Here is a 115343-nt window from a genome sequence, read left to right as displayed (position 1 = left end):
CGCGCCGAGTTGCACATGTCTGCACCAAGCGCCAACTTCTCGACCATGTCATAACCGGTCGCCACTTTGCCGGAACAGATGATCCGAATCTTGTCACGCACTCCGACACCGCGCAAACAGTTGCTGACAAAGATCAAGGCTTCGTTCAGGGGCATACCCAACCGGTTGGTAAATTCCACCGGGGCTGCGCCTGTGCCCCCTTCTGCCCCGTCAATCGTGATGAAATCCGGCAAGATACCCGTTTCAAGCATTGCTTTGCAGATCGCCATGAACTCGGACGGCCTGCCGATGCACAGTTTGAAACCGACAGGTTTGCCACCTGACATTTCCCGCAGGTGCTGGACAAAATGCATCAAACCCGTGGGCCCATCGAATGCACTGTGGGTGGGCGGAGAAATCACATCCTGATGTTCTGGCACACCACGTATCTCGGCAATCTCAGCATCAACTTTGGCAGCAGGAAGAACACCGCCATGGGCGGGCTTTGCACCTTGTGACAGCTTGATCTCAATAGCCTTGACCACGTCCTTTCTTGCCTTTTCGGCAAACTTGTCCTTGTCAAATCCACCAGCCGGGGTCCGGCACCCGAAATAACCCGTCCCGATCTGCCAGATGATGTCTCCGCCTTCAGCCAGGTGATGCGGTGACAGACCGCCCTCTCCGGTGTTATGCGCGAACCCCCCATCCTTGGCTCCTCCGTTCAGCGCGCGGATGGCGTTGGCGCTGAGCGCGCCAAAGCTCATGGCAGACACATTAAGACGCGAGGCGCTGTATGGTTGCGTACATTGTGGACCGCCCAGCAATATGCGTTCTTCACTTTTGTCTACATGTTTGGGGGCAAGTGAGTGGTTGGCGCGATGATACCCGGTTTCGGTAATGTCGTATTGCGTGCCGAACGCCTGTGTGTCCACCTGCCCCTTGGCCCGAGAATATACCAGCCCTCGGACAATTCTGTTGAAAGGCCGGCCACTTTCGTTGGTTTCAACGAAGTACTGGCGAATTTCCGGACTTACAAATTCCAACATGTACCGGAAATGGCCAAGAACCGGATAGTTGTTCAGGACGTTGTGCCTGGTCGTCAAAACATCATAAAGACCGATGATCGCGTACGGCACCAAAATGATCAGAAGCCAATGGGCAGGCGACCAGAAGAACCCAAGGATCAGAACCACTGGCAGACAGACACAGCTTAGAAAAAAGAAAATTCTGCGTACAATCATGTTCCAAACTCCTTGTGTTTTTATCGGGCTGATGAGCCATGCTGTCAGAACTCAACGTGAAACAGATTGAAATTTTATTTCAAGTGTCAGCGGTAAAATGTCTGCTGAGGGACGCAAATGTGAAATCATGTTACGAACGGACCAACTGTTGAACCCAGTGCAACCAGCGGATAAATCACGCTAACCGGACGACAAAGGGCCGATCCTTGGCAAACACACACTCCCACCTCTGGCGTGAACGAAAAAGCGTGATGTTTCTGTCCGTCTTCGTCGGTGGGGCGCTTGGGTCGTTGATGCGTGAGGCGTTTGCACTAGAAATCCCCGGCCTCAGCTTTCTAACTTCGACTTTCGGCATCAACGTGACCGCCTGTTTTGTTCTGGGCTGGCTGTATTCCGTGCGCCATAAGGTGCACGCGCATGTTCTGCATCTTGGCGCCGTCGGATTTTGCGGCGGATTGTCGACCTTCTCATCTTTTGTTGCTGATCTTGAACGTATGGCCGAAGGCGGCCTATGGGTAACGTCCCTGGCAATCGGGCTGGAAGTTTCATTTGGCCTTGCGGCCGCGCTGATTGGCGAAAGCCTTGGTCGTCATTTTCACTCTGAAAAGTCGCCGTCATGAGCGAATTGTATCTTCATTCCATGTTCGCGTTGGGTGGGGGTCTGGGGGCCGTGATGCGCCATTGGCTGGCGCTGAAAATTCGGCACGACTTGCCACTAGCAACCTTGCTCGTAAATGTATTGGGCAGCTTGTTGCTGGGGATCTGGGTGGGGTATTTGGGAGGTCCTGTAGACATAGCCGAGGACCAAAAACGCCTTGTTTTCGGGTTTTGCGGCGGTTTTACAACCTTTTCCAGCTTTGCCTACCAATCGCTCGAGCTTCACCGCGAACGCACATTGTTTTTGGCAGCAGGCAATATTCTGTTCAGCCTTGCTCTGTGCTGGTTCGCTTTCTGGCTTGGCCTGCTGTTAACGCGCTGAAGCTTACCAAGCCGGGCAATAAACTCGAACACTGATTTGCTTTTCTTTCCGACCAACGTTGGGTCCCAAGCCACGCCAACGCTTTGACAAATAAAGAGTTTGAAAAGACTTATTGCATTAAGCTGAACTGCATCGAGTGTTCTGGTGTGTGAGCAATGGCCTGTGTCCTTGACCCGGACATGGGCCATTTCTTAATCGGATCAGACCCCATAACGGGCAAGAAACATATCCACGGCTTGTGTCGCCACTTCGGTGATTTCTTCTTTGCTGAACGAATTCTGAATTCCAAATGCGGCCCGGGTCCAGATTCTTACCTTGCAAAGCTCGGAGAACTGCTCAGCCGCGATATAAACATCTTCAATCGCCAACTCACCTTTGGCCACGGCTTTTTCAAGATATTCCGCCATTTGACGCTGGCCATTTTGCGGCCCCGCTTCATAAAATGCGCGGCCAAGTTCCGGAAACCGGTCCCGTTCGGCAACACAAATCCGAAAAACTTGCTGCGCGAAATCTGAAACCAGAAACGCCGTCAATTGCGTGGCCGCGATCATCAGCACTTCGCGGGCGGGTTTGGTCTCGTCAATCATCGCGATGATCCGTTCAGCCATCAGACAGCATTCCGTTTGCGCAACTTCCATGAACAAAAGACGCTTGTCCGGGAAATAGCTGTACAAGGTTGCTTTTGACACCCCAGCCGCGCGTGCAATATCATCCACGCTTGCGCCCTCGAATCCATCCGCCATGAAAACCTCTCGGGCCCCGCGCAAAACCTGATCGAACTTTCGGCCTGTGCGCAGGATGGTGGCGGTCTGGGTCATGTCATCTCCTTGAGCAATACCTGACACAGTTTATAAACCGTTCGGTTCAGGTACAAGGATTCTCGTATTTCGCTAATATCTGGCAATGCTCTAATTGTGCCGCAGGTCTCTTGCGACGGTTTCAAACCGTGTTAGGACTTGGCCCATGGCCGATATCTTTTTGCGTACACTTCCCTTTTTTGCGATCATCGGCCTTGGCTTTTGGGCTGGGCGCACACGGTTCTTTACGGCCGAAGCAACCGCATATCTGACCAAGTTCGTATTCTTCTTCGCACTGTCGGCAATGCTTTTTCGATTTGCGGCGACCCTGCCCTTTGCAGAGATTTTTAACGCAAGACTGATCTTCGGTTACCTCATAGGCACCGCCGCTGTTTATGGCATAGCCACTTGCGTAGCGTGGATTCGCAGCCTTGATGTGCCGACTTCGGCGGTTGAAGCACAATGCGCTGCCATTGGAAACGTTGGCTTTCTTGGCCTGCCAATGCTCGCGGTGCTGTTCACCGAAGCAGCTATTGGCCCGGTCATGCTGGTTCTGACCGTAGATCTGGTTGTATTCTCGTCTCTGATCGTGATCCTGATCAACGGTGGGCGTGACGGAAGGCTGACGCCAGCCACTTTCAAACTGATTGGAATGGGTCTGCTCAAGAACCCGATGATTGTCTCGATCTCTGCCGGGCTCGTCTGGTCATCCCTGCAAATCCCGGTTCCCGATCCGCTGAACAGCTTTCTGACCATTCTCGGTGGTGCCGCTACCCCCGGAGCGCTTTTTGCAATCGGCGCGTCCCTGGCTGGCAAATCCGCAGAAAGAATTCAGATCGCAGCCTGGTTGAGTTTCTGCAAGCTGGTGCTCCACCCGCTTTTCGTGGCAATCTCCCTGATCTGGCTGATCCCGGTCGAAACATTCCCGGCAAGCATTGCAATTGCGGCGTCCGCTCTGCCCGTAGCAGGAAATGTCTATATGTTGGCCGCGCATTACGGCATTGCCCCACAGCGCGCCTCGGCTGCTATTTTGCTGTCGACGCTCGTCAGCATTGTAACAATACCGCTTGTTATTGCGACTCTAGGAACTCCCTGACCTTCACCTTTTTAAAAATACTCACACCAAAGGCACTCGGACTTTACGCCGGGTCCGTGGATCGTTAGCCATGTTGCGACTCTAGAATAAGGACGATGCCTGATGGAAACCCTTTCGGAAAATGCCTGTTTCGGCGGAGTGCAAGGCGTGTATCGCCATGCTTCGTCGGCATGCCAATGCGACATGACGTTCGGCCTTTTTCTCCCGGCCGAGGCGAAAGATGGCCCGGTTCCGATATTGTGGTATCTGTCTGGTCTGACCTGCACTCATGAAAACGCGATGACAAAAGCCGGCGCACAGGCGTGGGCTGCGGAACAGGGCATTGCAGTGGTGTTTCCCGACACTTCGCCACGCGGTGAAGGTGTTGCGGATCACGACGACTACGATTTGGGCCAGGGCGCTGGGTTCTACGTGAACGCCACGCACGAGCCTTGGGCACCGCATTTCCGGATGTGGGATTACATTGCCGACGAATTGCCCGCCTTGCTGTTCGAAAACTTTGCCATCGACAGCGAACGTCAGGCCATAACCGGTCATTCCATGGGCGGGCATGGTGCATTGACACTGGCCATGAACCTTCCGGGACGGTACCGCTCGGTTTCGGCCTTTGCGCCCATCTCGAACCCGACGGGTGCAGACTGGGGGCGCAAACAGCTTGGCGCGTATCTGGGGGATGATAAATCCCTTTGGGCCAAACACGATGCTTCCCTGTTAATGAAGGAAACCGGTTTCGACGGTCCCGTCCTGATCGATACGGGCAGCAATGATCAGTTCATGGACCTGCTGCGCCCCGAAACGCTTGCCCAAGCCATCGCTGAGCGTCGCCAGCAAGCAACCTTCCGCCTCCAGCCAGGGTATGACCATTCGTACTTCTTCGTATCCACCTTCATGGAAGACCACATCGTTTTTCACGCCGAAGCGCTGTACGGAGACTGAGGTATGAGCAAATACGACTATGATCTGGTCATCATCGGATCCGGGCCTTCGGGGCGTTCCGCTGCCATTCAGGCTGGCAAGCTCAAGCGACGGGTTCTGGTGATCGACCGCAAAGACCGTTTTGGTGGAGTATCCGTTCACACCGGAACTATCCCATCCAAGACATTGCGTGAAACGGTTCTGAATCTGTCGGGCTGGCGCGAGCGCAGCTTTTATGGCCGTTCCTATCGGGTCAAGGACCAGATCCGCGCCGAAGATCTCAAAGCCCGCCTGCACATGACCCTTGATCACGAGGTCGACGTGCTGGAACATCAATTCAACCGGAACCATGTCGATACGTTGAACGGTCTGGCAAGGTTCATTGGACCGCACGAAGTGGAAGTCGCCACTGATGCTGGCGAGACTACCCGAATAACAGCGGCCAAGTTTTTGATTGCGACAGGAACTAAGACTTATCGCCCCGATTACGTTCCGTTCAACGGTAAGACAGTGGTTGATGGCGACGAATTTCTGGAAATGGCAGAAATCCCGCGTTCACTGGTTGTTATCGGTGCCGGGGTCATTGGGGTTGAATACGCCACGATGTTCTCGGCGCTGGACGTTCGGGTTACGCTGATCGAGCCGCGGGATACGTTTCTGGACTTCATCGACTGCCGCTTGATCCATGATTTCACCCATCAAATCCGCGAAAACGGTGTTGATCTGCGGTTGGGATCGGCTGTCGAAAAGATTGAAGATGCGGGCGAGCACGTCGAAGTGACCCTAGAAAACGGGCGCCACGTGCGGGCGGAGATGCTGCTTTTTGCAGCCGGGCGCATGGGCGCAACATCGAAACTCAATCTGGATTCTGTCGGACTGGAAACCGATCACCGCAACCGGATCAAGGTAGACCGCAAGACATATCAGACCGCTGTTCCGCATATCTATGCGACCGGTGATGTGATCGGCCACCCTTCGCTGGCTTCTACTTCACTGCAGCAAGGGCGCGTGGCTGCCTGCCATGCGCTTGAGACACCTACACTGCCGGAAAGCCCATGGTACCCCTATGGCATCTACTCTGTTCCCGAAATTTCCACCTGCGGCATGTCCGAGGAAGAACTTCAGGAGCGCGGCATACCCTATGAGGTCGGCGTTGCCCGATTCCGCGAGACCTCACGCGGGCATATCATGGGTTTGGAACACGGCATGCTGAAGATGCTGTTTTCGCTGAAGACCCGCCGTGTCTTGGGCGTGCAGATTGTGGGCGAAGGTGCGACCGAACTGATCCACATTGCTCAGGCGGTGCTGAACCTGAAGGGCACTGTCGATTACTTCGTTCAAAACACGTTCAACTATCCAACTCTGGCCGAGGCTTACAAGATCGCCGGGCTGGATGCTTTCAACCGGATGCCGATCCCGGAGGAATTCAAGGTGCGGAAGAAACCTGCAGAACCGGAGAAAAAAGAGGCCAAAAAGGCGTGACAACGCTCTATGTCGATGGCGATGCCTGCCCTGTAAAGGCCGAGGCCGAACGGGTTGCTACGCGACACAAGGTGCCTATGGCACTGGTGTCGAATGGCGGTCTTCGACCGTCAGCAAACCCGCTTGTACAGGTCATCGTGGTCTCGGAAGGTGCTGATGAAGCGGACAAATGGATTGCAGAACGCTGTGGCGCAGGGGATGTAGTTGTTACCTCCGATATCCCTCTGGCCGCGAAATGCGTCGCAGCGGGTGCCCAAGTTTTGCGCCCGAACGGCGAAGCTTTTACGGCAGCGAACATAGGCCAGCAATTGGCAATGCGTGATTTGATGGCTGACCTGCGGGCCGCCAATCCGCTGGGGGCCGGAGGCGGCGGCCGACCATTCAGCAAAGCAGATCGTTCAAGGTTTCTGGATGCGTTAGAGCGGGAACTTCGCGCAGCGACCCGAGGATAAGTGCAATCATCGGCAAGCTAAAATGCGAGCCTGCAACCAGAAACGCCCGTTTACAAGCCCGCTGAAAGAACGCAGGCTGCGAAAGACTTCTGATCAGGCTATTCGCAAACGGAGACCGAATTATGAAAGTACAGGGTGCTCATTACCGGTCAATTTGGTGGGACAAATCGGCAGGTGAGGTTCGGATTATCGACCAGCGATGGCTGCCCCATGACTTTCGGGTGGTTACCCTGAAAACGCTGGATGAATTTGCGACAGCGATCCGCGACATGTGGGTCAGGGGTGCGCCACTGATTGGTGCAACAGCCGCGTTTGGAATTGCCGAACAGATGTCCCGTGACAGCTCTGACGCTTCGTTCGACGCCGCATATGACGTATTGCACGCGACCCGGCCAACGGCTATCAACCTGCGATGGGCTTTAGACAGATGCCGCGACGCGCTGATGCCACTTGCCCCAAGTGATCGCGCTGAACGGGCCTGGGCACTGGCACAGGAAGTTGCAGACGAAGATGTCGAGATCAATGCATCGATAGGTCGCCATGGGCTGCAACTGATCAAAGATATTGCAGCCCGAAAGCCTGCAGGTGAACCGGTGCGGCTATTGACGCATTGCAACGCCGGATGGCTGGCAACGGTGGATTGGGGAACGGCGACAAGCCCAATGTATCATGCGCATGACGCGGGCATTCCGCTTCATGTCTGGGTGGATGAGACCCGACCGCGTAATCAGGGGGCGCTGACATCCTGGGAGCTTGGTGAACACAGCATTCCCCATCGTTACATCGTGGACAATGCAGGCGGTCACCTGATGCAACACGGTTTGGTTGACGCGGTCATCACCGGTACAGACCGGACCACGGCACAAGGCGATGTCTGCAATAAAATCGGTACCTACCTGAAAGCCTTGGCGGCGCGGGACAACGGGGTTCCGTTTTACGTCGCCCTGCCCTCACCTACGATTGACTGGACGGTTCGGGATGGAGTGTCGGAAATACCGATCGAAGAACGCGATACGAAAGAAGTGACCCATGTCATGGGTGTGGTTGGACAAGGGGGTATTGCCGACGTTCGCGTCACCCCGAACGGGACGGAAGGTGGCAATCCTGCCTTTGATGTCACACCAAACCGGCTGGTGACGGGGCTTATTACCGAGCGTGGCGTCTGTGCCGCCTCTGCCGAAGGCCTTGCCGGTTTGTTTCCGGACCGAGCCGGCTAGATTTACACCCCACGCGGCATGACCGCTGGCACGCTCACATAGTTCGAGAGCGAAACGTCACCTCAGGCAGGGACTGCCAGACGGTTCTCTCGGATCGGTAGATGAACGATGGCGCTGAAAGCCCCTATTGCCACACCGATCCACCAGACAAGGGCATAGTCACCATATTGGTCATACATACGTCCCCCCAGCCAGACGCCCAGGAAACTGCCAACCTGATGGCTGAAGAAGATTATGCCATAGAGTGTTCCCATGTAACGCAGACCATAGAGGTGCGCGACAAGACCCGACGTAAGCGGAACGGTGGCCAGCCAAAGTGACCCCATCACCAGCGAGAATGTAATAACGGACAACGGCGTTATCGGGAAAATGATGAACAACGCCGCAGCAAGCGTCCGACCGGCATAGACCGAGGCCAGCAGATATTTCTTGGGAAAATGACTGCCAGCCCAGCCCGCCAAAAGGGTCCCGGCGATATTGGCCAAACCAATCAGTGAAATCGATACCGCGCCAAGTGCGGACGTGGATGTGATGCCGATGGAATGCAGCACGCTGCCGGGTTGGATCGGGCCGCACATTTCGGTCACGAATGCGGGGAAGTGAGCCGTGATAAATCCCAGCTGGTAACCGCAGCTGAAAAATCCAATAAATATCAAAGCGTAAGAGGGGTCTCGGAACGCCTTGCCCAGAATTTCGCCCATGCTTTCTTGCAAAGCTGTCTTTGAATCTAGCTGAGGCGCCCGCATGAAGGGCAAGGTCAATATTAGTGCAAGAATTGCAGCGGCAAACACGACGAAGACCTGTTGCCAGGGCAGGAATGACAACAACCACTCAGCCGTCGGCGCGCCCAAAACCTGTCCGAAACTGCCCGCCGCTGTAACGACGGCCAGCGACATGGACCGATTTTCATCAGAGGACGCACGACCGACCACAGCCAAAACCACGCCGAACCCGGTTCCAGCAATGCCAAACCCCACCAGCCACGCATAAACCTGATGCCCAAGCGGTGTGACGGACCAGGCCGACAGAACCAGACCAGCAGCATAGGTCAAGGCACCGAGGACAATGGCCTTTCGGTCTCCTACTTTCTCAGCGATAGCTGCAAAGATCGGTTGACCGATGCCCCAAGCCAGATTCTGGATGGCGATCGCCAATGAGAAATCCGTGCGCAGCCAGCCAAATTCGCTGGCAATCGGAATCTGAAACACGCCGAAAGACGCGCGCACGGCAAAACTGACCGTTATGATGATGCATCCAACGAACAGGATCGGGTTCAACATGCGGGTGGATTGCGGCATAGCGACCTCGGGTAGTTTGGTCCGACGGACCGTACTGCATTTACGGATCGCGTCAATTCAACAGATTTGCGGTCACGGATAAGCAATTTTGATACGTCAGGGAAATGGCATCTTTTCAACGCGCTGGGTCACGGGTAAGGCTCTGGGTCATGACGGATCTGATTTCGCTTTACGAAGCCCGCGTTGCGGATGGAACTCTGACGCGCGACGACGCTCAAGAAGCCGTTTTGCCCCAGTTTGATCGCATCCGCGCGGCACTGGCCGAGCCGGTAAAACGAGGGTTTTTCCGCAAGGCTCCGCCAACGCCCAAAGGCCTGTACCTGTGGGGCGGCGTCGGACGTGGTAAATCGATGCTGATGGACATGTTCGTCGACACGCTGGATGAAGTCCCCGCACGGCGCGTTCACTTTCATGCCTTCATGCAGGAAATCCATGCCGGAATGCACAAGGCCCGGAAAGAGAACGTCGAAGATGCTCTGGCACCCGTGGCAAAGGAGGTGGTGAAATCCGTCCGCCTGCTGGCCTTCGACGAGATGCAGATCACTGACATTACGGATGCGATGATCGTTGGCCGCTTGTTTGACCTGCTGCACGAGGGTGGCGTTGTTGTTGTGACCACGTCGAACAGGCATCCGGACGAGCTGTATAAGGATGGGTTGAACCGGCAATTATTCTTGCCTTTTATTGCCCATATCAAAGACCAGTTGCAGGTATGGGAACTGGTATCGCCCACGGATTACCGTCAGAACAGACTAGAGGGTGCTCCGGTCTATTTTACACCCATCGGGCCCGAAGCGCGGCAGAAAATACGGGATGTCTGGAAAGATCTTGCAGGCGGTCCTGCCGATCCGTTGATATTGCAGGTCAAAGGCCGCGCTGTCGAACTGCCCGCATTTCGCAATGGTGTTGCACGGGCTTCGTTCTATGACCTGTGCGGCCGGATGCTGGGACCGGCAGACTATCTGGCTATCGCAGAAGCAATTAAAGTGCTGGTGCTTGAGGACATCCCCCGTCTGTCGAGAAATAACTTCAACGAAGCCAAGCGCTTTGTCATCCTGATTGATGCGCTCTACGAGGCAAAAGTTCGGTTGATCTGCTCGGCTGCGGCAGAGCCCGAGATGTTGTATGTCGAAGGTGAAGGCACCTTTGAGTTTGAGCGTACTGCGTCGCGCCTGCGGGAAATGCAGGACCAGAACTGGGGGAAGTAGGGGGCTCTGCCCCCGTCGCGCTGCGCACGCCTCCCCCGGAGTATTTGCGAAAAGATGAAGCTTAACCGTTTTCTCGCAGGATGTTTCCGGCAAGATAAAGGGAGCCGCAGATCAGGACACGCGCCTGTGGGTCTTGATCCGTGATTGCCTTCAACGCATCCGAAACGCTTGCAGCGACCGAAGAGGGCAAGCCAACTTTGGCGGCGGCGGCGGCGGTTTCATCGGCGCTGAGCGTGGCCGCCTCGCCCGGTATGGAGACGGCAGTCAGACTTGCAACCTGTCTGGACAGTGGCGCGAGATACCCAGTCACGTCTTTCGTGTTGAGCATACCGCAGATTAAATGCGTGGGACGTTGCGGCATTTTCGCCAGCACATCGGCCAGCGCGATACCTGCGGCCGCGTTATGCCCTCCATCCAGCCACAGTTCGACCTGAGGGGCTTGCTCGGTCAGCGGGCCGGTTTTGAGACGTTGCATACGCGCAGGCCAATCGGCATTGGATACGGCAGCCTCGTAGGCCGCGTCACCCATTGAAAGATGACGCAGAACCGCTAAGGCGGCACCGGCATTCTGGAACTGATGTGCACCCAGCAGGTTGGGTAGCGGCAGATCACGCAGCCCGGTTTCGTCCTGATAGATCAAGCGCCCGTTTTCTTCATGAACGTGCCAATGCTGGCCATGTACAAGCAGCGGTGCGCCCAACCGGGCGGCTGTGTACTCGATCACCTCCAGCGCCTCGTCTTCTTGCGGGCCGACGATGCATGGCACACCAGGTTTGATAATGCCCGCCTTTTCGGCGGCAATCTTTCCCAGGGTGTCGCCCAGATACTGTTCATGATCGATTGAAACCGGCGTAATGACTGTCACCGCCGGTTCATCAATCACATTTGTCGCGTCAAGCCGTCCGCCCAGACCGACCTCGAGCAGAGTGTAATCTGCTTTGCAGCGAGAGAAGGCCAGCAAGGCGGCGCAGGTTGTGATCTCGAAATACGTGATGTTCTCGCCGCCATTCGCCGCGTAGCACTCATCCAGAACCGCGGTCAGGCCGGGTTCCGAAATCAGTTCGCCCGCCAACCGGATACGTTCGTGAAATCGCGCTAGATGGGGCGAAGTGTAGGCATGAACGGAACGCCCTGCCCCTTCCAAGCCCGCCCGGATCATGGCCTGGGTCGAGCCTTTACCGTTGGTTCCGGCAATATGGATAACCGGAGGCAGCTTGAGCTGCGGATTGTCCAAAGCGGCCAGCAATCGCCAGACGCGATCCAAGGTCAAATCAATGATCTTGGGGTGCAGCGCCATCATCCGGTCGAGGATGGCGTCAGATGTCTTGGTGTTCATTTTTTCTCGGTCTCTTCGGCCTGAGCGACCTTGGCCGTTTCATCCGGTGCCGGTGCTGGCAGATCACCTTTGATCGCCGGTGGTTGGTTCATCAGCATCCGGGTGATGGTGATCAGCTCATCACGCATCTCGGTGCGTTTGGTGACACGGTCCAGCATCCCGTGATCCAGCAGGTACTCGGCGCGCTGGAAGCCGTCGGGCAACTTTTCGCGAATCGTCTGCTCGATAACTCGGGGACCGGCAAAGCAGATCAACGCGTTCGGTTCAGAGATGTGGACATCGCCCAACATCGCATATGACGCGGTCACACCACCGGTGGTGGGATGGGTCAGCACAACGATATAGGGCAAACTCGCTTCTTTCAGCATTTCGACGGCTACGGTTGTGCGCGGCATTTGCATCAGGCTGAGAATGCCTTCCTGCATCCGCGCACCACCAGCTGCCGAGAACAGGATCAGTGGGCGCTTTAGCTTAACCGCTTCTTGAGCGGCCGCGATGATTGCGTTGCCCACATACATGCCCATTGATCCGCCCATGAAGGAGAAGTCTTGCGCTGCTGCAACGATAGGCGTGCGCCCGATTTCGCCTTTGGCAACCAGCATCGCCTCTTTTTCGCCGGTCTTTTTCTGCGCCGCTCGCATACGCTCGGGATATTTCTTCTGGTCGCGGAAATGCAAGGGATCGTCTTTGGGGGCTGGCACTGCAACCTCAGTGAAAATACCGCCGTCGAACAGGTGATTGAATCGCTCGCGTGGGGTAATCGCCATGTGATGGTCACATTGGGTACAGACGTTCTGATTTTCCGCAAGTTCACGATGAAACAGCATCGTTCCGCACTCGTCACATTTCTGCCAGAGGTTTTCGGGCACTTCGCGGCGAGAGAAGATCGAGTTGATCCGGGGGCGGACGTAGTTTGTGATCCAGTTCATGTCGGAACCTTGGCTTGTGCGGTGTTGACGTCAAATAAGACGCCACGGGAAGAATTGCAATCAACGCCTGAGCGCAAGCCGCGCTGCCAGCCAGCATACGAACATCACAGCCAAATCCACCATCAGCCAGGGACGAAGCTGTTCGGCGTCAGATGCATCGAAGGGAAGCGAGAAAAGCGCCAGCCCGCTCAAGTTATCTGGCAAAGAAATGAACAATAATGCGATGATGTTATTGAAGAAATGCAGGGCGATAGCTGGCCCCAATGTGCCTGCGCGCGCTGTGAGATCGGATACAAACAACCCAAATATTAATGCCCAAAGCACAAACAGAATTGCATTTTCTCCTGCCATCTCCGGTGTGTAGTGGCCAGCGGCAAACAAAACAGACGGAACCCCCATCCAAATGACGGGCGATTGAAACCTGGCTGCAAGAGCTTGCTGAATGTACCCTCGAAACAGAACTTCTTCGGCGCTGGTCTGAATCAGGACAACCAATACCGAGACCGGAAGCAACAAGAGCCAAGTTGAAAATGGCAGATTCTTTGACAGAGATTCCCCCAAGCCGTAGGGCGGCAGCAAGACACCGACGGCGCCCAAGATAAGCAGGGCTTTCAGCACTTTCAGAAATTGGGCCGCAACCAGACCCCGTTGGCCAAAAATTGATCGCAAAGATCGGTGCTGAAGCTGACGCGCGGCCACTGCCACGCCAAGAATGATGAACCCGAAACTGGCCAGCATCAGAAGCAGCGCCAAAGGTGTGTTGCCTTGTAAAAGTTCCTGAGACCACTTCGCTGGGCCCAACCCCGCGATCACGGTAAAAAACACCAGGTTCAAAACGCTGACCAGCGCGGCGATCAATGCCAGCCCCAGCAAAAGACGCCAGAGTTCGGGTCTGGCGCGGGCTGTTTCAACCAAACGCGCATGAGCCGAATACGCTCTAGGCATTCTTTCCAATACCTTCCTGCGCCGTTTCATCTGTCACGGGCGGAAACATGTCTTCGGCGTTCTGGGCCACGCTGATCCTGTTTGAGAGCGTCGTCAGATAGCCTGCAACCGTCTGCAGCAACTGCATAGCGACCGAAGCATCGCTTTCAACAACGGCACGCAGCTCTTCTGCGCCGATACGCAAAAAGCTGCTATCTTCCGTTGCGACCAGATCCAGCTGCCTTGGTTCCCCTGTAATGATGGACAGGTCTCCAATGAGCCGTCCGGGTTCTATGATCGAGATTGTGCGTTTCGATCCATCCTCGTTGGACCAATCCAGTTTGGCCTGTCCTGAAATGCACAAATAAGCCGCATCCGGCGCCTGACCGCGGGAAAAGATGACTTGTCCGGCGCTGGCCTCGTACCATTGCGCCGAAAACGCCAGCAGCCGCTGGTTTCTGCCATCCAGGCCAGAAAACAGCTGCGTTGCTGACAGGATCTCGAGTTTCCGGCTCAGATCGTCCGAAGTGCTGTCCTCGTGCGCTGGCCTGCTCCGCGAGACGCCATCGATCCGTCCATCCTTGATTTCTACAAACAAGTCATAGGCTTCGGGGTGCGCAAAATGATCCTCCATGAAAATCATGATGGAATCGGGCAGCAACTCCCGCAGTTTCAGGCGCGTGCGCAACCGGCTTTCCGAGTCGTGGCTGGCCAGCGCCTTGTCCAGGATCAGAATGTCGGGGCGTTTGATGCCTGCGCGCGAAAAAGCGGCACGCTCCTGAAACACGGTTGGAAGGTTGTTGCCGCCCAGCCCGGACGGAAGGTCATAAATAATGGCCGCTGCTCGACGGCGCAGACCGGCTTCGTTCATGGCCTCTGCAACGATGTCTTCGATATCTTCGGCATGGGCACCTGCCATCAAAGATATCCGGCCATAGATCGCGTTTTCCATCACGGTCAGGCGCGGCACATAGATGTCAGGCGCCACAGACATGAACAAACCGTCCATTGCACCACGCAACCGTTCAGCCTGGGTCTTGCGGATAGCAAGGATTTTTTCCTTGTATTCCTCTGGGAAATCAGGACCGATCTGTTCTGCGGTCAGAAGGAAAGGCACTGTCAGTAGCAAGGCGCGCTCCTGATCGCTCAGCGCAGCATTCCCTTTGGCTTTGCGCCGGTCCTGGATGTCAAGCAGCCGATGATACATGTCCTTGGACATGCCAAGCCGCAGAAACAGGGGATGGTCAGCCCCATCCCGCCCAAATGTCTTGCCAAGAGTATCCATGACGGCATTCGATATGCTGATCGCGTCATCTGCAAGATCATGGGTGCTGAGCAATTGTACAAACCGCGCGTCGCCAGCCAGAATGTCTGGAGAGATGTCGCGCGACGGTGCCGCGAACAACAGGTTTCCCCCAAGCGGGACAGCCGGGTTGAACTGGTTAGGATCGAACCGATAAACATACCGATCCAGTCCTTTTGCCTTCAGCCGTTCAGCGATGGAGTCTCTCAGCCTGACTATTTCCTGTGCCAGTATCGGGTGTATCTCTGGATCAAACTGGGTGCGCAGAGTGCGCCGGAACATGAACTCGTCAATCCCCATGGCTTCCACCAGTTGGAACCACCAATCACGTATTCCATCAATATCGTCCAGACCGGCCAGTCCCGGATCGATCCACTCATCTTCCAGCGAGTCTGGTGGGTTACCGGCCCGAACAGACTCGATCTGACGACGGGACGGGGTTCTTATGGCATCTGCCTCGTGCTGTGGATGGGTGCGCAATGACATCATGAGGTTATCGCCCAAAGTCCCGTCAAACAGATACGGGCGTGAATAGGCATAACCGATCCGGGCCGCGATAACTGATTGGTGCAATTCGTCCAGCCTGTGGCCAGCTATGATCACATCGCCCTGAACAGGCAGAACCTCGCGGGTCAGCAACTGGCCCAATGCACTGCGTTCCGACGCATGGGTGGATTGAATCGCCACACGCGCGCCACGTGGGATAGTCAGATCAATATCCTCTAGAATGGTTTTGCCATCGCCATCGCGTACGGTCACATTGCGCAATTCGATATCACCGGTCAGATGCGGAATGGTTTCCGGCTCACCGATGAACAGCTCTTCGGGAATCATGTTGTCCGGGGCAAATCTTTCAGTAACCACTTCCCATCGCAGGGACATATCCTGTACCTGGTTGTAGTAGGTCAGAAGGTCTTTCCAGGGCCCGCTAAGGTCTTTGTACGCGCCCAACGCGGCAACCAATGCACCTACTGTCACCTCGCCCGTGATCGCCAGGTATCCGCCCACCGAATAAAACAAAAAAGGCGTCATCTGAGTGATCAGATTGTTCAGGAACTTCATAAAGAATTTCTTTTTGTAGATCTTGAACCGGATCTCGAACAAGGTTCCCAGCCTGTGGCTGAACTGTGCCAGACGATACCGCCAGCCGCCATTCGTGCGCAGGTCGCTGATGCCCGCCGCGCTTTCCCCGATTTCCGAGCTCAGGCGCCGAACCTCCTGAATACGGTCCTTGTTCAGCAAATTGATCTGGCGTTGCAACTTGGGGATCAACCAGGCCTGAAGCGGGATCAGCGCGATGCTTGCCAGACCGAACCAGAGGCTTTGCATGAACAGAAAGGTGACGATTGTCATCATTTGGCCGAACTGAAACACCGGTTGCGCAATCGCATCCCCCATCAAGCCGCCCATCGGCTCGGCCTCGGATGTGATCATCGAGACCAGCTCTCCTTGGCTGGTGGTCGCGAAATAGGACTTTGGGAACCGCATCGAGCGTTGAATCAGGGTATAGCGAAGACGGCGCAGCATACGTTCGGACAAGATGCCTTTCATCGTATTGATGCGCATCTTCATCAAACCACTGGCGATCACAGTGGCCAGAAATAGAAAGCACAGTATCATCAGATACTGAACTTGAGACACTGTGATGCCCCAAACTGTCACCGTGTCGCCCGGCGCACCAATAGCGTCATTGATGATTTGTTTCGGCAGCTCCAGCGACGCATATAGAAAAGGGAAGGACAGGACCGTTAGCAGCAACAGGACAAGTTGCTGTTTTTTCGAATACTTCCAAATAAAAGAAAATAATGTGGGCTCCATAACCTGGCCTTATCGATAGCTGAACTGACGTTTGGCTGTTCTGGGGTAACCCATTTTCAGGAAACAGACGGTAAGCATTGACCCGACGTATTGCAAGAATTGACGGCATCAGCCCCCCAATCCGGCACCTATCTTTTTTACGCTTACCCACCAACCAGAAAACGTAGCGCTCAAGTAGTGTTTTTGTGATTGCGGGTTTATTCTTACTCATTTCTTTGACTAAAGAAGGACATTATCGGACGAAGAGACCATGCGCAGGATTCTGGATCGCTATATTCATCGCCGGACGCTCGGCCGCTGGAGCCGGGCTGTGCGGCAGGCGCCAGATTCGGCGCAAGCCGATTTGCGATTGAAACGCGATCAGGCGCGCACTCTGCGTGGACAACTGGATCGCCTGATCCAACTGGCGGATGCGCGCCTGCTCCGTCCGAAAATAGGATCAACTCAGTTTCACCGGCCTGTCGGCACCGACTGGAGCTGGCGGCCCGGACTTTGGCGCGCGCCGTTGTTGCAATCCGGCATGGCCTCTGTTCCCCGTAGAACGGTTATGGACGATCAGGTCAGCTTGTTTCACGACTGCCCATTGACCGAAATCGTCGTGCGGCAAATCCGCAACCGGGGGGCAAGTGATCTGGCTCCGTTCAGTCTGGAGGTCGAGGTCTTTGGTTTCGAGGGGTCGTTCCTGTCTGTATCGATCGACTTGCCGCGTGAGGCCGCCCGCGACCTGACACGCGAGCATCTGATCCGGTTAGAAACCCTGATTGACTGCGAAAAACCATCGGGTGTGTTCGCACGTCTCAATGTTCAGCACGGACCCAACATGGAGCAGGTTTTGCGGCAACTGAACCTTTCTGACGCCGTGAACGCAGTTGAGTTTGACTTGGCTCACCTGCCCCTGAATGAACGCAGGATCGAAAAGATCTGGCTGGATCTTATTTTTGAAAAACCGGAAATGAACTGTATGAGTGTGCGAGACCTTACGTTTTGCCGTTTCCATCGCGCCGACTTGTGAGACGATCAAAGATGACACAAACATCCCTGACCTTCATTCGGTTCGAAAACGGTAATTGGCACGGTCATGTTGAGGCCGAGCGGCAACCGGGATTGGAGGTTCGATATCTGGGGAAAGCTCTGGAGGGAGTTGAGCTTTCGCCTGCAGACAACGGATGGGACCTGAATGTTCCGGTACCCGTGACAGCCCTGTCCGAAGGCGTGCACAGCTTCGTCATAGTCGACGCAGACGGTGTTGAGAAACTTGGGAGTTTCTCCATTATTGCAGGAGAACCAGCCGCCGATGATCTCAGGGCTGAAGTGGACCTTTTGCGCGCGGAGCTGGATATGCTGAAACGCGCGTTCCGACGGGTAAGCCGAGGAGACGGCTGAAACGCTTGCGAAGTCCGATGATCCATTCAGTTATGTGCACTAAGCGCGGTGCCTGCATATTGCGCTGCTGGATGATGAAATAATATCCCGCGAGCCAGAAAGAAAAGGGCCGCGTTGTACGCGGCCCATTGGTTTGGTTATTGGGACGGCCCGTGCGGGGTGAACGCTGACAAGCCTTTGAGGATGTCTATGGCATATGCCAGTTGATAATCCTCTTTCCGCAGCTCGGCCGTGGCTTCGGCCCTTGCGCGATCTTCCTCAATCTGGCGAACTTCATCCTCGCTCAGGCTGTCATTGTTCAGGCTGCCACGCAGGTCAGCTTCGGACCGGGTCCGCACATTACTCTCATCCTCTTCTTGTGCAGGTGCCGGGCGAGGCTGCTCAACAATGATGTCTGGACTGACGCCAAGGGCCTGGATTGAGCGTCCTGATGGCGTGTAATAGCGCGATGTGGTCAGGCGCATGGCACCGTCACCGCGCAGTGGCATGACCGTCTGCACGGATCCTTTACCAAAGCTCTTGGTGCCCACGACGATAGCGCGGCGATGATCCTGCAACGCACCGGCCACAATCTCGGACGCCGAGGCCGAGCCGCCATTGATCAGCACCACAATCGGCTTACCTTCGGCCAGATCCCCGGGGGTTGCGTTGAACCGCTCACCTTCGTTCGGATCACGGCCGCGCGTAGAAACGATTTCGCCTTCGTTCAGGAACGCGTCCGACACTTTGATCGCCTGAGTCAACAGGCCACCTGGGTTGTTGCGCAGGTCCAGAACAAAGCCGTTCACTTTGTCGATGCCACCCGCTTCGGCAATCTGCTCCTGCAAGCCTTCTTTCAGGTTCGGGAAGGTCTGGTCGTTGAACGTGGTTACACGCAGCACGACACTGGTGCCTTCGGTCCGTGCGCGCACAGCGGTCAACTTGATTGTGTCACGGATAATAGTGACGTCGAAGGGATCAGGTTCACCCTCACGTACGACGGTGATGATAATTTCGGACCCGACCGGGCCGCGCATCAGGTCAACCGCTTTGTCCAGCGTCAGGCCCAGAATGCTTTCACCGTCCACATGGGTAATGAAATCCCCGGCTTCGATTCCGGCTGCGTCGGCGGGGGTATCGTCAATGGGTGAGACGACTTTTACAAAGCCTTCTTCCTGCGTGACTTCGATACCCAACCCACCAAACTCGCCCCGGGTCTGCACGCGCATTTGTTCGGCATCGTCAGGAGAAAGATAACTCGAATGCGGATCAAGTGATGTCAACATGCCGTCAATCGCCGCCTCGATCAGTTCTTCGGGCTCAACCTCTTCGACATACTGTGCACGGATACGTTCAAAAATGTCGCCGAACAAATCCAGCTGTTCATAGACGCTTGCCTTGTTCTCGGCCTCCTGCGCCAGCAGGGGTCCTGCGATCTGAGTTGTTGCAAGAATACCTGCCACAGTTCCAGCCAGACCGGCCACCACAAATTTCTTCATACGCGTTTATCCATCCTTGTCGGTCCGAAACCACGATTCCGGGTCCACGGGGCGATTATCTTCTCTTACCTCTATATAGAGCGTTTCTGAGCGGTCAGTTCCAGTGCCATCACTGCTTGTTGACAAAATTGCGCCGATTTCCGGCATTTCACCGGGCATCAAGCCAACCGGTGTGCCCTCCGGGATCACCTGACCTGGCTGGCCATAGACCTCCTGCAAACCGGAAAATACGAACAAAAGACCCGATTGAGGCTCAAGGATGATTAGGTTCCCCAGGTCCAGCAGCGGCCCGCGATAGCGAATTGTCGCCGCGGTGGGCGAGGTGACCAAGGCGCGCGGGCGTGTACCCACAATCAGGCCGGGGCGCGTGACACCGGCGGCGTCCGTTTCACCGGCCTTGTGCAGCAAGATTCCCTGTACCGGCATTGATATCCGGCCTTTCCTGTCCAAGACACTGGCATTGCTGTCGAGGATCTCTCCCTCCGAGATCTCGGACAGACCACTTGCAAAGCCATCCAGTGTTTCGGTCGACGAGATCAAAATGGCCGTACGCACCGGGTCTTCCACGAAACGGCGGGGCAAATCCGTGCGGTCGGCGATTGCCTCGCTCAGACGGGTACGGGCCTCCTGAACGCCCGTTAGACCCTCTGTCAAAGTTTCCGAGGCCTTTTTCTGCAAGACACGCAATGTCTGCACTTCATTCAGGTCCTGCGCCAGTTCCTGCGCGCTGGCGTTCAGGCCAGGGGTGACCTCGGACAGTATAATACCTGCACGGGCCGCCCCCAACGGGCCGGACGGATGTAACATCAAGACGGGTGGTTCGGTCGTTTCAATGGTTTGCAGAACACCAAGCAATCGCCGGATTTCCTTTTCGCGCGCCCTCAATTCGGCACTCAATTGCGCCTCGCGGGTTGCCGCTTGGCGCAATCCCACCCGCATCGCGCCCAACCCGGCCTCATAGGCATGGATCGTCTCCGTAAGAGCATGGACCCGGTCCCGGGCGCTTTCGGCCTCGGATAACGCGATGGACGCCTGTTCGAGCATCTGCGCTGCGTCCAAAGCGGCCTTGGAGGCGTCTGGCTGGGCCAGTGCCGGCAAGGCTAAAAACAGACACACTGCCAGAGCAGCCATTTTCATGACAGCAGGCTTTCCCCGGTCATTTCCGGCGGTTTCGGCAATCCCATCAGCTCAAGCAGGGTCGGGGCAAGATCGGACAAACGTCCTTGGCGCAATTTCGCACCTTCAGGCCCGCCAAACAGCGCCACGGGAACAGGATTGAGCGTATGGGCCGTGTGCGGGCCGCCGGTCACAGGATCGACCATGACTTCGCAATTACCGTGATCGGCCGTGATAATCATCGCTCCCTTGACCTTTTCAAGAGCCGCAATGACTTGCGCCAACCCCTGATCGACGGCTTCACACGCTTTGATCGCAGCATTCAAATCACCTGTATGACCAACCATATCGGGATTGGCATAATTTGTAACAATCAAGTCATACCCTCCTTCGATGGCTTCGATAAATTTCGCCGTAACCTCTGCGGCCGACATTTCGGGCTGTAGATCGTAGGTCGCCACTTTCGGCGAGCTCGGCATAAAGCGATCCTCGCCTAGTTCGGGCGTCTCCTTACCGCCATTCAGAAAGAACGTAACATGCGGGTACTTCTCGGTTTCAGCTAGTCTAAACTGCCGAAGCCCTTGCTTGGCGACCCATTCGCCCAGCGTATTCACAATCGAGCGCTTTGGAAAAACCGTGGTCATGTAAGCATTATGTCCATCGGAGTACTCGACCATGCCCAGCAGTGCTGAAAGCTTCGGGCGCGGTCCTGTCGCAAACTCGGAAAATCCTGGCTCTCCGATGGCGCGCAGAATTTCACGGGCACGGTCGGCGCGAAAGTTCAGGCAAAAGAAACCATCGCCATCGTTAATACCGTCATACCCCGTCAATACGGTTGGTGTGACGAACTCGTCAGATTCGGACTGGTTATAGGCGTGATCAACCGCGCCATGGGCACTGCTTGCTGTTCGGCCCTGCCCGTTGACCATTGCAGCATACGCTTCACTGACACGCTCCCAGCGATTGTCGCGATCCATGGCAAAGTACCGCCCGCTTACGGTGACGATGCGTGCGTTTTCGGGCAAGCGTTCTTCCAACTCAGCGATGTAAGTCAGAGCTGACCTTGGCGCGACATCACGCCCGTCCGTCACTGCATGTAGTGCAACCGGGACACCGGCATCCGTTATGGCAGTGGTTGCGGCAACGATATGGTTCAGATGACCATGCACCCCACCATCCGAGATCAACCCCATCAGATGCGCAGTGCCGCCAGCGGATTTGACGCTGGCGATGAAAGCTTGCAGCGCTTCGTTTTCGAAGAAAGTCCGGTCTTCAATGGAAAGATCAATCTGGCCCAGATCCATGGCGACCAAACGCCCTGCACCGATATTGGTGTGCCCGACCTCTGAATTTCCCATCTGTCCGCTTGGCAGACCCACATCGGGGCCGTGGGTGATCAGGGTTGAATGCGGACACTCAGACAGGATCGCGTCAAACGTCGGCGTGTTTGCCAGATAGGGTGCGTTGGCTTTTGTGTCCTCGGACAGGCCCCAACCATCAAGAATGCACAGGACAACAGGTTTGGGGGTGGCCATTGATGTACTCCGTTTTCTGCTCTTGGGTCACCTTCTATCCTTTGGACTTCAACGGGTGAACCACCTTTGCAATGATGAACAATTTTAACCGACACAGAGTGTGTTAGTCTTTTAGATAGCACCGGAATGGGCGCGTCTTGCGATTGCGGTATTTGACGGTCAGGTCCAACGGCGCATCGTTTTCATCATAAACGCCCAGAACAACACCCCTGCCCCGACTTTTGGTTCGCATTTCAATCAATTGCTGCTCGGACCGGGTTGTGCGCTGTGACGCCCGCCGCGTCCAGGCGAACAGGTGCTCGTACATTTCAGCGATTACACCGGCATGTTCCGCGCTGTCACCCAGATCGTTCAACTCATCAGGGTCGTTTTCCAGATCGAACAGGATTGGCCGGTACCCACCTTCACAATGGATCAGTTTCCATTTCTTGCTTGCGGCCATGAACATCACCGCATCGCGGACCGACACGTCCAAAACATTTGCGATTGGTGAAGCCGAGTAGTCATATTCGCAGATCACCACATCGCGTGGCAATGCGTCCTTCTCCCCATAGAGAATAGGCAACAGGGAGTGACCTTCCAGAATATGCGTCGCCACTTCCCCGCCAGCCGCATCGACAAAGGTCGGTGCAAGGTCGATGGATTCCACAAGCGCATCGCTGACGGTACCGCGTGTCGCGTCCGCCTCGGGCGACGGGTCATAGATGATCAACGGCACCCTGGTGGAGGCGTTGTGGAAGAAGGTCTTTTCCCCCATCCAGTGATCGCCCAGAAAATCACCATGGTCTGATGTCAACACGATCATCGTGTTTTCCATCCGCCCGGTTCTCTCCATCCAGTCCAACAGGCGGCCCATCTGGTCATCTGCTTGCTTGATCAGCCCCATATAGGCTGGGATAACCGCCTCACGCACGTCCTGCCGCGAAAAGGTCTGGCCGATCTTTGTGTCCATGAAGGCTTTAAGCACGGGATGCGCATTCTGACGTTCCGCCTCGGATCGCACCACAGGCAGCACATGTTCCGGTCCATACATCGAGGCGTATGGGTCCGGTACGATGTACGGCCAATGCGGCTTGATAAAACTCAGATGACAGCACCACGGGCCATCATGCGTTTCCATGAACTCTATCCCGCGACCGGTCAGATAGGGCGTTTCGCTGTCTTCCTCGGCAATATTAGCGGCTTCGGGTGAATTCTTCAGAAACCAGCCTGACAGAACGTCGCCATTCGCATCCAGCCCGGAATTGGCAAAGTCATGCCAGGGATTGTCGCTCTCATACCCTTTGGCCTTTAGGAATTTGTTGTATTCATTTGCCCCTTCCGGGTCATAATACCCATCCGGACCTTCGGGCAGCATACCGTCATCCCGTTCGTACACGTCGAACCCACATTCGGCGACGCGGGCCCCGATCAGGCTGTCAGGCTCCAAGCCCAACCTCGCCATCCCTTCGGCATCTGCACGCATATGAGTTTTGCCAACCAGCCAGCAATCCATCCCCGCCTTACGCAGGTGATCGCCCATTGTAATCTCACCGACTTTCAACGGAATTCCGTTCCACGACGCCCCGTGAGAATGCACATAGCGCCCGGTATAAGTGGACATGCGGGAGCTGCCGCAGATCGGTGATTGGATATAGGCGCGGTTGAAGCGCACGCCTTTGGCTGCCAGACGATCGATATTTGGGGTATGCAGATGCGGATGGCCGTAACAGCTCAGATAATCCCATCGCAGCTGGTCGAACATGATGAACAGGATGTTTCTTGCCTTGGCCAAGTTGACGCCCTTCCCCACAAGTCACGAGGACCTAGTTAGCCATTTCTATCCGCAGAGCGAAGCAAAACCTGCGTCAGGCCTGGCGGTCCATTTGCTCCAGCATCTTCTTGGCACGTTTGCATTGCAGCTTGTCGCGCAGTGGGCTGTCGGGGTCGATGTCTTTTTGGCAAACAACGCATTTATCCGCGCCCGAGATCGCGTTTAGACCACCGCAGCTGCCTTTGATGGTCTTGCCCATCAGCATGACACCCAATGACATGCCCACCATGACGAGAGCGAGAAGAATGAAGGCCAGAATAAAGGTACTCATCTCAGCTCCAACAGTCAGTTCGATCCCAGCGCGTCTTTGAACGCTGTGCTATGGGCAGTGATATAGGCATCTTCGCCGCCTGTCACATCCCGCGAGATGAAATACACTGCAAGTTTATGCTCCTCTGCCAGAGCTAGCCCTTTTTCCTGCCCCAAGGCCAGCATGGCTGTTGCCCAGGCATCGGCCATCATCGCGTTTTCGGCCAGCACGGTGACCGAAGTGGTGCGGTGCGTGATCGGACGGCCTGTTGTCGGATCGATGATATGCGAATATCGCACACCATCTTTTTCAAAGAAATTCCTGTAATCGCCCGAACTGGCCATGCCCCTGTCATCCAAAGAAATGATCAACTGGATGGTTTGCGAACCCGTTTCAGGTTTTTCGATACCAATGAGCCACGCTTCGCCCTTGTCATTCTTACCTTTGGCCACAAGATCGCCGCCAATTTCAACCAGATAGTTTTCGATGCCAGCGGCCTGCAAGGTTTCCGCAACAGCGTCAATTCCATAGCCTTTTGCAATCGCGGACAGGTTAATGCCTACACTGGCGTTTGACTTGGCAAGCGTACCAGCATCCGTATCGAGCGCTAGCAGGCGTTCTTGACCTACACCATTCAGCGCGGCGTTGATATCCCCATCTGATGGCACCGGGTCTTCGGGCTTGCGTGGGCCAAAACCCCAAAGTTCGATCAGAGGGCCGAGGGTTACGTCGAAAATGCCACCGGATTTCGAGTGCACTTCGTTCGCTGCCGAAAGAACCAGCGCGAGTTCGTTGGACACAGGCATCGGATCTGTGCTGGTCGATGCGGAAAAAACAGAAACTTCCGAGTTCGGATCCCAGTTGGACATCTTGGCATTCACTGCTGCCAACTTATCACTGACGGCCGCGGCCAGTGCGTCTTTGTCAAGGTCCTCGCCAATTGCGGTGATATTGTAGGTCGTGCCCATTGTCTCGCCGGACAGACGAACTTCTTCGGGTTCCTTGTCAAAAAGACAGCCTGAAAGAAGGGTGAAAAAGGCCAGTACGGGCAAAAGACGCATTGGGCGTTCTCCGGGACATTCTTTGCCCGGCATATGACAGCGGTCCCCGCCAGAGTCAAATTGGCATTACAGTTTCAATGGAAGGAAACCCAACAGCAGAAGACCAGTTCCAGCCGGAATTCCGAACAACCACGCGCGTTTCCGCCACCCGGGCTTCTGTTGCTTCCACGCCATACGAAAGTTGTGACCGCACACAACAGCCGCAAAGAAGATCAGCGCGGCAACCGGGGGCGTAAGATAGAGTTCATTCAAAGGCTTAAGCTCCCTCTGCTGACCTGCGTTTGGCCAACTCGTGCAATTGCACCCTATACAGGTCGTTTAGCTGCGCTAAAGTGAAAGGGAAAGACTTTGCAAGAACCATAAGGAGATTGCTCATGGCCCCAACTTCTTATCAGTCGCCGTCGCGCGGTGACAAGGCTGACAAGACAACCTACAGCCAATCAGCGGAATCAAACCTGTCGCATTCGCAGACGACCGTGGCCAAACTGCTTGAGGGTAAAGGGGATGCGGTGTTCTCGGTGCGACCTAATGATACCATCCATTCGGTAGTGAACACGCTCAAGGACAAGCGAATTGGTGCTGTTCTGGTGACCGATCAGAACGGGGCATTGAAAGGAATTTTGTCGGAACGCGACATCGTGAGGCGCATGGCCGATACGCCGGGACAGACCCTGCCACAGTCGGTCGAAGACCTGATGACCAGGGATGTAAAAGCCTGCATGCCCGAGGATACGCTGAATGACGTGCTGAAGACCATGACCGAGGGACGTTTCCGCCATATGCCGGTTCTGCGTGATGGCAATTTGTGCGGTGTCATCACTATCGGTGACGTAGTGCATTTCCGCCTGAGGGAATTGGAGTATGAAGCGCTTCGCATGAAGCAGATGATCGTAGGCTAGTTTCAACCGGTGGAAAGAAACCCGATGCTACCGCTGTCTAATTCAACGGCAGTTAATCTGCCCGAGGCAAAGGCACCGGTATCAATCGACACAACCCGGTTTTTAACCCGGGGTTGGTTTACAATTGTATGACCGTGTACAACCCATTGCGCGTCGCTGCGTGCAAGCCGTGGAAACATCGGATGACCCCATAGACAGATTTGGCGATCCTGGGATTGAATGGATTGCCGCGGATCAAGCGCCGCGTGGACAAAGGTGACGTTGCCGCTGGTCCAGGTCAGCGGCAGATTTGCAAGCCAGTCCAGCAAGCTGTCGCCCATCTTGTGCCGCAGACGCTCTGCCAGTTCAGGCAGATGCTTGCCACTGTGCAACTCGTCGGGACATACGAGGCCGAAAGATGCCAGAGTTTCCGCTCCACCGTTATGAAACCAAAGCCTGGCGTAGCGTTCCGGTTCGTTTACAAATTGCAGCAGCATCTCTTCGTGATTGCCAAGCAAGCATTGCACCCGCCCGTCTGACGCTTCACTCAGGTGATGCAAATGCCGCAGTACCTGCGCGCTGTATGCCCCCCGGTCGATGTAATCGCCCAGAAAAACCAGCGGGCTTTGATCGTCGAGTCGTGGCAAAACCGCCTGAAGCAGATCAAGACGACCGTGAATATCGCCGACAGCTGTCACTTTTTCTGCTGGTGCCACGTCGCATGGCATCGCATTGGAGCTTTCCCTCGCCGCGGATTGGAACCGCCGTCTGATCCAGTCTTTCATCATGGCATTTGATCCCTACCCGCCCCGCTCGGTGGTCGCAATCAACAACTGTTTGAATAGGCAAAGTGTTGACCACGAGCCTTAGATTGTCCGATATGCCCGCAGGATGTTCGCAAGCAGTTGATCTGATGATTGGATCAGCCTTCCAGCCAGCGATGAATTTGCAGTGAGTTCTGAGGGTTTTATGAAACGAGTATTGATTACAGGTTCTGCCGGGTTCATCGGATTCCATCTGGCCAAGTTGCTTTTGGCAGAAGGGTTTCAGGTACACGGCTACGACGGGATGACCGACTATTATGATGTGACCCTGAAACAGCGTCGACATCAGATACTGCTTCAAACCTCAGGATTTACGGCAACTGAAGACCGTTTGGAAAACTTTGATCGGCTTGTGCAGGTCGCTGAGGAGTTTCAGCCCGATGTCATCGTACATCTGGCCGCGCAGGCTGGCGTGCGGCACAGCCTTGAATATCCCCGCAGCTATATCGAGTCGAACGTTGTGGGCACGTTCAATGTGATGGAAATTGCGCGTCAGCATAAGGTGGAACATCTTTTGATGGCGTCGACCTCATCGATCTACGGTGCAAACGAAGACATGCCGTTCATCGAAACAGAAAAAGCCGACACCCAACTGACGATCTATTCCGCCACCAAAAAGGCGAATGAGGCGATGGGGCATTCCTATGCCCATCTGTGGGATTTGCCGACCACGATGTTTCGGTTTTTCACCGTTTACGGCACTTGGGGGCGCCCCGATCTGGCCTATTTCAAGTTCGTCGCTGCGATACTGGATGGCAGACCAATAGACATCTACAATCATGGCGATATGTATCGCGACTTCACGCATGTAGAAGACCTTGTGCGCGGGATCAGGTTGCTGATCGATGTTCCACCGGTTCGCCCGATCAGCCGCGCGGATATCGAAGACGGTGACAGCTTGTCGCCAGTTGCACCGTACCGCATCGTCAACATTGGCAACGGAGACAAGGTGCGTCTGATGGATTTCATAGAAGCCATCGAAGAGGCTGTTGGCCAGAAAGCGGTCAAAAACTTCATGCCAATGCAGATGGGCGATGTTCATGCCACCTGGGCTGACAATCGGCTGTTGCAGCAGCTGACGAATTATCGCCCGCAGACCGACTTGAAGGACGGCATTGCCCAATTCGTCGCCTGGTATCGGGACTATTACGGAAAATAGGTCGACCTGGTGCCGGAATGAAAAAACCGGCGCACTCAGCGCCGGTGTCATTATTTACCCGCCAAAATCGTCGAGCATGATATCTTCGCGATCCACGCCCAGATCCAGCAGCATGTTGATAACCGACTGGTTCATGATTGGCGGTCCACACATGTAGTATTCGCAATCCTCAGGTGCCGGGTGGTTCTTGAGGTATTCTTCGAACAGAACGTTGTGGATGAAGCCGGTATATCCTTTCCATTCATCCTCGGGCTGGGCGTCCGACAGAGCGACGTGCCATTCGAAATTGTCGAACTCTTCCGCCAGCTGATCGAAGTCCTCGACAAAAAACATCTCTTTCTTGGATCGTGCGCCGTACCAAAAACTGATCTTGCGGTCGCGGTTCTCAAGGCGTTTGAGCTGGTCAAAGATGTGGCTGCGCATCGGTGCCATACCGGCGCCACCACCGATGAAGACCATTTCCTTCTTGGTTTCACGCGCGAAAAACTCGCCAAATGGACCCGAAATAGTGACTTTATCGCCCGGCTTCAGGTTGAAGATGTAGGACGACATCTGTCCCGGCGGAATTCCTTCTGAGCCCGGAGGCGGTGAAGCTACCCGGACGTTAAGCATGATCATGCCCTTTTCATCCGGATAGTTGGCCATCGAATAGGCGCGTTCGATCGGTTGTGTCACAACCGACTCATATTGCCACAGATTGAAGCGATCCCAATCCTCGCGGTATTCTTCCTGCACGTCGAAATCGGTGTATTTCAACTGATGAGCGGGCGCTTCGATCTGAATGTAGCCCCCGGCACGGAATTTCACGTCCTCTCCTTCGGGCAGGTCCAGAGTAAGGGCCTTGATAAAGGTCGCAACGTTGTCGTTCGAGCGAACGGTGCATTCCCATTTCTTGACGCCGAAGACCTCTTCTGGAACTTCGATTTCCATGTCCTGCTTAACCGCCACCTGACAGGACAGACGGTCGCCACAGGATGCTTCGCGCTTTGTAATGTGACTTTCTTCGGTCGGCAGGATCGAACCGCCACCCGAATGCACTTTCACGCGACACTGGGCACAGGTACCACCACCACCGCAGGCTGACGGGACAAACAGTTTTTCGGCCGCCAATGTTTGCAGCAGTTTGCCACCCGCCGGAACCGAGATAGTCTTTTCACCGTTGATGGTGATGTTGACGTTGCCGGTTGACACCAACTTTGACCGAGCAGCCATAATGATGGCCACCAGCGCCAGAACAATCAGGGTGAACAGGACAACGCCGAGCGAAAAGGTTTCCATTCTCTCGCCCCCCTTACAGTTTCACGCCTGAGAAGGACATAAAGGCCATCGCCATCAGCCCGGCGGTGATAAAGGTGATGCCCAGCCCCTGAAGCCCGTCCGGCACATCCGAGTATTTGAGCTTTTCGCGCACGCCCGCCATCGCGGTGATCGCCAACGCCCAACCGAAGCCGGATGAGATGCCATAGGTGGTCGCCTCGGCAAAGTTATAATCCCGTTCGACCATGAACAGCGAACCACCTAGAATGGCACAGTTCACAGTGATCAAAGGCAGGAAGATCCCCAGCGCGTTGTAGAGCGGCGGGAAATACTTATCGAGAATCATTTCGAGGATCTGAACCATCGCTGCGATCACGCCGATATAGGAAATCAGCCCGAGAAAGGTCAGATCCACATCCGGGAACCCGGCCCATGCCAATGCGCCCGGTTTCAGCAGGAAGGACAGCAACAGGTTGTTGGCGGGCACGGTGATGGCCTGCACCACCATGACCGATATTCCCAGGCCGATGGCAGTCGAAATCTTTTTCGACACGGCGATGAAGGTACACATGCCAAGGAAAAAGCTGAGCGCAAGGTTTTCGATAAAGACGGCCTTCACGGCCAGAGAGATAAGCCCTTCCATCAGTGCGCCTCTACCTGCTGGATCTTGTATTCACGTTCTTCTACCTGGTTCGGCTTCCACGTGCGGAAAGCCCAGATCAGCAGGCCGATCACGAAAAACGCCGAAGGTGGCAGCAGCAACAGGCCGTTGGGTACGTACCAACCGCCATTATTGACCGTTTGCAGGATTGTCACGCCAAACAGGCTGCCCGATCCAAACAACTCCCGGATAATGCCCACCAGCATCAGGATCAGGCCATAGCCCATGCCGTTGCCAAAACCGTCGATGAACGACGCTACCGGCGGGTTTTTCATGGCGAATGCCTCGGCTCGGCCCATAACGATACAGTTGGTGATAATCAGGCCGACAAACACCGACAGGGTCTTGGAAATCTGAAAGGCATAAGCCTTGAGGATCTGATCCACCAAAATCACTAGCGAGGCGATGATCACCATCTGCACGATGATTCGGATCGAACCGGGAATCTGATTGCGCAAAATCGAAATGAACATCGACGAAAACGCAGTCACAAAGGTCACCGCCAGCGCCATGACAAAGGCCACCTGCAACGACGAAGTCACCGCCAAAGCTGAACAGATGCCCAGCACCTGCAGGGTGATCGGGTTGTTGTCGACAAGGGGGTCGACCAACAGCTCTTTCTTGGTCTGCGACATCAGATCTCTCCTGCTTGCAGTTTGGCCAGGAACGGCGCGTAACCCGCATCGCCCATCCAGAATCTCACCAGGTTGTCGACACCGACAGTGGTCAGGGTCGCACCTGCCAGGGCGTCGATGTAATAGTCGGGCCCGGCCGCAGGCTGCGACTTGGCGACGGTGATCTGCAACACTCCCGCGTCGTCGCGCAGCTTCTTGCCGTTCCACAACGTCTTCCAGCGCGGGTTGTCCACCTCAGCACCCAAACCCGGTGTCTCACCATGCTGATAGAATTGCAGGCCGAAAATGTCGTTGCCGTTCTTTTCCAGCGCGATGAAGCCGTAGAGCGTAGACCACAACCCATAGCCATGCAGCGGCAGGATCACCTTGTCCAACGCTCCGCTGTCGTCGCGCAGCAGATAGATGACCCGATACTTTGCCTTGCGACCAATGCCTGCGGGATCGTCGTCAAGCGCGACGCTCAGGTCCGGATCGCCGGCAGCGGCCAAATCGTCAAAGGTGGCCGGCTCGAACTGATCGTCCACAAAATCGCCCGTTGCCAGGTCCAGCACATGCGGCTCGAATGCGGCAAATGCTTCGGTGACATTGACGCCGGGTTCATACACCCCCGCCACCTGCAGGATATTGACCTGCTTGTCCTTCAGCTTGTTGGCCTCCTGCACCGGGCGCAGGCTGACCGCGGCGGCCGACACGATCATCGAGGCAACGAGACAGACCGCAACAGCAATAAAGATCGTTTTGCCAACTGAATCTGGTGAGGCCGCCAGAAACCGGGCAATCGCGCCCTTGCGTTCAGGGGATTGCGTATCAGACATGGCGACGCGCCCTCCGTTTGATGTTGGCCTGAACGACAAAATAATCGATCAGCGGTGCAAAGACGTTGCCGAACAGTATGGCCAGCATCATACCTTCGGGAAAGGCTGGGTTGATCACACGTATTAACACAACCATGACACCAATCAGGGCGCCATAGACATAGCGACCGGCATTGGTGTGGCTGGCCGAGACCGGCTCGGTCACCATGAAAGCCAGACCAAAGGCGTAACCACCCAATACGACATGCCAGTACCAGGGCATAGCGAACATCGGGTTCGTCTCGGACCCGATCAGGTTCAGCAGCCAGGTGAACGCAATTGTGCCTGCCAGACATCCCACAATCAGCCGATAGTTGGCGATCTTGGTGATCAGCAGGAAGGCTAGACCGATGATGCAGGCCAGCGTCGAGGTTTCCCCTATACTGCCTTGGATGGTGCCATAAAACGCGCTCCACCAGGTGATACCGTCAGCGGCCAGCGCCTGATAGCCTTCGGCAGCCGACACAGCCAGAGCCGTCGCACCGGAAAACCCGTCGACCGGGGTCCACACGGCATCGCCCGACATCTGCGCGGGATAGGCAAAATACAAAAACGCCCGCCCCACCAAGGCAGGGTTGAGGAAGTTCTTACCAGTGCCACCGAAAACCTCTTTGCCGATCACGACACCAAAAATAATTCCCAGGGCAACCTGCCACAGAGGCGTAGTTGCTGGCATGATCAGGGCGTAAAGCATCGAAGTGACAAGAAAGCCTTCATTCACCTCATGCCCGCGGACCGTTGCGAAAATGACCTCGAAAATACCGCCTGCCACCAACGTGACGACATAGATCGGCAGGAAGTACATGAGCCCGTGCATGACATTGGCAAAGATGCTGTCCGGACTAAGCGAAATGCCAAAAACCTGAAGAATTGCAATTCGCCAGCCGGTTGCCGACTCTGGGCCAAGCGCGGCAATGGCCGAATTTGCCTGATAACCGGTGTTCCACATTCCCCACAGGATGCAAGGAATAGTGGCAATCACGACATATGTCATGATCCGCTTCATATCTACATAAGACCGCGCATGAGGAGCAACGGTGGTTACGGTTTTCGGAGTGTAGATGAAGCTTTCCACCATCTCGTAGATCGGAAAAAGCTTCTCGTACTTGCCGCCCTTGGTAAAGTTCGGCTCGATCCGGTCAAAGAAGTTACGCAATCCCATTCGGATCAGCCCTCCTTTTCAATCTTGTTCAGGCAGTCGCGCAGTGCCAGCCCGTATTCGTATTTCGCCGGACAGGCAAAGCCCACAAGGCCCAGATCCTCTTCGTCCAGTTCAAGCGCACCCAGTGCCTGAGCCGTATCCGTATCCATCACCAGCAAGGCCCGAAGCAATTGTGTGGGCAGGTAATCCTGCGGCATCAACTCTTCGAACACGCCTGTTGGCACCATTGCACGGCGGCCACCGTTCAGGTTGGACGTAAAAGCATAGAGTTTCCTGGAAAAGGACGAGCCCAATACAGGCTGGACGGAATACTTGGAAGGCATTGGTCGGATCCAGCCCATCGGAATCTGATCGTGATCCTCTCGGATGATACAGATTTGACGGGCAAACCTCCCCAGATATGCGGTTGGTCCGTCGGCATGTTTACCCGACAGGATCGAACCCGAGATAATGCGGGGCGTTCCGTCCACATTTACCTCATCCCGTGTCAAGTCGTCCGTGGAGGCGCCCATCACGGTGCGGATCAAGCGCGGCTGACGCGCACCGGGTCCGGTCAAGGCGATCACAACACTCGGGTCCAGATGCCCGGTCTGCATTAAGCGACCAATCGCGATGACGTCTTGATAACCGATGGTCCAGACCTGCTTTTCCCCTGCAATCGGTTCGAGGAAGTGAATATGGGTTCCTGCCAGGCCCGATGGATGTGGACCGGAAAACGCTGCGGCCTCGACACCAGCAACATCCGCGCCGGGGATCGTGTCGCCTTGTTTCTGGCAAAGATAGGTCTTGCCTTCGGCCAGCTTGCTGACCGCTGCCATTCCAGCGGCAAAGGCTTCGGGTGCCTCGGCAATGATCGTGGCGGCATCAGCCGCCAAAGGGTCACTGTCCATAGCTGTCACGAAAATCGCGTTCGGTTTGGCACCGGGTTCCGGCATTTTCGAATAAGGTCGCGTGCGGAATGAGGTCCACAGTCCAGCGGCGCACAGTTTTGCAGTCACGCCTTCGGCGCTATGCGCATCGCCCACGCTCGAAAAAACCAAGCCCGTGTCATTGGCGTCGGACACTTCGATGACGACGCTCTGCAACACCCTGCGGGCACCCCGGTTGATGGCAACAATCTTGCCAGTCACCGGTGCGACCATCATCGCGTCAGGCGCATCTTTGTGACAAAAGAGCGGTGTACCCCGCTCGACACTATCACCTTCCTGCACCAGCATCTTAGGTTTCAGGCCAATGTAATCCCCACCCAGAACGCCAACGGTCGAGTATTCCGGACCCGGATGAATGGTTTGGTCGGGAGCGCCTTCTACCGGCAGGTCCAACCCTTTTTTCAGTTTGAAAGTTTGCATGCCGCTACGTTCTTCCAAGCCTCTTTCCTGCGCCAGCCTTGCTGACACCCTTACGGGGTCATGCAATAACGCGGTTTTTTCAGGTGCCCATCGCAAAAGCGTCAGATTGGGTCCAAATTCCGCAGGCGTAATTCTGATCACGGACCCTTTACGCGCGGATGCCCGTAAACGCAAACCTGTTACCGCCAAAAGTTAAGTTCAAACCGCAAAATCTTGGAGTTTTTCCATTAAGCTGGCTAAAAAAACTGCCCAAAATTGCGTGTCGCGCTCGCTGAGCTTCCAGTGTAAGCAACCGGAATGGAAAAAGACACAGACTTCGAAATCTTTCTTGTAGCCACTCCGGGTCTTGAAGCCCCCCTCGGTGCCGAGGCGCAATCCAACGGATTCGCTCAGGTCAAAACGATGCCTGGGGGTGTCACCTGCCGTGGCTCATGGACCGAGGTCTGGCGCGCCAACCTGACCTTGCGCGGCGCAAATAAGGTCCTGGTGCGTCTGGGCAGTTTTCCAGCCGTGCATCTGGCCCAATTGGACAAACGCGCGCGCAAATTTCCGTGGGGCGAGTTCCTGCGGCCCAATGTTCCGGTCAAAGTCGAGGCCACCAGCCGCAAATCCAGAATTTATCACGCCGGTGCTGCGCGGCAGAGAATTGAGCATGCGATATCAGAAACTCTGGGTGTTCCGATATCTTCCGACGCCGAAATCAGGATCTTGCTGAGAATCGAAAAAGACATCTGCACCATATCGGTCGACAGTTCGGGAGAGCTTTTGCACAAGCGCGGCCACAAAGAGGCAATTGCCAAAGCGCCAATGCGCGAAACGATGGCAGCCATGTTTCTACGAGACTGCGGGTTTAGCGGCACTGAACCGGTGTTGGACCCGATGTGCGGCTCGGGTACTTTCGTGATCGAAGCCGCCGAGATTGCCCTAGGGCTGCACCCCGGTCGGACCCGCAGCTTTGCGTTCGAAAATCTGGCGGGCTTCGACCCTGACCGCTGGCAAGACATGCGCAGCGAGTCAAACGTCGCTGAATGTTCTCTTACATTCTGCGGCTCAGACCGCAACGCCGGAGCAATCGAAGCCGCGACAGCCAATGCAGAGAGAGCGCAGGTAAACGCCAATACTCGATTTCAACAGCTTTCCGTCAGTGACATCAAACCCCCTGCGGGACCCGCCGGGCTGGTCATTGTGAACCCTCCCTACGGGGCGCGAATTGGAGATGAAAAGCGTCTGCGCTCTGTCTACGGCGTCTTGGGTAAGTCTCTGATGACCCGGTTTCGCGGATGGCGTGTCGGGGTGGTCACCAGCGCCCCGGCCCTGGCTCGGGCGACCCGTCTGCCTTTTCTGGCACCCGGTCCGGTGGTAGACCACGGAGGCACCAAGATCCGTCTGTACAAAACGAATCCGCTGCCATGAGAGTCGCGTGGCCTGCTTAGCCCATCCGATACCGGTTCAAAGACGGAAGATTCAGAAGACCGCTTCTCAAAATCCTCTTGCGCATCGGAAAAGCCCCGTATAGATCACCCGCCACGGTCGGAGTGTAGCTCAGCCTGGTAGAGCACTGTCTTCGGGAGGCAGGGGCCGGAGGTTCGAATCCTCTCACTCCGACCAGTAAAACAAGGCGCCCGAGGGCGTCTTTTTTAGCAGATCGACCGCAACAATATCCGCAACGCTTCGTCTGCTGGATGTACTTGGCTCTGTCGCAATCTACATCCACAATATACGGCAGAAGCAACTCGTATCTTCCAGTCTTGATCCCTGCGATATTCTTAACCTCTTCTGGACATATTGACCGATAAGGAAAGCCCGATTCACCAGTGGAAAAGATGCACACCTTTGAGGGCACCAGAGGTGCGCGATTGGATCGAAGGCAGGGAATCCAGCAGCGATTGAACATGGGGGCCAACTGGGGGCCAACTGGGGGCTAAAGCCTAATAGAATTTATAAATACTTATATTTTCAAAACTTTAGTTGATCAAAATGGTGCGGGTGGAGGGACTTGAACCCCCACGCCTTGCGGCGCCAGAACCTAAATCTGGTGCGTCTACCAATTTCGCCACACCCGCAACTCAGCGCCGCAGCGCTGGAATGAAGCGGTCAATAACAAAGCTTGCTTCCGAGCGCGAGAGGTAAAATACACGTATCGCCAAGTTTGTAGATCCTCTGATGAGATATTGAGCAACCACGGTACCTCATGAAAATGTATAGCCCTAAGAGACTTGTCAGTGGAAAACTGATGGGAACATCAGTGGCCGTGAAACCCGATATCCTGAGGGACAAAGACCACGCAATTTTGGAAGAGCTGTTCATTCCTGCCGAAGTTTAGATTTCGACCCAGATAGCCTGCGAAATATCTCGTTTACGTTGACCAAAGGCCAAAAAGACAAGCTGACAGCCTGTTGCTAGATCACCAATAGCGAATATAGAAATCATCCTTCACTGCCCTCACATGCTCATAATTGAATCCTTGGGACGAAGCGCGGGATTACCCACCCCAACACCCCAGGAAACGCATCTGCGACCCTTTCCAACTCAGAGAGAGACTTCAGGTTTCTGAAATAACAAGAATGGCTTACTCGGCTGTGGTGCCCTTCACGGCCACACAGATTATCGAATGACCTGTACCGTCAAGTGCAAGCAATTGTGTTCCGCCGGTCCCCGCTCGGTTTCACACTGTAGGTGCCGAGTGGCGCTTGCGTCATAGGCATTCCCGCGCAGGTTGAGGCATTCTCAAGAGTGCTCCACCACAAAGCTGCCACATTTCAAACGCCAAAAAATCTTATTCACGTCAAAATAAGACCGCCTTGAAGGGTCTTGTTGTTTAGCAGGAGTTAATGAGTCTTTTTTGCCACTTTGGCGCCGGTACGAGTTTCCTGCTCAACTCCAGTACAAGGTTTACTGCTGTGACCGATCTGAATTCCTCCGCTACTGCCGAGCAAGAGGCTGTCTTCTTTGCTCGTGAAAGCTTTCTTGGCGAACTCAAGATCCTGAACCGGGACCATCCGAACACGGGCTTTGGGATTTCGCTCCGAACTCATTCCGGCGACCACTACCTGCTGGCCAATGCGCGTATGCCATTGCCCGCGGTCAAATCCGAAGGTTTCCCGACCGGACGCCGCGTTGCGTGCCTTGAAAACGGCGATCGCTTCAGCTCGATCGAGGTGCTGGCTGATGCCAAGGCTTACGAAACCATCAGCCCGCGCGCCGAGGCTGACATTTTGGGCAACGCTTTGGACCTGATCGCACGTATCGACACCCTGACAGGAATTCCAACGGGCCGTCCTTCGCTTGAACCCCGCATCGCTGCTACGGGAACCGGAGGTTAAGCATGGCGCGCAATGATCACCTGTTGTCTGTAGGCAACGAAGCTCTGGCGCCGATGACTTCGGCAATGTCATCACTGACGGCGCAGATTGATCAATTGACTGAGGTGGCTGATGCGCGCTCCTCGGCACGTCTGGCAACACTCAAGACCCGGATGGAAAACTTCACCGCCAGCATCACCATGGTCGGTCAGGTAAAAGCGGGCAAATCATCGATTGTAAACATTCTCGCAGGGCGCCCATCTTTGCTTCCGTCGGATGTGAACCCGTGGACGTCGGTCGTCACAACCCTGAACATCAACACGCGCCCGCCGGGCGATACCAAGGCCAAGTTCACCTTCTTTGAGCAGGAAGAATGGGACAACCTGATGGTCGGGGGTGGCCGGTTGGGCGAGTTGGCCAACCGTGCCGGTGCAGATGACGAGATGGAGGACATTCGCCGTCAGATTGGCGAGATGAAAGCAAAGTCCGAAGAGCGTCTTGGAAAGCACTTTGACCTGATACTTGGCCAAAGCCACCAATACGACCACTTCGATGAAGAACTGATCCAAAGATATGTGTGCCTGGGCGATGAGGACGACCCGGATATCAATCCAAAAACCGGCCGGTTTGCAGATGTGACCAAGTCGGCCGAGTTGTACATGGATATCCCTCAGTACCCGATTGCGCTGAAACTCTGTGATACGCCGGGTGTCAACGATACCTTCATGGTGCGTGAACAGATTACCCTGCGCAGCCTGCGCGGGTCCGAGGTCTGTGTTGTGGTGCTTGCCGCAAGCCAAGCCCTGACCACCATGGACATGGCCTTGATGCGGATCATCGCCCAATTTGAGAACCGTCAGATCGTCTTGTTTGTGAACCGGATTGACGAGTTGTCAGACCCGGTTAACCAGGTCCCCGAAATCCGCGACCGGATTCTGGACACTCTGAAACAGAACAACATCGACGCAAAGACTAGTGTCGTGTTCGGCAGTGCCTTGTGGGCTGAGGCAGCGCTGACCGGGAACCCCGAGATTCTGAACGAGGAATCCCGCGAAGCACTCAATACTTTTTATCTCGCTGCTGGATTCGGTGATCAGGCACCCTCGCTTGACAAAATCTGGGCATTGTCCGGATTGCCTGACCTGCTGCTGGCGATAAACGAGCGTATTGCAGAAGGTGCCGGAGCGCGACTGATAGACCGGGTTCGCCATCGCGCCCGCAACATTGCCAGCCAGATTCGTGCCACCGCCGTGGCAAAGACTCTGTCAGAGGGTGAAGGCGTCGCGCGTGATCTTGATGGTGTTTCGCCGGAAGATGCGATTGCGAAGGTTTCTGCGGAATATGAAAAGAAAGCGGCCGAACTGACCAACGCATTACGCGACAAAGTACTGGAGCGCCTGAACTCGGCCGAGGCAAGCTTTGTGAAGCGCGCAACAGATTCCCTGATCGCGCATCTTGAGATGAATGGCGAGCAAGGCACCTGGCAATACGACCCGGCTGGCTTGAGGACGCTGCAAAAAGCTGCCTATTTCAGTTTTGCCCGCGCAATGCGTAAGGATGCCGGGGCGCTCTACTCAACTGCGGCTGCAGATGTCGAAGCGCTGTATCACAAAATTCTTGGCAACCATCTGGGCGAGTTCAGCATCGAAGCACCTATCGTGCCGCGTGTTCCACCACCATTGGGGATTGGCCGGACGATTGCCCTGGACTTGCAAAGTACCTGGTGGCGACGCTGGTGGCAAAAGCGCAAAGGCTTTGAGGCATACGCTGCCGATTACACACGCCTGATCGCGTCCGAGGCAAATTCGATCACCAAGGATATCGAGGAAAACCAGATAGCGGCAGTGTTGGAAAACGTCCGCGCTATTCTGGCGGACTTCATGCGGGAACAGAAGGAAACGCTGCTGAGCATCTCATCATCAGCGGACAAAAACTCCGGCCAGGCCTCGGCAGCGATGGCGGGCCTGCAACCTCAGAAATCGCGAGACGAAATTCTGGGTGACATCCTGAAAGACCTAAGCAACGAAGCGGCATAAGTAGAAAAATGGCAAAAGATTCACAAACACGCTTTGTTTCACCGAAAGCATGGGAACGTATCGAGCAGTGGTCCCGTCGCAAACCGGTTTTCGCTTTGATGGGTGAATTCAGCGCTGGCAAGTCCACACTGATGAACTTTTTACTGCGAACGCAAACCTTGCCGACGCAGGTTACCGCGACCCAGTTACCACCGGTCTGGTTTAGCTGGGGCAGTGAAACACCATACATCAAGCGGCATGACGGAAGCATCGAACCCATCGAACTGGATCAGCTTGAGACTGTTGGCGTCAACGACGCGCAGTTCGTTCGTATCTTCCTTGAGGCGGATATTCTGGAAGCCGTCGATCTGATTGACACCCCCGGAATTTCGGACCCCAAGATCTCGACAGATGTCTGGCAGCGGGCAGTTGGACAGGCAAACGGGGTCATTTGGTGCACCCACGCGACCCAAGCCTGGCGCGAAACCGAACGCGCGACATGGGTTTCTCTGCCGGACCGCTTGCAACACAACTCGCTGCTGTTGGTGACGCGGGCCGACGCACTAAACCTTAAGGATCGTCAAAAGGTTCTGCGCCGCGTCAATCGCGAAGCCGGACACCTCTTCAACCGGTCCATTCTGTTTTCCGCCCGCGATGCGATCAATGCCCGTGACAAGACGGGCGACGCCGAAATGTGGTCGCGCAGCGGTGGCGGCAAGATGATCGACAGTTTTCTGGAAATCACAGAACAGATCATGGACAATCGCGCCGATCAGCTGGCGCGGTATCAGATCGACAAAAGCCAGTCCGGCGCATTCAGGGTTCAACCGCTGCGCCCTGCCAGCAAACCAGACGACCGAGAGGCGCTGGCGGACGTCACCGAAGCTACTCCTCTGCGGCTGGTCAATCCTTTGGAAAACGAACAGCGACCAGGAGCCGACGATCATAATGTCGTAACAAGTTTCCCCATCCGGCCAGCCCGTGTAGAGCGACGCCTTGACGAAGGCGAACGGGTTCGGATCAACCCGGAAGACGCTGAACGGCTGCGGGCTGAAATGGTATCAGACCCCGAGCAGATGCTCGATGAAACCGATACCAGCGACGAGTTGCGTGCCTTCTTCAAGGATACTGCGAACGATCCGCTTGAATTGAAGAATGTCGCCGGTCTGGAAGAAGACGTGGATGAGTTCGACCTGTCCGGTGAATTCGACGATGCTGATGATGCGGACGATCTGCTGGATGAAGCTCCAGATGCTGAAACGGGCGACAAGTCCGTTGATGACGTGCTGACCTCCTTAAACACGACGTTGCGGGAAGCCTCGGTCGAAGCGGATGAAATTGAAGTTTTCACGCCGGAAGTTGAATCGCGTGATGATCGGGGTATCGAAGTCTCGGTATCCTCCATTGCGGCGCTGATGGCGGCTCAGCCAGAGAACAACGCCGAGGATTACGAACCTGAGCCTGAGACAAACGGTTTAATAGAAGTCGTGGCCTCAGTCGAGGAAGAAGCCCGCAATATCAGTCACGAACCGCGCATTAATCTTCCGGAATCCGCAATCGAGTCGCCCCTTAGCGCGTCGGATATGTGGCGGGAAATCACAAACAACGAAGAGCTGCCAAAGGACGCAGACGGGCTTCAGAACGTATTCAAGGCCTTTCTTGCCGAATTTGACCAGATCGCAGTTGAATATAGTGCGAAACATTCCAAACACGCCCTGCAAGCCATTCCAAAGTCAAAAGAAAACAGCAGTGCAGAATGGCATGTTTTGTAAGGATGCCTTAATCAAGGCGCTGAGAAAAAGGACGATAAAGAGTTAAATGTCCATTCAGGATGCATTGAACACCGCGATTGAAACAATACCCGACTGCATCGCAGCCGGGTATATCGACATGGAGACCGGCATGCTTTTGGGCAGCAGTGTCTCTGATTCCGGTTGCGCTGAATCGCTGGACACTTTGGCAATCGCAGTGGCCAATCTGTTTCAGGGGCGTGGTGTCGCTGCATTTGAAGCGCTCTTGCACGAGGCCGGAAACACTGATGAGGAAAACGCCGGGTTCGGGGAAATCGCGGTGTTTTCAAAAGACCGATTGAACATCTTTTTGCGGACCCAGGAATATCCTGATCATGTGGTCTGCTATATCTGCCGCAACAGCGCGAATGTGGGACTGGCACTCACGAAATCGCATCTCAGCCTCAAGCCGGTTGCGGCCGCAGTCTGAACGGGACCAGAGGGGGTCACGGTATGATGGACACAGACATTCTCGACATGCTCGAAGATATCGGGCGGTCTTCGGTTGCGCGCCTGTCTCCGACGGTGATTGTCCCCGGTGAAACTGCAACAGCCCGTCGCGCGGCTGTACTGCGTTTCATTCGCGGAACAATATTACCCCGGCGACTGGAGCTGACCGCGGCAAACGGAAGCTGCCTGAAGATCGAAGTGAACAGCTCCCGGATCACGGATGTGTTTCAGGTGCCGTCCGGGCAGATCCCAGGTTTCGAAACGGAATCACGTACCGCGCTGGTCGACAAACTGGCCCAACTGATTTCAGACATTTCAGCCGCCCCTGCCCCACTGGAACTGATGTCTGGAAAACCCGCCTCGTCGCTGGAGGCTGATGATGTTGGTATCACCTTGAGTGAGATCGAGAATGCCTGCGCCGGAATTGAGCTTTCCTCTGAGCCCATCGTGTCTGTCGTTCCCGATGTTGAAAAATCTTCAGACAACAGCCCTGCCCCGGTAGCAGAGTCGGGCAACTCCTTGGCACAACAGTTTTTTGACGGGGCTGCACGCTTTGCCACAGGTCGTGTCCTTGTGGATAGTATGGAAAACACTGCGCTGGCTTTCGAAGGAACCTGCAAACCTTCCGAGGGAATGCACCCCAATCAAGAGATTTTGACACGTTTTGTTTCGGATCTTGCTGGTTGGAACAACGACACCCGGGACGAATTCGAAGGCCCACATCTGATCGTCATACGGCCATCGGGTGGTAAGGGTGCGGGCATGGCAGTTCTGAGCGATAACGAGCAGATTGCTGTGGCCATCCACGATGCCCGCAAACTTGGGGCGGTCATTAATCTGTGGACATCTTTGGGGGAGGTTGAGGAATGACTACCCCTAAAGCATTAAAATTTTCGACTAATTCAATGCGTTGTCTTTTTGTAGTCAGGGTAAAGAGTAATGAGTGAAACACATCGTCGCGAGCTTATTCGCATCGCAGAAGACATGAACGGGACGAGCAACGACGAAACACGTCAGTTCATATCGCGCATCATTGGTGATCTGGGGAAACTGAAACCGTCAGTTGCCTTTGTAGGACAAATCAAAGCAGGAAAGTCGCGCTTGATCAACGGCTTCACCGGTCAGGCAGAATACCTGCCGTCGGACGTGAACCCCTGGACGACCGTGATCACCGACATGCATTTCGGGCACCCGAACGGTCGAACCGAAGGAGCCGAGTTCCATTTCTTCGACAACTATCAGTGGCAATCACTGATCGCCGAAGGCGAAGAGTTGCGCAACATGTTCCCGGATGACGAGGACAGCTACAAGCGCGAGATGATCGAAGAGCAGGTCGAAGCCATGAAGACCCGGGCGCGTCGGCGACTGGGGGACAGTTATGAACAGCTGTTGGGTCAACATCACGATCTGGATCAACTGACATCCGATGATCTGGCGCGTTACGTGTGCGCTGGGGACGACCCCGCAGAAGATGGGACAGTTGACCCCGGCAGTGATCGCGGACTTTACAGCGACATCACGCGCAAGGCCGAGGTCTATTTTGACATCGGACATTTCCCATTCCCTCTGACCGTCACCGATACGCCCGGAGTAAATGACCCCCTGCTTATCCGTGAGGAGATTTCCCGCCAGTATCTCAAAGAATCCGATTTCTTTGTGGTGGTTCTTTCAGCGCATCAGGCGTTGTCGCGTGCGGACCTGAAACTGTTCCGGCTGATGCAGGCACTGGAACTTGGACAGATCGTTGTCTTCATCAACCGTGTCGATGAATTGGGCGGCGGGGCCGAAGATGCGGCAAAGGTGCGTCTGGATGTTGTAGACGGGCTGGAAAAAGCTTTGGGTACTTCGAATATCGATGTCCTGATGGGCAGCGCACAATGGGCGCATTATGCGCTGACCGGCGATGAAACCGGTGTGAATCACGATCATATTCTGGCGTGGTTGCGGGCGCACCCGGAACAGATGCAACAATACCTGAACGGTGTGGCAGAGATCAAACAAGGACCGGGGCCCATCAGCCGTGAGGCTGTCTTGCGGTTTGCCGCTATGATCGCGTCAGGCTTGCCCGACTTACGACGCCATGTCACTCAGGCGTTGACGGAGGGGCCGATAAACGAACAGTTGCGGATGGCGTGGCAGCATCTCGACAGCTTCGCGCGTGGCGAACTGGAGCGATCCCAGGTACATCTTCGTGCTCTGCAAGATGAAGGCAGCGCGGGTGCGCACAGCGCTGAGGACAGCGACAAGACGCTGGGCAATCTGCGCAAACTGATTGCGGACAAAACGCAGGACATTGTCAGGGACATGGACGACGTTCTGTCAAACCTGCGTGGGGTTATGGATGACACGGTGTCCGAGTCTGTCTTTGTTGTGGTGCGCGGGCCTGAAGGACAATCCCCATTGCTTGCCAAAGGTGGCGCGACCGAGTTGAATTTCTCACCACTGCGCGAACACATGCGCGAGCTGGTGCAAGGCGCCTCGCAAGTGGTTCGCCAACGCATGCTAAGCGAACTTTACGCGATCGACATGCAATGCAACGCCGCTTTACGGGCACTGCCGGGGTGGCAGGAGCCGGTCGACAATCGCATGAACACAAGTGCGGTACGTTGGTTCCGCCCGGACACCACTGCGCTAACCCGTGGCATTACGGTTGAGCTGCGTGTAAACTGGTTGTCGCGTCTGATATCGCGCAACAGTGTTGTGACGCGGGCCGAGCGCATGATCGTGCAGGAATTCGAGTTGATTGGCGATGACCTGATCGACACAACACGCGAAAACCTGCTGGACCGGTTGAAAACCGTTCTGGATCATTACTTGGCTCTTTTGGCAGGCCATCTTGAGCACCGTTCCGGGGCGGGTGAGTTGAATGCTCAGGCGAAAGCACAAGCTGCGTTCGAGCGGGCGCGCCGTATTACCGACGAGTTGGAAAGTGTCTTTGGAACAAACAACGTGGACGAACGACAGGCAGAGGCTGCGGAATGATTGAGTTTCCCGGAACCGAACAGGAAGTGCGGCAGCTGGAGCGCTTTCTGACAGCGACAGAAAAATTGTCGTCGGACCCGAAATTGGAGGATATGCGCACGCGGGCCCTCGCCCACGCAGAACGCCTGTCCAACGCGGTCAACATCGGTTTCGCCGGGGAGTTCGGAGCAGGCAAGTCAAGCCTTGCGAATATGCTGGCAGGGGCGGATATCCTTCCAACCGGGCCGCAGCATCTGAAGCTGCCGCTTGTCATCGTTGCCTACGCGGATACGCCCGAGACGACTGTCGGCTGGTGGAACAGGGAACCCAAGACATACTCTGGCATCGCGCTGGAAAAGGCCGCTGCGGATGAGCCGGATTTTATTTCGGTTGGATTGAACACACCTGCTCTCAAAGAGATATCGCTGTTCGATCTTCCCGGCTCTGGCGCATTGGATGATACATACAAACAGACACTGGACCTGCTGAAATTCGTCGACTGTGCCATCTGGTGCACCAATGGCACAAGCGCATGGCGCGAAACCGAACGGCATTTGTGGGCGCAGGTGCCGCCCGAGCTAAGAGCCAACAGCCTGCTGGCGGTCACACATGCTGATCTGCCCCCGGTGCAGGCCGCTCTGGATCGGGTACTGGCCCGATTGAACAAAGAGAAAGAGGGACTGTTTCGCGCTGTGGTCCCAATTGGCACGCCCGTCGCGGTGCGCGCCATGGCTCAAGAGCCGGAACCAGATTTCAATCTTTGGGAAAACTGTGGTGGCCAGGAACTCGCGGAAAAGGTCCTTGATGCGGCGTCTGACCGGCGGCGCAGTGACCTTGGCGCTGCCCGGAAGGATCTGAAGCACGAGTTTCTGCCATTCCTGGAAACATTGAAAGGGCCAGAGCCGGAACCGACCGTCAACGATGCTGCGTCAATGCAGTCAACGCTGGGGTCTGCCCTTCCGCCACTGAACAACCCCATTCTTGAAGACTGGCTGGCAGCTATTGCCAGCATTTATGAAGATCTGCGTGACACCGCTGCCATCGAACCCGCGGCCTTTTTGCAAAGCTGCCAGGAAATCGTCGAAGATTTCGCGGAACGGTTGGACCAAGGTGGCGAAATCGATCCGGATGCTGACTGGGTTCCGGCCGAGTTTGAAAAAGCGACTGACTTGTTATTGTTGCTTCAGTTTGAAAGCGGCGATGCGCCTTTGAAAGACGCAATCAACATACTTGTGCAGCTTGGTGATAACCTTGCCTGGGCTGGCAGTACCGTTGCCGCAGCACAATCCAAAACCGGGACCTAGCACTTTCCATCAGGATTGAAGCGATTCGAAGGGCCGAAGAATTGGCCCTTTATTGTTTCGAATTCGTAGACCAACAGACCTGTTTGGGGTCATCAGTTTTCGTTTTCCCCACCCCTTTAGCCAATATGTAGTATTTGCATGTAGTAGACAAACTATATATGCCATATTCAAAAAAACGATCCTTAGTGAAGCCATCAGGCGGCCCCATTAAAGTCAAATTTGAAACGTCTAACCGTTCTTAAGTGTCCTGCGGTTGTTTTTTGGTTGTGAGTTCGTGGGCTGCCGGCCCTGTTAAATAAAGCCGCAAAATGAGTAGAACGGGCGGATTGAAATGAGCCACAACCAGGCTGTCGGTGCAACGCACGACGAACCAAAGATTGAAGGACTGCAACCGGGCGCAAAGCTGTTGCGCGGTCAGTACGAGATTATCCGGTATCTCAGCAATGGCGGATTTGGGATCACCTATCTTGCGCGCGACAGCCTTGAGCGCGATGTCGTGATCAAGGAATGCTTCCCCGGTGCATTGTGCCGTCGCAACGGGGACCAGGTTGAGCCGAACGACCCGTCTTACAAAGACGATCTGCGCGCCATTATCGACCTGTTTATTCAGGAAGCCCGCAATCATGCACGTCTGGTGCACCCGAATATTGTCGACGTGCATCAAGTGTTCGAAGACAACGATACCGCCTATATCGCGATGGATCTGATCCGCGGTTGCGACCTGCTGGACTATGTTGAAAATCCGGAAAACGTCGGCGGCCCTGACTTTATAGTACAGGTAACGGAAAAGATGCTGTCCGCGGTGTCGTTCATCCACCAAAGCGGGATGCTGCACCGTGACATTTCTCCCGACAACATCCTGATTGACGAGAACGGAAACCCGGTTCTGATCGATTTCGGTGCCGCGCGTGAGCAAGCCGCAAACAAGTCGGCCGCATTGTTGACCCTACGCGTCATAAAAGACGGGTATTCGCCGCATGAGTTTTACGTCCGTGGTGCTGAACAAGGGCCCAGCAGTGACCTCTATGTTTTGGCTGCAACCCTTTACCATGCGATCAGTGGCGAACGCCCGGTCGACGGTCAAAGCCGCCTGAATGCGTTCAACAACGGGCAGGACGACCCTTATGCACCCTTGGCGGGCCGCTTTGACGGATACCCCGATGGATTCCTCGAAGCAATCGACAAGGCAATGGAAGTGCACGCAACGGACCGTTTGCAGACAGCCTTGGATTGGCTGCGCATGTTCCGCGGACCTGGCGTGATGTTCGATACATTCGCCTATCGCCCGGTTTCTGTGATTGTCGGCATGGATCGCATGGACAAGGAAGAAGAAAAGGCGCGGATCAAGGCCGAAAGCGAAAATGCCGAAGCGGTTGTGACGGCTCTGCTCGCCGGGAACTCGGACATTGTTCGCGAAAACGAAAAAAAGAATGAACCCGAGATGGCAAAGATTTCTGCAAAAGCGGAAACACCGGTCGCAGTTGATACCGTGGTTCAGAGCGGATCCGGTGGCAGCGGCAAGATGATCGCTGGTGCAGCAGTGCTTGTGGCAGCGTTGGCTGCAGGCGGTTTCTTCGTGATGTCCGGCGACAAAGGTGAAGAACAAGCTGAGGTTACGGCGACGCTACCTGAAGCAACCACACAAACTGCCGAAGCAGAACCGCCCGCGGTGGAAGAACCCGTGGCGGAAACACCTGAACCCGAAGTCGCGGTCGCTTCAGAGCAACAACCTGAACCAGAAGAGCCTGTCGAGCAGGCGCAAGTTGAACCTGCGGAACCAACCGCCACAGAAATAGCGTCCGAATCTACCGAGACGGCCGGTGTTCAGGAGCAGCCTGCAGAACAAGAGATTGCGGTGGCTGTTGCCGAACCAGATGCTGACGTTGCTTCCGGCACTCCAGCCGAACAACAGGTATCTTTTCACCATTGGGATGTTGAAATCCCCTTCCAGACGTCCCGCCGCCGCACCGCAACAGGTGCAACTATTGCGGTTACCGGTGTGGACGCCAATCAGGACATGAGCGTTATCGGCGAATGGGTGGAAACCGGAGTTGTGATCTTTACTCTGAACGGCAACCCGGTTCGTCAGGACATCTCTTTCGCAGCGCAAGTCCTGGACAAGCTGAGCGTCGACCCAGATGGCTTTACACGGGTTGCAGCCCGCTACCGGCCGCTTGGAAAGACCCGCGCGCAGAATGGCCTGCTGGCATTGCCTGTGCTGCGCTCGGTAGGATTGGAGAACGGTTACTCGTTCACAGTCAGCAACTCGGGAAGTGAAGGGTGGCAAACAAAAGTGAGCTCGGTTCCGACCGAGGCGACGGGTAGCCTGCGAAAAGGCGATGTTCTGTTGAGCGAAAGCCAGACCGGCATGACATTGGATGAGTCCGAAAGCATTGATGGCATGCTGGCTGCGCTGGTTTCCGACAGTCAGCCAGAGGCAAAGCTGACCGTGTTGCGCAACGGTGCTGAAGTAGCTGCGACCATGCAGCTAGCGCAGGAGTGATCTGACCGGTTCATTTTTGATCTGCCAGTGTGTGTTTACTGAGGGCGGCGTTCAGTTTGCCGCCCGGCGGGAACCGGCCCGCCGCAGAGAGTACCAGTTTCCATGTTTTCAATTGAGTGTCTCTGCGTTGTTCCACGCAGGGTTAGGTAGCAGCCCCATGGCACAAAAGGTCCGTGGCAACAATTCGAAGGTGTCGACACCATGTTCAAATACAAAAGCCCTCTGAGCCGGCTTCTCGAAGGTGCCGGCAAATCCAAAGAAGATGATGTAGCTGAAAATGCTCATGCAGCAGACAGCGCTGTGCCTGAAACGGTAAAGCAGGAGCCTATCGCGGACTTCAACGCGCTGCGCGCCGCACTGGCCGGTGGAAACATGACGTCTGACTCTTACGAAGAAACAGACGAGCTTATCCCTGAAGAGAAGATGCCGGAATTCGACGAAGTTGCGGCTGAAAACGCGGAAGAACCGGTTGAAGTGTCCATCTTCGTTGAAGATGCAATTGACGAGGACGACCAAGATACCAAGAACTTGATGGCCGACCCCGACGATGACGAAATCTCGGACGATCATATCATCACTTTGCATGTAGCCGACCAACCTGCCGAAACACCGGATGAAGATACGCTGACTCTGGATGTAGCGGAAATGAGCGCGCCGGAAGCGGTGGAAGCTGAGGTTGCAGCCCCATCCGTGCAAGAACCGGCATTGGTAGAAGAGGTTGCCGTACAGACTCAACCCACGCCTGCCGCCCCGGCCGAAGACCGTCGCTCGCGGGTCAAAACAACGTTCCTTGGGTTTGAGCGTGCGGACACGCATGTTCAGGAATTGATTGAAACAACAGAACCCGTCTCAAAAACCCAAGCCGCTCAGGAAACATTCCCGGTTGGTTGGCTGGTGGTGACGGCAGGTCCCGGACGGGGCGCCAGCATCACCCTGACCGAAGGCCTGATGCAAATCGGTCGAAACGATGACCAGGCGATCCAACTGGATTTCGGCGACACAGGTATTTCACGTTCGAACCACGCCGTTATTGCTTATGACCCCGAAGATCGAAAATGCTATCTGGGGCATGGCGGAAAAGCCAACCTTGTTCGCCTGAATGGTAAACCCGTTCTGAGCACAATCGCGCTCTCCAGCGGTGATCTGATCCGCATCAGTGAAACCTCAATCCGATTTATGGCCTTCTGCGATGAAGGTTTTGATTGGCGGGATTCCTGATAGATGCTGGCGACTCCGGCATATGATGTTGCGCTGATCCTGAACCAGGGTCAGCGGGAAACGCAGGAAGACGCGATTGCTGCGCGCATGTTCGATGCATCGGACGCGGGCTATATTGCGATCGCTGACGGTATGGGTGGCCACGAGGCGGGCGAAGTGGCTTCAGAAATGGTGATTACCGCCTGGCGGAACGCGCTGGATAGCGAGCTAGAAGCCGATACCTTAAACGAAGGAGCCGCAATTGACGCGCTGCCGTTGGCAGCCATGCAAGCCAATGCAGCGATATCCGACCATAACGAGGCACAGGGCCAGGGTTTCAACATGGGCTCCACCTTGTTGGGTGTCCTCTTTCTGGGTCAGCGTGTGTTCAGGATATCGATCGGAGACAGCCCCCTTTACCTGTTCCGCGAAGGCAGGTTGACACAGGTGAACGAAGACCACTCGATGGCCCCCGTGATCGACGCAAAACTGGCCGCGGGTGAGCTTTCGGAAGCTGAAGCACGGGGATTGGACAGAAACCAACTGACGTCGGTGATCATGGGGGGTGCCATTCCAAAAGTGGATTGCCCAGAAGACCCGCTGATCGTGTCACCCGCTGATATTCTGATCCTTGGCAGTGACGGGCTTCAGTATCTCAGCGACGCTGAGATTCAGGAAATTCTGCGTGAACACCAGCAAGATCTGGCACAGGAAATCGCCGAAGCCTTGCAACTGGCTGTGCAGGCCAAGGACGATCCCGATCAAGACAATCTGTCGATCGCAGTCGCGAAACTTACCAGAAAATAACCAGGCAAAGCAACAGGACCCATGAGAAAACACCTTATCATATCAAGCCTTGCCCTTGCCGCCGCCACCGGCGCGGCGTCAGCGCAAGAGGCATGTTCAAGCTACGAGATTCAGCGCGGCGACAGCCTGCGGGAATTGGCAATCCGAGTTTACGCGACCGAAGATTTTCGGCCAATCTACGATGCGAACCGGGATGTTATCGGCACAAACCCCAATATCATTCGTATTGGTGACGTTTTAAATCTGCCATGTCTGGAAGATGTCGGGCGCGCACCTGAGCTGCCCGACACGGAAGCAGGACGCCTGGCAGCGGAAATGGCCTCGGAACTGGTAAAAGCTGCCGAAGAACGCGCGGAAAAAGCCGTGGCCGAAGCGGAAGCCCGCGTTGCAGCGGCAGAAGCTGAAGCAAAGAAGGCGAGTGAAGATGCGGTCGTGGCTGCACGTGCCGCAGCAAAAGAAGAGATTGAGGCAGCCCGCTCGGAAGCCGCCGCACTGATCAGAAATGCTAACGCTGAAACGCGCCCTGAAATTCGTGATCGTCAGTTGCTGTTGATCACCGGCGGCAATTACGCTCCGTTTACAGACGAAGCGCTGCCCAACCGGGGGCTTTATACGCAACTGGTTGAGACAGCGATGCTGCGGGCCGCGCCAGAACAAGCGTATAAAATTCAGTTCGTGAACGATTGGTCGTCGCATCTGGATCTGTTGATGCCAACACTTGCTTTTGATGGCACTTTCCCCTGGTCGCGCCCAAATTGCGAAGATGCAGAAGCGCTGTCCGAAAGCGACCGCAATCGGTGTGAGACCTACAATTTCTCGAACCCGTTCTACGAGGTCGTGGATACATTCTTTGCTCGCGACGGATCGGGATACGAACAAACGCTGACATATGCCGACTTTGCCGGAACAACGATCTGCCGCCCGGAAGGCTGGTCGCTGTCTCATATGGATGCGGTGAGCCTTTACGAACCCGTCATCAAGTTGCTGCGGCCCACCTCGCCCGACGACTGCTTTCACGCAGTGATGAACGGAACCGCCGATATCGTGGCAATCGAGGCGCATCTGGCCGAGGAAGCCATCGCGCGGCTTGGCTATAAACACCGGATTATCGAAAACCCCAACCTGGCGGCGATCAAGTCGCTTAATGTCATGACCCATAAAGATAATCCTGATGGGGAAGCGATCTTGGAGACGCTGAATCAGGGTCTGGCAATCATGCAGCAGTCTGGCGAATGGCGCGACATCGTTTCGACCGCCCTGCGCCATCAAATGGAAAATGGATAAGGCCATGTTTGGCCTGACAAACAAAAGTCTGGAGGAAGTGGAAATGTTTAACGAGAAGATTAAGAAACTAGTGCTGTCGGCAACCGCCATCACAGCTCTGAGCGCGGGTGCGGCCGCTGCACAGGAAGCGTGTACAAACTATACAGTGCAAGACGGCGACACGTTGGCAACCATCGCCATCGCCGCCTATGGCACCTCGAACTACCAGCCGATCTTCAACGCGAACAGGAACGCTATCACAAACCCGGGGTCTCTTAATCCTGGGCTGGTGCTGGCCCTACCCTGTGAAGACGGCAGCCTGCCGAACGGCCAAAGCGCGCAGGAAATCATCGCTGCTGAAGAAAAGCGCGCAGCCAGCGTCAAGCGCTCGAATGTCTATGCGCCGCCGATCAAGATGGTGGCGGGTAACGGATGGGAACCGTTCACAACCGAATCTCTGAACGGCGGGGGCATCATGACCCGCCTGGCAACGACCAGCCTTCAGCGGGCCGGAAACAGCCGTGAGTATTCAGTCAGCTTTGTCGACGACTGGAGTTCGCATCTGGATACACTGTTGCCGCTTGGTGCCTTTGATATTTCAATTGCATGGACCGTTCCGGATTGTACCAATCGTACATACGAATGGTCCCCGGAAACCGAAGCTCGCTGCACTCAATTCGTAGCTTCCGTCCCGGTTTACGATATCGTCGGTGGCTTCTTCACACTGCCGGAAAGCGAATACGCAAGCGCGACCAGCTTCAAGGACCTAGAAGGTTCGACTATTTGCCGTATGGCAGGCTGGAGCATGGTTGTTCTGGAAGAACAGGGACTGAACCGCGAGAACACGACTGTGGTTCAACCGAGCTCGGCCCGTGATTGCCTTGACGCTGTATTGACCGGAACCGCAGATGTTGCGGCATTCGAAGTTGATCTGTTCGCATCGACAATGAAAGACATGGGTTTGACTTCGGCTGACATCGTTGAGAACCCCTATGTGTCTACACTGTCGTCGATGAGCTTCCTTGCGCATCGCACCAACCCGTTCGCGCGCGAATACATCGCGATGATGAACAAGGGTCTGATCGAAATGCGTCAATCCGGTGAATGGTACGCGATCATCTCGGATACGCTGCGTGAGCAAAACGCAAAGTTGAACGCGGCTTCGAACTGATCCCTTGGTTCAGCTGAAACTTTGGGGCCGGTACTTGAACCGGCCCATTTTTTTTGAATTATCAGGGCGTTTCAATCGGATGCCAAAATTCGGCCATTTATCTGCTTCAGAAATGCCTCATGCGCGCAGCATCTTGGGAATGAAGTGCAATTTTCCTTCAAATGACACACCCGAGCGAGCTTGAGTTACGTATGATACAGGCTGCCTTGAAATTAAGAAACGGATCTCTGACACGGGCGTCATGGCCGGGGCTGGAGGTTGCTGTTATCTTACCGTGTTACAATGAGGCGATTGCCATTGGTGAAACTGTCAAGCAGTTCCGCGCCGCCCTGCCGGAGGCGGTAATCTACGTATTCGACAACAATTCCACGGACGGCTCAGCCAGAATGGCGCAAGACGCTGGCGCGCTGGTCTATTCTGAAACATATCAGGGTAAAGGCAACGTTGTCCGCAGGATGTTTGCTGACGTAGATGCGGATGTCTACGTTATGGCAGACGGGGATGCGACCTACGACAGTATGGCAGCACCTGACATGATTAATCTGCTGGTCTCGCAAAACCTTGATATGGTTAATGGCGCGCGTGTTAACGAGGACATTCAAGCCTATCGTAGGGGTCATAAGTTTGGAAACGCCTTGTTCAGCGGACTGGTGAAATTCTTCTTTAACAGCAAAATCAACGACCTGCTGTCCGGTTATCGTGTTTTCAGCAGACGCTTTGTCAAAAGCTTTCCAGCGGTTTCCAACGGTTTCGAAATTGAAACTGAACTTACAGTGCACGCGATGCAGATGCGTATGCCGATTGGAGAAGTAGAGACAAAATATGTCTCACGGCTTCCGGATTCGAACTCCAAACTGGCCACATATTCAGATGGGTGGCGAATTCTCAAAATGATTGGCCTTTTGATCAAAGACGAAAAGCCAATCGCGTTCTTCCTGTCTTTGGCATTGTTGATATTCTTACCTTCGCTGTCCGTATTCGTATCGGTTTTCCGCGAGTTTTTGGAAACTGGCTTGGTTGACCGAATTCCGTCCTTGGTTGTCGCGGTATCCGGTTTTGTCGGAACCATGCTGTCAATCGTGTGCGCGCTGATCCTAGAATCTCTGGCACTTGCCCGGCGTGAGGCGCGTCGCCTGTCTTATCTGCGACACAAAGGTGTTGCAGCGTACGGAACGAAAAGAACACAGACGCCGATTGCCAACCCAGAACCCCGGCGCGTTGGCTAAGACCCAATCTCCAGTATAATTGTGAGCACTCGATATAGTGTTCGTGTTCAACCATGGTTGAACTGCTTGGCTGCCCAGCAAATTCTGAGAACCAAAATGAAATGACCAGCACCCCAAATGCTGGTCATTCTCTGAGTGAGTGATAAGGCCCTGAGGCATCACCAGTGAAATTCTGTGTTATCCAAGGTTTAAAACAGTCAGAGCTGCCGTGCTATTAGGGGAATCCCGTAAGTACAAACAAATTCATTATAAAGCATTGAAAATGAATAATACTTTTCTCGACCCACTTTCCGTGACAGTGTCGACGATACAAAAAAGGGACCGCACAACTGTGCCGGTCCCTTTCCGTGTTTTGAACAGGCAAAGGATCACCTGTTTTGCCGTTAGCGATTAGCCGATGATTGCGTTCAACGTTGTGCTGGGCCGCATAACCGCTGCCGTTTTGGCCGGATCGGTGTGATAGTAACCGCCCAAATCCGCAGCTTGACCTTGCGCTGCGGCCAACTCCGACAGGATTTGCCCTTCGTTGACGGCCAGATCCTTGGCCAGCGATGCAAACTCGGCAGCCAGTTCCGTATCTTCGGACTGGGCGGCCAAAGCCTCAGCCCAGTAGCGTGCAAACCAATAGTGGCTGTCGCGATTGTCCGGCTGACCAACTTTGCGGCTGGGTGAGCGGTTGTTGTCCAGAATACCCTGCGTCGCTGCTTCGGCCGCCGCACCCAGAATGCCCGCTTTCTCGTTGCCTTTGCTGTCAGCAAGGAAGTTCAGCGATTCACCCAACGCACAGAACTCACCCATCGAATCCCAGCGCAGATGGTTTTCCTCGACCAACTGCTGCACGTGTTTGGGCGCCGAACCACCAGCTCCAGTTTCGAACAAACCGCCACCGTTCATCAGTTTGACGATGGAGAGCATCTTGGCCGAAGTACCCAATTCCAGGATAGGGAACAGGTCAGTCAGATAATCCCGCAGCACGTTGCCGGTGATGGCAATCGAGTCATTACCTGCTGTGATCGTCTCCAACGACTGACGGGTCGCTTCGCGCGGGGCCATGATCAGGAACTTGTCGGCCACGCCAGCGGCCTCAAGCGCCGGTTTGACATATTTGATAAGCTCTGCGTCATGGGCCCGGTTTGCGTCCAACCAGAAAATCGCCTCGGAACCTGTCAGACGCTGACGGTCCATGGCCAACTGAATCCAGTTCTCGATTGGCGCCTTTTTGACGGTGCAGGCGCGCCAGATATCGCCGGCCTCAACACCGTGGCTGTGCAACGTTTCACCATTGGCCAGAACGATGCGGATTGTACCATCCGCCGGTGCCTCGAAAGTTGTCGGGTGCGAACCGTATTCCTCGGCTTTCTGAGCCATCAGGCCCACGTTCGCCACGGCTCCGGCAGTGGACGGGTTCAACGCGCCATTGGCTTTGAAGAACTTAATGGCCTCATCATAGACGGTCGCGTAGCAGCGATCAGGGATCACACAGTTGGTGTCACCTTTGGCACCCGTCTCATCCCAGCCCTTACCCCCGGCGCGGATCACTGCAGGCATTGAGGCATCAATGATTACATCCGATGGGACATGCAGGTTCGTGATTCCGCGGTCCGAATCCACCATATACATGGACGGGCGGTCCGCCTTGAGCGCGTCGATGGCCGTCATGATGTCGGCGTGACCCTGTACGCGCTCCAGCAGAGCGCCCAGACCTGAATTTGGGTTCACACCCAACGCATCCAGTTCCGCGCCAAACTTTTCGAACACGGGGGCCAGCCAGGCTTTGACCGCATATCCAAAGATGATCGGGTCTGAAACCTTCATCATCGTGGCTTTCATATGCAGCGAGAACATGGTCCCGTCTTTCTTGGTGTCCTCAATGGCATCTGCAAGGAACGTAGACAGTGCCTTGACCGACATGAAAGTCGCGTCGGCTATGGTTCCTTCTTCCAGCGACCAGCCGTCTTTCAGAACGGTGACGTCACCATCCTTGCCCACAAATTCAATTTTAGCATCGCCTGCTTGTGCTGCGGTAATGGTGGCCGAAATCTCGTTTGCATAGAAATCATTGGCCGACATTGACGACACTTTGGTCTTGCTGTCCGACGCCCATTCGCCCATCGAATGCGGGTTGTTCTGAGCATAGTTTTTCACCGCACGCGCCGCACGGCGGTCGCTGTTCCCTTCGCGCAGAACCGGGTTAACAGCAGAACCTTTGATCGCGTCATAACGGGCGCGGATCGCCTTTTCCTCATCCGTTGCAGGTTCTGCGGGGTAGGTCGGAATGTCGTAACCCTGCGATTGCAGTTCTTCGACGGCCGCAACCAACTGTGGAACCGAGGCAGAGATATTCGGCAGCTTGATGACATTGGCATCAGGTGTCTTCACCAAGTCGCCCAAATCAGCCAGATCGTCGCTTACACGCTGATCGTCGGTAAGGTTCTCGGGGAATGCTGCCAGAATACGTCCCGCCAGAGAAATATCTTTGGTGCCAACGCGGACGCCCGCAGCAGATGCGAACTTGCGGATGATGGGCAGGAACGAGGCGCTGGCCAGCTCTGGCGCTTCGTCTACAATGGTATACAATATGTCGAAGTTCGATTTATCTGCCATATTCTTTTACCTTTTTTAAGCCTTTCGGGGCGTGCGATCCAAGAGTTGCAACCACAATTGCGTGGCGTGAGAGGGGCTAAACCACGATACAGCCCCTGGGTGACTCTGTTTTGACAGGGCTTCCCTTAAATCACGTTTGACTTGGAATCAATCGCATCTGCCCGCGCGTTTTGCCACGGGTCAGATAAAGTGTCGTGTAACTCTTGGGGCGGGGAAGACTGTCCATGGGCTGGAAAGCCTTGATTAACGATACCGTTGCCCGGTCTCTGGATCAAAAAACATCACACGCTCTGGCTGTATGGCGATGCCGATCCGATCTCCGGTTCTGCTTCTCTGATCGTCCCGTTCCTCAACGATAAGTTTGTCATCATTTGGTGTCCGTAAATAGGAATAGGAAACACCACCCAAGGCTTCGGTCAGGTCCACGGTGCAGGCATCGGCCGAACGGTCAATCTGAATATGTTCGGGCCGCATGCCCAATGTCACCTTGGTCCGACCGGAGGGGATAGTCGCAGAAACGGGCAACGGCTTGCCTAGCGCGGGATGGGAGACATGGCCATCCCCATAATCACATTCCAGAAAGTTCATTGCAGGCGAACCGATGAAGCCTGCGACAAACCGGTTGTCGGGATCACGGTACAAATCCATCGGAGCCCCGACCTGTTCAATACGACCATCTCGCAGCACGACGATCTTGTCGGCCATGGTCATGGCTTCGACCTGATCATGGGTCACGTAAATCATTGTCGCGCCGATTTCCTGATGAAGGCGCGCGATCTCAACACGCATTTCCACGCGCAACTCGGCGTCCAGATTGGACAAGGGTTCGTCAAACAGGAAAACGTCAGGGCCCCGAACGATGGCACGGCCAATCGCAACCCGCTGCCGTTGCCCACCAGACAGAGCCTTGGGTTTGCGTTTGAGATATTGGTCTAGCTTCAGAATGTTCGAGGCTTCCTGCACTTTTCTGGTGATCTCGGCCTTTGGGACACCGTTCATGCGCAACCCAAAGCCCATATTTTCCGCCACGGTCATATGCGGATAAAGCGCATAGGTCTGGAAGACCATCGCCACACCGCGTTTGGCCGGGTCCATATGGGTAACGTCCCGCGCTCCAATGTGGATCTTGCCTTCCGACGTTTCTTCCAAACCTGCGATCATCCGTAGCAATGTGGATTTGCCACATCCCGAAGGGCCAACGAAAACACAGAACTCACCATCTTCGATCTGCAAGTCGATTCCGTGAATGACTTGCGTCTGGCCGTACCGCTTTATTGCTTGGTTCAGGGTTACACCTGTCATGTCGCTTGCATCCTGTCATTGCCGAGGTCTGGTCGCGTTTCAGGGAAACGCCATGCCTGCGCCTCGGTGCTGATTTGTTCAGCCACCCGCCGCACACGAGGCACCCATGCCTCGAGTTGTTCAAAATCCATTCGCTGGGTCGAGCCGGTTACTGAGATTGCGCCCAGGACACGGCCGTTTGTTGTAAGAACAGGGCAGGCGACGCAAATAATTCCGGGTTCATGTTCTTCGTCATCAACGGCAAAACCCTTGCTGCGAATTCGATCAAGATCCGTGCGCAGGTCATTGTCGGACGTCAGGGTCTTGTCGGTAAAGCGATGAAAACTCTGCTGCGAAATTGCCCGGTTAAGGTCACTTTCATTCAGAAAGGCAAGCATCGCCTTGCCGACACCCGTGCAGTAGGCCGGGCCCACCTTACCCGCCTGAGAATACATCTCAATCGGTTGCGCTGCGTTGCGTTTGTCTACGTATAGAACCTGACCAGCATCGAGCTGCGCCAAATGCACAGTCTCTCCAGTTTCCTGGCTTAGAATATCGAGGAACGGACGTGCGATAGGGGCCAGTGAGCTTTGGGTCCAGGCTGCATGCGCAAGCCGTACCAAACGCATACCCGGCGCGTAGGTTTGGCGCTCGGGGTCGTAACATAGCATTCCCTGATTGGTTAATGATTGCAAAAACCGATACAATGTTGCTTTCGGAAAATCGCTGCCGTCCAGCAACTCCGAAAATCGCACAGGGCGCTGAAATGCGGCGACCTGATCCAGCACGTCACATGCTTTGCCAATAGTTCCGTCACCTGACACGGGCGTCCGTTCTCCTCCGCTTGCCCATCGCAGTTCGCACGAGGGTCTTGACAAGACTAACCGAGTCGATGTGTAGTTTTCAATATATAAAACATTGTTTCATTATTTGGAACTTTTGTGGAAACAACAGGGAGGAAACCATGTATTCCACTTTCAAGCGCACAACCGCTGCGCTGGCACTTGGCGTTGCTATGGCGGCACCGGTGGCTGCTGACCTAAATGGAGAGCTTCGGATATTCCTGGACACGTCTAACCCGGCCCCGCGCGCAACGATGGAAGCGATGATCGAGCGGTTTGCAGCGCAGCACCCCGGCCTAGAGATCGAAACCACGGTTATCGACCGCGAAGCGTATAAGACCCAGATCCGCAACTTTCTGACGGCTGACACACCTGACGTGGCCACTTGGTACGCCGCCAACCGTATGAAACCATATGTTGAGGCCGGTCTGTTCGAAGACGTCTCGGATCTTTGGGCGGAACCTGAAATTGCTGAAAACCTGGCATCAACCAAAGGCGCGATGACCATCGATGGCAAACAATGGGGCGTCCCCTACACTTACTACCAGTGGGGCGTTTACTATCGTAAAGATATCTTTGACGAATTAGGCCTCAGCGAACCGACTACCTGGGAAGAAGAGCTGGCAAATTGCCAGAAGATCGTCGATTCAGGCCGTGCTTGCTATACCATCGGGACCAAGTTCCTGTGGACCGCTGGCGGTTGGTTTGACTACCTGAACATGCGCACCAACGGGTTCGACTTCCACAATCAACTGGCCAATGGTGAAATCAGCTGGGAAGATGACCGGGTCAAGCAGACCTTTGCAAACTGGAAGCAGTTGATCGACATGGGGGCTTTCATTGACAACCATCAGACCTACAGCTGGCAGGAGGCTTTGCCGTTCATGGTCAATGGAGAAGCCGCTGCGTATCTGATGGGAAATTTTGCAGTCGCGCCTTTGCGTGAAGCAGGGCTGACAGATGATCAGCTGGATTTCTACCAATTCGTGTCAATCAACCCTGATGTCGAATTGGCTGAAGACGCACCGACCGATACGTTCCACATCCCGGCGAACGCCTCGAACAAAGAAGCCGCACGAGAGTTCCTGCGCTTTGTTGTCTCGTCGGATGAACAGACCGAGATCAACAACGGATCGAACCTCGGTCAGTTGCCGGTGAACGCGCAATCCTCAGTAGACGATGACAAATTCCTGCAGCAGGGCTTTTCGATGCTCTCGACCAACAGCCCCGGCGGAGTGGCTCAGTTCTGGGACCGCGACGCACCGGCTGAAATGGCCAAAGTGTCAATGGAAGGTTTCCAGGAATTCATGGTTAAACCAGACAATGCTGACCGTATTCTGGCCAAGCTGGAACGCGCGCGAGAGCGTATCTACGACAACTAATCAGGCTCGGGCCGGGCTCGAGCCCGGCCTACCTCGCCACAGAATGTAAGGTGGTTTCAACCCGCCTTACCCAAACAAACCCAGGACACCCATGACCACTGCCGCTGACGCCCCTGATCAGGAGAACTGGTTCCACAGAAACCAACAACGCATCGCCCCGTGGCTATTCCTTGCTCCGGGCCTGCTGTTCTTCATGGTCTATGTGATCATTCCGGTCTTCCAGTCCTTCAACCTGTCACTGTACGAGTGGGATGGGTTGGGTGCCGCCGAATATGTCGGCATGCGTAACTATGAAGATTTGTATTGGGAATGGGTTGACCGGGACGCATTCTATATCTCGCTCAAGAACAACCTGATCTGGCTGATCCTGTATCTTCTGGCCATTCCGGCGGGCCTTTTCATCGCTTTGTTTCTGAACCAGACGGTCTGGGGTATCCGCCTTTACAAATCGCTGTTTTTCTTTCCATTTGTCATCTCTCAGGTTGTTGTTGGCCTTGTATTCACGTGGTTTTATGACCCGACATTTGGTCTTCTGAATGAGTTTCTCGGCTTTCTCGGAATGGGTCCATTGAACGTGCTGGGCGACGAGCGTTTGGTCACCTACGGCATCATCGTCGCGGGCCTTTGGCCGCAAACCGCCTATTGCATGATCCTCTACCTCACCGGTCTGAATGCCGTCGACCCCGAACAGATCGAGGCCGGACGCCTGGACGGTGCCAAAGGCTTGAGAATGCTGTGGCACATCATTCTGCCACAGTTGCGCCCGGCCACTTTCATTGCATTCGTCGTGACAATCATCGGGGCGCTGCGCAGTTTCGACCTGATTTCGATCATGACACAGGGCGGGCCATTCGGATCATCCCGAGTCCTGGCCTATTACATGTTCGAGGTCGCCCTGTCTGAATACGGTTTCCGCATGGGGTATGGCGCGGCTATCGCTGTGGTGCTGTTCCTGATCATGCTCGGCTTCATAGCCTATTTCCTCTGGTCGATGTATCGCGAAGAACGGGGGCACTGAGATGTTTCCCAAACCCATCGAAAAACAATCTCGCGCCGCGCAGATCACCTATCAGGCGATGCTGCCACTTGCCTTGTTGCTGTGGCTGGGGCCCCTCCTGGCGGTGGCTCTGTTTTCGGTCAAACCAGCGGCGGATTTCACCAACGCCAACTATTGGGGCCTGCCATCCAGTTTCGAGGGCGCAGTCAACTACGGGCTGGTATTCTTCAACTCTGACATGCCGCGATACTTGCTGAACTCTTTCATGATCACCATTCCTACGGTGATCGGTGCCGTTGCCCTCAGTTCCATGACCGGCTTTGCTTTGGGCATCTACAAATTCAAATCGAACCTGTGGATCTTCTTCATGTTCGTTGCCGGCAACTTCGTGCCATTCCAGATCCTGATGGTGCCTGTGCGCGACCTGACACTTGATATGGGCCTCTACAACACAAAAACCGGCCTCGTCTTGTTCCACATCGCCTTCCAGACCGGCTTTTGCACATTGTTCATGCGCAACTTTATCCGGGCCCTGCCCTTTGAATTAATCGAGGCCGCGCGGGTCGAGGGTATCAGCGAATGGCGCATCTTCTGGTATGTGGTCTTGCCGTTGATGAAACCCGCAATTGCCGCACTCAGCGTGCTGATCTTCACTTTCATCTGGAACGACTATTTCTGGGCGGTCGTCCTAACTCAGGGCGCGGAAAGCCAGCCTGTCACAGCAGGCATAACCAGTTTCAACGCCCAGTTCCGCGCCGCCTACCAACTGATGAGCGCGGGCTCGATCGTAGCAGCGCTGCCGCCGGTTGCCATGTTCTTCCTGATGCAAAAGCACTTTATCGCGGGCCTGACCCTCGGAGCTGTAAAATGACAAAGATAACTTTCATCGGAGCAGGTTCGACAATTTTCATGAAGAACATCGTGGGGGATGCTTTGCTGACCCTCGCTTTGGCGGACAGTCACTTTGCGCTGATGGATATCGACCCCGTACGCCTGACAGAAAGCGAAGCTGTAGCCCGCGCCATGATCCGTTCGGTCCGGTCAAACGCGACAGTATCCACACATACAGACCGACGCGCGGCACTCGATGGTGCCGATTTCGTTATTACCGCCTTTCAGATTGGCGGGTACCAGCCCTGTACCGTCACAGATTTTGAGATCCCCAAGCAATACGGGCTGCGCCAGACCATCGCGGATACGCTGGGCGTCGGCGGCATCATGCGTGGGCTGCGCACTGTGCCGGTCTTGTGGGACGTGGCGCATGACATGATGCAGCTATGCCCTGATGCGACACTGCTACAATACGTCAATCCAATGGCCATGAACACCTGGGCACTGGCCGAGAAATACCCATCATTGAAGCAGGTCGGTCTGTGTCACTCGGTGCAGAACACGGTCGCGGAACTGGCACATGATCTGGACCTGCCAAAAGACGACATTCGCTACAAAGTCGCGGGCGTCAATCACGTCGCCTTCTTCCTGCGGCTTGAGCATCAGGGCCATGATCTTTACCCCGCCCTTAGGCAAGGTTATGTCAGCGGCAGAATGCCCAAGGCCCCGCTGCTGATGCCGCGTTGCCCCAACAAGGTGCGCTACGAAGTGATGGACCACCTTGGCTATTTCTGCACCGAAAGTTCTGAGCATTTGGCAGAATACGTGCCATGGTTCATCAAAGACGGGCGGGCGGACCTGATCGAGAATTTCTCAATCCCACTCGATGAATACCCGACCCGCTGTGTGGAACAGATGAGCAACTGGAAAGAGCAGGCCAAAACCCTGACTGACGGGCGCGACATAGCCGTCACTCGCAGCCATGAGTTTGCGGCAGACATAATGAACGCAATCATCTCTGACACCCCCTACGTGGCATATGGCAATCTGCCAAACACCGGCCAGATACCTCAGCTGCCGATGGGGGCTGCTGTCGAAACACCGTGTCTGGTTGATGCAAATGGCATTCAACCTTCTGTCATCGCAGACATCCCACCGCAGCTGATAGCCCTGATGCGTACCCAGATCAACGTTCAGGAACTCACAGTCAGGGCATTGGTCGACCAGAACCCCGAGCATATCTATCATGCAGCCATGATGGACCCGCACACCGCCGCCGAACTGGACCTGCGCCAAATTCGAAATCTGGTGAACGACCTTCTGTCTGCCCATGCCGACTGGCTGCCAGATTGGTGTTGCCCGCCTCGCGCCGCTTAAATTTCATCTTTCTACAAATACTCAAATCCACCCAGATCTCGAAAAGCATCACAGAACAATGTCAAAACGCCGCTCACAGCACTGGTACGGGAAACTCGACAAGGATGGGTTCATCCATCGATCCTGGATGAAAAATCAGGGTTTTCCTGATCACGCCTTCGATGGGCGGCCGATCATCGGAATCTGCAACACATGGTCCGAGCTGACCCCTTGCAATTCCGGCCTCCGCGATCTGGCCGAAGGGGTAAAGCGCGGAGTGTGGGAGGCAGGGGGCTTTCCCGTCGAATTCCCGGTCATGTCGCTGGGCGAGACCCAGATGAAACCCACAGCCATGCTGTTTCGCAACCTTCTGGCCATGGATGTCGAAGAGTCGATCCGCGCATATGGCATTGACGGTGTGGTTCTGCTGGGCGGGTGCGACAAGACCACGCCGGGCCAACTCATGGGCGCGGCCTCGGTCGACCTGCCGTCGATCGTTGTCAGCTCCGGCCCAATGCTGAACGGAAAATATCGCGGTCAGGATATTGGCTCAGGAACCGATGTGTGGAAGTTTTCCGAAGCTGTGCGCGCCGGAGAGATGACCCTTCAGCAGTTCATGAGCGCCGAATCCGGGATGTCTCGCAGTGCCGGGGTCTGCATGACCATGGGAACCGCCAGCACCATGGCGTCTCTGGTCGAAGCGATGGGCATGAGCCTGCCCACCAATGCCGCCCTGCCCGCCGTTGACGCCCGCCGCATGGCCCTCGCCCATTTGACAGGCAAGCGGATTGTCGAAATGGTCGACGAAGACCTGAAACCATCGAACATTCTGACCAGAGAAGCCTTCGAGAATGCAATCCTCGCCAATGCAGCCGTTGGGGGATCGACCAATGCCGTTGTTCATCTACTGGCGCTCGCAGGTCGCGTAGGCGTTGACCTGACGCTCAGGGACTTTGAAATCGGATCAGAGATTCCCCTTCTGGTGAACTGCATGCCCTCGGGCACATACCTGATGGAAGATTTCTGTTACGCGGGCGGTGTTCCGGCTGTGCTGAGCGAACTCAAGCCTTTCCTGCGCCCGGCCAGAACCGTTCTGAACAAGGACATTTCCGCCCATTACGAAGGCGCCGAATGTTTCAACCGCGACGTTATCCGCCCCTTCAACGATCCGGTGAAACCCGCTGCTGGCCTTCGTGTTTTGCGCGGCAATCTTGCGCCGAACGGGGCCATCGTCAAACCTTCTGCCGCAACAGATGCCCTTCTTGAAACCGAGGGTGAGGCGTTTGTTTTCGAAAATATCGAAGACCTGAAAGCCAATATCGACCGGGTTGATCTGCCGGTCACATCCAAGAGCATTCTGGTGCTCAAGGGATGTGGACCCAAGGGTTATCCCGGGATGCCCGAGGTAGGAAACATGCCGATTCCGGCCAGATTGGTGAAGGAAGGTGTTCGCGACATGATCCGTATCTCGGATGCCCGTATGTCCGGCACTGCCTATGGCACCGTCATCCTACATGTCAGCCCCGAGGCACAGGCGGGCGGCACACTGGCGCTGGTGAAAACCGGCGACCGCATCCGCGTATCTGCCAGCGCTGGAAAGCTTGAGCTGTTGGTGGACGAAAAAGAACTGGACGCGCGCCGAGCCCAATGGAAACCAGATAAGCCACATTATTCCCGCGGGTATGCCAAACTTTATGTCGATCACGTGTTGCAGGCCGATCAGGGGGCCGACTTGGATTTCCTCGTCGGCAAAGACACCCGCCTTGTGACCAGAGAGAGCCACTGATGACCCAACCAGCGACATTTCATGACCTGAACGGGTCATCCGTCTATATTACCGGCGGAGGCTCGGGCGTGGGCGCAGCATTAACGGATGGGTTTTTGGCTCAGGGGGCCAATGTGGCTTTTATCGGCAGATCGGATGCCAGCGGTTTTGTCGAAGAGATGCGCAACAAACACGGGCGCGCACCTCTGTTCATGCAGGGTGATATGACCGAAACCCAGTTTCTTCACACAACAATGGCCAAAGCCGCGGAAGCCCACGGACCCCTAAACGTTTTGGTCAACAACGCGGCCAATGACCAGCGCCATACACTTGAGGAAACTACGACCGAATTCTGGGACTGGATGATCGACGTAAACCTGAAAGCCTATTATTTCGCCTGTCAGGAAGCGGCCCGGCAAATGAAGGAAGGCGGCGTTATCATTAACTTCAGCTCGATCAGCTACATGATGGGCAATGCAGGCTATCCGATCTATACGACGTCAAATGCGGGCATTACAGGGATGACGCGGTCTTTGGCCCGCGAACTGGGGCCAAAGAACATACGTGTGAATGCGCTGGCTCCCGGTTGGGTTTTGACGCAAAAACAGCTGGATAAGTGGGCCACGCCCGAAGATTTGGCCGCGCATTTGGATCGACAATGCCTGAAAGAACATTTGACGCCCGAAGACATGGTTGCACCGACATTGTTTCTTGCATCCAACGCCAGCCGGGCGATGACCGGTCAGTGTATGGCGGTTGATGGCGGCGTAGTGGTTTCAGGGTGACACAATGAATACTGACTGGATCGCCGTTGATTGGGGCACATCTCACCTGCGGGTCTGGGCCATGCGGGGGGCAACGGTGCTGGACTGCGCGCAGTCCGACAAAGGTATGGCGCGTCTCGGAGCCGACGGGTTCCAGACCGCCCTGTTGGAACTTGTTGAAAACTGGCTGAAGGATGGCCCCATCGATGTGATCGCCTGCGGTATGGTCGGTGCACGCCAAGGCTGGGTCGAAGCACCTTATTCTACCGTTCCGTCGCAACCCTTGCCGCAAACCCCGGTCCGTGTTCCCAGCACAGACCCGCGCATCCGGGCCTTCGTCATACCCGGATTAAAGCAACTGAGCCCACCAGATGTGATGCGGGGGGAAGAAACACAGATCGCAGGGTTTTTGGGGGCTCGCCAGAACTGGGATGGTGTCCTCTGTCTTCCAGGAACCCATACGAAATGGGTTCAGGTCAGCGCAGGTGAAATCGTGAGCTTTCGGACGCTCATGACCGGAGAGCTTTTTGATTTGTTAAGTGCGCAATCTGTTCTGCGGCATTCTATAGGTGAAGGATGGGATGAAGATGCCTTTGCCGAGGCTGTGGCGGATACATTGTCCAAGCCCGAACAATTGGCTGCACGCCTGTTCGGCTTGCGGGCTGCGGACCTGCTGCACAATCAGGACAAAGACATCGCGCGCGCGCGGCTGTCGGGACTGCTTATCGGTGCTGAATTGGCCGCCACCCGTCCATATTGGCTGGGTCAACAACTGGCTATCATTGGTGCAGATGCCGTATCGCGGGTCTATGCGGCAGCGCTAAGACAACAGGGCGCTTTCTTTGAGACTGCAAACGCCACCGAAGCAACGCTGGCCGGGCTGGCGCTGGCGCGCAATATGACAAGGCAAATCGCATGAGCCGCCCCATCATCGCCATTCTGCGCGGTCTGCAACCACAGGAAGCCGAGGCCGTTGGCAGAGTTATCATCGATGCAGGGATCGACCGGATCGAAGTTCCACTCAATTCGCCTGACCCGCTCGACAGCATTTCCATTCTGGCCGAAGCTTTCAAAGATCACGCCCTGATAGGCGCTGGTACTGTATTGACGGTTGATCAGGTGGACGCAGTTCGGAATGCCGGCGGCAGGCTGATTGTGTCACCCAACTATGATGCTGACGTGATCAAACGGTCTGTAGCGTTGGGGATGCAAAGCTGGCCGGGCGTTTACACGCCGACCGAAGCCTTTGCCGCTCTCGAAGCCGGGGCCACAGGATTAAAGCTGTTTCCTGGCGTCATGGCAGGCCCTGTTGGGCTCGCAGCACTTCGACCCGTTTTACCCAAGGAAACACGTATCTTTGCTGTCGGTGGTGCCGGGCCTGAAAACTTCGAGCAATGGATCAAAGCCGGTGCGGATGGATTCGGGATTGGATCAGCGCTGTACAAACCCGGCATGGACGCAGTCGAAATCGCAGCACGCGCGAAGCAGATCGTAACAGCCTTTGACAAGGCGGCAAGATGAGCACGATTTTTGACGACCGCCCCTGCGCGTTGGGCGAAGGTCCGCTTTGGCACCCTGCTCGGCAACAGCTATTCTGGTTCGACATTCTCAACAAACGACTGATGACGCGCGAAAGTGAAAATCAGATAAGCTGGGAATTCGATGAACATGTCTCCGCCGCAGGCTGGGTGGATCGCGACACACTGCTTTTGGCGTCGGAAACGGGTCTTTGGCAGTTTGAATTGACGTCCGGGCATCGAGCGCTGGTTACGCCGCTCGAGGCAGACAACCCAATCACCCGCTCGAATGACGGTCGCGCTGATCCTTGGGGTGGTTTCTGGATCGGTACGATGGGCAAACAGGCTGAAGCCGGGGCCGGATCAATCTATCGGTTCTGGAAAGGTACACTCAGACGTCTCGTGCCGGATGTGACGATTTCCAATGCAATCTGTTTTGCCCCGGATCGATCCGTGGCCTATTTCTGTGACACGAAAACGAGGCAGGTCAAGCGCTGGAGCTTGAATGCAGTAAGCGGATGGCCCGAAGGGGAAAGCACCGTATTTCTGGACTTTCGTAAAGAAGGCCTGAACCCGGATGGTGCGGTGGTTGATGCTGACGGGAACATCTGGATCGCGCAATGGGGGATTGGACGTGTTGCGGCCTACACGCCCGAAGGTCATTTCCTGAAGGCCACTTCTTTCGAAGCGTCACATACGTCCTGCCCGGCCTTTGGTGGCGACAGCTTAGGCACGCTGTTCTGCACCTCAGCAAGGCAGGGGTTGAGCAACGCGGATATTGAATCCCAACCCACCAATGGCATGACGTTTGCAATGCCAAACGCGGGACGAGGGCAGGCAGAACACAGGATCATTTTATGAAGCCGGAACTTGGTGTGTGTTACTACCCTGAACACTGGCCCGAAGCGATGTGGGCGGAAGACGCCGCGCGCATGGTGGACACCGGCATCTCGTGGGTACGCATTGGAGAGTTCGCGTGGAACCGGCTGGAGCCTTACCCCGGAACCCTGCAATTTGAATGGCTGGATCGCGCGGTTAAAACACTTGGCGAGGCGGGAGTGAAAGTCGTGCTTGGCACACCGACAGCAACGCCACCGCGTTGGATGCTGGACAAACATCCGGACATGCTGGCTGTGGATACGTATGGAAACACGCGCAAATTCGGATCACGGCGGCATTACTGCTTTAGCCACCAGGGCTATGTCGATGAATGTGGCCGCATCGCACGGGTCTTGGGAGAGCGCTATGGTCATAACCCGTATGTGGCGGCTTGGCAGATCGACAATGAGTATGGGTGTCACGACACAACAGTCAGCTACAGCACCCCGGCACTGAATGCATTCAGGCGCTGGCTGGCTGTTCGATACGGCTCAATTGAACAACTGAACAAGGCCTGGGGAAACGTGTTCTGGTCGATGGAGTACCGCAACTTCGATGAGATTGAACTACCCAATCAAACTGTGACCGAGCCAAACCCCGCTCATGTACTGGCATTCCGTCGGTTCAGCTCAGATCAGGTTGTGGCATTCAACAAAGCTCAGGTCGATGTATTGCGAGCTTTGACCGATGCGCCGCTGTTGCATAACTACATGGGTCGTATTCTGGATTTCGACCATTTCGAGGTTGGCGCAGATCTGGATATTGCGACTTGGGACAGTTATCCGATCGGATTTCTATCGGACCGATTGGAAGATGACGAAGCCCACAAGACCGCCTTTCTTCAGCAAGGCGATCCGGACATGCAGGCGTTTCACCATGATCTTTACCGGGCAGTGGGCCGTGGCCGATGGTGGGTGATGGAACAACAACCCGGTCCGGTGAATTGGGCACCCTATAACCCGGCACCCATGCCCGGAATGGTGCGGTTGTGGTCGCTTGAGGCTGTCGCCCACGGTGCTGAGGTTGTGAGCTATTTTCGATGGCGGCAAGCCCCCTTTGCGCAGGAACAGATGCACGCAGGTTTGCTGACACCGGACAATCGCCCCGCCCCTGCATTACACGAGGCCCGTCAGACAGCGGAAGAGCTATCCACATTGGGCGAGGTGCATCAGGTGCAATCCAAGGTTGCGATACTGTTTGATTACCCCTCGGACTGGGCCTGGACATCGCTACCGCAAGGAGCAGGCTTTGACTATTTCCGGTTGGTCTTCTCAGCTTATCGTGCATTGCGCCGCGTGGGGCTGTCGATTGATTTTGTTTCGCCCAATGACCTGTCCACGCACTATGCGCTGATCCTTGCCCCCGGACTGGCAACGATTGACCCGGATTTGGAGCGTAGGTTAGCGGACAACTCGGATCTTGCAATCCTCGGCCCACGCAGCGGCGCAATTACCCGTGATTTCCAGATCGCCGCCGCCGGTCGACCTGGCCTGAAAGGGTTGGACTGCAACGTCGATTTGGTCGAAACACTGCCCCCTGCTGTCAACCGGGCTGTCCGTGGCGGCGGCGCGGCACAGCATTGGATCGATCGCCTTTCAGGATCTGCTGAAGAAATTCTGAGTTTTGAAGATGGAGCGCCTGCGCTAATGGCAAGGGACGGGTTCTGGTATCTTGCCGGCTTCCCAAACGAAGCATTATGGGATCGCGTCATCGGCTTGGCTGCGGAAGAAAGCGGTTTGGGCCTGAAACCGATGCCGCCAGGACTTCGACTGCGTGAGACAGCCGACCACATGTTCCTGATCAACTATAACGCTGAACCGGTGGTCTGGAACGGATCGACCATCGGCGGCTGTGACGTGAAGATCCTGAAGCGCAATCTGCCCGGACAGACTTGAATCCTATCCGGGCAGATGCGTTGGTTGCCGCTTGGCACAGCGATTAGTCGCTTTTTAGGCTGTTGGGGTCAAACACCCCTCCGAAACCGCCGTTGTTGGATGGCTCACCCTCGGTTTGAGAAGCACCTTCGTTGCTTTCATTCTCGCTGCCATCCAGCGAGTTCGGAGCGAAGACATTACCAAAACCGCTGTTATTTGACGGCTTTGGCGCGGTTTGGGCATCACCCTGCCCGGCTTTTTCCGCTTCTTGCTGTTTGCGGCGCTCCTCACGCTGCTGACGCAGTTCCTGAATGCGTTGTTCCGCTTCCAACTGCTTTTGCTCGCGAACGTCGGCAATGCACTGCGCCGGACTGTAGGTCGCCGCTGTGCCTATAACGGTGATCGTTACAACCGCAAATGCGACCAGCAACACGGCGGCCATATTACCGGCAAAGAAACTCGGCAGCTTGATCTTGCCAGCCAGTTCCTCGACCGTTGCGTTTTTACGCGCCGCGGCTACCAGTTCCTGACGTTTCAGCTTGGCTTCGTTCAGCAGAGCGAAGAAAACCGTCAGCGCAACGATGATAAACGCCAGCGCCGAGATCGCGGGCGTGATGCCGTAGCGAACCTTCTGAGCCAGCTCAATCGTCAGCGTCGGGTATTCGCCAAAAGTGAAAGTGGTGGTGTTGTAGTTCTCGAAAGAAGCGAGGAATGCCAAAACCGCCGCCGAGGCAATCGCCGGGCGCATGAACGGCAGCAGGATTTTGCGGAAAGCCTGAGCGTGGCTGGCCCCAAGGTCCAGTGCCGCCTCAGTCAGGGCGACATCATAACGCTGCAACCGCGCCACCAGCACCAGCATACAGTAACTGGCAATAAAGGTGGACTGGCCGATCACTGTCAGGAAGATGCCGTTTGACAGGAAACTGTCGGCCCCCAGCCCCAGCATCCGGTTGATCCGGTCCCAGAAGACCAGCGTCGAGATACCAAGAACCACACCGGGGATCAGGATCGGTGCGATAATGACCGTATAGTAGGTCGCGCGAAGCTTCGGCCAGATCTGGGTCAGCATCAGCGCGCCTGCCAAACCCATCGCCACGGACAGGATGACTGTGCCGATTCCGATGATCAGCGAGTTCTTGATCCCGTTCAGGATACGCTGATCTTGAAACAGCTCGCCAAACCATTGGAATGTCAGACATTCCCATGGGCTCATTCGGGGGAACCCGGACGAGTTGAACGCGGTGACGGACATGATCACCAGCGGGCCCAGCAGATACAGGAAGAAGATCGCCAGATAGACCCAGATGCTTATGCGGAGGAAGGAATTGTTCATTTCCCTATATCCCCCATGTTCACTTTGAACAGGCGCATCATGGCCAGCACGAACAGAATACAAGTGACCAGCAGAACGATTGCGTAGGCGGCGCCCTGTGGCCAGTCGTTGTTGTCATTGAACTGCTGATAGATCAGTTGGGTGAACCACAGACTGGACGGCCCGCCCAGAATTTGCGGCGCAGCCAACGCACCGGCGGACAACATGAAGACCATAGTACAGCCCGAACTGATCCCCGGCTTGGCATAAGGAATGACCACTCGCCAATGTATCCGCCACCAAGGCGCCCCAAGGTCGCGTGCTGCTTCGATCTGGTTTTTGTCCAGACTTTCAATCACGTTATACATCGGGAAAATCATCAGCAGGATATAGGCGTATCCCAGACCCGCATAGAGCGCGATGTCATTGCGAATGAAGTCGAACGGTGTATCCCAGATGCCCAGCCCCGTGAACAACGTGTTCAACACGCCTGTTTCCCCAAAGATGATGCGCAGCGCAAAGGCGCGCAGGATCTCGTTGATCCAGTAAGGGATGATCAGCATGATCGCGAAGATACGAATATGGCTGCCCTCGGCCTGACCCAGGTAATAGGCAATCGGATAGCAGATGATCAGGTTGAAAACCGTCACAAAAACCGCGGCCACAAGAGTTCGGAAAAACACCCTCAGATCAACAGTGTTGTAGTCCTGACTGCCGCCTTCGGGGCCGTAGACCAGATATTTGTAGTTCTCGAGCGTATATATGTCTTTGGGTCCGCCAATCTCTGGCGGTGGCAGATTCGGACGGAACGAGAAGTCCAACATCGACAGCTGCGGAAGGATGATCAGGCCGATGGTCCAGAACAGAACCAGACCCAGGATCGCTACTCCCATGCCGGTGCCGTTGCGATTGAAGAAGTCTTTCAGAAACTGGGGCATGAGTTAATCCCCTTATTCTGCAGCCAGTTCACCCGCAGGAACGATGACGGCGTTATGCGTCTTGTATTCCAACGTGATGTTCTGTCCGGTGTGGTCCTCGAAGGATTGTCCATGGTTCGGGATCGACACTTTGATCTCTTTTCCACCTTCACCTTCGGTAAAGATGTTGAAGACGTTGCCTTCAAATTCTTCGTGGTTGACCCGCGCGGTAACAAAATGGTCACCCGAAGCCCCCTCGGGCGCAATGGCGAAGGCTTCGGGGCGAATGAACAACATTGCACTATCGCCTTCTTTTATTTTGCCTTGATTGGCGGTCGATATCCGTGCAACCAGATCGCCCGAGCGGTTGGTCGAGATCAGCGCCTCGTTGCCCATGACCTGTTTGATCTTGCCACGGAATACATTGTTTTCGCCGACAAATGAGGCCGCGAAAGCCGTGTTGGGATCATTGTAGATGGTTTTCCCATCGGCAATTTGGTCAATCACACCTGCACGCATGACGGCGATATTATCTGACATGGTCAGCGCCTCGCCCTGGTCATGGGTAATGTAGATAAAAGTAATGCCCACACGCTGTTGTATCTCACGCAGTTCCGTTCGCATGTGCTGGCGCAGTTTGAGGTCAAGTGCTGACAGAGGCTCATCAAGAAGCAATACATCCGGCTCGGCGCAAAGGGCACGAGCGATGGCCACTCGCTGACGTTGGCCACCAGACAATTCGCTGGGAAGTTTGTCGCCTTGCTCCGGAAGCGCGATCATGTCCAGAAGCTCGTCAGCGCGCTTGCGGCGCTCGGCAACACTGGCGCCTTTGATTTCCATCGAGAACGTGATGTTCTCCCAAACCTTCATCAAGGGAAACAACGCTAGGTTCTGAAAGATCAGAGCTGTGGGGCGTTTGTTGGGCCCAATCCCGCGCATGTTTTTGCCGCCGATCAGAACATTGCCTTCGCTGGGCTCGAGAAAGCCGGAAACAGCCCTTAAGATCGTTGTTTTGCCGCAACCCGAGGGTCCGAGGAATGAAAAGAAATCTCCCCCGTTAATTGTGACGTTTGCATCGCGCACGGCGACGAAGTCACCGAAACGGATCCACAGGTTTTCCAGATCGACTCCGACCCCTGCACTCATTTTTGGTATCTCCCTGAGGTGTGCACTGTCACCACACCACATAGCTTTCCGTTACGCCGGAGCGGCGCACAGATTGTGGCCCCTCGCAGAACGCGAGGGGCATGGTTTCAGATCGCTTATGCGCTCTTGAACTTGTTGACGAACTCGGTCCGCGTTTCAGCATACCATGGGGCTTCGGCCGGCCACGGATTGAGGTTGGCCAGCGAGTCGCCCGGATAGGCCTCGGCAAAGTTCTTCTTGTAGGTGTCGCCTGAATACTGATCCGCCCCCAGAACAGGAGAGTTGTACCCATGGCTGTCGATGGCAACACCGGCAGGTTTGGCCTGATAGGCGAAGTCGATGAAGGCATAGATCTGGTCGATATTCGCCGCGCCAGACGGAATCGACATTCCGTCAACCCATGCCATCGCCCCTTCGATGGGCGCTTGATAGTGCACTGGTTCACCAGCCGATTTCAGTGCCAGTGGCGGGCCGTCCCAGGTCTGACCGACAACAACACCTTCATTCAGAAGACCGTTCTTCTGTGTATCGGCATCGTTCCAGATCAGCTTGATGCGATTCTTACGTGCAATGCACCAGTCAGTGATCTGACCCCAGACCTTGCGCATGGTTTCTTCGTCACCATAAGCGGCCCAGACCGAACCCGGCTCCATCTCGCCGGAACGCTCCATGTAAAGACCAGCGCCAAGCATCATCGAATGCGCGCGGCCCATGGTTTTGCCTGCGTTTTCTTCCGACCAAACATCGCCATAGGATGGGGCGTTCCCAGCCGGCAGCCACAAGTCGGTGCGGTATGCAATGCCTTCGGTGCCCCAGATATGCGGCAACCAGTGAACCCCGGCGCCGCCAAAGTTCCAAGCATCCGTACCGATTTTGGCCATGGCAGGGTTCACCAGGTCGACCGGAACCTTGTTCATGTCAAAGGGCTGCAACAACTCCAGCGGCTCCCACTGCAACGAGCGGTTGTTGGTTGGCGAGACGATGTCAAAGCCCTGACCTTTGGTCGCCTTCATCTTGTTGATGATTTCTTCGTTTGAGCCGATCCCGGTGTAGTTCACCTTGATGCCAGTAAGGGTCTCAAACTCTTCGATAAAGCTGGGCGGCAGATAATCCGACCACATCAGGATGTTGATTTCACCCGACGAAGCCAGTGCGCTCTTGCTGTAAAGAGGCGCGGCAAGTGCTGCGGCACCCGCTCCTTTCAAAACAGTGCGTCTGGAAAGTGATGACTTGGTAACCATAGTGTTCTCCCGTTGTTGGACTCGTTTTTTGTTTTCTATTCATAGGACTTTCTGCGCCCATCCGTCAGTCCAAAAGTGACAGTTTGCGAAAATCTTATGTCCAGTTTCGTGATTTGACACGTCTAAGCTGAATTATGAGGCGCTGCATTCTCCTGCCAAACGGTGATGTCCCTTGGTTTGACCGGATCTGAACCAAGTAGAATTTGACGTGCACGACCAGCAGGCAAAGGCTTTGAAACGTCACTGAAGTTGAACGCGTAGTAGGTCGAGCCGCGTTGGGTTATGCGCATATCGGGGTCGCAAGGCGTTGCATTTATCCCAGCCCAGTTCAGTACCTCCCCGACAATCGCCTGCAAAAGCTCATTTCGCGGAACCATTGCCAGATAGGTCGTGCGGTCAGAACGGATGACCGCCGGACTGGCATCGCAATAAGCGCTCTTGAAGCGGGCTAAAACGCGCTCTTTGGTCTCGACAATTTCACGCCAACCCGTGAATTCAAATTGCTGCCCATCGGGAAGAACCACAGCCTCATGCGCAAGTGAAGGAAGTGATTCGACGCGCGTGACACGGATACCTGTTAACTTTGCCAGTTCGCCTGGAGCCAGATTGGACGGGGTGTTCATCCCGGATGTCTTGCTGCCGGAACGAGCACCTATCAGAATCTTGGCCCCCGAAGCGTCAAGCTTGTCTGCAAGGTCAGCGGTCACGATCATGCTTTGAGGTAATATGATGAGGGCGTAGCCGCTCAGTTCATCTTCAGGGCCAACAAAATCAAGATCGACCCCAAAACCACGAATTGCAGTGTACCACTCGCGAAAAATCTGGGCATTGGGGAAATCGTTGTCATGTGGCAGGATGTCCGCCGCCCAGATAGAGGTATAATCCAGTAGCATTGCAACCCGTGATTTTGCCCGTCTCTCGGGCGGCAAAATGGCGCGATCCTTCACGATCTCAGCCAATTCAACAGCGGCCTGATCCGGGCTGCCATCTGACCGCAAAATCGCAGTATGGTATTGCTCTTGCGCAGATTTTGCCTGTCGCCAGCGAAAAAACATCACGGCTTGCGCGCCATGTGCATAGGCCGCCCAGGTCCAAAGCCGAACCATCCCCTCTGCCGGCGACGGATTCTTGTCAGCCCAATCCACCGGGCCCGGCTGCTGTTCCAGCACCCACATCCGACCGCGCCCCTGACTGCGATACAAATCACAATGAAAGCCCTGATAATCCGGTGCGCCGGTGCGCAGATAGCGGCGCTTTTCCTCATCTGAAAGGGTAGAGCCCAATAAGTTCCCTAGCGGGTAGCTGTCGAACCCGACAATATCCAGATCAGCCGCTACGGCGTGGTGATCGAATTCGAAACTACCTGCCATGAAGTTATGGGTAATATCCCGGCCCGGCGCATATTTGCGCAGAACATCCATCTGCGTTTTGTTGAACAGACGAACTCGATCGGAAGAATAGCGCGCGAATTCCAGAGCATGGGCTGGATTGGGCGTGGCGACCAGCCCGTTGGGCAGTTCGATCTGACCAAACTGAGAGTAGAGCGACCCCCAGAAAACGGTTCCCCACGCGTCATTCAACGCATCGATTGCCCCGTATCGTTCCTCCAACCAGTTCTGAAAACCTGTTCGCGCGGCATCGGAATAGCTGAGAACTGTATCGTGGTCGTTGTACTCATTGTCGATCTGCCACGCTTGGACATACGAATTCTGACCATATCTGCGGGCATATTCAGTTGCGATCCTTTGCGCCTCGGCCAGATAAACCTCACTGGAAAAACAATAATGCCTGCGCGAACCGTACCCTCTGACCCGACCATCCGGCCCAACGGGCAGGATTTCGGGATACTCATCGATCAACCATTTGGGGGGGGCGGCTGTTGGGGTGGACATCATGACCCGCAGACCAGCCTGACCCAGTATCTCGATCACTGCATCCAGCCAGTCCCAGTGGAACTGACCGCGCGCGGGTTCGATCAGACCCCAGGTGAATTCAGCAATCCGCACCCAATCCAACCCCATGTCTGCCATTTGGGCGGCATCGTCTCGCCATTGCGAAGGGTCCCACTGTTCGGGGTAGTAACAAACCCCAAGTTCCAGCGCGCTCATCGTGTGTCCTTTGCTGTGCGTCGTTCGATCCACTTCAGGAAACTGGCACAGCCGAGTGTGAGAACGACATACAGGATTGCCGCCGTATTGAAGGGTGCAAAGGGCAGAAAGCTAGCCGCCTGAAATTCTCGCATCCTCTGGGTCATGTCGCGGACGGACAGGATAGACAGCAATGACGTGTCCTTGATCATCGCGATAAACTCATTGCCAAGCGGTGGAGTGACAATCCGCAGGGCCTGCGGCAGAACGATAAGCCGCGCCGTATGCCAGCGCGACAAACCCAGAGAGCTGCCCGCCTCCAATTGGCCTTTCGGTATCGCCTCGATCCCGGATCGGAAAATTTCGGCCATATAGGCGGAATAACCAACTGAGATCGCGATGATCCCGCGGGTCATATTGGTCATGTCGATACCGCCGCCGGTGGCGTCTTTGACTGCGCCCGCCAGTGGCAGTCCAATATAAAGAATGATCACCAGCATCGGAATGCCGCGTATCGTATCCACGAAAAACTCGGCCCCGACCGCCAGAGGATGCAGCTTATGCTGAGCCCCGCCAATGGTCAGTGTCAGCAACAAAAACCCGAACACGGCAAATGCCAGGGCCGGATTGCGGTATTTGTCGGGTAGAAATCTTGTTTGCCACAGGACCGGATAACCTTGTGTATGGGCATCGGCCGGGACAAAAGCGCCCGAGACACTGTCGACCGTTTCGATCTGTTCAAGCGCGGCAGTGGCATCGGTTGCGCTGCGGATGCGATATTGCTGACCGTCGGCCCCTTCGAACTCACCAAACCGGATAACGTCAGCCTGCGCCTGCGGCGTGCCGCGCACAACCGCGATACGCCCTTCGGTGCTGCCCACCAGAACAAAGCTGACCTGCGGCTGCATGAAGAAAAAGGCTGAGGCTGCAAGCAATGCCAAACTGATCGAACCATAGACGACCGTCGTACGCGCCTTTGGTTTAAACGATTGCAACCCGACCCAGACCAAACCAAGAATGGCCGCGAAGATATAGGCAAATATGGCCGCGCGGAATGTAATGGCCACCCCGGTCGCGAACTGCCAATGAGCCATGAACATGAGATAAAACAGAACCGCGCCTGTGAGACACTCCAACCCCAACAAGACGCGCCCGCGCCAGGGCGGCTGCAAACGTGCCGAAATTAGGCATAGTGCGACGACAGCCGCGTAAACCGCCAGGAAAACTTGTAATCCCGTCTGAACCTTGGCGATCACGCCCGGAAACAGTACCCAGGTCTGACTGGATCGATCGATAAGGGGTGATGTGTTTTCGCTGAGCGCATGGAAGAAGACCGACTCGGCAAATGGCATCAGAAGCAGCGGAGAAACAAAGCTGATGACCAAAAGCGCCGCAGAAGCTGGGAACGCGGCAAGCGCGCAGAATCGCAACCAGCCGGGGGAGTTTTGTGAAAACCGCACGTAGCGTGCGCAAAGATATCCAAGGATCGCAACGGTCGCAATCAGCAGAAATCCAACAAAGATGGGCCCCGCGTCGGTGCCGATCCCCAGAATTGCGACCAGAGACCGCAAGTATTTTGAGGATGTGGCGAACAGGTAGATAATAAAGGGCGCTGCTGCGAGCAACACCAGGTTACTCGGGCGGATCGTGCTGAGGCGCAACATGGAACTTCTCCGCTAAGACAAGGCCCGGCAGCGCTGGCCGCCGGACCGGAAGGGCGCTAATGGATCAATTGGTGCCCCAGTATTTGGCTGTCAGTTCGTCCAGCGTTCCATCCTCCTGAATGGCTTTCAGACCAGCGTTAATTGCATCCACTGTCGGATCGCCTTCCTGAAACACGATGCCTAACGGGTCGGATTGCAGGCCTGTGATGCCAACAGTCAACTCGCCCGCAAATTCCTGTTCATAGGCCGCCGCTGAAGTGCCATCGATGATCACGCCCTGAACGTCCGCGTTCTGAAGCGCCAAAATGGCGGCCGAGAAGTTGTCGTAAAGGCTGACATTCTCGCGCCCAACAAGCTCTTCCGCCAATTGGGCGTTGGTCGTCGCAGTTTGCGCGGCCAGTTTCTGGCCACCGGCTTTGAAATCCTCAAGTGTCATGTCAGCATTATCGACCTGCAACAGAATGGCCTGGCTGACAACGATGTAAGGCTCGGAAAAGTCCATGGTTTCTTCGCGTTCCGGTGTGATCGACACGCCCGAGATAACCAGATCGAACTCACCCTGCTGAAGGGCCGCAAAGATACCATCCCAGGCGGTGTTTACGAAATTGGGGACGCAATTGACCTTCGCGCAGATTGCATTCATCACATCGACGTCAAAGCCCACGATCTCACCGGTTGTTTCATCCACGGTTTCCATCGGTGGGTATGTCGCATCGGTTCCGATTTTCAGAACACGACCTTCCAGGTCGGCAGCAAAGGCCGCTGGAGCCATCAGTGTTGTGAGTGTTGCAGCGGCAAGTAGGTTTTTAAACATTTTCAGGTACTCCTTTGTTGGATCAGGTGGTTTGCGCCGCATCCGGCGCCGGGGTGTCAGGTTGCCGCTCGATCAATGAGGCCCTGATCTTTTTCTGAATCTCGGACGGATCGACCCCGTCCAAAGCTTTCAACATGAACTCACCCAGCAGACGGCTTGTTTCAGCAATCGGCAAGTAATAAGTGCTGGGTGGCGGTACAAAATACTGGCTGAGCTTCAAGTCGTCGTTCGAGATGACCACAACGTCCCTTCCAACCTGCACTCCGGCTTTATCGGCAGCTGACAGCGCCCCAAGGGTTATGGCCTCATTAGCGCAGATGATGGCGCTCGGCGGTTTCGGCAACTCCATAAGCGTAGCAAATTTCTGCTGACCGGATTCCGCGGTGGTCGGGCCGGTGGAAACCAGTGTCGGGTCGAACTCCACACCGCATTCTGACAGCGCATCAGCATAACCCCTGCGGCGTTGCTGCGCATAGATCAGGTCATCCGGCGGGTTTATCAAAGCGATGCGGCGATGCCCCAGCCCAAGCAGCCTGGCGGTGGCATCATAAGCCGCTGCCTGACTGTCGAGATCCACATAAGGATGCGGTTGGGGGCTGTCGCTCATGCCGTATGTGACAAAAGGAAAGCCCTGCCCCTGCAGATACGCGACGCGTTCATCATGAACACGCGTGCCGGAAAAGATCACGCCATCAGCCTGCCCTTCCTGCACGATGGACTTCAACGTCTGCACCGCGGCCTCGCCATCACATGTGCTGAATACGCTCAACTGATAGCGCGTTCCTATTAGCGCATTGGATATTCCGGCCAGAATACGCGTAAACTCTACACCTTCCCACTCTTCCGCAGCATCGTTCGAAACACTGACCATGACCCCGATTCTATAGGATTTATTGGTGCGTAGCTTCAGGCCATCCAGATTCACCCGGTATCCCAGATCCGACGCAACTTTCTGAATCTCTTCCCGGGTTTCCCGTTTCACCGATACGGAATCCCGCAAAGCATTCGAGACTGTGCCAACGGAATACCCAGTACTTCTGGCAATCGATTTTATCGTCGCTCGCGCCATCACCCAAACCCTGCCAATTGTTCCGTCAAAAATGACCGACCCGTTTGCAGGGTGCGCACGTGATCATCGGTTTCGTCATGTTCGACAAACAGGTCCGTGCAGTTGGTCGAGGCAAGCGCACGCAGGGTTGCGTTCCAGTCAACTACGCCTTCGCCCAAATCGCGCCAGCGCGCGTCACCTGTTCCGCCTGCTGGGTCGATATCCTTTGCATGCACGGACAGGATTCGATTGGCGTGGCGGCGGATCGCGTCCGCCGGATCCAGACCAGCCGCAACCAGCCAACCGATATCTGGTTGCCAAAAGACATCTCCGCCGGCAAGGATCAGGTCAAGAGGTGTGTCACCGGCCTCACCGATAAGATCAAAATCATGATTGTGATACGCTAGGCTGATATCATGATCTGTCAGCTGATTTGCCCATTTGGACAACTGGCCCGACACCGCCCTCCATCCCTCGGCAGTGTCGGGCCGCACCTGGGGCGCCAGCCAAGGCATGACAGCCACCCGGCATTCCATTAGGTTTAATACTTCGACGATATCCGTAAAACGCCCTTCGAACTCTTCCCAATCAAAATGTGCAGACCGAACATTAAGGCCTGACCCGTAAATAGTTCCCGCCATCTGAGCTGGGGTCAGGCCGTGCAAGCCAGTGGTTTCGACATCTGAAAAACCGCAGGCCGCAACCAATTGCAGCTGATCTGCAAGATCACCGCATTGCCGCACTGTGTAGAGTTGGGCAGAAACTCGCATCCCTCACCTTTGAAACGTTTCAAATATGGTGAATTACGAGCTGCATCCTTGTCAAGCGCCGTATTGATGCGATCTGTACGCCAGCCTTAAATAAGGCTTCGAGCCTTAGCCTAAAACCCAGATGGGGTGGGAAATCGAGCCATTTCCCGCAACCGATTTCTGATCCGAACAATGAAGGGCTATACGAGCGAGCCACCAATCTGTATCACCAAAAACGGTATGGCACGCGCAGAGGGTCTTCAGAATGATAATCGCATGGATTATCTCGACCGACACCTGGCTGCCGTAAGGGACGTTTTGGCACAAGATGTTCTGGTAAAGGGCTGTTTTGTTTGGTCACTACTGCGACAAATGCGAATGGGCCTTCGAATGTGGAAAAAGGTTTGGACTGGTGGACGTGAATTTTGAAACGCTTGAGAGAACACCCAAAGCGTCTTTCATGGCGCTAAAGTCTGCCCATTCCGGGGGTCAGAACGTCTCTCAGCCGTTAGCGCAACCATTCGGTGCGGTGCATGAGCATTGGAATCTGGTTGCTGACATAGGGGGCACCAACACGCGGCTGGGCGTGGTTACGAACGGAGAGCTGACAGACCTGCGCAAGCGCCCAACGGGGACACTGGAAGATCTGCTGGAAGCGTTTCACGCGCTTCGGGATGAAATCGGAACAAATCCACAGGCGGTCGTGGCGGCGGGCGCAGGCCCTGTCCGGAACGGCACGATTCGGCTGACAAATGCCAATCTGGACCTGTCCGAGGCCGAATTGGCAAAAGCCACCGGTGCCAGCCATACGTTTGTAATCAATGATTTCACCGCTGCCGCGTGGTCGGTGGCAGAAGTAACCCAGAAAGATGTTGCCGTCTTGCAAGGTCACGCGACACCGCCCGCAGGCACGCGATTGGTGGTGGGTCCTGGCACCGGGCTTGGCGTGGGAGCGTTGCTGTTTTCCGAGGGCCACTATCACACAGTCTCCGGAGAAGGTGGGCATGTGGGTCTGTATCCGCGTCACCGCGACGAAGTTGACATCTTTGAAGCAGCCCGCAGCATTGCGCCTGAGTGTTTTTTTGGTGACAGCCTCGCACTGGAAGCTGAGATGTTCCTGAGCGGTACGGGCTTGCCTATCCTATATCAGGCGATCGGGCTGGCGGCAGGCCATATACAGACACCAACGCGCTCGGCGAAAGACATTCTGCTCGATGCCCGCGACCGTTCTGACCCCATCGCGGTACAAGCCGCTCGGATGTTCAACACCCATCTGGGGGCTTTGATGGGCGACATGGCTGTCACACTGATGCCTTCGGGCGGAGTGTTTCTTGTTGGCGGCGTCGCGGAAAAGAATCGCTGGTTGTTCGGCGAAGAGTTCCGGGAAGCGTTCAACGGCGGTGGCCGTTTCAGCGAGCTGCGCCGCTCGTTGAACCTGTATGTCTCCGAGCAAGCAGAGTTCGGCATTATCGGGGCGAACAATTTCTGCAAGAACGCTTTGATGCGATAACAAGTCTCCCTGACAAAATACTCTGAAAAGGACTACGAAATGATCCTGTGCTGTGGTGAAGCCCTGATCGACATGATTTCCGAGCCGACAGTGTCGGGCGAACAAGGATTTGTACCGCACACAGGTGGGGCGATATTGAACACGGCGGTCGCAGTCGGTCGTCTGGGTGTTTCCGTCGGAATGCTAACCGGCGTGTCGTCTGACATGTTTGGCCAACAAATTACAAAGACGCTGAATTCAAGCCATGTTGACACGTCACATGTGATTATCTCTGACCGCCCCACGACCCTTGCCTTCGTACAGCTAAAAGACGGTCACGCCACTTACAGCTTTGTCGATGAAAACACCGCCGGACGAATGCTGCAACCCGAGGACATGCCGGACCAGCTAACAGCCGTGTCCGCCCTGTATCTTGGGGGTATCAGCCTGGCATGTGAACCCTGCGCGGATGCCTATGCCTCACTTCTGAATCGCCACGGAGCGGATCGCGCAGTGATGTTGGACCCGAATATCCGACCGGGATTCATCAAGGACCAGACCCGGTATCGGACCCGCCTGAACCGCATGATCGCACAGTCCGATATTGTGAAGGTTTCAGACGAGGATCTTGACTGGATCATCCCGGGAGCCGAACCCGAGGGTGCCAAAGCGTCTCTTTTGTTGCAAACCGGCCCGTCAGCCCTCATCGTGACCAGGGGTGGCGACGGAGCGAATGGGTACCTGGCCGATGGTTCCAAGGTTTCGGTTCCGGTGAAACCTGTTCAGGTTGTCGACACAATCGGCGCGGGCGACACGTTTAATGCTGGGGTTTTGACCGAACTCAACCGCGCAGGGAATTTGACAAAGCAGGGGCTGCGCAATCTGACCTCCGAAAGCTTGCGGGCGGCCATGACGTTGGGCGCAACTGTTGCCGCAGTAACAGTATCACGCGCCGGGGCAGAACCGCCCTGGGCACACGAAATTTGATTGTCGGCAAAAACCCGAAAAATCGAACTGGTGACAATCGCATCAAGTCCGAGGGCCGTGGCTGCGGAGTTTGCGACCGCCTGGCAGGCTCACAAATTACGTTAGGCCACGGCAGAAAAGTATCTATCGCTTCCGGGCAATGATCCACACGGGATGATATGTCAGCGAGACCCCGCGATCCGTGCCGAACTCCTTAGCGTATACGTTTTCGAACCGAGCCAGCGCGGACTTGGTCCATGTTCCTTGCGCCCTGCCGTTTACACCTGTTCTTCGCAAATACCTAAGAACCTCGCGAGGCGTATCGAAGTAGGTTCGCCTCAGGCTTTCACCAACGGCCAATTTCTGCATCGGGCCGTCGACAGCAGCGGCAAGAGCAGCCGGAGTAGTAAGACCCGGTGCACGCGCAGCTGATCCGATCGCGCTAAGCTCTCGATATTGCTGAGGGCCAAAACCCGAAACCGCCAACCACCCGCCGGGCTCCAGCGCGTCCATCGCTCTGTGAAGCAATTGCAACGGGCTTTCCATCCATTGGATCATCGAAGCCGAGACGATCAGATCAATCCGGGAGGGCCAGTGAACTTCACGCGCATCACCGGCAATGAACGTGGCCTTTTCCGCATCCGCTGTTGCCTGAGCCTGTGGTGCGATGTCGTTCAATATGAAGTTTGGCAGGTGAAAGCTTTGTCGCATCAGACGGGTCAGATGCCCTGTGCCACATCCCAGCTCGAAGACAGTTTCAAAGCGGTCCGGAGCTCCGGCACGACGCAGTTCAGACACCAGCTTGCCTGCGACCCAGGCTTGTTGACTTGCTGTGTCGTGGTAGGTTTGAAAGCTTCTGCTAAAGCTCCGCTGCACCCTGTCTGCCAGTTGCGCTGTCATGATACCCAACTCGCCCAACTTTGCCCCGGTAGGAATGGTACGTGCGGCGCCGCCACACGCTCGACGCGGGCCGAGGTTGAGGCCCATGCGGCTTCTTGGGCCGTAGTCGGAATGATCCGGTCGTTTGTGGGTATCCACACCCTGTCAAAACCCGGATCAGGGGCAGGCCCGCGCTGGATCACGGAAAAAAGCTCTTGCTTCGCCGCGACTATATCGAGTTCCGGGGGCTCACTTGGCAAACCTGCACGGCGGCAGAACTTGGCGAAGCTGCGCTCGGAAAGCTGAGCCGCTGTTGCCTTGATCATGTCGGGCGCAATACCACGTTCCGGGCACGCAGGGTGCAAAGTGCCGCTGATGGCGATCAATCGGTCGGGACGAAAGCCCGAGCACGCCAGCCAATGCGCAGCCGACGAGACACCGAAGGAAAAGGCCAGCATATCAATGTGATCGAAACGGGCGAGATCAGGCAGGGGATCATCGAGACTGATGTAGCCTTCCACCAACAGAGTATTTCCGCCCCCCGTAAGACCCCGGAACGGAGCATCGCCCAGTGCCCATCCACCAAACACAAGGGTCAGAGTACTGTCATCTGATTGCGCCAGCCAACGGCTTTTCATTTCTGCCCCCCAGCCAGAGCAAGCATCGCGGACGTTACCCTGCTCAGTTCGTCAGGTGAAATAACATAGGGAGGCATGCAATAAATATTGCGAGCAAACGGGCGCAACCACACACCGGTTTCCGTAGCCAACCCATGTGCGATGGAGGGGTCGACCCGCTCATCCATCTCGATGACGCCAATTGCGCCGAGCACACGCACATCTGTAACACCGGGCAAATTGCGTGCGGGCGCGAGTTCGGCCTTCATCTGCTGCGAGATTGATGCAACTTCCTGCTTCCAGTTTCGCTGTTGCAACTGGTCGAGGCTCGCCACCCCTGCCGAACAAGCCAGAGGGTTGGCCATGTAGGTGGGACCGTGCATCAAAACTCCGGCCTCACTTTCACCGATCCCGCGAGCGACGGCCTCAGTCGCGATAGTGGCGGCCAAGGTGATATGCCCACCGGTCAGCGCCTTGCCAAGACACAGGATATCCGGAACCACCCCGGAGTGATCCATTGCAAACATCTCGCCACTGCGTCCGAATCCGGTCGCGATCTCATCGAAGATCAGCAAAACGTCATGCGCATCACACAAGCCACGCGCCCCACGTAACCAGGCGGGGTGATAGAAATACATCCCACCTGCGCCCTGCACCACCGGTTCAAGGATCAGTGCGGCTATTCTGTTCCCTTTGTCGTGCAGCAGCGCCTCCAGCGCCTCCAACCCGTTCTCGGAAGGATCGTCGAGCCACACATCGCCAAATTGAATGTGAGGGCGTGGCAGAAAGTGCTGGATCGACAACGCACCGCGAAACAGGCCATGCATCCCGTTGACGGGATCACAAACGCTCATCGCCTTCCATGTGTCGCCATGATAGCCACCACGGATCGTGGCAAATTCAGACCGTTCGCCCCGGTCTTTGGCAATCTGGTACTGGACTGCCATCTTCAACGCGACTTCGATCGCGACCGAGCCGCTGTCGCTGTAGAAAATGCGATCCAGGCCATCTGGCAGAAGGTCGACCAACCTGCGGCCAAGTTCCACGGCGGGTTCGTGGGTCAGACCGCCAAACATCACATGCGGCAGTGTATTCAGCTGCTTTTGCATCGCATCGATGATGGCCGGGTGCCTGTGCCCATGCACCGTACACCACCAGGACGACATTGCGTCGATCATTCTGACGCCATCAGCACGCGTCAGCCAGACACCTTCTGCCCCGGTAATCAGGTGCATCGGGCCTGGTTCAAGCACATGTGTATAAGGGTGCCACAGATGGCGCGCATCAAATTCCAACGGGGTCACAGGAACCTCCGAATGGTCGCCACATCAATTGCCGAAAATGCACTGTTCAGGCTCTGCGGTGTCAGGTCGCTCAGAAATGGCAGGCGTCCCAGATGATGCACTTTACACATCTCGACGATGGTTTGCTCCACGTCCGGCACGGGGTCACCCACGAATGCGACGCCGACTACCTCGCAGCCAACAGCCCGAAGCGCCATCAGAGACAATGTGGTGTGGTTGATCGTTCCCAAGGCGGTGCGCGCAACAAGAACAACCGGAGCCTGCCATCCGGCAATCAGGTCCAGAAAGAACGACTGGCGGTTCAGCGGCACCATAAGGCCCCCTGCGCCTTCGACAACAAGAGGCCCGTCCACTTTCGGAATTTCAAGACGCGAGAGGTCAATCTCAATACCCATGTCTTCGGCAGACAGATGCGGTGAAGCGGGCATGTTCAGCCGGTACGCTTCGGGCAGGACTTCGGCACCACTCAGCGCGCTCACGGTTTCAGTGTCTGTTGCATCCTCAAGACCAGACTGAACAGGTTTCCAGTACCGGGCCTGCAAAGCTGCCACCAGACCAGCCGAAAACACGGTTTTTCCAACACCTGTATCGGTTCCGGTAACGATCAGCGCGCTCATGCGGCCTCCGACTGACAAATTGCGATGGTTGAAAACAGGGTCGAGATATCCTGCAGCGTGACATTTCCGGTAATCGAGACGCGCAACCGGGATGTGCCTTTTGGGACAGTAGGCGGGCGGATACCCCGAACGTCAAAACCCTGCTGCTGCAAAGTGGCCGCCATCGCCATTGTGCGCTCGTCATCTCCCAGTACAACCGGGATGATCTGGCTGTTCAACGCGGCTGCGGGCAACCCCAGTTGCCGTGCGGCGTCATGGGCATGGCGCATACGTTCATGCGCGCCTTCAACCAGGCTGACATCCTCGGCCAGTTCCCGTAGCGCAGCACGAACCAGAGAAGCGTTCAAAGGCGACGGAGCGGTCGCAAAGATGAAGGGACGAGCGCGGTTGATCAGGGTATCAATCATCACGCGCGGACCGCAGATCAGTCCGCCTGAGACACCAAGCCCTTTACCGCAGGTATGCAATGTCAGCAGATCAGCGTTCAGGTCATGCGCGAGACCCCTGCCTCGCTCTCCGAAAACGCCGGTTGCGTGGGCCTCATCAACAACCAAAACCGCATCAGCTTCGCGCGCAAGTACGGACAGGTCTTCCAGCGGCGCCAGGTCACCTTCCATGGAATACACGCTTTCGACGGCAATCCAGACCTGACCCGAACCGCCTGTAGATTGCCAGTCGCGCAATACGTTGCGTGCATCCGCAACGTCATTGTGGCGGAAGGCACGCAGGTCTGCACGGCTGGACCGCATGCCTTCATGGGCGCTCGCGTGAACCAGGGCGTCATATAGGACCAAATCCTCAGCCGCTGGCAACGTGGAGAAGATCGCCTGATTGGCCTGAAACCCGCCTCCCATGAACAGCGCGGCCTCAGCTCCAAAGAATGCGGCCGCTTCCCGCTCCAGCGCTTCATGTTCAGGGTGGTTGCCCCGCAACAGACGCGAACCTCCCGAACCTACAGGCACACCCCGCGACAACGCATCATGCGCCGCACGTTGTAACACTTGAGAACCGGCAAGACCCAGATAGTCATTCGACGCGAAATCCAGCCCTTGCGTCGGGATCAAGGCCCGGCGGCGGTGCCGGGCTTGAAGCGCATCAAGCATCGATTCCAGTCGGTTGACTGCTTTCATTCGGCAGCTTCCGTGCAGTTTCGCGTTTCGGCTTTTTCGGCCTGAAGGCCAAGTTTCGCAAACAGGACCGCGTCGGTGTCTTCTTCGGGGTTTTCTGCTGTCAAAAGCGTTTCGCCAACAAAGATCGAGTTGGCACCGGCGAAAAAGCACATCGCCTGCATCTCGTCACTCATGTCGCTGCGCCCGGCAGAAAGCCGCACATAGGACTTGGGCATCAGAATGCGGGCCGTTGCAATGATCCGCACAAAGTCGATCGGGTCAATCGGCTCGGCGTCGGCAAGCGGGGTATCAGCCTGCGGCATCAACATATTGATCGGCACCGAGTCAGGTGGAGGCGTCATGTTGGCCAATGTCAGCAACATGTCGATACGGTCGCCAGTATGTTCACCCATCCCCAGAATGCCGCCTGAGCAAACCTTGATCCCTGCTTCCTGCACCCGGTTCATCGTGTCAATCCGATCCGCAAAGGTACGGGTGGTGATGACTTCGGAGTAATAGCGTTCCGAGGTGTCAATGTTGTGATTGTAATAGTCCAAACCGGCATCGCGCAGCTGCACCACCTGGGTGTCGTCGAGCATACCCAGCGTCATGCAGCTTTCCATGCCCAGTTCCTTGACGCCCTCGACCATCGCGACCAGCGCATCCATGTCACGCGCCTTTGGCTCGCGCCACGCCGCCCCCATGCAGAACCGGGTCGCGCCACCATCGCGGGCTTTCTTGGCCTCGGTCAGAACGCGCTGAACCTCGATCAGCTTCGATGCGGGCAAGGTTGATCCATTACGGGCTGATTGCGAGCAATAGGCGCAATCCTCGGCGCAGCCACCCGTCTTGATCGACAATAGCTTCGAGGTCTGGATCTGGTTCGGATCAAAGTTTTCGCGATGCACGGTCTGCGCACGAAACAAAAGATCCATCAGCGGAAGATCGTGAATAGCTTGCGCAGTTTTACGGGTCCAGCCGGAGTGTGGGATGATCATTTTATCTATAAAACTCTCTGCAGCTTGCGTTGCTGTGGATTTATTATCGATAAAACTTGAATACGCAACTGTGTTGGCGCAAACGATCTTAAATCAAGCGGAAATGCCGCGCCTTCAGAAATCGAGCCCCAGATCGACGGTGCGGGCAGAATGCGTCAAGGCACCGGACGAGATGTAATCCACCCCTGTCGCCGCGATCGATGCGACCCGTTCCAAGGTCACGTTGCCGCTGGCTTCGGTCTTCAACCGCCCGCCCACCATGGCAACCGCTTCGCGCAGCATGTCATTGTCCATGTTGTCCAGTAAAACAACGGAAGCCCCGCCAACGTCCAGCACTTCGGCAAGCTGGTCCAGTCGATCAACCTCAATCTCGACCGCCATCATGTGACTGGCCTTTGCCTTAGCGGCCTCAAGAACCTTACGGATGCCGCCTGCCGCAGCAATGTGGTTGTCCTTGATCAGGATCGCATCTGACAAGGAATAGCGGTGGTTGAAACCGCCACCGTGCAGCACGGCCTGTTTTTCCACGATGCGCAGACCTGGCGTTGTCTTGCGTGTACAGGTCATACGGGCTGTTGTGCCGTTGGTCTGCTCCACAAATGCGGCTGTCATTGTGGCAATACCCGTCAGGCGACCGGCAAAGTTCAGAGCGACACGTTCGCCGGACAGGATCGATGCGGCAGAGCCCTTGATGGTCATCAGCGTATCACCGCGTGCGCAACGCGAACCATCCTTGATCCGCACGTCAACCTCAAGCGACGGATCCACAAGCCGGAACGCGATTGCAGCAACTTGCATCCCCGACACGACAGCGTTTTCGCGTGCGTTCAGGCTGGCTGTATAGGTTGTTTCCTGTGAGATCACGGCGCGGGTTGTCACATCACCGTAGCTTCCCAGATCCTCCATCAGCGCAGCGCGGACCACGGGTTCCAGAATCAGATCCGGCAGGATTGCATATGTCATGACAGTTCCTCGCAGGCTTTGGCCCGAATGCTCATTGCTTCGGACAAATACATCCGGGACCGCTCTCCGGGCCCATCATTGGCTTTTGGAAAGTCGGATCGCTTGTGCGCACCGCGGCTTTCTTCGCGCTGCAAGGCTGCGGCAGCGATCAAGGTCGCGGTTGCACACATGTTGCGAAATGACGGGCAGGCATCGTGCTGCGCCTCCAACTGCGCAATAGATTGCAGAGCACGGATTAGGCCCGCCCGGTCCCGGACAACGCCCACGTCGCGCGTCATGGTTTCGCGCAACTCCTGGATAGATTTTGTTGTGTCCGGGGACATTACCTGAACAAACTGCAATGCAACAGGGTCGGCATTTGACACCACCGGAACGGATGCCCCGATACTTTCGGCGCAGATGCGTGCAAAGACAAGTGCCTCAAGCAACCCGTTCGAGGCCAACCGGTTGGCACCGTGAAGGCCTGTCGAAGATGCCTCGCCGCAGACCCAAAGCCCGTCAAGTGTCGCGCGACCGTCAGTGTCGGTGGCAATACCGCCCATGTGATAATGCGCTGCCGGTGCGACCGGAATCGGTTCGTTGACCGGGTCGACGCCATTGCGCGCGCAGTATTCAGCAACTGCCGGGAACAGGTCCGTTATCTTCGAGCCCAATGCGGTGCGGGTGTCCAGCTTGGGTCGGTTACCTGCCTGCACTTCGGCAAAAATTGCACGCGCGACGACGTCTCGCGGGGCGAGTTCTGCGTCCGGATGAACGGATAACATGAACCGCTCACCCTTATTGTTGATCAGGGTTGCCCCTTCGCCGCGCAACGCTTCGGTTGCCAGCGGTGCCGGATCTTCGCCAACATCCATTGCCGTCGGATGAAACTGAACGAATTCGGCGTCAGCAATAAGTGCACCAGCACGCGCGGCCATCCCGATGACCTGCCCGCGAATGCGCGCCGGGTTGGTCGTCAAGGCATACAACCCGCCAGAGCCACCCCCGGCAAGCAACACAGCAGGCCCGCAGAGCGTAACGGGCTCGGACCCCGTTTCTGATGCGTCCTGAACCGTGACACCAGTCACCCGACCGTTGGATACGTCCAGCGCCGTGGCAAGGACACCTTCCAACACCTGAACCGAGGACGTTTCATGCACCCGTTCGATCAGGGCAGCCATGATTTCACTACCTGCCTGATCCCCTTTCACCCGTACGACACGCGCGAAGCTATGCGCCGCTTCGCGTGACAACACATAACTGCCATCCTTGGTGCGATCGAATGGCGTGCCCAATGTCGTCAGGTCGAGGATATATTGACGCGCCTCGCGCGTGACCAGATCGGCAACAGCCGGAACGACTATGCCAGCGCCAGCCATTACGGTGTCCAGGCTGTGGCTTTCCGGGCTGTCCGACAAATCCATTGCTGCGGCCACACCGCCTTGCGCCCATGAGGAACTTGCACCTTCACCCAAAGCATCCGGTGAGATTACAACCACTGGTCGCGGCGCGAGCTTCAATGCTGCATAAAGCGCACCGATGCCAGCCCCCACAATAATGACGCGATCCGTGGTGACTTTGGTCATTTCAGATCAAATGCCGAGCTTGCGGGACAGATCAATCATCGCCTGAACGGATTTGCGCGCCTTTTCAGCCACATCTTCGGCGACCTCGACCTGCCCTTCCATCGTGTGCAGGGCGTAGAGGATCTTTTCAAGCGTGATCTTCTTCATATACGGGCACATGTTGCATGGCCCGACAAATTCGACCTCGGGCAATTCATCGGCAATGTTGGATGCCATCGAACACTCGGTGATCAGCATCGCCTTTTTCGGCTTTTCATCATGCACGTATTTGATGATGCCGCTGGTCGAGCCGGAATAGTCTGCCTCGGCCACCACATCCGGCGGGCATTCAGGATGCGCGATCAGCCGTGTTCCCGGGTTCCATTCGCGGAAGTCGCGCAAGTCCTGTGCGGTGTATTGTTCATGCACGATGCAAGAGCCGGGCCAATACACCACGTTCTTGTGGCTTTGATTGGCAACATTCTGCGCCAGATACTGATCCGGTGTCATGATGACCGTATCGCTTACCATGGCGTTCACGATCTGAAGTGCGTTCGAAGAGGTGCAGCAGATATCCGAGGCTGCTTTTACCTCAGCAGTGGTGTTTACATAGGACACAACCGGCGCGCCGGGGTATTTGGCGCGCATTTCATCGATTCCCTCAGCGGTAATCGATTCTGCCAATGAACAACCGGCTTCCATGTCGGGCATCAGAACAGTCTTCTGAGGGCTGAGGATCTTCGACGTCTCGGCCATGAAATGAACACCGGCCTGAACGATCACATCTTCTTCGACCTCACTAGCCTTGATCGCAAGCTGCAAACTGTCCCCAACGAAATCGGACACACCGTGAAAAATCTCGGGCGTCATGTAATTGTGCCCAAGGATCACGGCGTTACGTTCTTTCTTGAGCGTATTGATGGCCCGCACGTAAGGCGCGTAGATCGCCCAATCCGGTGGGCTGACCACGCGATCCATGCGGGCAAACGTGTCTTTCATCTCATTGGCCAGAGAGGCCGATGGGGCAAGGTCATAAACGTCCGAAATCACCGAGCGGACATGTGCAATATCGAGCAACGGGTAGCCACCTTTGTCAGTTGCCTTCAACCCCTCGGGGCTGCTGAACGGCTTAGCCCTAGCCGAAACAGTACCGGTTCGAAACCGGAAAATGTGACGTTAGCGCTAAGGCAAACCGACAAAACAAAGGTTGGCGTGGTAGTCAGCCCAAAATGCCCGGCAATCGCAGCCCATGTTCACGCGCGCAGGCTTTCGCGTCCTCGTACCCTGCGTCCGCGTGACGCCAGACACCTGACGCGGGATCATTCCAGAGCACCCGTTCCAGTCGCTTGGCCGCGGCATCTGTTCCGTCTGCACAGATGACGACGCCCGCATGCTGGCTGAAGCCCATACCAACCCCGCCACCATGATGCAGCGAAACCCAGGTCGCACCCGACGCCGTATTGACAAGCGCGTTCAGCAGCGGCCAGTCCGAAACAGCATCCGAACCGTCCTTCATCGCCTCGGTCTCGCGGTTGGGTGAGGCAACAGAGCCACTGTCGAGATGGTCTCGGCCGATGACGACCGGAGCTTTCAATTCGCCGTTTCTAACCATCTCGTTGAACGCCAGCCCAGCCTTGTGGCGATCTCCCAGCCCGATCCAGCAGATCCGCGCTGGCAAGCCCTGAAACGCAATACGCTCCTGCGCCATGTCCAACCAGTTGTGCAGATGGGTATTGTCGGGGAACAGTTCCTTCATTTTGGCGTCGGTCTTGTAGATATCTTCAGGGTCGCCGGACAACGCACACCAGCGGAAGGGTCCGATACCCCGACAAAACAGCGGGCGAATATAGGCGGGCACGAAGCCGGGGAAGGCAAAGGCGTTCTCCAACCCTTCATCCTGCGCAACCTGTCGGATGTTGTTACCGTAATCCAACGTCGGCACGCCCGCGTTCCAGAAGTCCACCATTGCAGCGACGTGCTGCTTCATCGAAGCACGTGCAGCCTTTTCGACCGCCTTCGGGTCACTTTCGCGCTTGTCTTTCCATTGCGCCATGGTCCAACCAAGCGGCAGGTAGCCATTTACCGGATCGTGGGCACTGGTCTGATCCGTGACAATATCGGGGCGCATCCCGCCAGCTTGCATCCGAGCGTAAATTTCCGGGAAGATTTCAGCGGCATTTCCCAACAGACCAACAGATTTCGCTTCGCCCGCCTTGGTCCAGCGATCAATCAATGCCAGCGCTTCATCCAGCGTCTCGGCTTTCTCGTCCAGATATTTGGTGCGCAAGCGAAAGTCGATGCTGTCCGGGTTGCATTCCACGGCCAGACAACAAGCCCCTGCAAAGACAGCGGCCAGAGGCTGCGCGCCGCCCATTCCACCCAGCCCCCCGGTCAGGATCCACTTACCTGTCAGGTCACCGCCATAGTGCTGACGTCCGGCCTCGGCAAAGGTTTCATATGTGCCCTGCACGATGCCCTGTGTACCAATATAGATCCACGAGCCAGCGGTCATCTGGCCGTACATCATCAGACCTTTCTTATCGAGCTCGTTGAAGTGGTCCCAATTGGCCCAGTGCGGCACAAGGTTCGAGTTTGCAATCAATACGCGGGGTGCATCGCTATGGGTGCGAACAATGGCAACCGGCTTGCCGGACTGGACGACCAGAGTTTCATCCTCTTCCAGATCTTTCAGGCTGGCAACGATGGTGTCAAAATCCTTCCACGTCCGCGCCGCGCGGCCAATCCCGCCATAGACCACCAGCTCATGCGGGTTTTCGGCCACGTCAGGATGCAGGTTATTCATCATCATCCGCAACGGCGCTTCGGTCATCCAGCTTTTGGCGTTCAGTTCAGGTCCGGTGGGCGGAAAGATGTCACGGGTGTTTTTGCGAGGATCGGTCATCGGGCAAGCTCCAATGCTGTGTCATTGAGGACGTCTAGAATGTCTTTCAACCAACGCCGGAGACGGGTGGCTTTGGCGGCGTCAAAAGTCCAGGGTGGCGTTTCTGATGTCAGGTAGGTCGACTGCGCCAGCTCCATCTGGATCGCGTGAATACCGTTATCCGGGCGTCCGTAGTGCCGTGTCGTCCACCCGCCTTTGAAGCGCCCGTTCAAAACGGTGCTGAAAGGGGATGAAGAGGCGAATTCATGTGCAATTGTTTCGATTTCCGGTGCACAGGTCATCCCGTTATTTGTTCCAATGTTCATGTCGGGCAAAACGCCGTCGAACAGAAAAGGAATGTGACTGCGGATTGAGTGGCAATCATACAGCACAGCGATGCCATGGATCGCCTTCACCCTTTCCAGTTCGGCCAGCAAAGCGGCATGATATGGCGCATGAAATGCGTCACGTCGTTCAATGGTATCTTTTTCAGTTGGAAGGATGTCCCAGATATCCTGCCCGTCGAAATCCGTAAGCGGCACCAAGGTCGTCGTGTTTTGGCCAGGGTAAAGAGAAGTACCGCCTGGGTCACGATTGGCATCGATCACATAGCGATGAAAGGCGGCCCGCACCGTGGTAGCACCGGGCAAAAGCCCGTCGTAGAGCATGTGGATGTGCCAATCCGTATCTGTCAGCGCCCGACCCCGAGCATTCAGTTTGGCATCAATCGCCGCAGGCACATAAGTGCCCGTGTGAGGCAGGCCCAAAACAATTGGACTACCACCCTGAACAACCTCGACCGGAGCAGTCATGCGCCAAGCTCTGGCATGGCCACACCGGTGCTTTCGGCAATCTCACCGCTTGCAATAAGGGCCGAGGCTGCTTCGATGTCATTTGCCATGTATCTGTCATCTTCTAACGCCGGTACAACCGAACGCAGGCGCGCCATGACACCTTGAAGGCTTTCACTGGTTGGCAGCGGCGCGCGATATTCAACCCCTTGCGTTGCACACAGCAACTCGACCCCAAGGATACGCTCCAGATTGGTCACCATTTGCCCCAGCCGCCGCGCGCCATGGGCGGCCATTGACACGTGATCTTCCTGATTGGCCGAAGTCGGTGTTGAATCCGTGACGCAAGGATTGGCCAGATGCTTGTTTTCGCTCATCAGTGCGGCTGTCGTGACTTCGGCAATCATCAGGCCAGAGTTCAAACCGGGGTTGGGAGTCAAAAACGGAGGCAAATCAAAGCTGAGCACCGGATCGACGATCAGCGCGATGCGTCGCTGCGCAATCGCCCCGATCTCGGCCACTGCCAGAGCAATCATGTCGGCGGCAAACCCGACCGGTTCTGCATGAAAGTTTCCGCCTGATACGATCAACCCGGCCTCGGCCAGAACCAGAGGGTTATCGGTGGCGGCGTTAGCCTCGGTTTCCAGCGTCACTGAAGCCTGACGCAGCACATCCATCGCGGCACCAACAACCTGTGGTTGGCAGCGGATGCAGTACGGGTCCTGAACCCGCGTATCACCGTCCCGGTGGCTTTCGCGAATGACGGACCCAGCCAGTAGCGCGCGCATGGTTGCGCCCGCTTCGATCTGGCCCCGGTGACCACGCAATGCGTGAATTTCGGGCTGCAAAGGTGCGGTAGACCCCATGATCGCATCAGTTGTCAGGGCTGAAGTGACCAAGGCACTTTGCGCCGCCCGCCAAGCGCCGAAAAGCCCCGCCAGCGCAAATGCCGTCGAAAACTGAGTACCGTTGATCAGCGCCAGACCTTCCTTGGGACCAAGTTCGACCGGGGTCAAACCTGCCGCTGTCAGTGCGTCGCCGCCAGACATGACGGTACCGCCAAACTCAGCCTCGCCCTCGCCCATCATGACGGCTGCCATGTGCGAAAGCGGTGCCAGATCACCCGAAGCGCCAACAGACCCTTGTGCCGGGATCACCGGTGTCACGCCTGCGGCAAGCATCGCTTCCAGCAGGTCAATCAGTTCCAGTCGCACACCCGACGCGCCACGTCCGAGGCTGAGCAGTTTGAGCACCATCATGAGCCGCGCAACTGCACGCGGGATCGCTGGTCCGACGCCACAGCAATGGGACAGGATCAGGTTGCGTTGCAGCGTCGCGGTATCCCTGGCCGCGATCTTGACGCTTGCCAGTTTTCCAAAGCCCGTATTGACCCCGTAAACGGCGGCTTCACCAGTCGCCGCCTCAATGATGCGAGCGTGCGCCGCAGTTATGGCAGGCCTGCAATCCGGGTTCAGCCGAACGGCGCATTCTTGGCGAAAAACCTGTTCCAGATGCGCCAGAGACACAGCGCCGGGAGTTAACGTCAGAGTGGTCAAAATGCGCCTCCGAATATGCGGGCGTGAAGGGGATTAAAACCGATGCGGTAGGCAAGCTCGGCCGGGTGATTGACATTCCAGACAGCCAGATCCGCCCGCAGGCCTTGGACGATCCTGCCGCAGTCTCTCAGGCCCAGTGCACGCGCGGCATTTACGGTGACACCTTTCAATGCTTCCTCGGGTGTCATTCGAAACAAGGTGCACCCCATGTTCATCGCAAGCAGAAGCGACGTCATCGGAGCCGAGCCCGGATTGCAGTCGGTCGCAAGGGCCATTGGCACGTCGTACTTGCGCGACAGATCAATTGGCGGTTGTTGCGTCTCGCGCAGGGTGTAGAAAGCCCCGGGCAGAATCACAGCCACCGTGCCTGCCGCTTCTATGGCTTTGACACCGCTTTCGTCCAGATACTCAATGTGGTCGGCAGAAAGCGCACCATAGCGTGCGGCAAGTTTCGCACCACCCAGGTTGGACAGTTGTTCAGCATGCAGTTTGACCGGCAGTCCTAGTTCCTTGGCAACGTCAAACAGTGGCACCAGTTGGTCGGGCAGGAAGGCAATCCCTTCGCAAAAGGCGTCCACTGCGTCTACCAAACCCTCGGCATGAGCCGCGCGGAGCGTCGGAATGCAGACTTCGTCGATATAAGCCTCGGGCCGGTCTTCATACTCGGCGGGCACAGCATGAGCGCCCAGAAAGCTGGTTACAATGCGCACCGGGCGGCTTTCCTGCAAGGCCCGCGCGGTTCGCAGCATGGTCAGCTCAGTTTCACGATCAAGCCCATAGCCCGATTTGACCTCGATCACCGAAACCCCTTCGGCGATCATCGCGTCCACGCGCGGCAGGGCCTGCGCAATCAAATCCTCTTTACTGGCCGCACGCGTGGCTTTCACGGTCGAAACAATACCTCCGCCCGCGCGGGCCACCTCTTCATAGCTGGCACCGTTAAGGCGCATCTCGAACTCAGCCGCGCGGTGGCCGCCATGCACTACATGGGTATGGCAATCGATCAGAGCCGGCGTCACCAGCCGCCCGTCCAGCGAAGTTTGAGAGAATGTCGCGTATTCTTCCGGCAACTGCGCCTTCGGACCGACCCATGCAATCTGGCCCCCACGCAAGGCAATCGCCGCGTCTTCGATCAATCCGTATGCATCCGCACCAACCATGGTAGCGGCGTGCAGATCTGTGAACAGATGATCGTGGGTTTGCATTCGAATCCCTCTTCGGTGCAATTCTCTCTTTTCTGGTACAGGTCTTTATGGCATATGTCTATTCATAAAACCGGAGGTAGGAATGACGGTCATATTCGCAAAACGGGCCTTTCTGGCAGCCGGCTGGGCAGAAAACCTGCGAGTCGAGATCAAGAATGGTCGTATCGCGCATCTGACAACCGACGCGGTCGCGCAAAACGGCGACACCTGCGTTGACACTCTCCTGCCCGCTTTGGGCAACCTTCACAGCCATGCCTTTCAGCGCGCCATGGCGGGAATGACCGAATATCGGTTGGCTGGCCGTGACAGTTTCTGGACTTGGCGCGATCTGATGTATCGTTTCACAGCCCACCTGAGCCCTGACCAAATTCAGGCCATCGCCGCGCAAGTCTATGTTGAGATGCAGGAGGCCGGGTACGCGTCGGTCGGGGAATTCCATTATCTGCACCACCAACCGGACGGGCAGCCCTATGACAGGCTTTGCGAACTCAGCTACCGGATCATGGCCGCCGCCGCCGAGACCGGAATTGGCCTGACCCATCTGCCCGTTCTGTACAGCTATGCAGGAGTTGGAGAAAAACCGCTGGAGGCCGGGCAGCGACGCTTTGGCAATGATGTGGGCCGTTTTTGCGAACTTGTCGCTCAGGCGCGGGAAGCGCTCGGCAATCTTCCCGACGACTGTCGCGTCGGCATCGCGCCACATTCCCTGCGCGCCACGTGTCCGCGCGATATAGCGCAGGTGGTGGCATCACAAATTTCCGGTCCGATCCATATCCACATTGCTGAACAACCCAGAGAGGTTGAGGAAGTGCAGGCTGGCCTTGGCGCGCGTCCGGTCGAATGGCTGCTGGATAATGCCCCGGTTGATTCCAACTGGTGCCTGATCCACGCAACCCATATGACCGACGAAGAGACTCGCGCCATGGCCCACAGCAATGCCGTTGCCGGTCTGTGCCCGGTGACAGAAGCCAACCTGGGCGATGGGCCTTTCAATGGCCCTGTCTATTTGAATGCAGGCGGCGCTTTTGGCGTGGGATCAGACTCCAACGTGTTGATTTCCATGACCGAAGAGCTCCGCACACTCGAATATTCGCAACGACTGCGCGACCTGTCACGTAACGTGCTGGTGGTTGGTGAAGGTTCTGTCGGACAAACCCTTTACCGCGGCGCAGCTATTGGCGGCGCGCAGGCGCTAGGCCGCAATGCGGGGCAAATTGCCGAAGGAATGCTGGCTGATCTTGTCGCCATTGACAGCCAAGCCCCTGCCCTTTGCGCATTACAGCCCCAGCAGTTGCTGGATGGTCTTGTCTTTGCCGCCAAAGATAATGTCGTTACTGATCTTTGGTCCGCAGGCCGACATCAGGTTCAAAACGGGTATCACGTCATGAGGGATAAGGTCGCGCGTAACTACAAACGGGCAATAGGTGAGCTTCTGGCTGAGCTTTAGCTGGGGGCCTTATTGAAACTCACGCGAAGGATCTTGGCACCAGCAGCGGGCCTGACCGTAACGGCGGCGTTCAGCGTCATTGCGTCTCCGGCCACCAGAGGCGTTTTGTCTGACATATGGGCCATTCCCGAGGCGACAAAGATAAACTCGCCCGCCGCCCCCTCGAATTCCTGATCATTTGCAAAAACGTTCACTACCACAACGACGTCCTTTGGATCGTAGATCACATTGAACGCACGACACGGCCCGTCCAACAGCCGCGCATTCAGCGCGAGCGCCCCGTCGAACGAAAGCGGCAGCAAAAGGCGTGCCGTTAAAACGCCGCTATCGCCGAGCAAATCAAGCCCTGCCCCTTCGATGATCGTGTGTACGCGCGACATCCCTGGAAATCGGGAAAATGCCCCATCCCGATCGATCCGGGCCACACTAATACGCCAGGCGACGTGCTCGCCGACCCGCTTCGCGGCAAGTTCGGTTGTTATACCGCCACCATTGGCCCATTGCGTAACCGCGCAATCCTGCAATCTGATAAGGTTCTGGGTCAAATTCTTTGCATCTCACCGTTAACCTAGACATAATACTAATAAGTTCAAAAAATATAGTGAGCACAATGTGAACGGGCAGAAAAACACCGGCTTCCAGGATGTCCGCGATGAAGTTTTAAATCGCATCCAGACCAGAATCTGGCCGCAAGGCAGCTTGCTGCCTACCGAACTGGAGCTTGCCGCCGAATTCGGTTGTGCTCGCGCAACTGTCAATCGCGCTCTGCGTGAACTCGCTGATCAGGGTATTGTTACACGGAAACGCAAAGGCGGCACGCGTGTGGTCACAACACCGGTCAAACAGGCCAGATTGCCGATTGCGGTTGTCCGGCAAACCATTGAAGAAATGAATGCAGAATACCGGTATGCGTTGGTCAGCCGTACGCTGGTAGATTGTCCGGCATGGCTACAAGCCAAACTCGGACTGCCCGAGGGCACGCAAATTCTGCATTTGCGCTGTATGCACCATGCAGACAATCGCCCCTTCCAGTTCGAGGAGCGATGGATCAATACCGCCGCAGTACCGCACGTCATGGATGAAGACTTTCTGACCACCGGTCCTAACGAATGGTTGCTGGCCGAGGTTCCTTTTTCGAACGCGGAAATTGCATTCTCGGCTGTTCCGGCAACCGGTCCGCTTCAGGATTTTCTTTCCGTTCCGCCCGGCACCCCTTTGTTCCAGTTGGAGCGGACAACGTGGTTTCGAAAAACCCCGGTCACCTTTGTGCGCATGACCTTTCATCAGGGGTATCAAATGCGGACTACGTACTGAGGCCGTATTCGTTATTGGTGATCCCGCCGAATGCCAAAATCTCGATCCGCTACCCCGCTTGTTTCAAGTACGCACTACATCAAGTGCATGTGCATTCGGGTGGCCAGACTGCCCAGAACCCAGATGGTGCCAAGGATCATGATCATCAGAACCAGTGTCGAAAACAGCACCAGGTGCAGATCTTCGCGGCTGCTGCGCCGACGGTCGATATGCAGGAAGTAGACAAGCTGCAACACAAGCTGTGCCAATCCAAGCAACCCGATGGTCAGGTAAACACCAACCGTTTCAATCCCATAAACCTGCGCCACGCCAAACATCGCCAAGGTCAACAAAAGTGAGCCACCATACCCGATCACATAGCGCCGACGCTCGCGACGATGCATTTCAGAGCGCTTATCCATAGGTCAGACCTCCGAAATACACGATGGTAATGATCCCAATCCAGATCAGATCGAGAAAATGCCAGAACAACGCCAGCCGCACCACGCGCGAGATAACCACATCCGTCATACCCTTGACGCGCAGCTGGATACCCAAAACGATCAGCCAAAGGCATCCAGTCGCAACGTGCAAACCATGCAGTGGGACCAACCCGAAAAAAGCCGACAGAAAACCGCTGCGCTGCGGAATGCCGCCTTTATCCGCCATAGCCATGAAGTCGCGCACTTCAAGCACCAGAAAACCAAGCCCAAGCGCAAGAGTGACGCTAAACCATAAGACAATGCGACCGCGCGGCAGGTTGTACTTCAACGCCAGCATGGCAAGACCCACTGTCAGGCTGCTGGTCAGCAGTATCAGGGTCTGCGCAAAGACACTTTTCAGATCAAACAACTCGTGCGGGCCGGGGCCACCTGCCTGCGCATCGATCATCGTTATGTAAATCGCAAACATCAGGCCAAAATAGACCAGATCGCTCATCAAGAAGACCCAGAACCCAAAGGTGACAACCTCGGTTGCCTTGTGGGCATTGGCGTGATGTTCCCCTAGATTGATACCGGGATAGCTGTGAGTGGGCGCGCGCTTCATGTCGCCACCTCCAGATCCGGGCGGGCAAGGCCGCGGTTTTCCGGAGAAGTTTCATAATCGCGATCAACCGCCGCTTCGCTGTGGACCAATGCCAGCCAGGCTTCGTGGTCCCTTCGCACCTCTTCCGCGGGGATGGTGAGTTCTGTACTGTCATCAAATGTCCAGATGATCACCACAAGGATCATCAAAACCGTCATTAACGCCGCAAGCCACCAGATCCACCAGACCAGCGCAAACATCCATATGCCACTGAGAACGCACAGAACAAAGCCAATTCCCGTGTTTCGGGGCAGTTCGATATCTTCATAAGCGTCTGGTGTTGGATAGGCCGTTCCTTTTGCCTTCTGTGCCGTGAACTCATCCCGATCCGAAACCTTGGGGATGATCGCAAAGTTATAAGCGGGAGGCGGTGAAGGGATAGACCATTCCAATGTGCGACCATCCCAGGGATCCCCAACCGGAACACGGGTTTGGTCGCGGTCACGAATGCTGACCCATAGCTGGATCAGGACCGAGAACAATCCACAGGTAATAACAATCGCTCCGATGATGGCCACGATCATGAAAGGGTGGAAAGACGGATCGCTATAGCTGAAAGATCGGCGCGGCATGCCCAACAGCCCGACGAAGTAGAGAGGCATGAATGTCAGCAAAAACCCCCCGGTCCAGCAATAAACAGAAACCCGGCCCCAGAATTCGTTCAGTCGGAATCCAAAGGCCTTGGGGAACCAGTAATTGTATGCCGCCAACAATCCGAACAACACGCCAGGCAATAACGCGTTGTGGAAATGAGCTACCAAAAACAGCGTATTGTGAACCTGGTAGTCTACGGTGGGATTTGCCAGGATCACGCCGCTCAGCCCGCCGATGGCAAACAGCATCAAAAATGATAGCCCATAAAGCATCGGCACCGAGAACCGAATGCGTCCCCGCCACAACGTCGCCATCCAGTCATAGACTTTCACGCCGGTTGGGATGGCAATCAGCATGGTCGCGATACCAAATACCGCGTTGATCAACGTGCTTTGACCCATGGTGAAAAAGTGGTGCAGCCAAACTGTGAACGACAACACGGCGATCGACATGGTCGCAATGACAAGCGAGTTGTAGCCATAAAGCCGTTTGGCCGAGAAGGTCGCAAACACCTCGGAATAGATGCCATAAGCAGGCAAAACCAGCAGGTAAACCTCGGGGTGGCCGAACAGCCAAAACAGATTGGCATAGTTCATCATGTTGCCACCGAGGTCGTTTGTGAAAAAGTGGAAATCAAGATAGCGATCAGCGGCAAGCATCAGCGCGGCGACACTCAAAGGCGGCATAGCAAAGACGATCAAGATCGAACTGCAAATGATTGTCCAGCAATACATCGGCAGCCGCATGAACGTCATGCCCGGCGCGCGCAACTTGTAGATCGTTACAGCAAAATTGATACCGGTCAGTGAGGTGCCAATGCCCGAAACAACGATTGCCCAGATCCAGTAATCCGGTCCAACACCGGGATTGAACGTTGCGCCGGTATACGGTGGATAGGCTGTCCAGCCGCCGGTCGAGAACTCTCCAACCACCAGCGAAACCATCAGCATCATGCCTGACGAAACCGTAAGGCCCAGACTAATCTGGTTTAGTCGCGGGAACGCCACATCGCGCGCACCGATCATCAGCGGGACGATGTAATTCGCAACACCAAAGACAAAGGGAACGGCAACAAAGAAGACCATGATTGTGCCGTGAGTGCTGAAAAGCTCGGCAAAATGTTCGGCTTCGAGGAAACCGTCGCCGGGCCCGGAAGCCTGCTGCGCGCGCATGACAACGCCTTCAAGCACACCGCGTGCCAGCATCACGATGGCAAAGACGATATACATGACACCGATCTTCTTGTGATCGACGCTGGTCAGCCAATCGCGCCACAGGGGTGTCCACAGACGAAACCAGCTCAACAATCCTACGACAACAACAACGCCAATAATCACAACAGCTGCGGCTGTATTGGCCACGATCTCATTAGTATTTGGGTTCTGGATCAACCCGGCAATCGGAAGAGCGTCCCAACTCAGACGCCCGAAGAAACCTGTCTCGGTCGGCGTCATTTTTGCGCCTCCTGCCCAAATGATGCAGTTCCAGGCTGTAGCTCGATCGGTAAAGGCTGACCGCTGTGGTAGCGGCTCAGGATATTCCGGAACAGGTCGTCTTCTATTGTGAAGTAGAGCGCATCATCCGGCATCCGAGATGTTCCCAAAGCGGCCTGAACTTCATCCCTGTCAGTCCGCATGGCCAGTTTCCGATAGTTTGCCTTATCTAGTTGGATGCTGTTGTTACGCACTTTTTCGACCCAAGCGTCGAAATCCTCACCACTCATTGCGATAGTGCGGAACTTCTGCTTGGTAAAGCCCCGTCCGTTGTACTGAGTGTTTTCGCCCTGCATCACTTCCGGCGCATCCGCGACAAGATGTAACTGGGTGGTCATGCCCGGCATCGCATAAATCTGCCCAGCCAGCGCGGGTATCATAAAAGACTGCATTACGGTATCGGTCGTCAGCGACAATGCAATTTGCCGCTTTGTCGGAATTCCAAACTCTCCCACTGTGGCGATCCCGAGATCGGGGTACAGAAACAGCCATTTCCAATCCAGACCGACAACCTGAACCCGCAGCGCCGGATCCTCACCAAACGGTGCCGAATACGGGTCAAGCCGATGCGTCGCCTGCCAAAGATAAAAGGACAGCAGGGCCACGATTATTACAGGCACGCCCCACATGACAAATTCCAGCTTGGCCGAGAAATCCCAATTCGGTGCGTAAGGCGCAATGCGGTTGCTTCGGCGGCGATACCGAAACGCTATTATCGGGACCAGCACCAGTACCGGGATAACGGCCAACAGGATCAATACGGTCGCGCGAAGCAAATGCGTTTTCTGAACTACCGCTATCGGGCCTTGCGGGTCCATAAAGCTGTCGCTGGCCAAAGCTGGTTGCACCGAAGCGATCAACAGGAACACAGCGGCAAGTCTGAGCAAGGATGGATTGGACGAAACGACTTGTGCCACAGCTGACTGTCCTCTCCTCATCTCGATCCCATCCAACTATCGGCAAGTGGGTGAAATTTCTCAAGAGTTTTCCGAACCACAAATTGCCATCCTCAGCTTTCTTTCAACTTTGGGTATAAACAGCGACGGGTCGCGCGGCATCTTCCCGTTGACTTGCAAGGCCAGTCGGGACAGAAAAATCGTCAATGCGTACTTTGCTTGTCACTCTAGGATTGATCCTTCTGTCCCAGACCGCACTGGCACAGGATCGTGCAGCAATTGAACGCCAGTTTCAGTCGTGGCTGTTGGAGACGATCTGGCCCAAGGCGCAGGCCAAAGGTGTTTCACGCAACACACTGCAACAGGCGTTTTCCGGTGTTACTCTGAACTGGGACCTGCCGGATCTGGTTCCGCCCGGGCATAAACGCAAAACGCCCAAGGCGCAAAAACAAGCCGAATTTGGCTCGCCCAGCCGGTATTTCAATACGGGGTCAATTCAGGGTGCAACGTCTGTCGGGCGCAGGATGGCAAAGCAACACTCTGCGATTCTTGCCAAAGTCGAAAGCAATACTGGCGTTCCTGCTCGTATCATTCTGGCAATCTGGGGCAGAGAAAGCGGCTATGGGCAGGTGCCAATCCGCCATGATGCGTTCAGGGTTCTGTCGACCAAGGCATTCATGAGCACACGCGCGGAATACTTCACGGCCGAGCTTATCGCAGCTCTGCAAATCGCAGAAGCGGGGCCCCTGCCAGCCCGGCAAATGAAAAGCAGTTGGGCAGGCGCGTTAGGGCAACCCCAGTTCATGCCATCAAGCTATTTGGATTACGCCGCAGATGGCAACGGCGATGGACAGGTCGATATCTGGGGGTCATCCGATGATACAATCACTTCGATTGGCAACTACCTGAAAAAGCACGGCTGGATCGCCGGGCGTGACTGGGGTTTCGAAGTGTCTGTGCCGGCAACCGTTTCATGTACATTGGAAGGACCCGACCAGGGGCAGTCAATTCAGCAGTGGGAAGCGATGGGCATAAACCGGGTCTCTGGCAAACCTTTTCCAGCCCACGAGATGAAGGGGGTAGGTTACCTGATGATGCCAGCAGGACGATTTGGTCCTGCTTTTCTTGTCACTCCAAATTTTTACGTTCTGAAGGAATACAACAAAAGCGATCTGTATGCTTTGTTCGTCGGCCATGTCGGTGACAGAATCCAATTTGAAAGCGACGATTTTGCAGGGCGGTGGGGCAAGGTCGGCGGTTTTTACCGTTCTGACATCGCAAAGATGCAGGGCGCGCTGGAAAGCTTGGGGTACGATGTCGGAGGCGTTGACGGCTTGCCAGGTTTCAAAACCCGCCGTTCAATAGGCAGATGGCAGGAAACGATGGGTGTTGCACCTACCTGCTTTCCTGAAGCCTCGATGACAACGAAACTGGCCCGATAAGGCACCAAGCATGCGTTGAACGGTCGCTCTCGACTTGCTTAAGCATCTTATCGCCGGTCGCAACAGACCGCATTTATCATCAATCTTAATGATTTCGACCATATTGTTGCTCTTTCAAAAACGGACTTGATGCGTCAGATCATGTATTTCCAAGAAGCTCGGATGTTTGCCGACGGGTTACTTGTGCCCTTAAGACACGTTACTTGACGCAACTTGCGACTAAGTGAGCCGTGTTAATTCCAGTTACGCAATCCCTTCCATCTGAGTTCTTTTTGACCGCGCAGTCCAAAACTACTTGTCATAACAAGGCGATATGCCCATCCAAAGAAAGGCACGCGGAACTCCGTTCGGGGGCTTTTCAAGGCAAGTGATGCTGCTCCAAAATATCAACTTTCCGTGATCGACAAATCGTCGCCAGATTTTTGGCACAGAGTTGTAAGGGAAGGGTCGCTGGGAACTGTCGTTCGGGCCTTGTATACAGGAAACAACGGAGTCGGCTTTTGACTCGTCTGGACCAAGGTGGCACGATTTGGTCAATAACAGCCGGCACACTGGGCATGATTGATTGACACGGTTTTGAAGACTAAGAGGACATTCCGGATGTTTTCTGTTTTACTGGCCAAGTTTTGATTTGAGAGGCACCATGACACGCAAAGTCACCAAAGCAGTTTTTCCAGTGGCGGGAATGGGAACCCGGTTTTTGCCGGCAACCAAGTCCGTTCCGAAAGAGATAATGACGTTGGTGGACCGCCCCCTGGTGCAATATGCAATCGATGAAGCCCGCGCCGCTGGGATCAAAGAGTTCATCTTTGTGACGTCTCGCGGGAAATCCGCGCTTGAAGATTACTTTGACCATAACCTCGTCCTCGAACAGGAACTAATGGCCAAAGGGAAAAACAAGCTTCTCGATATCCTGAACAAGACCAATATGGAAAGCGGCGCGATCGCCTATATCCGCCAACACAAAGCCTTGGGTCTGGGCCACGCCGTTTGGTGCGCGCGCCGCTTGATAGGCGATGAACCTTTTGCCGTTATGTTGCCTGACGATGTGATTGCTGCAGACAAACCATGTCTGCAACAAATGGTCGAAGCCTATGAGGAAACGGGCGGCAACATGGTGGCAACGATGGAGGTTCCGCCAGAAAAGACAAGTTCGTATGGCGTGCTGGATGTTGTCGACAGTATCGGCCCGGTCATTCCGGCCAAGAGCATGGTTGAAAAGCCTGAACCATCGAAAGCGCCATCCAATTTGGCCGTTATCGGGCGCTATATTCTTCGACCTTCCGTGTTGAACAACCTGAACGCAATGAAAACCGGAAGCGGCGGTGAAATCCAACTGACTGATGCAATCGCCGAAGATATCGCATCCGGCGTGCCCGTTTTTGGCTACAAGTTCGACGGGCAGCGTTTCGACTGCGGCTCAAAATCCGGTTTTCTGCAAGCAACCGTTTCCTTTGCCCTTGCCCGTGACGACCTGCGTGATGACCTGAGCCAGTATCTGAATGACATCGTTGCAACTGGAAAAGCGGCCCAGTAGCCAAGGGATCACTCATTCCACAAAAAGAACTGAAAAATATCGTTGGTCATCAGCAATTCAGGGGCACGCGTATGAACAGAACGGTCTATCCAGTCATCCTGTGTGGTGGTTCAGGAACGCGTTTGTGGCCCCTGTCGCGCAAAAGCTATCCCAAGCAATTCGTCCCACTTGTCGGCAAAACCAGTCTTTTACAAGATTGTGCCGACCGGATGCTTGGGCCCTCGCATGCGCCCTATGCCAAACCACTGGTTCTAACCAACGATGCCTTTCGGTTTATTGTCCCTGAACAGTTGACAGCTGTGGGGATCGCCCCCGGCCCGATCCTGATTGAGCCTGAAGGGCGCAACACGGCCCCTGCCGTACTGGCGGCTGCGTTGTACCTTGCCTTACGTGATCCGGATGCCATCATGCTGGTTGCACCTTCAGATCATGTGCTTCCAAACAAGGCGGCTTTTCATCAGGCAGTCGACATAGGCGTGCGCGCAATTGCCGAACGAGGCGATCTGGTGACATTTGGCATCACGCCCACTCGGCCCGAAACCGGGTATGGCTACTTAAAGCTGAACGACGCCCCAGACGCGTCCGAGGGTGCAGTTCGCCTGGATCGGTTCGTGGAGAAACCGGATCTGGAAGCGGCGCAGGCGATGGTGAAAGATGGCCGTTACCTGTGGAACTCCGGCATCTTCCTGTTTGCGACACGTGACATCGTTGCCGCATATGAAAAGTACGCTAGCACCCTTGTTGCACCTGTCCAAAAGGCCGTCGACAGCGCAAAGACAGATTTGGGGTTCCTGAGATTGGATCCTTCAGCTTGGGCTGACGTCGATGACATATCGATCGACTATGCGGTCATGGAAAAAGCTCCCAACCTCAGCGTGGTTCCCTATTCCGCAGGTTGGTCTGATGTTGGCAGTTGGACGGCTGTTCAAGAATTGTCAGATCCTGATGAAAATGACATAGCGACACATGGGGAAGTAACCACAATCGACTGCCGCAACGTTCTGATACGATCAGAATCGCCAGCGCAGGAAGTGGTGGCAATGGGGCTTGAGAACGTTATCGCAGTTGCGATGCCAGATGCTGTGCTGGTTGCCAGCATGGATAAAGCCCAGGACGTCAAGCAGGCTGTTGCTGCCTTAAAGGCAAAAGGGGCCAAACAGGCAGATACGCTTCCGGTCGATCACCGCCCCTGGGGCTGGTTTGAGAGCCTCGTGATCGGTGACAGATTTCAGGTCAAGCGAATCCATGTGCATCCGGGCGCAGCGCTCAGCCTGCAGTCCCATCACCACCGGTCCGAGCATTGGATTGTGGTAGAGGGCACCGCCAAGGTCACAATCGATGATCAGGAACGGTTGGTCAGTGAAAACCAGTCAGTCTATATCCCGCTGGGTGCTGTGCACCGGATGGAGAACCCTGGCAAGGTGCCCATGGTATTGATCGAAGTGCAGACCGGCACCTATTTAGGCGAAGATGACATCATTCGATATGAAGACATTTATGCCCGGGATTAAGCGGCGACATAGTTCTCCACAGGCCATACTCGGGTCGGCTTATCCCCGGAGATACTCAGGTTAACAGATCATTTCCTGTGCGGTCGGCCAGGTCAGACGAGATTGACGCGCCTTACGGCAGGGTGGCGCGCAACCGATTTTCGGACCGACAGCCACAGGAGGCCCCCCGTGTCACAGATCTCACCCAGACTGCACCTGCCTTTTCTGCAACCTTCGCAGGCCCAAAAACACGTCATCCACAATGAAGCACTGCGACAGCTTGATCTGGTCGTTCAACTTTCAGTACAGACGACCAATGCCAGCACCCCGCCCGTAGTCCCCGAGCAGGGCGATATCTATGCTCTGGGCGCCACCCCCACCGGGGACTGGGCCGGACATGCAAGAGAGCTTGCCGCATGGCTGGACAACGCCTGGCATTTCTTGACCCCGTATGCGGGCTGGCGTGCCTGGGACGAAGCCACTGGTGAACTGAAGTTCTGGAATGGGTCTGACTGGCTGCCCTTGCCCGTCAATACTCAGAACCTGGATGGTATCGGGGTGGCGACAAGTTCGGACGTTACGAATCGCTTGTCTGTCCGAAGCCCGGCCACGCTTCTGAGCCACGAGGGCGGCGGGCATCAGCTGAAGATCAACAAGGCGGGTGCCAGCGATACGGCATCGCTGGTGTTTCAGTCGAACTGGACCGGCCACGCTGAAATGGGGTTATCCGGAAGTACGGGGTTCTCAATTAAAGTGTCCCCTGACGGAGGTACCTGGACGGAAGCTCTGACTTTTGACCCTACGACCGGAACAGCGGCTGGTGCAGCTATTCAGGGTAATATGACGGATACCACTCCGGGTCGCCTGATGCGTGCCGACTACGGCTATGGGCCGGGCAACCTTCTGGGGGCGGTATCAGAAGTTGGCGGCACACCAACCGGTGCGGTCATAGAGCGCGGAAGTAATGCCAGTGGCGATTTCACGCGTTTTGCTGATGGAACCATGATTTGCACCGCCGTGTTGCTTCCTGTCGCATGTACGACCGCTGAAGGCGCATTATTCGCAAGCGCTGCAATGACGTGGGACTACCCAGCGCCATTTTCCTCTGCGCCGAGCGTTAGTGGCAGCGCTGGAGCTAATAATCGCTTCATCGGGTTTGATGTGCCCGGAAACACTCAAGTTACCTGCAAAGCCCTCTCCTCAACTTCGGATGCAGTCGCTTTTTCACCAGGTGTCATCGCCATAGGGCGCTGGTTCTGAGTACAGCTGCCGCCTGAACTGTGGTTCAGGCGGTTTTTTTGTGTAGTCGACCCATTTCTTTAGCAATCACCGATTTCATTGGACCCGCCACAGACGCCTTGCTCCGGGCGAAAAGCGAGCGACGCAACACCACACGCCTGGTGGCTGTTTATTACTGATCCATGCCCAGAATCGTATCTTCTTAGCTGACAATGGCCGTGATTCAACAGTTTCTGCGCTGCACGACGGACTTTAGAAACTCCTTTCCAGCACTTATTGCCTCAAAAACAACAAGAAAACGTGGGAACTCAACAGCCATACCTGTAAATCATTGAAACCGGCCCTGGATTCTTCGATTGTGCCCGCGCAGTTGATAGTAATTGGTAAAAAAGGATTTGGCAGATGCGCATTGCAATGATCGGCACAGGTTATGTGGGCCTTGTGTCCGGTGTGTGTTTCTCGGACTTCGGTCATGATGTGATTTGCGTTGATAAGGCTGAGCAGAAGATCGATATGCTCAAAGCCGGACAGGTGCCTATTTATGAACCGGGTCTGGACGTGCTGATGGCACGAAACGTCGCGGCTGGCCGTCTGAGCTTTACAACCGATCTTGCAGCCGCAGTGGACGGCGCGGATGCTATCTTTATTGCAGTTGGAACGCCAACCCGGCGTGGAGACGGCCATGCGGATCTGACCTATGTGATGGCAGCGGCGGAAGAAATCGCTCAGGCTGTCACCGGGTATACCGTTATCGTCACAAAATCGACTGTGCCCGTCGGAACAAACAGAAAAGTGCAGGAAACAGTCAAGGCCGCCAACCCCCAGGCCGAATTCGACGTGGCTTCGAACCCTGAATTCCTTCGCGAAGGCGCGGCAATCGACGATTTCATGCGCCCGGACCGCGTCGTGGTCGGCGTGGAAAACGACCGCGCAGCCGAAGTGATGGCAGAAATATATCGCCCTCTGTATCTGCGCGACTTCCCGATCCTAACCACCGATCTGGAAAGTGCCGAGATGATTAAATACGCCGCCAACGCGTTTTTGGCGACCAAGATCACCTTCATCAATGAAATCGCAGGACTGTGCGAAAAAGTTGGCGCGGATGTTAAAGAAGTTGCGCGCGGCATCGGCCTTGACGGGCGGATCGGCAACAAATTTCTGCATGCGGGACCCGGCTACGGTGGTTCATGTTTTCCAAAAGACACGGCCGCGTTGGCGCGGATCGGGCAGGACCACGCGCATCCGATGCAGATCACCGAGACCGTCATCCGCGTTAATGACGAAATCAAGAAGCGGATGATCGAGAAAATTCGTGACGCATGTGACGATCATTTCAACGGCAAGACCGTGGCAGTTCTGGGTGTCACGTTCAAACCCAACACAGACGATATGCGCGACGCGCCATCACTGTCCATCGTTCCCGCCCTGATAGGCGGAGGCGCAAAGGTGCGCGTTGTTGACCCGCAGGGAAAATCTGAAGGAGAAGCGCTTTTGCCGGGCGTCGAATGGTGCGACGATCCGTATATCGCCGCGCGGGGCGCGGATGTTGTTGTGCTGCTGACGGAATGGAATGAGTTCCGCGCGCTGAACCTTTCCGAAATTGCAGCGTCAATGAAATCAGCCAGGATGGTTGACCTGCGCAACATCTACTCGAAAACTACGGCGCTGAAGTCAGGATTTGACACCTATGTCGGCGTTGGGCGCTGAAAGTGTGCTTCCCGCCGCACGCATCTTCAAGTGGTTGACGGATCATAGTGCGGCAGTCCAGACCCGGTAACGGCCTTGGCCGGTGACTTCACGCACCAGACCTCTCCGGGTGAACAGGTCAAAATTCCGCTGAACCGCCGCGCGCGAAGAAATGGTAAGTTCTTCCGCAAGCGGGGCCGAGACCATGGGCCACGCCGCCAGAGCATCAATCATACGCGGGGGGGTGCGACCGCTCAAATCCTGCGTCGCGTCGCGCGCCTTGCCCTCCCAGGCACTGATCCGGTCGAGGTGCAGCAAGGCCGCAAGAACGGCTTGCCCGGCTCCCTGTATCCAAGACCCTAACTTTTCCGTCGGCCCACCCGTTCCGCGCAACGCACCCGGACCAGACAACGCCAGTGGCATGAACATTGCGCCGCCCCGCCCCATCGAAGCCGCGTGCCGCGCTGCGATGATTGCCGCCTCGGTGTCGTGTCCGACGCCCTGCGATATAGCTCGCCAAGCATGAAACGCGATCGCCGATTGTGTTACCGGGTGCAACCTTTCAGCATTCTGCATGACTTCGGCCAGATCAACGATCGCTTCGGGCGTCGCATCAGAGCCCTGAGCCAGACGGTCGAGAAACGCGGTCAACCCGCTTTCCCACCCACCTGTAGCCGGGCCTGCGCCTGAGCTCAGACGGCGCACGGCCCAACCTGCCCGAAACAGCGCCTGCACGTCATCGTGGGTCGCGCCGATCCTCAGACCCGTCCACAAAGCCAGGCGGTCTACGCTGACCCGATCCCCTGTCCACCACCCCAGATCGGACGTTTCCATAAGTGCCAAACGGTGCGTCCACCCCTCAGGCCCCGAACGCAGCCGCTCATCCAGAGCGCCAAAGGTCAGGGCAAGATCAGCAAGCTCTGCCGACAATTCTGATTGTGCCGAATGCCAATCGCGCGGATCGAACAACGGGCGCTGATCTGATCGGGGACCAGGCAGAAAGAAATCTTCCTCCACGTCCTGGTCCGGGGGCAAAAACCAAGGGTCGTCCTCTTCTGCCGGATCGCCGTCATAGATACTGGCTGGGCCAAGATCATCGACCTCGTCTTCTGGAAGGGGCATGGTTTTCTTCGACGTCATACCCGGCATTCTTCGGGCATTTGCAACTGTTCACAAGGGTTTTCCATCAGCCCGAGAATGTACGGGTCAACACTTCCAGTTCAGCGCTTAAATCCGTATGCGGGGAACTGCCCAACAGCATATATCCATAACCGCCTTGCTCCCACTTTGCAGTTGCCAAACCGCTCAAGACCGATAGTTGGACGTCGGTACTTGGGGCATTCGGTCCTTGGCGAATAACACAGAAGGCAAGTGGTCGACCCTGATCATCAGCAAAAACCACTTGGATCAAGGGCTTGCCTTTGAATGAAAGAACCTGCGCACGCTTCAGCTCCAACCCTGGCAGTGCTTCCAGTATGTCCTGATTCAGCGATCGTCCTAACTCAGCTTCGGCCATTGCAAATTGCTTGGCCAGCGACGCGTCCGAACTGTCCAGCGATGCAATCGTTTCCGGCACGTAAAGTGATTGATAGATCGCGGCCTGCTGGGCCCAGCTTAAATCTGCTGGCCGGGTGGCCCAGAATGTTACGGCGACGGCTGCAAACGCCGCGCTGGCAGCCACCGCAACAAGACGCAGAAACCCGTTAATGCCGGGCCGCGTCGTTTTTTCCGGCAGGTCCACCTTCGGCGCTTCAGCGGGCAGGTTCTCAAAAACGCCCCGAACAACTAGCGCAAACGGATCCAGCGCCATCAGACGATGTTCCAACGTAGCGTCATCTTCAACCGCAGCCTCAATAGCGCGGGTCTGAGCCTCGTCCAGGCTGCCTTCCAGATACGCTAGAAGCGTCTCGTCGGAAAACGTCATTTGCCACTCCGTCGCGCGGTGTCCGCTGCATCAATCTGCATCACGGTTTTAAGTTTCTGCCGGGCATTCGAAAGCCGGCTCATGATCGTGCCAATTGGAACCTTCAACAAGGCAGCTGCTTCGCGATAACTGTACCCCTCAACGAAGACGAGCATTACCGCTTCGCGCTGTGCCTCAGGCAACTGCATCACTTGATTAAACACTTCAGCCGCGAAAATATTCGTTTCTGTGTCTGGTCCCGTTGCAACCAGATCCGCTTCGGGGGTCACCGACAGCGCCTGCGCGTTCCGAACCGACCGCGAACGCAGCTCATTCAGCCAGATCGACCGGCAGATTGTCATCAACCAGCTGTCCAGACGGTTATGCGACGTCACCTGATGATGTCGTTCAAGCGCGCGCAAACATGTGGCCTGCAACAAATCGTCGGCTACATCCGAGGCACCCGATAATGCCAGCGCAAACCGCCAGACACGCTTCGAATGCGTCTGAACCGCATCGCGGACGGCTTGTTCAGAAGTCATCTCAGCTCTCATCGAATGATCGCGACCTGCTTGTGTTTCTCAATCGCGGATCGGACCCGCAAGGGCAGAATTGCCATATTTAGCAATGAAATGAAACGAAACTCCTGCTCCAAGCAGTCACGTTTGCGTCTGTAATTGTTGCAGCGCCTGTTTCTGCAACCAACTGGGTGTTGGATACTGGCCATTTGCGGCAGTTGTATTGGTTTCGACCAAAGGCATGGTGTTCCAAAGCACATAAGCCGTTCGATTGCGGTATTGGATTGCTTGAGTATTTGGTATTGGTTGCGGGTTTGAGGGTTAGGTCTTATTTAGCGTGTTTGGATGTTGG

At 55.7% G+C, this 115343-nt stretch carries 99 protein-coding genes and 2 tRNA genes (1 of these 101 running past the window's edge); 47 read left to right on the top strand and 54 right to left on the bottom strand.

The window, feature by feature from the left end; translation table 11 throughout:
- A protein-coding gene (locus ACR0ID_RS12195; protein ID WP_480477224.1) for an FMN-binding glutamate synthase family protein crosses the window boundary here: on the bottom strand, positions 1–1220 show its 5' portion. The gene continues 361 nt to the left of window position 1, outside the view; 1220 of the gene's 1581 nt are visible here — the first part of the coding sequence; its start codon is at positions 1218–1220; the stop codon falls past the left edge of the window.
- A 251-nt stretch (positions 1221–1471) separates the two neighbouring features.
- On the opposite strand from ACR0ID_RS12195, the gene ACR0ID_RS12190 reads away from it, so the two are divergent.
- The gene (locus ACR0ID_RS12190) at positions 1472–1840 is read left to right on the top strand and encodes a fluoride efflux transporter FluC (RefSeq protein ID WP_480519926.1); all 369 of its coding nucleotides are present in this window, start codon (positions 1472–1474) and stop codon (positions 1838–1840) included.
- Complete coding sequence (crcB, locus tag ACR0ID_RS12185; RefSeq protein ID WP_480519924.1) at positions 1837–2199, top strand: fluoride efflux transporter CrcB; 363 nt, start codon at positions 1837–1839, stop codon at positions 2197–2199. The genes ACR0ID_RS12190 and crcB overlap by 4 nt, the downstream gene beginning before the upstream one ends.
- A gap of 200 nt (positions 2200–2399) precedes the next feature.
- Here the strand turns inward: crcB and ACR0ID_RS12180 are convergent, their stop codons facing one another.
- The gene (locus ACR0ID_RS12180; protein WP_480554930.1) at positions 2400–3017 is read right to left on the bottom strand and encodes a TetR/AcrR family transcriptional regulator; all 618 of its coding nucleotides are present in this window, start codon (positions 3015–3017) and stop codon (positions 2400–2402) included.
- 145 nt (positions 3018–3162) lie between these two features.
- Between ACR0ID_RS12180 and ACR0ID_RS12175 the strand changes: the two genes are divergently transcribed.
- From ACR0ID_RS12175 to mtnA, 5 genes are all read left to right on the top strand, one after another.
- A complete protein-coding gene (locus ACR0ID_RS12175) occupies positions 3163–4092 on the top strand; it encodes an AEC family transporter (RefSeq protein WP_480605731.1) in 930 nt (309 codons plus the stop codon).
- A 102-nt stretch (positions 4093–4194) separates the two neighbouring features.
- Positions 4195–5028 (top strand): S-formylglutathione hydrolase, encoded by an 834-nt coding sequence (gene fghA, locus ACR0ID_RS12170; RefSeq protein WP_480605728.1) that lies wholly within the window; start codon positions 4195–4197, stop codon positions 5026–5028.
- Positions 5029–5031: 3 nt separating this feature from the next.
- Complete coding sequence (sthA, locus tag ACR0ID_RS12165; RefSeq protein WP_480605726.1) at positions 5032–6489, top strand: Si-specific NAD(P)(+) transhydrogenase; 1458 nt, start codon at positions 5032–5034, stop codon at positions 6487–6489.
- A complete protein-coding gene (locus tag ACR0ID_RS12160) occupies positions 6486–6941 on the top strand; it encodes a YaiI/YqxD family protein (RefSeq protein WP_480554928.1) in 456 nt (151 codons plus the stop codon). The genes sthA and ACR0ID_RS12160 overlap by 4 nt, the downstream gene beginning before the upstream one ends.
- Positions 6942–7063: 122 nt before the next feature.
- Positions 7064–8158, top strand: coding sequence for an S-methyl-5-thioribose-1-phosphate isomerase (mtnA, locus tag ACR0ID_RS12155; protein ID WP_480605723.1), 1095 nt, complete (start codon positions 7064–7066; stop codon positions 8156–8158).
- Between the two features lie 62 nt (positions 8159–8220).
- On the opposite strand, the gene ACR0ID_RS12150 is transcribed toward mtnA, so the two are convergent.
- Positions 8221–9456 (bottom strand): MFS transporter, encoded by a 1236-nt coding sequence (locus tag ACR0ID_RS12150; RefSeq protein ID WP_480605720.1) that lies wholly within the window; start codon positions 9454–9456, stop codon positions 8221–8223.
- Between the two features lie 149 nt (positions 9457–9605).
- Between ACR0ID_RS12150 and zapE the strand changes: the two genes are divergently transcribed.
- A complete protein-coding gene (gene zapE / locus ACR0ID_RS12145; RefSeq protein ID WP_480605718.1) occupies positions 9606–10664 on the top strand; it encodes a cell division protein ZapE in 1059 nt (352 codons plus the stop codon).
- 61 nt (positions 10665–10725) lie between these two features.
- On the opposite strand, the gene ACR0ID_RS12140 is transcribed toward zapE, so the two are convergent.
- Genes ACR0ID_RS12140 through ACR0ID_RS12125 form a run of 4 tightly spaced genes read right to left on the bottom strand, consistent with a single transcriptional unit; the run spans position 10726 to position 16974 of the window.
- Complete coding sequence (locus tag ACR0ID_RS12140; RefSeq protein ID WP_480519908.1) at positions 10726–12000, bottom strand: bifunctional folylpolyglutamate synthase/dihydrofolate synthase; 1275 nt, start codon at positions 11998–12000, stop codon at positions 10726–10728.
- Complete coding sequence (accD, locus tag ACR0ID_RS12135) at positions 11997–12929, bottom strand: acetyl-CoA carboxylase, carboxyltransferase subunit beta (RefSeq protein ID WP_480605715.1); 933 nt, start codon at positions 12927–12929, stop codon at positions 11997–11999. The genes ACR0ID_RS12140 and accD overlap by 4 nt, the downstream gene beginning before the upstream one ends.
- A gap of 60 nt (positions 12930–12989) precedes the next feature.
- Entirely contained in the window at positions 12990–13874 is an 885-nt protein-coding gene (locus ACR0ID_RS12130) for a CPBP family intramembrane glutamic endopeptidase (protein ID WP_480605712.1), read from the bottom strand.
- Positions 13867–16974, bottom strand: a complete 3108-nt coding sequence (locus ACR0ID_RS12125; RefSeq protein ID WP_480605710.1) for an ABC transporter transmembrane domain-containing protein — start codon at positions 16972–16974, stop codon at positions 13867–13869. Before ACR0ID_RS12125 ends, ACR0ID_RS12130 begins: the two co-directional genes overlap by 8 nt.
- 250 nt (positions 16975–17224) lie before the next feature.
- Here ACR0ID_RS12125 and ACR0ID_RS12120 point away from each other — a divergent pair, with 250 nt between their 5' ends.
- Together ACR0ID_RS12120 and ACR0ID_RS12115 are read left to right on the top strand one after the other, a co-directional pair.
- Positions 17225–17986 carry a DUF6478 family protein gene (locus tag ACR0ID_RS12120; protein WP_480605707.1) on the top strand — a complete coding sequence of 254 codons (762 nt, stop codon included), beginning with the start codon at positions 17225–17227 and terminating at the stop codon, positions 17984–17986.
- Between the two features lie 11 nt (positions 17987–17997).
- Complete coding sequence (locus ACR0ID_RS12115; protein WP_480605704.1) at positions 17998–18357, top strand: hypothetical protein; 360 nt, start codon at positions 17998–18000, stop codon at positions 18355–18357.
- Between the two features lie 137 nt (positions 18358–18494).
- On the opposite strand, the gene ACR0ID_RS12110 is transcribed toward ACR0ID_RS12115, so the two are convergent.
- The 6 genes from ACR0ID_RS12110 to ACR0ID_RS12085 form a co-directional block, all read right to left on the bottom strand.
- Positions 18495–19835, bottom strand: coding sequence for a S41 family peptidase (locus ACR0ID_RS12110; protein WP_480494176.1), 1341 nt, complete (start codon positions 19833–19835; stop codon positions 18495–18497).
- Positions 19836–19841: 6 nt separating this feature from the next.
- Positions 19842–20972 (bottom strand): murein hydrolase activator EnvC family protein, encoded by a 1131-nt coding sequence (locus ACR0ID_RS12105; RefSeq protein ID WP_480554919.1) that lies wholly within the window; start codon positions 20970–20972, stop codon positions 19842–19844.
- A complete protein-coding gene (gene gpmI / locus ACR0ID_RS12100; protein WP_480605700.1) occupies positions 20969–22486 on the bottom strand; it encodes a 2,3-bisphosphoglycerate-independent phosphoglycerate mutase in 1518 nt (505 codons plus the stop codon). Before gpmI ends, ACR0ID_RS12105 begins: the two co-directional genes overlap by 4 nt.
- A 103-nt stretch (positions 22487–22589) precedes the next feature.
- A complete protein-coding gene (locus ACR0ID_RS12095) occupies positions 22590–24260 on the bottom strand; it encodes a sulfatase-like hydrolase/transferase (protein WP_480605697.1) in 1671 nt (556 codons plus the stop codon).
- A gap of 73 nt (positions 24261–24333) precedes the next feature.
- Positions 24334–24570, bottom strand: coding sequence for a (Na+)-NQR maturation NqrM (gene nqrM, locus ACR0ID_RS12090; RefSeq protein WP_267366293.1), 237 nt, complete (start codon positions 24568–24570; stop codon positions 24334–24336).
- A 14-nt stretch (positions 24571–24584) separates the two neighbouring features.
- The gene (locus ACR0ID_RS12085) at positions 24585–25610 is read right to left on the bottom strand and encodes an FAD:protein FMN transferase (RefSeq protein ID WP_480605694.1); all 1026 of its coding nucleotides are present in this window, start codon (positions 25608–25610) and stop codon (positions 24585–24587) included.
- A gap of 374 nt (positions 25611–25984) precedes the next feature.
- Between ACR0ID_RS12085 and ACR0ID_RS12080 the strand changes: the two genes are divergently transcribed.
- Entirely contained in the window at positions 25985–26509 is a 525-nt protein-coding gene (locus ACR0ID_RS12080; RefSeq protein WP_480477180.1) for a CBS domain-containing protein, read from the top strand.
- Positions 26510–26511: 2 nt separating this feature from the next.
- Here ACR0ID_RS12080 and ACR0ID_RS12075 read toward each other — a convergent pair whose 3' ends face one another.
- Positions 26512–27276, bottom strand: a complete 765-nt coding sequence (locus tag ACR0ID_RS12075; RefSeq protein ID WP_480605691.1) for a metallophosphoesterase family protein — start codon at positions 27274–27276, stop codon at positions 26512–26514.
- A 181-nt stretch (positions 27277–27457) separates the two neighbouring features.
- Between ACR0ID_RS12075 and ACR0ID_RS12070 the strand changes: the two genes are divergently transcribed.
- Positions 27458–28471 carry an NAD-dependent epimerase/dehydratase family protein gene (locus ACR0ID_RS12070; RefSeq protein ID WP_480519886.1) on the top strand — a complete coding sequence of 338 codons (1014 nt, stop codon included), beginning with the start codon at positions 27458–27460 and terminating at the stop codon, positions 28469–28471.
- A gap of 54 nt (positions 28472–28525) precedes the next feature.
- Here the strand turns inward: ACR0ID_RS12070 and nqrF are convergent, their stop codons facing one another.
- From nqrF to ACR0ID_RS12040, 6 genes are read right to left on the bottom strand one after another with little or no spacing between them, the layout of a single operon-like run.
- Positions 28526–29749 (bottom strand): NADH:ubiquinone reductase (Na(+)-transporting) subunit F, encoded by a 1224-nt coding sequence (gene nqrF / locus ACR0ID_RS12065; protein WP_480477174.1) that lies wholly within the window; start codon positions 29747–29749, stop codon positions 28526–28528.
- Between the two features lie 13 nt (positions 29750–29762).
- Positions 29763–30371, bottom strand: coding sequence for an NADH:ubiquinone reductase (Na(+)-transporting) subunit E (nqrE, locus tag ACR0ID_RS12060; RefSeq protein WP_209507136.1), 609 nt, complete (start codon positions 30369–30371; stop codon positions 29763–29765).
- Positions 30371–31024 (bottom strand): NADH:ubiquinone reductase (Na(+)-transporting) subunit D, encoded by a 654-nt coding sequence (locus ACR0ID_RS12055; protein WP_480477172.1) that lies wholly within the window; start codon positions 31022–31024, stop codon positions 30371–30373. The genes nqrE and ACR0ID_RS12055 overlap by 1 nt, the downstream gene beginning before the upstream one ends.
- Complete coding sequence (locus tag ACR0ID_RS12050; RefSeq protein ID WP_480519882.1) at positions 31024–31839, bottom strand: Na(+)-translocating NADH-quinone reductase subunit C; 816 nt, start codon at positions 31837–31839, stop codon at positions 31024–31026. The genes ACR0ID_RS12055 and ACR0ID_RS12050 overlap by 1 nt, the downstream gene beginning before the upstream one ends.
- A complete protein-coding gene (locus ACR0ID_RS12045) occupies positions 31832–33040 on the bottom strand; it encodes an NADH:ubiquinone reductase (Na(+)-transporting) subunit B (protein WP_480477168.1) in 1209 nt (402 codons plus the stop codon). Before ACR0ID_RS12045 ends, ACR0ID_RS12050 begins: the two co-directional genes overlap by 8 nt.
- Before the next feature lie 5 nt (positions 33041–33045).
- Complete coding sequence (locus tag ACR0ID_RS12040; RefSeq protein ID WP_480605687.1) at positions 33046–34389, bottom strand: Na(+)-translocating NADH-quinone reductase subunit A; 1344 nt, start codon at positions 34387–34389, stop codon at positions 33046–33048.
- Positions 34390–34686: 297 nt separating this feature from the next.
- Here ACR0ID_RS12040 and ACR0ID_RS12035 point away from each other — a divergent pair, with 297 nt between their 5' ends.
- Complete coding sequence (locus ACR0ID_RS12035; RefSeq protein ID WP_480519878.1) at positions 34687–35802, top strand: THUMP domain-containing class I SAM-dependent RNA methyltransferase; 1116 nt, start codon at positions 34687–34689, stop codon at positions 35800–35802.
- A 118-nt stretch (positions 35803–35920) separates the two neighbouring features.
- Positions 35921–35997: transfer RNA gene (locus ACR0ID_RS12030), tRNA-Pro, on the top strand.
- Positions 35998–36367: 370 nt separating this feature from the next.
- Here ACR0ID_RS12030 and ACR0ID_RS12025 read toward each other — a convergent pair.
- Positions 36368–36452: transfer RNA gene (locus tag ACR0ID_RS12025), tRNA-Leu, on the bottom strand.
- Positions 36453–37220: 768 nt separating this feature from the next.
- Between ACR0ID_RS12025 and ACR0ID_RS12020 the strand changes: the two genes are divergently transcribed.
- The 13 genes from ACR0ID_RS12020 to ACR0ID_RS11960 all read left to right on the top strand — a co-directional run bounded on the left by ACR0ID_RS12020 (position 37221) and on the right by ACR0ID_RS11960 (position 54378).
- A complete protein-coding gene (locus ACR0ID_RS12020) occupies positions 37221–37712 on the top strand; it encodes a hypothetical protein (protein WP_480494206.1) in 492 nt (163 codons plus the stop codon).
- Between the two features lie 2 nt (positions 37713–37714).
- Positions 37715–39727: a dynamin family protein gene (locus ACR0ID_RS12015; protein WP_480519860.1), complete on the top strand. Its 2013-nt coding sequence runs from the start codon at positions 37715–37717 to the stop codon at positions 39725–39727.
- 8 nt (positions 39728–39735) lie between these two features.
- Positions 39736–41478: a dynamin family protein gene (locus tag ACR0ID_RS12010; protein WP_480554907.1), complete on the top strand. Its 1743-nt coding sequence runs from the start codon at positions 39736–39738 to the stop codon at positions 41476–41478.
- A 46-nt stretch (positions 41479–41524) separates the two neighbouring features.
- Complete coding sequence (locus ACR0ID_RS12005; protein ID WP_480605683.1) at positions 41525–41926, top strand: hypothetical protein; 402 nt, start codon at positions 41525–41527, stop codon at positions 41924–41926.
- Between the two features lie 23 nt (positions 41927–41949).
- On the top strand, positions 41950–42816 hold the full coding sequence (locus ACR0ID_RS12000; protein ID WP_480605680.1) for a hypothetical protein: 867 nt from the start codon (positions 41950–41952) through the stop codon (positions 42814–42816).
- Positions 42817–42885: 69 nt separating this feature from the next.
- On the top strand, positions 42886–44928 hold the full coding sequence (locus ACR0ID_RS11995) for a dynamin family protein (protein ID WP_480605678.1): 2043 nt from the start codon (positions 42886–42888) through the stop codon (positions 44926–44928).
- Positions 44925–46211 (top strand): dynamin family protein, encoded by a 1287-nt coding sequence (locus ACR0ID_RS11990; protein WP_480605675.1) that lies wholly within the window; start codon positions 44925–44927, stop codon positions 46209–46211. Before ACR0ID_RS11995 ends, ACR0ID_RS11990 begins: the two co-directional genes overlap by 4 nt.
- 331 nt (positions 46212–46542) lie before the next feature.
- Complete coding sequence (locus ACR0ID_RS11985) at positions 46543–48714, top strand: serine/threonine-protein kinase (protein ID WP_480605673.1); 2172 nt, start codon at positions 46543–46545, stop codon at positions 48712–48714.
- 201 nt (positions 48715–48915) lie between these two features.
- Positions 48916–49932, top strand: a complete 1017-nt coding sequence (locus tag ACR0ID_RS11980; protein ID WP_480605670.1) for an FHA domain-containing protein — start codon at positions 48916–48918, stop codon at positions 49930–49932.
- Between the two features lie 3 nt (positions 49933–49935).
- The gene (locus ACR0ID_RS11975) at positions 49936–50718 is read left to right on the top strand and encodes a PP2C family protein-serine/threonine phosphatase (protein WP_480477124.1); all 783 of its coding nucleotides are present in this window, start codon (positions 49936–49938) and stop codon (positions 50716–50718) included.
- A 21-nt stretch (positions 50719–50739) separates the two neighbouring features.
- Positions 50740–52002 (top strand): type 2 periplasmic-binding domain-containing protein, encoded by a 1263-nt coding sequence (locus ACR0ID_RS11970; protein ID WP_480477122.1) that lies wholly within the window; start codon positions 50740–50742, stop codon positions 52000–52002.
- 43 nt (positions 52003–52045) lie between these two features.
- Positions 52046–53152 (top strand): peptidoglycan-binding protein LysM, encoded by a 1107-nt coding sequence (locus ACR0ID_RS11965; protein WP_480494212.1) that lies wholly within the window; start codon positions 52046–52048, stop codon positions 53150–53152.
- 206 nt (positions 53153–53358) lie between these two features.
- Positions 53359–54378 carry a glycosyltransferase family 2 protein gene (locus ACR0ID_RS11960; RefSeq protein WP_480519842.1) on the top strand — a complete coding sequence of 340 codons (1020 nt, stop codon included), beginning with the start codon at positions 53359–53361 and terminating at the stop codon, positions 54376–54378.
- Positions 54379–54768: 390 nt separating this feature from the next.
- Here ACR0ID_RS11960 and ACR0ID_RS11955 read toward each other — a convergent pair whose 3' ends face one another.
- From ACR0ID_RS11955 to ACR0ID_RS11945, 3 genes are all read right to left on the bottom strand, one after another.
- A complete protein-coding gene (locus tag ACR0ID_RS11955; RefSeq protein WP_480605666.1) occupies positions 54769–56982 on the bottom strand; it encodes an NADP-dependent isocitrate dehydrogenase in 2214 nt (737 codons plus the stop codon).
- Between the two features lie 243 nt (positions 56983–57225).
- Positions 57226–58284 (bottom strand): ABC transporter ATP-binding protein, encoded by a 1059-nt coding sequence (locus ACR0ID_RS11950; protein ID WP_480605663.1) that lies wholly within the window; start codon positions 58282–58284, stop codon positions 57226–57228.
- Complete coding sequence (locus ACR0ID_RS11945) at positions 58281–59087, bottom strand: IclR family transcriptional regulator (protein WP_480519836.1); 807 nt, start codon at positions 59085–59087, stop codon at positions 58281–58283. The genes ACR0ID_RS11950 and ACR0ID_RS11945 overlap by 4 nt, the downstream gene beginning before the upstream one ends.
- 140 nt (positions 59088–59227) lie before the next feature.
- Between ACR0ID_RS11945 and ACR0ID_RS11940 the strand changes: the two genes are divergently transcribed.
- The 10 genes from ACR0ID_RS11940 (at position 59228) to ACR0ID_RS11895 (ending at position 70491) form a co-directional block, all read left to right on the top strand.
- A complete protein-coding gene (locus ACR0ID_RS11940) occupies positions 59228–60487 on the top strand; it encodes an ABC transporter substrate-binding protein (protein WP_480519834.1) in 1260 nt (419 codons plus the stop codon).
- A gap of 91 nt (positions 60488–60578) precedes the next feature.
- The gene (locus tag ACR0ID_RS11935; RefSeq protein WP_480605659.1) at positions 60579–61505 is read left to right on the top strand and encodes a carbohydrate ABC transporter permease; all 927 of its coding nucleotides are present in this window, start codon (positions 60579–60581) and stop codon (positions 61503–61505) included.
- 1 nt (position 61506) lies between these two features.
- Positions 61507–62355 (top strand): carbohydrate ABC transporter permease, encoded by an 849-nt coding sequence (locus ACR0ID_RS11930; RefSeq protein ID WP_480477108.1) that lies wholly within the window; start codon positions 61507–61509, stop codon positions 62353–62355.
- Positions 62352–63692, top strand: a complete 1341-nt coding sequence (melA, locus tag ACR0ID_RS11925) for an alpha-galactosidase (RefSeq protein WP_480605654.1) — start codon at positions 62352–62354, stop codon at positions 63690–63692. The genes ACR0ID_RS11930 and melA overlap by 4 nt, the downstream gene beginning before the upstream one ends.
- A gap of 58 nt (positions 63693–63750) precedes the next feature.
- Positions 63751–65457: an IlvD/Edd family dehydratase gene (locus ACR0ID_RS11920; RefSeq protein WP_480605651.1), complete on the top strand. Its 1707-nt coding sequence runs from the start codon at positions 63751–63753 to the stop codon at positions 65455–65457.
- Positions 65457–66221, top strand: coding sequence for an SDR family NAD(P)-dependent oxidoreductase (locus ACR0ID_RS11915; RefSeq protein ID WP_480605648.1), 765 nt, complete (start codon positions 65457–65459; stop codon positions 66219–66221). The genes ACR0ID_RS11920 and ACR0ID_RS11915 overlap by 1 nt, the downstream gene beginning before the upstream one ends.
- Before the next feature lie 4 nt (positions 66222–66225).
- Positions 66226–67119, top strand: a complete 894-nt coding sequence (locus tag ACR0ID_RS11910) for a 2-dehydro-3-deoxygalactonokinase (protein WP_480605645.1) — start codon at positions 66226–66228, stop codon at positions 67117–67119.
- Positions 67116–67721: a 2-dehydro-3-deoxy-6-phosphogalactonate aldolase gene (locus ACR0ID_RS11905; RefSeq protein WP_480477098.1), complete on the top strand. Its 606-nt coding sequence runs from the start codon at positions 67116–67118 to the stop codon at positions 67719–67721. The genes ACR0ID_RS11910 and ACR0ID_RS11905 overlap by 4 nt, the downstream gene beginning before the upstream one ends.
- On the top strand, positions 67718–68578 hold the full coding sequence (locus tag ACR0ID_RS11900; RefSeq protein WP_480605643.1) for an SMP-30/gluconolactonase/LRE family protein: 861 nt from the start codon (positions 67718–67720) through the stop codon (positions 68576–68578). Before ACR0ID_RS11905 ends, ACR0ID_RS11900 begins: the two co-directional genes overlap by 4 nt.
- A complete protein-coding gene (locus ACR0ID_RS11895; protein ID WP_480605640.1) occupies positions 68575–70491 on the top strand; it encodes a beta-galactosidase in 1917 nt (638 codons plus the stop codon). Before ACR0ID_RS11900 ends, ACR0ID_RS11895 begins: the two co-directional genes overlap by 4 nt.
- Before the next feature lie 43 nt (positions 70492–70534).
- Here the strand turns inward: ACR0ID_RS11895 and ACR0ID_RS11890 are convergent, their stop codons facing one another.
- The 9 genes from ACR0ID_RS11890 to ACR0ID_RS11850 form a co-directional block, all read right to left on the bottom strand.
- Positions 70535–71803, bottom strand: coding sequence for an ABC transporter permease (locus ACR0ID_RS11890; protein ID WP_480519814.1), 1269 nt, complete (start codon positions 71801–71803; stop codon positions 70535–70537).
- Positions 71800–72720, bottom strand: a complete 921-nt coding sequence (locus ACR0ID_RS11885; protein ID WP_480554884.1) for an ABC transporter permease — start codon at positions 72718–72720, stop codon at positions 71800–71802. Before ACR0ID_RS11885 ends, ACR0ID_RS11890 begins: the two co-directional genes overlap by 4 nt.
- 12 nt (positions 72721–72732) lie before the next feature.
- Complete coding sequence (locus tag ACR0ID_RS11880; protein ID WP_480605635.1) at positions 72733–73845, bottom strand: ABC transporter ATP-binding protein; 1113 nt, start codon at positions 73843–73845, stop codon at positions 72733–72735.
- Between the two features lie 116 nt (positions 73846–73961).
- Complete coding sequence (locus ACR0ID_RS11875) at positions 73962–75086, bottom strand: extracellular solute-binding protein (RefSeq protein WP_480605632.1); 1125 nt, start codon at positions 75084–75086, stop codon at positions 73962–73964.
- Between the two features lie 122 nt (positions 75087–75208).
- Positions 75209–77194 carry a beta-galactosidase gene (locus ACR0ID_RS11870; protein WP_480605629.1) on the bottom strand — a complete coding sequence of 662 codons (1986 nt, stop codon included), beginning with the start codon at positions 77192–77194 and terminating at the stop codon, positions 75209–75211.
- Positions 77191–78837, bottom strand: coding sequence for an amino acid ABC transporter permease (locus ACR0ID_RS11865; protein WP_480494225.1), 1647 nt, complete (start codon positions 78835–78837; stop codon positions 77191–77193). The genes ACR0ID_RS11870 and ACR0ID_RS11865 overlap by 4 nt, the downstream gene beginning before the upstream one ends.
- Before the next feature lie 64 nt (positions 78838–78901).
- Positions 78902–79651 (bottom strand): basic amino acid ABC transporter substrate-binding protein, encoded by a 750-nt coding sequence (locus ACR0ID_RS11860; protein ID WP_480483651.1) that lies wholly within the window; start codon positions 79649–79651, stop codon positions 78902–78904.
- 22 nt (positions 79652–79673) lie between these two features.
- Positions 79674–80720, bottom strand: coding sequence for a LacI family transcriptional regulator (locus ACR0ID_RS11855; protein WP_480605626.1), 1047 nt, complete (start codon positions 80718–80720; stop codon positions 79674–79676).
- The gene (locus tag ACR0ID_RS11850; RefSeq protein ID WP_480605623.1) at positions 80720–81469 is read right to left on the bottom strand and encodes a sugar phosphate isomerase/epimerase family protein; all 750 of its coding nucleotides are present in this window, start codon (positions 81467–81469) and stop codon (positions 80720–80722) included. The genes ACR0ID_RS11855 and ACR0ID_RS11850 overlap by 1 nt, the downstream gene beginning before the upstream one ends.
- A 171-nt stretch (positions 81470–81640) precedes the next feature.
- Here ACR0ID_RS11850 and ACR0ID_RS11845 point away from each other — a divergent pair, with 171 nt between their 5' ends.
- From ACR0ID_RS11845 to ACR0ID_RS11835, 3 genes are read left to right on the top strand one after another with little or no spacing between them, the layout of a single operon-like run.
- Positions 81641–81877, top strand: coding sequence for a family 1 glycosylhydrolase (locus tag ACR0ID_RS11845; protein WP_480605620.1), 237 nt, complete (start codon positions 81641–81643; stop codon positions 81875–81877).
- A complete protein-coding gene (locus ACR0ID_RS11840) occupies positions 81861–82958 on the top strand; it encodes a glucokinase (RefSeq protein ID WP_480519804.1) in 1098 nt (365 codons plus the stop codon). The genes ACR0ID_RS11845 and ACR0ID_RS11840 overlap by 17 nt, the downstream gene beginning before the upstream one ends.
- 39 nt (positions 82959–82997) lie before the next feature.
- Positions 82998–83924: a carbohydrate kinase family protein gene (locus ACR0ID_RS11835; RefSeq protein ID WP_480519802.1), complete on the top strand. Its 927-nt coding sequence runs from the start codon at positions 82998–83000 to the stop codon at positions 83922–83924.
- A 123-nt stretch (positions 83925–84047) separates the two neighbouring features.
- Here the strand turns inward: ACR0ID_RS11835 and ACR0ID_RS11830 are convergent, their stop codons facing one another.
- The 13 genes from ACR0ID_RS11830 to hutI form a co-directional block, all read right to left on the bottom strand.
- Positions 84048–84803, bottom strand: coding sequence for a methyltransferase domain-containing protein (locus tag ACR0ID_RS11830; RefSeq protein ID WP_480605616.1), 756 nt, complete (start codon positions 84801–84803; stop codon positions 84048–84050).
- Complete coding sequence (locus tag ACR0ID_RS11825) at positions 84800–85420, bottom strand: pimeloyl-ACP methyl esterase BioG family protein (RefSeq protein ID WP_480519798.1); 621 nt, start codon at positions 85418–85420, stop codon at positions 84800–84802. Before ACR0ID_RS11825 ends, ACR0ID_RS11830 begins: the two co-directional genes overlap by 4 nt.
- Entirely contained in the window at positions 85417–86703 is a 1287-nt protein-coding gene (gene bioA, locus ACR0ID_RS11820) for an adenosylmethionine--8-amino-7-oxononanoate transaminase (RefSeq protein WP_480554876.1), read from the bottom strand. Before bioA ends, ACR0ID_RS11825 begins: the two co-directional genes overlap by 4 nt.
- Complete coding sequence (bioD, locus tag ACR0ID_RS11815) at positions 86700–87320, bottom strand: dethiobiotin synthase (protein ID WP_480605613.1); 621 nt, start codon at positions 87318–87320, stop codon at positions 86700–86702. Before bioD ends, bioA begins: the two co-directional genes overlap by 4 nt.
- On the bottom strand, positions 87317–88450 hold the full coding sequence (locus ACR0ID_RS11810; RefSeq protein ID WP_480605610.1) for an 8-amino-7-oxononanoate synthase: 1134 nt from the start codon (positions 88448–88450) through the stop codon (positions 87317–87319). Before ACR0ID_RS11810 ends, bioD begins: the two co-directional genes overlap by 4 nt.
- Entirely contained in the window at positions 88447–89427 is a 981-nt protein-coding gene (bioB, locus tag ACR0ID_RS11805) for a biotin synthase BioB (RefSeq protein WP_480605607.1), read from the bottom strand. The genes ACR0ID_RS11810 and bioB overlap by 4 nt, the downstream gene beginning before the upstream one ends.
- Positions 89428–89541: 114 nt before the next feature.
- Positions 89542–90390: a carboxylating nicotinate-nucleotide diphosphorylase gene (gene nadC, locus ACR0ID_RS11800; protein ID WP_480605605.1), complete on the bottom strand. Its 849-nt coding sequence runs from the start codon at positions 90388–90390 to the stop codon at positions 89542–89544.
- Positions 90387–91955, bottom strand: a complete 1569-nt coding sequence (locus tag ACR0ID_RS11795) for an L-aspartate oxidase (RefSeq protein WP_480605602.1) — start codon at positions 91953–91955, stop codon at positions 90387–90389. Before ACR0ID_RS11795 ends, nadC begins: the two co-directional genes overlap by 4 nt.
- Before the next feature lie 6 nt (positions 91956–91961).
- The gene (nadA, locus tag ACR0ID_RS11790) at positions 91962–93011 is read right to left on the bottom strand and encodes a quinolinate synthase NadA (protein WP_480605599.1); all 1050 of its coding nucleotides are present in this window, start codon (positions 93009–93011) and stop codon (positions 91962–91964) included.
- A 142-nt stretch (positions 93012–93153) separates the two neighbouring features.
- Positions 93154–94836 carry a urocanate hydratase gene (gene hutU / locus ACR0ID_RS11785; RefSeq protein WP_480494235.1) on the bottom strand — a complete coding sequence of 561 codons (1683 nt, stop codon included), beginning with the start codon at positions 94834–94836 and terminating at the stop codon, positions 93154–93156.
- Entirely contained in the window at positions 94833–95627 is a 795-nt protein-coding gene (gene hutG / locus ACR0ID_RS11780; protein WP_480605595.1) for an N-formylglutamate deformylase, read from the bottom strand. Before hutG ends, hutU begins: the two co-directional genes overlap by 4 nt.
- Positions 95624–97162 carry a histidine ammonia-lyase gene (hutH, locus tag ACR0ID_RS11775; protein ID WP_480605593.1) on the bottom strand — a complete coding sequence of 513 codons (1539 nt, stop codon included), beginning with the start codon at positions 97160–97162 and terminating at the stop codon, positions 95624–95626. Before hutH ends, hutG begins: the two co-directional genes overlap by 4 nt.
- Positions 97159–98367 carry an imidazolonepropionase gene (hutI, locus tag ACR0ID_RS11770; protein ID WP_480605590.1) on the bottom strand — a complete coding sequence of 403 codons (1209 nt, stop codon included), beginning with the start codon at positions 98365–98367 and terminating at the stop codon, positions 97159–97161. The genes hutH and hutI overlap by 4 nt, the downstream gene beginning before the upstream one ends.
- A gap of 82 nt (positions 98368–98449) precedes the next feature.
- Between hutI and ACR0ID_RS11765 the strand changes: the two genes are divergently transcribed.
- Positions 98450–99814: a formimidoylglutamate deiminase gene (locus tag ACR0ID_RS11765; protein ID WP_480605587.1), complete on the top strand. Its 1365-nt coding sequence runs from the start codon at positions 98450–98452 to the stop codon at positions 99812–99814.
- On the opposite strand, the gene ACR0ID_RS11760 is transcribed toward ACR0ID_RS11765, so the two are convergent.
- Complete coding sequence (locus ACR0ID_RS11760; protein ID WP_480605585.1) at positions 99811–100359, bottom strand: HutD/Ves family protein; 549 nt, start codon at positions 100357–100359, stop codon at positions 99811–99813. The two genes, ACR0ID_RS11765 and ACR0ID_RS11760, sit on opposite strands and share 4 nt — an antisense overlap.
- A gap of 67 nt (positions 100360–100426) precedes the next feature.
- Between ACR0ID_RS11760 and ACR0ID_RS11755 the strand changes: the two genes are divergently transcribed.
- A complete protein-coding gene (locus ACR0ID_RS11755) occupies positions 100427–101128 on the top strand; it encodes a GntR family transcriptional regulator (protein WP_480605582.1) in 702 nt (233 codons plus the stop codon).
- Positions 101129–101202: 74 nt separating this feature from the next.
- On the opposite strand, the gene ACR0ID_RS11750 is transcribed toward ACR0ID_RS11755, so the two are convergent.
- From ACR0ID_RS11750 to ACR0ID_RS11735, 4 genes are read right to left on the bottom strand one after another with little or no spacing between them, the layout of a single operon-like run.
- Entirely contained in the window at positions 101203–101529 is a 327-nt protein-coding gene (locus ACR0ID_RS11750) for a cytochrome o ubiquinol oxidase subunit IV (RefSeq protein ID WP_480554864.1), read from the bottom strand.
- The gene (locus tag ACR0ID_RS11745; protein ID WP_480605579.1) at positions 101522–102154 is read right to left on the bottom strand and encodes a cytochrome c oxidase subunit 3; all 633 of its coding nucleotides are present in this window, start codon (positions 102152–102154) and stop codon (positions 101522–101524) included. The genes ACR0ID_RS11750 and ACR0ID_RS11745 overlap by 8 nt, the downstream gene beginning before the upstream one ends.
- A complete protein-coding gene (locus ACR0ID_RS11740; protein ID WP_480605576.1) occupies positions 102151–104241 on the bottom strand; it encodes a cbb3-type cytochrome c oxidase subunit I in 2091 nt (696 codons plus the stop codon). The genes ACR0ID_RS11745 and ACR0ID_RS11740 overlap by 4 nt, the downstream gene beginning before the upstream one ends.
- Positions 104238–105197, bottom strand: a complete 960-nt coding sequence (locus ACR0ID_RS11735; RefSeq protein ID WP_480605574.1) for a cytochrome ubiquinol oxidase subunit II family protein — start codon at positions 105195–105197, stop codon at positions 104238–104240. Before ACR0ID_RS11735 ends, ACR0ID_RS11740 begins: the two co-directional genes overlap by 4 nt.
- 185 nt (positions 105198–105382) lie before the next feature.
- Between ACR0ID_RS11735 and ACR0ID_RS11730 the strand changes: the two genes are divergently transcribed.
- From ACR0ID_RS11730 to ACR0ID_RS11710, 5 genes are all read left to right on the top strand, one after another.
- Positions 105383–106618 (top strand): lytic murein transglycosylase, encoded by a 1236-nt coding sequence (locus ACR0ID_RS11730; protein ID WP_480605571.1) that lies wholly within the window; start codon positions 105383–105385, stop codon positions 106616–106618.
- 643 nt (positions 106619–107261) lie between these two features.
- The gene (gene galU, locus ACR0ID_RS11725; protein ID WP_480519762.1) at positions 107262–108155 is read left to right on the top strand and encodes a UTP--glucose-1-phosphate uridylyltransferase GalU; all 894 of its coding nucleotides are present in this window, start codon (positions 107262–107264) and stop codon (positions 108153–108155) included.
- Positions 108156–108226: 71 nt separating this feature from the next.
- Entirely contained in the window at positions 108227–109666 is a 1440-nt protein-coding gene (locus ACR0ID_RS11720; RefSeq protein WP_480605569.1) for a mannose-1-phosphate guanylyltransferase/mannose-6-phosphate isomerase, read from the top strand.
- Positions 109667–109834: 168 nt separating this feature from the next.
- Positions 109835–110905 carry a DUF2793 domain-containing protein gene (locus ACR0ID_RS11715; RefSeq protein ID WP_480605566.1) on the top strand — a complete coding sequence of 357 codons (1071 nt, stop codon included), beginning with the start codon at positions 109835–109837 and terminating at the stop codon, positions 110903–110905.
- Positions 110906–111286: 381 nt separating this feature from the next.
- A complete protein-coding gene (locus ACR0ID_RS11710; protein ID WP_480519756.1) occupies positions 111287–112591 on the top strand; it encodes a UDP-glucose dehydrogenase family protein in 1305 nt (434 codons plus the stop codon).
- Between the two features lie 42 nt (positions 112592–112633).
- Here the strand turns inward: ACR0ID_RS11710 and ACR0ID_RS11705 are convergent, their stop codons facing one another.
- From ACR0ID_RS11705 to ACR0ID_RS11695, 3 genes are all read right to left on the bottom strand, one after another.
- Complete coding sequence (locus ACR0ID_RS11705; RefSeq protein WP_480605563.1) at positions 112634–113692, bottom strand: helix-turn-helix domain-containing protein; 1059 nt, start codon at positions 113690–113692, stop codon at positions 112634–112636.
- A gap of 64 nt (positions 113693–113756) precedes the next feature.
- Positions 113757–114494, bottom strand: a complete 738-nt coding sequence (locus tag ACR0ID_RS11700) for an anti-sigma factor (protein WP_480605561.1) — start codon at positions 114492–114494, stop codon at positions 113757–113759.
- Complete coding sequence (locus ACR0ID_RS11695) at positions 114491–115015, bottom strand: RNA polymerase sigma factor (protein WP_480605558.1); 525 nt, start codon at positions 115013–115015, stop codon at positions 114491–114493. The genes ACR0ID_RS11700 and ACR0ID_RS11695 overlap by 4 nt, the downstream gene beginning before the upstream one ends.
- Between the last annotated feature and the right edge of the window lie 328 nt (positions 115016–115343).

The organism is Ruegeria sp. AL2 (assembly GCF_056540845.1).
Note: the sequence above shows the minus strand (reverse complement) of the source record. Positions and strands in the feature narration are given on the sequence as shown.

Bases quoted from the DNA above. Each gene is read 5' to 3' on its own strand.
- ACR0ID_RS12190 (WP_480519926.1), top strand. From the start codon at position 1,472: ATGTTTCTGTCCGTCTTCGTCGGTGGGGCGCTTGGGTCGTTGATGCGT.
- crcB (WP_480519924.1), top strand. From the start codon at position 1,837: ATGAGCGAATTGTATCTTCATTCCATGTTCGCGTTGGGTGGGGGTCTG.
- ACR0ID_RS12180 (WP_480554930.1), bottom strand. From the start codon at position 3,017: ATGACCCAGACCGCCACCATCCTGCGCACAGGCCGAAAGTTCGATCAG.
- ACR0ID_RS12175 (WP_480605731.1), top strand. From the start codon at position 3,163: ATGGCCGATATCTTTTTGCGTACACTTCCCTTTTTTGCGATCATCGGC.
- fghA (WP_480605728.1), top strand. From the start codon at position 4,195: ATGGAAACCCTTTCGGAAAATGCCTGTTTCGGCGGAGTGCAAGGCGTG.
- sthA (WP_480605726.1), top strand. From the start codon at position 5,032: ATGAGCAAATACGACTATGATCTGGTCATCATCGGATCCGGGCCTTCG.
- mtnA (WP_480605723.1), top strand. From the start codon at position 7,064: ATGAAAGTACAGGGTGCTCATTACCGGTCAATTTGGTGGGACAAATCG.
- ACR0ID_RS12150 (WP_480605720.1), bottom strand. From the start codon at position 9,456: ATGCCGCAATCCACCCGCATGTTGAACCCGATCCTGTTCGTTGGATGC.
- zapE (WP_480605718.1), top strand. From the start codon at position 9,606: ATGACGGATCTGATTTCGCTTTACGAAGCCCGCGTTGCGGATGGAACT.
- ACR0ID_RS12140 (WP_480519908.1), bottom strand. From the start codon at position 12,000: ATGAACACCAAGACATCTGACGCCATCCTCGACCGGATGATGGCGCTG.
- accD (WP_480605715.1), bottom strand. From the start codon at position 12,929: ATGAACTGGATCACAAACTACGTCCGCCCCCGGATCAACTCGATCTTC.
- ACR0ID_RS12130 (WP_480605712.1), bottom strand. From the start codon at position 13,874: ATGCCTAGAGCGTATTCGGCTCATGCGCGTTTGGTTGAAACAGCCCGC.
- ACR0ID_RS12125 (WP_480605710.1), bottom strand. From the start codon at position 16,974: ATGGAGCCCACATTATTTTCTTTTATTTGGAAGTATTCGAAAAAACAG.
- ACR0ID_RS12120 (WP_480605707.1), top strand. From the start codon at position 17,225: ATGCGCAGGATTCTGGATCGCTATATTCATCGCCGGACGCTCGGCCGC.
- ACR0ID_RS12115 (WP_480605704.1), top strand. From the start codon at position 17,998: ATGACACAAACATCCCTGACCTTCATTCGGTTCGAAAACGGTAATTGG.
- ACR0ID_RS12110 (WP_480494176.1), bottom strand. From the start codon at position 19,835: ATGAAGAAATTTGTGGTGGCCGGTCTGGCTGGAACTGTGGCAGGTATT.
- ACR0ID_RS12105 (WP_480554919.1), bottom strand. From the start codon at position 20,972: ATGAAAATGGCTGCTCTGGCAGTGTGTCTGTTTTTAGCCTTGCCGGCA.
- gpmI (WP_480605700.1), bottom strand. From the start codon at position 22,486: ATGGCCACCCCCAAACCTGTTGTCCTGTGCATTCTTGATGGTTGGGGC.
- nqrM (WP_267366293.1), bottom strand. From the start codon at position 24,570: ATGAGTACCTTTATTCTGGCCTTCATTCTTCTCGCTCTCGTCATGGTG.
- ACR0ID_RS12085 (WP_480605694.1), bottom strand. From the start codon at position 25,610: ATGCGTCTTTTGCCCGTACTGGCCTTTTTCACCCTTCTTTCAGGCTGT.
- ACR0ID_RS12080 (WP_480477180.1), top strand. From the start codon at position 25,985: ATGGCCCCAACTTCTTATCAGTCGCCGTCGCGCGGTGACAAGGCTGAC.
- ACR0ID_RS12075 (WP_480605691.1), bottom strand. From the start codon at position 27,276: ATGATGAAAGACTGGATCAGACGGCGGTTCCAATCCGCGGCGAGGGAA.
- ACR0ID_RS12070 (WP_480519886.1), top strand. From the start codon at position 27,458: ATGAAACGAGTATTGATTACAGGTTCTGCCGGGTTCATCGGATTCCAT.
- nqrF (WP_480477174.1), bottom strand. From the start codon at position 29,749: ATGGAAACCTTTTCGCTCGGCGTTGTCCTGTTCACCCTGATTGTTCTG.
- nqrE (WP_209507136.1), bottom strand. From the start codon at position 30,371: ATGGAAGGGCTTATCTCTCTGGCCGTGAAGGCCGTCTTTATCGAAAAC.
- ACR0ID_RS12055 (WP_480477172.1), bottom strand. From the start codon at position 31,024: ATGTCGCAGACCAAGAAAGAGCTGTTGGTCGACCCCCTTGTCGACAAC.
- ACR0ID_RS12050 (WP_480519882.1), bottom strand. From the start codon at position 31,839: ATGTCTGATACGCAATCCCCTGAACGCAAGGGCGCGATTGCCCGGTTT.
- ACR0ID_RS12045 (WP_480477168.1), bottom strand. From the start codon at position 33,040: ATGGGATTGCGTAACTTCTTTGACCGGATCGAGCCGAACTTTACCAAG.
- ACR0ID_RS12040 (WP_480605687.1), bottom strand. From the start codon at position 34,389: ATGCAAACTTTCAAACTGAAAAAAGGGTTGGACCTGCCGGTAGAAGGC.
- ACR0ID_RS12035 (WP_480519878.1), top strand. From the start codon at position 34,687: ATGGAAAAAGACACAGACTTCGAAATCTTTCTTGTAGCCACTCCGGGT.
- ACR0ID_RS12020 (WP_480494206.1), top strand. From the start codon at position 37,221: ATGAGTCTTTTTTGCCACTTTGGCGCCGGTACGAGTTTCCTGCTCAAC.
- ACR0ID_RS12015 (WP_480519860.1), top strand. From the start codon at position 37,715: ATGGCGCGCAATGATCACCTGTTGTCTGTAGGCAACGAAGCTCTGGCG.
- ACR0ID_RS12010 (WP_480554907.1), top strand. From the start codon at position 39,736: ATGGCAAAAGATTCACAAACACGCTTTGTTTCACCGAAAGCATGGGAA.
- ACR0ID_RS12005 (WP_480605683.1), top strand. From the start codon at position 41,525: ATGTCCATTCAGGATGCATTGAACACCGCGATTGAAACAATACCCGAC.
- ACR0ID_RS12000 (WP_480605680.1), top strand. From the start codon at position 41,950: ATGATGGACACAGACATTCTCGACATGCTCGAAGATATCGGGCGGTCT.
- ACR0ID_RS11995 (WP_480605678.1), top strand. From the start codon at position 42,886: ATGAGTGAAACACATCGTCGCGAGCTTATTCGCATCGCAGAAGACATG.
- ACR0ID_RS11990 (WP_480605675.1), top strand. From the start codon at position 44,925: ATGATTGAGTTTCCCGGAACCGAACAGGAAGTGCGGCAGCTGGAGCGC.
- ACR0ID_RS11985 (WP_480605673.1), top strand. From the start codon at position 46,543: ATGAGCCACAACCAGGCTGTCGGTGCAACGCACGACGAACCAAAGATT.
- ACR0ID_RS11980 (WP_480605670.1), top strand. From the start codon at position 48,916: ATGTTCAAATACAAAAGCCCTCTGAGCCGGCTTCTCGAAGGTGCCGGC.
- ACR0ID_RS11975 (WP_480477124.1), top strand. From the start codon at position 49,936: ATGCTGGCGACTCCGGCATATGATGTTGCGCTGATCCTGAACCAGGGT.
- ACR0ID_RS11970 (WP_480477122.1), top strand. From the start codon at position 50,740: ATGAGAAAACACCTTATCATATCAAGCCTTGCCCTTGCCGCCGCCACC.
- ACR0ID_RS11965 (WP_480494212.1), top strand. From the start codon at position 52,046: ATGTTTAACGAGAAGATTAAGAAACTAGTGCTGTCGGCAACCGCCATC.
- ACR0ID_RS11955 (WP_480605666.1), bottom strand. From the start codon at position 56,982: ATGGCAGATAAATCGAACTTCGACATATTGTATACCATTGTAGACGAA.
- ACR0ID_RS11950 (WP_480605663.1), bottom strand. From the start codon at position 58,284: ATGACAGGTGTAACCCTGAACCAAGCAATAAAGCGGTACGGCCAGACG.
- ACR0ID_RS11940 (WP_480519834.1), top strand. From the start codon at position 59,228: ATGTATTCCACTTTCAAGCGCACAACCGCTGCGCTGGCACTTGGCGTT.
- ACR0ID_RS11935 (WP_480605659.1), top strand. From the start codon at position 60,579: ATGACCACTGCCGCTGACGCCCCTGATCAGGAGAACTGGTTCCACAGA.
- ACR0ID_RS11930 (WP_480477108.1), top strand. From the start codon at position 61,507: ATGTTTCCCAAACCCATCGAAAAACAATCTCGCGCCGCGCAGATCACC.
- melA (WP_480605654.1), top strand. From the start codon at position 62,352: ATGACAAAGATAACTTTCATCGGAGCAGGTTCGACAATTTTCATGAAG.
- ACR0ID_RS11920 (WP_480605651.1), top strand. From the start codon at position 63,751: ATGTCAAAACGCCGCTCACAGCACTGGTACGGGAAACTCGACAAGGAT.
- ACR0ID_RS11915 (WP_480605648.1), top strand. From the start codon at position 65,457: ATGACCCAACCAGCGACATTTCATGACCTGAACGGGTCATCCGTCTAT.
- ACR0ID_RS11910 (WP_480605645.1), top strand. From the start codon at position 66,226: ATGAATACTGACTGGATCGCCGTTGATTGGGGCACATCTCACCTGCGG.
- ACR0ID_RS11905 (WP_480477098.1), top strand. From the start codon at position 67,116: ATGAGCCGCCCCATCATCGCCATTCTGCGCGGTCTGCAACCACAGGAA.
- ACR0ID_RS11900 (WP_480605643.1), top strand. From the start codon at position 67,718: ATGAGCACGATTTTTGACGACCGCCCCTGCGCGTTGGGCGAAGGTCCG.
- ACR0ID_RS11895 (WP_480605640.1), top strand. From the start codon at position 68,575: ATGAAGCCGGAACTTGGTGTGTGTTACTACCCTGAACACTGGCCCGAA.
- ACR0ID_RS11890 (WP_480519814.1), bottom strand. From the start codon at position 71,803: ATGAACAATTCCTTCCTCCGCATAAGCATCTGGGTCTATCTGGCGATC.
- ACR0ID_RS11885 (WP_480554884.1), bottom strand. From the start codon at position 72,720: ATGCCCCAGTTTCTGAAAGACTTCTTCAATCGCAACGGCACCGGCATG.
- ACR0ID_RS11880 (WP_480605635.1), bottom strand. From the start codon at position 73,845: ATGAGTGCAGGGGTCGGAGTCGATCTGGAAAACCTGTGGATCCGTTTC.
- ACR0ID_RS11875 (WP_480605632.1), bottom strand. From the start codon at position 75,086: ATGGTTACCAAGTCATCACTTTCCAGACGCACTGTTTTGAAAGGAGCG.
- ACR0ID_RS11870 (WP_480605629.1), bottom strand. From the start codon at position 77,194: ATGAGCGCGCTGGAACTTGGGGTTTGTTACTACCCCGAACAGTGGGAC.
- ACR0ID_RS11865 (WP_480494225.1), bottom strand. From the start codon at position 78,837: ATGTTGCGCCTCAGCACGATCCGCCCGAGTAACCTGGTGTTGCTCGCA.
- ACR0ID_RS11860 (WP_480483651.1), bottom strand. From the start codon at position 79,651: ATGTTTAAAAACCTACTTGCCGCTGCAACACTCACAACACTGATGGCT.
- ACR0ID_RS11855 (WP_480605626.1), bottom strand. From the start codon at position 80,720: ATGGCGCGAGCGACGATAAAATCGATTGCCAGAAGTACTGGGTATTCC.
- ACR0ID_RS11850 (WP_480605623.1), bottom strand. From the start codon at position 81,469: ATGCGAGTTTCTGCCCAACTCTACACAGTGCGGCAATGCGGTGATCTT.
- ACR0ID_RS11845 (WP_480605620.1), top strand. From the start codon at position 81,641: ATGAAGGGCTATACGAGCGAGCCACCAATCTGTATCACCAAAAACGGT.
- ACR0ID_RS11835 (WP_480519802.1), top strand. From the start codon at position 82,998: ATGATCCTGTGCTGTGGTGAAGCCCTGATCGACATGATTTCCGAGCCG.
- ACR0ID_RS11830 (WP_480605616.1), bottom strand. From the start codon at position 84,803: ATGACAGCGCAACTGGCAGACAGGGTGCAGCGGAGCTTTAGCAGAAGC.
- ACR0ID_RS11825 (WP_480519798.1), bottom strand. From the start codon at position 85,420: ATGAAAAGCCGTTGGCTGGCGCAATCAGATGACAGTACTCTGACCCTT.
- bioD (WP_480605613.1), bottom strand. From the start codon at position 87,320: ATGAGCGCGCTGATCGTTACCGGAACCGATACAGGTGTTGGAAAAACC.
- ACR0ID_RS11810 (WP_480605610.1), bottom strand. From the start codon at position 88,450: ATGAAAGCAGTCAACCGACTGGAATCGATGCTTGATGCGCTTCAAGCC.
- bioB (WP_480605607.1), bottom strand. From the start codon at position 89,427: ATGATCATCCCACACTCCGGCTGGACCCGTAAAACTGCGCAAGCTATT.
- nadC (WP_480605605.1), bottom strand. From the start codon at position 90,390: ATGACATATGCAATCCTGCCGGATCTGATTCTGGAACCCGTGGTCCGC.
- ACR0ID_RS11795 (WP_480605602.1), bottom strand. From the start codon at position 91,955: ATGACCAAAGTCACCACGGATCGCGTCATTATTGTGGGGGCTGGCATC.
- hutU (WP_480494235.1), bottom strand. From the start codon at position 94,836: ATGACCGATCCTCGCAAAAACACCCGTGACATCTTTCCGCCCACCGGA.
- hutG (WP_480605595.1), bottom strand. From the start codon at position 95,627: ATGACTGCTCCGGTCGAGGTTGTTCAGGGTGGTAGTCCAATTGTTTTG.
- hutI (WP_480605590.1), bottom strand. From the start codon at position 98,367: ATGCAAACCCACGATCATCTGTTCACAGATCTGCACGCCGCTACCATG.
- ACR0ID_RS11765 (WP_480605587.1), top strand. From the start codon at position 98,450: ATGACGGTCATATTCGCAAAACGGGCCTTTCTGGCAGCCGGCTGGGCA.
- ACR0ID_RS11750 (WP_480554864.1), bottom strand. From the start codon at position 101,529: ATGGATAAGCGCTCTGAAATGCATCGTCGCGAGCGTCGGCGCTATGTG.
- ACR0ID_RS11745 (WP_480605579.1), bottom strand. From the start codon at position 102,154: ATGAAGCGCGCGCCCACTCACAGCTATCCCGGTATCAATCTAGGGGAA.
- ACR0ID_RS11740 (WP_480605576.1), bottom strand. From the start codon at position 104,241: ATGACGCCGACCGAGACAGGTTTCTTCGGGCGTCTGAGTTGGGACGCT.
- ACR0ID_RS11730 (WP_480605571.1), top strand. From the start codon at position 105,383: ATGCGTACTTTGCTTGTCACTCTAGGATTGATCCTTCTGTCCCAGACC.
- galU (WP_480519762.1), top strand. From the start codon at position 107,262: ATGACACGCAAAGTCACCAAAGCAGTTTTTCCAGTGGCGGGAATGGGA.
- ACR0ID_RS11720 (WP_480605569.1), top strand. From the start codon at position 108,227: ATGAACAGAACGGTCTATCCAGTCATCCTGTGTGGTGGTTCAGGAACG.
- ACR0ID_RS11710 (WP_480519756.1), top strand. From the start codon at position 111,287: ATGCGCATTGCAATGATCGGCACAGGTTATGTGGGCCTTGTGTCCGGT.
- ACR0ID_RS11705 (WP_480605563.1), bottom strand. From the start codon at position 113,692: ATGCCCCTTCCAGAAGACGAGGTCGATGATCTTGGCCCAGCCAGTATC.
- ACR0ID_RS11700 (WP_480605561.1), bottom strand. From the start codon at position 114,494: ATGACGTTTTCCGACGAGACGCTTCTAGCGTATCTGGAAGGCAGCCTG.
- ACR0ID_RS11695 (WP_480605558.1), bottom strand. From the start codon at position 115,015: ATGACTTCTGAACAAGCCGTCCGCGATGCGGTTCAGACGCATTCGAAG.